At 61.1% G+C, this 108,324-nt stretch carries 98 protein-coding genes, 9 tRNA genes and 1 pseudogene; 48 read left to right on the top strand and 60 right to left on the bottom strand.

Going from position 1 to position 108,324, the window contains the following annotated elements:
* Positions 1-2: 2 nt before the first annotated feature.
* Entirely contained in the window at positions 3-611 is a 609-nt protein-coding gene (locus tag BN1123_RS05155; protein WP_042025704.1) for an HAD-IA family hydrolase, read from the top strand.
* A gap of 243 nt (positions 612-854) precedes the next feature.
* Here BN1123_RS05155 and BN1123_RS05150 read toward each other — a convergent pair whose 3' ends face one another.
* Entirely contained in the window at positions 855-2,303 is a 1,449-nt protein-coding gene (locus BN1123_RS05150; protein WP_082037473.1) for a GGDEF domain-containing protein, read from the bottom strand.
* Between the two features lie 203 nt (positions 2,304-2,506).
* On the opposite strand from BN1123_RS05150, the gene BN1123_RS05145 reads away from it, so the two are divergent.
* A complete protein-coding gene (locus tag BN1123_RS05145; RefSeq protein ID WP_326938635.1) occupies positions 2,507-4,087 on the top strand; it encodes a GGDEF domain-containing protein in 1,581 nt (526 codons plus the stop codon).
* A 199-nt stretch (positions 4,088-4,286) separates the two neighbouring features.
* The gene (locus BN1123_RS05140; RefSeq protein ID WP_026455940.1) at positions 4,287-4,772 is read left to right on the top strand and encodes a glycine zipper domain-containing protein; all 486 of its coding nucleotides are present in this window, start codon (positions 4,287-4,289) and stop codon (positions 4,770-4,772) included.
* Positions 4,773-4,830: 58 nt separating this feature from the next.
* Here BN1123_RS05140 and BN1123_RS05135 read toward each other — a convergent pair whose 3' ends face one another.
* From BN1123_RS05135 to BN1123_RS05115, 5 genes are all read right to left on the bottom strand, one after another.
* Positions 4,831-5,787 carry a D-2-hydroxyacid dehydrogenase gene (locus BN1123_RS05135; protein WP_042025702.1) on the bottom strand — a complete coding sequence of 319 codons (957 nt, stop codon included), beginning with the start codon at positions 5,785-5,787 and terminating at the stop codon, positions 4,831-4,833.
* 142 nt (positions 5,788-5,929) lie between these two features.
* Positions 5,930-6,682: a DUF3530 family protein gene (locus tag BN1123_RS05130; protein WP_042025701.1), complete on the bottom strand. Its 753-nt coding sequence runs from the start codon at positions 6,680-6,682 to the stop codon at positions 5,930-5,932.
* 121 nt (positions 6,683-6,803) lie between these two features.
* On the bottom strand, positions 6,804-7,370 hold the full coding sequence (gene efp / locus BN1123_RS05125) for an elongation factor P (protein ID WP_026457209.1): 567 nt from the start codon (positions 7,368-7,370) through the stop codon (positions 6,804-6,806).
* Positions 7,371-7,415: 45 nt separating this feature from the next.
* Entirely contained in the window at positions 7,416-8,591 is a 1,176-nt protein-coding gene (gene earP / locus BN1123_RS05120) for an elongation factor P maturation arginine rhamnosyltransferase EarP (protein WP_042025700.1), read from the bottom strand.
* 93 nt (positions 8,592-8,684) lie between these two features.
* Complete coding sequence (locus BN1123_RS05115) at positions 8,685-9,728, bottom strand: GMP reductase (RefSeq protein WP_026457207.1); 1,044 nt, start codon at positions 9,726-9,728, stop codon at positions 8,685-8,687.
* A gap of 379 nt (positions 9,729-10,107) precedes the next feature.
* Here BN1123_RS05115 and rloA3 point away from each other — a divergent pair, with 379 nt between their 5' ends.
* Positions 10,108-10,608, top strand: a complete 501-nt coding sequence (gene rloA3, locus BN1123_RS05110; RefSeq protein WP_042025699.1) for a retropepsin-like aspartic peptidase RloA3 — start codon at positions 10,108-10,110, stop codon at positions 10,606-10,608.
* 88 nt (positions 10,609-10,696) lie between these two features.
* On the opposite strand, the gene BN1123_RS05105 is transcribed toward rloA3, so the two are convergent.
* From BN1123_RS05105 to BN1123_RS05075, 7 genes are all read right to left on the bottom strand, one after another.
* On the bottom strand, positions 10,697-12,136 hold the full coding sequence (locus BN1123_RS05105; protein WP_042025698.1) for an ATP-binding protein: 1,440 nt from the start codon (positions 12,134-12,136) through the stop codon (positions 10,697-10,699).
* The gene (locus BN1123_RS05100) at positions 12,133-12,819 is read right to left on the bottom strand and encodes a response regulator (protein ID WP_042025697.1); all 687 of its coding nucleotides are present in this window, start codon (positions 12,817-12,819) and stop codon (positions 12,133-12,135) included. Before BN1123_RS05100 ends, BN1123_RS05105 begins: the two co-directional genes overlap by 4 nt.
* Positions 12,820-12,940: 121 nt before the next feature.
* On the bottom strand, positions 12,941-13,567 hold the full coding sequence (locus BN1123_RS05095; RefSeq protein WP_042025696.1) for a tetratricopeptide repeat protein: 627 nt from the start codon (positions 13,565-13,567) through the stop codon (positions 12,941-12,943).
* Between the two features lies 1 nt (position 13,568).
* Positions 13,569-14,402 carry an SDR family oxidoreductase gene (locus BN1123_RS05090; RefSeq protein ID WP_042025695.1) on the bottom strand — a complete coding sequence of 278 codons (834 nt, stop codon included), beginning with the start codon at positions 14,400-14,402 and terminating at the stop codon, positions 13,569-13,571.
* A 27-nt stretch (positions 14,403-14,429) separates the two neighbouring features.
* Positions 14,430-15,083, bottom strand: coding sequence for an iron-containing redox enzyme family protein (locus BN1123_RS05085; RefSeq protein ID WP_026457851.1), 654 nt, complete (start codon positions 15,081-15,083; stop codon positions 14,430-14,432).
* Positions 15,080-16,597 (bottom strand): AMP-dependent synthetase/ligase, encoded by a 1,518-nt coding sequence (locus BN1123_RS05080; protein WP_042025694.1) that lies wholly within the window; start codon positions 16,595-16,597, stop codon positions 15,080-15,082. The genes BN1123_RS05085 and BN1123_RS05080 overlap by 4 nt, the downstream gene beginning before the upstream one ends.
* Positions 16,594-17,265: a thermostable hemolysin gene (locus tag BN1123_RS05075; RefSeq protein ID WP_042025693.1), complete on the bottom strand. Its 672-nt coding sequence runs from the start codon at positions 17,263-17,265 to the stop codon at positions 16,594-16,596. Before BN1123_RS05075 ends, BN1123_RS05080 begins: the two co-directional genes overlap by 4 nt.
* A 214-nt stretch (positions 17,266-17,479) precedes the next feature.
* On the opposite strand from BN1123_RS05075, the gene BN1123_RS05070 reads away from it, so the two are divergent.
* The 3 genes from BN1123_RS05070 (at position 17,480) to BN1123_RS05060 (ending at position 20,259) form a co-directional block, all read left to right on the top strand.
* Positions 17,480-18,121 carry a class I SAM-dependent methyltransferase gene (locus tag BN1123_RS05070; protein WP_042025691.1) on the top strand — a complete coding sequence of 214 codons (642 nt, stop codon included), beginning with the start codon at positions 17,480-17,482 and terminating at the stop codon, positions 18,119-18,121.
* Between the two features lie 66 nt (positions 18,122-18,187).
* Positions 18,188-19,411, top strand: coding sequence for a winged helix-turn-helix domain-containing protein (locus BN1123_RS05065; RefSeq protein WP_042025690.1), 1,224 nt, complete (start codon positions 18,188-18,190; stop codon positions 19,409-19,411).
* A gap of 59 nt (positions 19,412-19,470) precedes the next feature.
* Positions 19,471-20,259 carry a substrate-binding periplasmic protein gene (locus BN1123_RS05060; protein WP_412149497.1) on the top strand — a complete coding sequence of 263 codons (789 nt, stop codon included), beginning with the start codon at positions 19,471-19,473 and terminating at the stop codon, positions 20,257-20,259.
* A 67-nt stretch (positions 20,260-20,326) separates the two neighbouring features.
* On the opposite strand, the gene BN1123_RS05055 is transcribed toward BN1123_RS05060, so the two are convergent.
* From BN1123_RS05055 to BN1123_RS05045, 3 genes are read right to left on the bottom strand one after another with little or no spacing between them, the layout of a single operon-like run.
* The gene (locus BN1123_RS05055; RefSeq protein WP_042025689.1) at positions 20,327-21,451 is read right to left on the bottom strand and encodes a M20 family metallopeptidase; all 1,125 of its coding nucleotides are present in this window, start codon (positions 21,449-21,451) and stop codon (positions 20,327-20,329) included.
* 34 nt (positions 21,452-21,485) lie between these two features.
* Positions 21,486-21,953: a YjiG family protein gene (locus tag BN1123_RS05050; protein WP_026457021.1), complete on the bottom strand. Its 468-nt coding sequence runs from the start codon at positions 21,951-21,953 to the stop codon at positions 21,486-21,488.
* A complete protein-coding gene (locus BN1123_RS05045) occupies positions 21,950-22,681 on the bottom strand; it encodes a nucleoside recognition domain-containing protein (protein WP_042025688.1) in 732 nt (243 codons plus the stop codon). Before BN1123_RS05045 ends, BN1123_RS05050 begins: the two co-directional genes overlap by 4 nt.
* Positions 22,682-22,721: 40 nt before the next feature.
* On the opposite strand from BN1123_RS05045, the gene BN1123_RS21265 reads away from it, so the two are divergent.
* The gene (locus BN1123_RS21265; protein WP_156130382.1) at positions 22,722-22,949 is read left to right on the top strand and encodes a hypothetical protein; all 228 of its coding nucleotides are present in this window, start codon (positions 22,722-22,724) and stop codon (positions 22,947-22,949) included.
* Here the strand turns inward: BN1123_RS21265 and frdD are convergent, their stop codons facing one another.
* The 7 genes from frdD to mscM form a co-directional block, all read right to left on the bottom strand.
* Complete coding sequence (frdD, locus tag BN1123_RS05040) at positions 22,950-23,306, bottom strand: fumarate reductase subunit FrdD (protein ID WP_026457019.1); 357 nt, start codon at positions 23,304-23,306, stop codon at positions 22,950-22,952.
* A gap of 10 nt (positions 23,307-23,316) precedes the next feature.
* Positions 23,317-23,715: a fumarate reductase subunit C gene (locus tag BN1123_RS05035; RefSeq protein ID WP_026457018.1), complete on the bottom strand. Its 399-nt coding sequence runs from the start codon at positions 23,713-23,715 to the stop codon at positions 23,317-23,319.
* A 16-nt stretch (positions 23,716-23,731) separates the two neighbouring features.
* The gene (locus BN1123_RS05030; RefSeq protein ID WP_026457017.1) at positions 23,732-24,466 is read right to left on the bottom strand and encodes a succinate dehydrogenase/fumarate reductase iron-sulfur subunit; all 735 of its coding nucleotides are present in this window, start codon (positions 24,464-24,466) and stop codon (positions 23,732-23,734) included.
* Entirely contained in the window at positions 24,459-26,243 is a 1,785-nt protein-coding gene (gene frdA, locus BN1123_RS05025) for a fumarate reductase (quinol) flavoprotein subunit (RefSeq protein ID WP_026457016.1), read from the bottom strand. The genes BN1123_RS05030 and frdA overlap by 8 nt, the downstream gene beginning before the upstream one ends.
* A 511-nt stretch (positions 26,244-26,754) precedes the next feature.
* Positions 26,755-28,632 carry a methyl-accepting chemotaxis protein gene (locus BN1123_RS05020; protein ID WP_042025687.1) on the bottom strand — a complete coding sequence of 626 codons (1,878 nt, stop codon included), beginning with the start codon at positions 28,630-28,632 and terminating at the stop codon, positions 26,755-26,757.
* 132 nt (positions 28,633-28,764) lie between these two features.
* Entirely contained in the window at positions 28,765-29,472 is a 708-nt protein-coding gene (locus BN1123_RS05015; RefSeq protein WP_042025686.1) for a glycerophosphodiester phosphodiesterase, read from the bottom strand.
* A gap of 28 nt (positions 29,473-29,500) precedes the next feature.
* Positions 29,501-32,773 carry a miniconductance mechanosensitive channel MscM gene (gene mscM / locus BN1123_RS05010; protein ID WP_042025685.1) on the bottom strand — a complete coding sequence of 1,091 codons (3,273 nt, stop codon included), beginning with the start codon at positions 32,771-32,773 and terminating at the stop codon, positions 29,501-29,503.
* A 155-nt stretch (positions 32,774-32,928) separates the two neighbouring features.
* Between mscM and BN1123_RS05005 the strand changes: the two genes are divergently transcribed.
* Positions 32,929-34,266 (top strand): MATE family efflux transporter, encoded by a 1,338-nt coding sequence (locus tag BN1123_RS05005; protein ID WP_042025684.1) that lies wholly within the window; start codon positions 32,929-32,931, stop codon positions 34,264-34,266.
* Positions 34,267-34,329: 63 nt separating this feature from the next.
* Here BN1123_RS05005 and BN1123_RS05000 read toward each other — a convergent pair whose 3' ends face one another.
* Positions 34,330-35,154, bottom strand: a complete 825-nt coding sequence (locus BN1123_RS05000) for a M23 family metallopeptidase (protein ID WP_042025683.1) — start codon at positions 35,152-35,154, stop codon at positions 34,330-34,332.
* Between the two features lie 228 nt (positions 35,155-35,382).
* On the opposite strand from BN1123_RS05000, the gene BN1123_RS04995 reads away from it, so the two are divergent.
* Positions 35,383-36,159: a BPSS1780 family membrane protein gene (locus BN1123_RS04995; RefSeq protein WP_042025682.1), complete on the top strand. Its 777-nt coding sequence runs from the start codon at positions 35,383-35,385 to the stop codon at positions 36,157-36,159.
* Positions 36,160-36,205: 46 nt separating this feature from the next.
* Here the strand turns inward: BN1123_RS04995 and BN1123_RS04990 are convergent, their stop codons facing one another.
* Positions 36,206-37,105 (bottom strand): LysR family transcriptional regulator, encoded by a 900-nt coding sequence (locus tag BN1123_RS04990; protein WP_042025681.1) that lies wholly within the window; start codon positions 37,103-37,105, stop codon positions 36,206-36,208.
* Positions 37,106-37,228: 123 nt separating this feature from the next.
* Between BN1123_RS04990 and BN1123_RS04985 the strand changes: the two genes are divergently transcribed.
* The 4 genes from BN1123_RS04985 to oxyR all read left to right on the top strand — a co-directional run bounded on the left by BN1123_RS04985 (position 37,229) and on the right by oxyR (position 41,676).
* On the top strand, positions 37,229-38,089 hold the full coding sequence (locus BN1123_RS04985) for a Vmh family MBL fold metallo-hydrolase (protein WP_042025782.1): 861 nt from the start codon (positions 37,229-37,231) through the stop codon (positions 38,087-38,089).
* Between the two features lie 84 nt (positions 38,090-38,173).
* A complete protein-coding gene (locus BN1123_RS04980) occupies positions 38,174-38,812 on the top strand; it encodes a DsbA family protein (RefSeq protein WP_042025680.1) in 639 nt (212 codons plus the stop codon).
* A 168-nt stretch (positions 38,813-38,980) separates the two neighbouring features.
* Entirely contained in the window at positions 38,981-40,621 is a 1,641-nt protein-coding gene (locus tag BN1123_RS04975) for a methyl-accepting chemotaxis protein (protein ID WP_026456064.1), read from the top strand.
* A 155-nt stretch (positions 40,622-40,776) separates the two neighbouring features.
* The gene (gene oxyR, locus BN1123_RS04970) at positions 40,777-41,676 is read left to right on the top strand and encodes a DNA-binding transcriptional regulator OxyR (RefSeq protein WP_042025678.1); all 900 of its coding nucleotides are present in this window, start codon (positions 40,777-40,779) and stop codon (positions 41,674-41,676) included.
* Positions 41,677-41,723: 47 nt separating this feature from the next.
* Here the strand turns inward: oxyR and BN1123_RS04965 are convergent, their stop codons facing one another.
* On the bottom strand, positions 41,724-44,186 hold the full coding sequence (locus BN1123_RS04965; RefSeq protein WP_042025677.1) for a penicillin-binding protein 1A: 2,463 nt from the start codon (positions 44,184-44,186) through the stop codon (positions 41,724-41,726).
* A gap of 303 nt (positions 44,187-44,489) precedes the next feature.
* On the opposite strand from BN1123_RS04965, the gene tapM reads away from it, so the two are divergent.
* The 19 genes from tapM (at position 44,490) to BN1123_RS04870 (ending at position 62,743) form a co-directional block, all read left to right on the top strand.
* Positions 44,490-45,554, top strand: coding sequence for a PilM family type IVa pilus assembly protein TapM (gene tapM / locus BN1123_RS04960; protein ID WP_042025676.1), 1,065 nt, complete (start codon positions 44,490-44,492; stop codon positions 45,552-45,554).
* Positions 45,542-46,117, top strand: a complete 576-nt coding sequence (tapN, locus tag BN1123_RS04955; protein ID WP_042025675.1) for a PilN family type IV pilus biogenesis protein TapN — start codon at positions 45,542-45,544, stop codon at positions 46,115-46,117. The genes tapM and tapN overlap by 13 nt, the downstream gene beginning before the upstream one ends.
* Complete coding sequence (gene tapO, locus BN1123_RS04950) at positions 46,114-46,710, top strand: PilO family type IV pilus biogenesis protein TapO (protein WP_026455954.1); 597 nt, start codon at positions 46,114-46,116, stop codon at positions 46,708-46,710. The genes tapN and tapO overlap by 4 nt, the downstream gene beginning before the upstream one ends.
* Positions 46,710-47,243 (top strand): pilus assembly protein PilP, encoded by a 534-nt coding sequence (locus BN1123_RS04945; protein ID WP_042025674.1) that lies wholly within the window; start codon positions 46,710-46,712, stop codon positions 47,241-47,243. The genes tapO and BN1123_RS04945 overlap by 1 nt, the downstream gene beginning before the upstream one ends.
* Positions 47,244-47,259: 16 nt before the next feature.
* On the top strand, positions 47,260-49,455 hold the full coding sequence (locus BN1123_RS04940) for a type IV pilus secretin PilQ (protein ID WP_042025673.1): 2,196 nt from the start codon (positions 47,260-47,262) through the stop codon (positions 49,453-49,455).
* Positions 49,456-49,646: 191 nt separating this feature from the next.
* Positions 49,647-50,165, top strand: a complete 519-nt coding sequence (gene aroK, locus BN1123_RS04935; RefSeq protein WP_042025672.1) for a shikimate kinase AroK — start codon at positions 49,647-49,649, stop codon at positions 50,163-50,165.
* Between the two features lie 14 nt (positions 50,166-50,179).
* Positions 50,180-51,259 carry a 3-dehydroquinate synthase gene (gene aroB / locus BN1123_RS04930; protein ID WP_042025671.1) on the top strand — a complete coding sequence of 360 codons (1,080 nt, stop codon included), beginning with the start codon at positions 50,180-50,182 and terminating at the stop codon, positions 51,257-51,259.
* Positions 51,252-52,811 carry an SPOR domain-containing protein gene (locus tag BN1123_RS04925; RefSeq protein WP_042025670.1) on the top strand — a complete coding sequence of 520 codons (1,560 nt, stop codon included), beginning with the start codon at positions 51,252-51,254 and terminating at the stop codon, positions 52,809-52,811. The genes aroB and BN1123_RS04925 overlap by 8 nt, the downstream gene beginning before the upstream one ends.
* Positions 52,812-52,881: 70 nt before the next feature.
* On the top strand, positions 52,882-53,754 hold the full coding sequence (locus BN1123_RS04920; protein ID WP_042025669.1) for a Dam family site-specific DNA-(adenine-N6)-methyltransferase: 873 nt from the start codon (positions 52,882-52,884) through the stop codon (positions 53,752-53,754).
* A 183-nt stretch (positions 53,755-53,937) separates the two neighbouring features.
* Entirely contained in the window at positions 53,938-54,612 is a 675-nt protein-coding gene (rpe, locus tag BN1123_RS04915; protein ID WP_042025668.1) for a ribulose-phosphate 3-epimerase, read from the top strand.
* Entirely contained in the window at positions 54,599-55,267 is a 669-nt protein-coding gene (locus BN1123_RS04910) for a phosphoglycolate phosphatase (RefSeq protein ID WP_042025667.1), read from the top strand. Before rpe ends, BN1123_RS04910 begins: the two co-directional genes overlap by 14 nt.
* Before the next feature lie 42 nt (positions 55,268-55,309).
* Positions 55,310-56,314 carry a tryptophan--tRNA ligase gene (gene trpS, locus BN1123_RS04905; protein ID WP_042025666.1) on the top strand — a complete coding sequence of 335 codons (1,005 nt, stop codon included), beginning with the start codon at positions 55,310-55,312 and terminating at the stop codon, positions 56,312-56,314.
* Between the two features lie 120 nt (positions 56,315-56,434).
* Positions 56,435-56,650 (top strand): hypothetical protein, encoded by a 216-nt coding sequence (locus tag BN1123_RS04900; RefSeq protein WP_026455946.1) that lies wholly within the window; start codon positions 56,435-56,437, stop codon positions 56,648-56,650.
* 21 nt (positions 56,651-56,671) lie between these two features.
* Positions 56,672-57,253, top strand: coding sequence for an aminodeoxychorismate synthase component II (locus tag BN1123_RS04895; protein ID WP_042025665.1), 582 nt, complete (start codon positions 56,672-56,674; stop codon positions 57,251-57,253).
* A 276-nt stretch (positions 57,254-57,529) separates the two neighbouring features.
* Positions 57,530-58,747 carry an aspartate aminotransferase family protein gene (locus BN1123_RS04890; RefSeq protein WP_042025664.1) on the top strand — a complete coding sequence of 406 codons (1,218 nt, stop codon included), beginning with the start codon at positions 57,530-57,532 and terminating at the stop codon, positions 58,745-58,747.
* A gap of 75 nt (positions 58,748-58,822) precedes the next feature.
* Positions 58,823-59,842 (top strand): arginine N-succinyltransferase, encoded by a 1,020-nt coding sequence (gene astA / locus BN1123_RS04885; protein WP_042025663.1) that lies wholly within the window; start codon positions 58,823-58,825, stop codon positions 59,840-59,842.
* Between the two features lie 70 nt (positions 59,843-59,912).
* Positions 59,913-61,382, top strand: a complete 1,470-nt coding sequence (gene astD, locus BN1123_RS04880; protein ID WP_042025662.1) for a succinylglutamate-semialdehyde dehydrogenase — start codon at positions 59,913-59,915, stop codon at positions 61,380-61,382.
* Between the two features lie 64 nt (positions 61,383-61,446).
* The gene (locus tag BN1123_RS04875; protein ID WP_042025660.1) at positions 61,447-62,244 is read left to right on the top strand and encodes a DUF1338 domain-containing protein; all 798 of its coding nucleotides are present in this window, start codon (positions 61,447-61,449) and stop codon (positions 62,242-62,244) included.
* A 238-nt stretch (positions 62,245-62,482) separates the two neighbouring features.
* Positions 62,483-62,743 carry a hypothetical protein gene (locus tag BN1123_RS04870; RefSeq protein WP_042025658.1) on the top strand — a complete coding sequence of 87 codons (261 nt, stop codon included), beginning with the start codon at positions 62,483-62,485 and terminating at the stop codon, positions 62,741-62,743.
* A 64-nt stretch (positions 62,744-62,807) separates the two neighbouring features.
* Here BN1123_RS04870 and BN1123_RS04865 read toward each other — a convergent pair whose 3' ends face one another.
* Positions 62,808-63,404 carry an HAD family hydrolase gene (locus BN1123_RS04865; protein ID WP_042025656.1) on the bottom strand — a complete coding sequence of 199 codons (597 nt, stop codon included), beginning with the start codon at positions 63,402-63,404 and terminating at the stop codon, positions 62,808-62,810.
* Positions 63,405-63,572: 168 nt separating this feature from the next.
* Between BN1123_RS04865 and BN1123_RS04860 the strand changes: the two genes are divergently transcribed.
* Positions 63,573-64,937, top strand: a complete 1,365-nt coding sequence (locus BN1123_RS04860; RefSeq protein WP_042025653.1) for an MDR family MFS transporter — start codon at positions 63,573-63,575, stop codon at positions 64,935-64,937.
* Between the two features lie 72 nt (positions 64,938-65,009).
* Here BN1123_RS04860 and BN1123_RS04855 read toward each other — a convergent pair whose 3' ends face one another.
* The 3 genes from BN1123_RS04855 to BN1123_RS04845 form a co-directional block, all read right to left on the bottom strand.
* Positions 65,010-66,149, bottom strand: a complete 1,140-nt coding sequence (locus tag BN1123_RS04855) for an MFS transporter (RefSeq protein ID WP_042025651.1) — start codon at positions 66,147-66,149, stop codon at positions 65,010-65,012.
* 12 nt (positions 66,150-66,161) lie between these two features.
* Positions 66,162-67,709 (bottom strand): ABC-F family ATP-binding cassette domain-containing protein, encoded by a 1,548-nt coding sequence (locus tag BN1123_RS04850; protein WP_042025650.1) that lies wholly within the window; start codon positions 67,707-67,709, stop codon positions 66,162-66,164.
* 427 nt (positions 67,710-68,136) lie between these two features.
* Complete coding sequence (locus BN1123_RS04845; RefSeq protein WP_042025649.1) at positions 68,137-68,457, bottom strand: DUF1622 domain-containing protein; 321 nt, start codon at positions 68,455-68,457, stop codon at positions 68,137-68,139.
* Between the two features lie 233 nt (positions 68,458-68,690).
* On the opposite strand from BN1123_RS04845, the gene BN1123_RS04840 reads away from it, so the two are divergent.
* Positions 68,691-70,364 carry an Hsp70 family protein gene (locus BN1123_RS04840; RefSeq protein WP_042025647.1) on the top strand — a complete coding sequence of 558 codons (1,674 nt, stop codon included), beginning with the start codon at positions 68,691-68,693 and terminating at the stop codon, positions 70,362-70,364.
* Here BN1123_RS04840 and BN1123_RS04835 read toward each other — a convergent pair.
* From BN1123_RS04835 to pnuC, 7 genes are all read right to left on the bottom strand, one after another.
* A complete protein-coding gene (locus tag BN1123_RS04835; RefSeq protein ID WP_042025646.1) occupies positions 70,361-73,132 on the bottom strand; it encodes a J domain-containing protein in 2,772 nt (923 codons plus the stop codon). The genes BN1123_RS04840 and BN1123_RS04835 overlap by 4 nt on opposite strands.
* A gap of 3 nt (positions 73,133-73,135) precedes the next feature.
* Positions 73,136-73,885: a DUF1266 domain-containing protein gene (locus BN1123_RS04830; protein WP_042025645.1), complete on the bottom strand. Its 750-nt coding sequence runs from the start codon at positions 73,883-73,885 to the stop codon at positions 73,136-73,138.
* A 75-nt stretch (positions 73,886-73,960) separates the two neighbouring features.
* Positions 73,961-74,881 (bottom strand): alpha/beta hydrolase, encoded by a 921-nt coding sequence (locus BN1123_RS04825; protein ID WP_042025644.1) that lies wholly within the window; start codon positions 74,879-74,881, stop codon positions 73,961-73,963.
* 86 nt (positions 74,882-74,967) lie between these two features.
* Positions 74,968-75,294, bottom strand: coding sequence for a N(4)-acetylcytidine aminohydrolase (gene yqfB, locus BN1123_RS04820; RefSeq protein ID WP_042025643.1), 327 nt, complete (start codon positions 75,292-75,294; stop codon positions 74,968-74,970).
* Between the two features lie 24 nt (positions 75,295-75,318).
* Positions 75,319-75,990: a Crp/Fnr family transcriptional regulator gene (locus BN1123_RS04815; protein ID WP_042025642.1), complete on the bottom strand. Its 672-nt coding sequence runs from the start codon at positions 75,988-75,990 to the stop codon at positions 75,319-75,321.
* Between the two features lie 104 nt (positions 75,991-76,094).
* Positions 76,095-76,820 (bottom strand): nucleoside phosphorylase, encoded by a 726-nt coding sequence (locus tag BN1123_RS04810; RefSeq protein WP_042025641.1) that lies wholly within the window; start codon positions 76,818-76,820, stop codon positions 76,095-76,097.
* A 3-nt stretch (positions 76,821-76,823) separates the two neighbouring features.
* A complete protein-coding gene (gene pnuC, locus BN1123_RS04805; protein ID WP_042025640.1) occupies positions 76,824-77,540 on the bottom strand; it encodes a nicotinamide riboside transporter PnuC in 717 nt (238 codons plus the stop codon).
* Positions 77,541-77,800: 260 nt separating this feature from the next.
* Between pnuC and BN1123_RS04800 the strand changes: the two genes are divergently transcribed.
* Positions 77,801-79,633, top strand: a complete 1,833-nt coding sequence (locus tag BN1123_RS04800; RefSeq protein WP_042025638.1) for an SLC13 family permease — start codon at positions 77,801-77,803, stop codon at positions 79,631-79,633.
* A gap of 165 nt (positions 79,634-79,798) precedes the next feature.
* On the opposite strand, the gene BN1123_RS04795 is transcribed toward BN1123_RS04800, so the two are convergent.
* From BN1123_RS04795 to lolB, 15 genes and pseudogenes are all read right to left on the bottom strand, one after another.
* Positions 79,799-79,882, bottom strand: a tRNA-Leu gene (locus BN1123_RS04795).
* 7 nt (positions 79,883-79,889) lie between these two features.
* Positions 79,890-79,966: transfer RNA gene (locus BN1123_RS04790), tRNA-Met, on the bottom strand.
* Positions 79,967-80,004: 38 nt separating this feature from the next.
* A tRNA-Gln gene (locus tag BN1123_RS04785) sits at positions 80,005-80,079 on the bottom strand.
* Between the two features lie 44 nt (positions 80,080-80,123).
* Positions 80,124-80,200 (bottom strand) — tRNA-Met (locus tag BN1123_RS04780).
* Positions 80,201-80,239: 39 nt separating this feature from the next.
* Positions 80,240-80,314 (bottom strand) — tRNA-Gln (locus BN1123_RS04775).
* A 41-nt stretch (positions 80,315-80,355) separates the two neighbouring features.
* A tRNA-Gln gene (locus BN1123_RS04770) sits at positions 80,356-80,430 on the bottom strand.
* A gap of 146 nt (positions 80,431-80,576) precedes the next feature.
* A tRNA-Gln gene (locus BN1123_RS04765) sits at positions 80,577-80,651 on the bottom strand.
* 8 nt (positions 80,652-80,659) lie between these two features.
* Positions 80,660-80,736 (bottom strand) — tRNA-Met (locus tag BN1123_RS04760).
* A gap of 713 nt (positions 80,737-81,449) precedes the next feature.
* Entirely contained in the window at positions 81,450-82,541 is a 1,092-nt protein-coding gene (gene ychF, locus BN1123_RS04755) for a redox-regulated ATPase YchF (RefSeq protein WP_026457962.1), read from the bottom strand.
* 60 nt (positions 82,542-82,601) lie between these two features.
* Positions 82,602-83,192, bottom strand: coding sequence for an aminoacyl-tRNA hydrolase (pth, locus tag BN1123_RS04750; RefSeq protein WP_026457963.1), 591 nt, complete (start codon positions 83,190-83,192; stop codon positions 82,602-82,604).
* A gap of 201 nt (positions 83,193-83,393) precedes the next feature.
* Positions 83,394-85,382 (bottom strand): bifunctional metallophosphatase/5'-nucleotidase, encoded by a 1,989-nt coding sequence (locus BN1123_RS04745; RefSeq protein ID WP_042025637.1) that lies wholly within the window; start codon positions 85,380-85,382, stop codon positions 83,394-83,396.
* Between the two features lie 101 nt (positions 85,383-85,483).
* A complete protein-coding gene (locus BN1123_RS04740) occupies positions 85,484-86,431 on the bottom strand; it encodes a ribose-phosphate pyrophosphokinase (RefSeq protein ID WP_026457470.1) in 948 nt (315 codons plus the stop codon).
* A 171-nt stretch (positions 86,432-86,602) separates the two neighbouring features.
* Positions 86,603-86,677, bottom strand: a tRNA-Gln gene (locus BN1123_RS04735).
* A pseudogene (ispE, locus tag BN1123_RS04730) lies at positions 86,657-87,527 on the bottom strand (4-(cytidine 5'-diphospho)-2-C-methyl-D-erythritol kinase). Before ispE ends, BN1123_RS04735 begins: the two are co-directional and overlap by 21 nt.
* Positions 87,527-88,105, bottom strand: a complete 579-nt coding sequence (lolB, locus tag BN1123_RS04725) for a lipoprotein insertase outer membrane protein LolB (RefSeq protein WP_042025635.1) — start codon at positions 88,103-88,105, stop codon at positions 87,527-87,529. The pseudogene ispE and the gene lolB overlap by 1 nt, the downstream one beginning before the upstream one ends.
* A gap of 126 nt (positions 88,106-88,231) precedes the next feature.
* On the opposite strand from lolB, the gene hemA reads away from it, so the two are divergent.
* The 6 genes from hemA (at position 88,232) to kdsA (ending at position 93,727) form a co-directional block, all read left to right on the top strand.
* Positions 88,232-89,491 (top strand): glutamyl-tRNA reductase, encoded by a 1,260-nt coding sequence (gene hemA, locus BN1123_RS04720; RefSeq protein ID WP_042025634.1) that lies wholly within the window; start codon positions 88,232-88,234, stop codon positions 89,489-89,491.
* 51 nt (positions 89,492-89,542) lie between these two features.
* Entirely contained in the window at positions 89,543-90,631 is a 1,089-nt protein-coding gene (gene prfA / locus BN1123_RS04715) for a peptide chain release factor 1 (RefSeq protein ID WP_026456914.1), read from the top strand.
* 61 nt (positions 90,632-90,692) lie between these two features.
* Entirely contained in the window at positions 90,693-91,544 is an 852-nt protein-coding gene (gene prmC, locus BN1123_RS04710; RefSeq protein ID WP_042025633.1) for a peptide chain release factor N(5)-glutamine methyltransferase, read from the top strand.
* 58 nt (positions 91,545-91,602) lie between these two features.
* Positions 91,603-91,986, top strand: coding sequence for a SirB2 family protein (locus tag BN1123_RS04705; RefSeq protein ID WP_042025632.1), 384 nt, complete (start codon positions 91,603-91,605; stop codon positions 91,984-91,986).
* A 12-nt stretch (positions 91,987-91,998) separates the two neighbouring features.
* Positions 91,999-92,799, top strand: a complete 801-nt coding sequence (locus BN1123_RS04700) for a SirB1 family protein (protein WP_026456911.1) — start codon at positions 91,999-92,001, stop codon at positions 92,797-92,799.
* Between the two features lie 73 nt (positions 92,800-92,872).
* A complete protein-coding gene (kdsA, locus tag BN1123_RS04695; protein ID WP_042025631.1) occupies positions 92,873-93,727 on the top strand; it encodes a 3-deoxy-8-phosphooctulonate synthase in 855 nt (284 codons plus the stop codon).
* Positions 93,728-93,866: 139 nt separating this feature from the next.
* On the opposite strand, the gene grcA is transcribed toward kdsA, so the two are convergent.
* Positions 93,867-94,247, bottom strand: coding sequence for an autonomous glycyl radical cofactor GrcA (gene grcA, locus BN1123_RS04690; protein WP_042025630.1), 381 nt, complete (start codon positions 94,245-94,247; stop codon positions 93,867-93,869).
* A 565-nt stretch (positions 94,248-94,812) separates the two neighbouring features.
* Between grcA and ung the strand changes: the two genes are divergently transcribed.
* On the top strand, positions 94,813-95,481 hold the full coding sequence (ung, locus tag BN1123_RS04685) for a uracil-DNA glycosylase (protein WP_042025629.1): 669 nt from the start codon (positions 94,813-94,815) through the stop codon (positions 95,479-95,481).
* Positions 95,482-95,560: 79 nt separating this feature from the next.
* Positions 95,561-96,112, top strand: coding sequence for a hemerythrin domain-containing protein (locus tag BN1123_RS04680; protein WP_042025628.1), 552 nt, complete (start codon positions 95,561-95,563; stop codon positions 96,110-96,112).
* Between the two features lie 101 nt (positions 96,113-96,213).
* On the opposite strand, the gene BN1123_RS04675 is transcribed toward BN1123_RS04680, so the two are convergent.
* The 3 genes from BN1123_RS04675 to BN1123_RS04665 all read right to left on the bottom strand — a co-directional run bounded on the left by BN1123_RS04675 (position 96,214) and on the right by BN1123_RS04665 (position 99,040).
* Positions 96,214-97,038 (bottom strand): helix-turn-helix transcriptional regulator, encoded by an 825-nt coding sequence (locus BN1123_RS04675; protein ID WP_042025627.1) that lies wholly within the window; start codon positions 97,036-97,038, stop codon positions 96,214-96,216.
* An 11-nt stretch (positions 97,039-97,049) separates the two neighbouring features.
* Entirely contained in the window at positions 97,050-97,586 is a 537-nt protein-coding gene (locus BN1123_RS04670) for a YbhB/YbcL family Raf kinase inhibitor-like protein (protein ID WP_042025626.1), read from the bottom strand.
* Positions 97,587-97,783: 197 nt separating this feature from the next.
* Positions 97,784-99,040, bottom strand: a complete 1,257-nt coding sequence (locus BN1123_RS04665; RefSeq protein WP_042025625.1) for an adenylosuccinate synthetase — start codon at positions 99,038-99,040, stop codon at positions 97,784-97,786.
* Positions 99,041-99,211: 171 nt separating this feature from the next.
* On the opposite strand from BN1123_RS04665, the gene BN1123_RS04660 reads away from it, so the two are divergent.
* Complete coding sequence (locus BN1123_RS04660; protein ID WP_042025624.1) at positions 99,212-100,144, top strand: LysR family transcriptional regulator; 933 nt, start codon at positions 99,212-99,214, stop codon at positions 100,142-100,144.
* Positions 100,145-100,211: 67 nt separating this feature from the next.
* Here BN1123_RS04660 and BN1123_RS04655 read toward each other — a convergent pair whose 3' ends face one another.
* Positions 100,212-101,498: a TAXI family TRAP transporter solute-binding subunit gene (locus BN1123_RS04655; protein WP_082037471.1), complete on the bottom strand. Its 1,287-nt coding sequence runs from the start codon at positions 101,496-101,498 to the stop codon at positions 100,212-100,214.
* Between the two features lie 65 nt (positions 101,499-101,563).
* Positions 101,564-102,709, bottom strand: a complete 1,146-nt coding sequence (locus BN1123_RS04650) for a MalY/PatB family protein (RefSeq protein WP_042025623.1) — start codon at positions 102,707-102,709, stop codon at positions 101,564-101,566.
* Positions 102,710-102,893: 184 nt separating this feature from the next.
* Between BN1123_RS04650 and BN1123_RS04645 the strand changes: the two genes are divergently transcribed.
* Entirely contained in the window at positions 102,894-104,066 is a 1,173-nt protein-coding gene (locus BN1123_RS04645; RefSeq protein WP_042025622.1) for an MFS transporter, read from the top strand.
* A 4-nt stretch (positions 104,067-104,070) separates the two neighbouring features.
* Here BN1123_RS04645 and BN1123_RS04640 read toward each other — a convergent pair whose 3' ends face one another.
* Positions 104,071-104,961, bottom strand: coding sequence for a LysR family transcriptional regulator (locus tag BN1123_RS04640; protein ID WP_042025621.1), 891 nt, complete (start codon positions 104,959-104,961; stop codon positions 104,071-104,073).
* Between the two features lie 107 nt (positions 104,962-105,068).
* The gene (locus BN1123_RS04635) at positions 105,069-105,824 is read right to left on the bottom strand and encodes a YciK family oxidoreductase (RefSeq protein ID WP_042025620.1); all 756 of its coding nucleotides are present in this window, start codon (positions 105,822-105,824) and stop codon (positions 105,069-105,071) included.
* Positions 105,825-106,045: 221 nt separating this feature from the next.
* Here BN1123_RS04635 and sohB point away from each other — a divergent pair, with 221 nt between their 5' ends.
* Positions 106,046-107,053, top strand: coding sequence for a protease SohB (gene sohB, locus BN1123_RS04630; protein ID WP_042025618.1), 1,008 nt, complete (start codon positions 106,046-106,048; stop codon positions 107,051-107,053).
* Between the two features lie 192 nt (positions 107,054-107,245).
* Positions 107,246-108,324 (top strand): MFS transporter (locus BN1123_RS04625; protein ID WP_042025617.1); only part of this gene is annotated, 1,079 nt, incomplete at its 3' end.

Genomic DNA, 108,324 nt, shown 5'->3' with positions numbered 1-108,324 from the left:
ACATGGATGGCACCCTGGTGCACTCCACCGGTGAGGTAGAGACGGTGTGGCGGCTCTGGTGCCGCCGCCACCGGCTGGCTCCCGAGCCCGTACTGGCCATCTGTCACGGGGTGCGCTCGCGGGAGGTGATCCGCACCCTGGTCCCGCAGCTGGACCTGGCGCAGGAGGTGGCCCTGCTCGATGAGTTGGAGATCCATCACACCGGCCAGGCTGAGGCCCTTTCCGGCGCCCGTACCCTGCTGGCAAGCCTGCCGACTGAGCGCTGGGCGCTGGTGACCTCGGCCAGCCAGCGGGTGGCCCGTCATCGGCTGCTGAGCGCCGGCTTGGCGTTGCCCACCCTGCTGGTGGGGGCTGACGATGTGGTAAACGGCAAACCGGATCCCGAGCCCTATCTGCTTGCGGCAGAGCGGCTGGGAGTGGCGGCCGCTGATTGCCTGGTATTTGAGGATGCACCGGCTGGCATCACCAGTGCCCTGCGGGCCGGTTGCACCGTGGTACAGGTGGGAGGGAGACAGTGGCTGGAGCACGGCGTCAGTGCGCTGATCCAGGATTGGCGTCAGGTGAGCATGGTGGAGGCAGATGACGGCCTGCAGCTGACGTTGTTGACCTGAGCGGTCATAAACCCCCCCGGCGAACGGGGCGGGCAGAAGGATCGCCTGTTGAGTGATGGCTGTCCGCTGTGTGGGAGACTTTGTCACCCTGTTGTTTGGATAGAGTTCCTGATGTCGGCCAGTGATGGATGTCTTTTGCCGCGCTCGCAACAAGCTTCTTTGGTTGAAGTTTGCGGAGAGCTCATGAGCTTCGCGCTTCCCAACACGCGATATTACCTGCGAGTGTGCCGGGTTTTGCCCGGTTCAGCGGCCATACTCCTGACTGCAGGTCGTGTCCTGATACCACTCTACCCGGTTGCGGCCGTTGTGCTTGGCGCGATAGAGCGCCGCATCGGCGTGGGAGAGCAGCTGTTCCAGGTTGAGATGGCCGGGCTCCCGATAGGCGAGCCCTATGCTGACCGTGATCGTGACGGGGCGCATGGCCTCGTCAATGACTTGCAACTGCGCCACCTCGCTTCGCAGCCGATCGACCAGCTCCCAAGCCTGGGACGGCGGCACATCGGGCAGTAGCAGTGCAAACTCTTCGCCACCGAGCCGTCCGAGCAGAGTGCTGCCGGGCATCCCCTGGCTGATGGCCATGGTGAATGCCTTGAGCGCACGATCCCCCGCCTCATGGCCGTGGTTGTCATTGAGTTGCTTGAAGTTGTCCAGATCCAGCATGCAGACGGCGATCGGTTTATGTTGCTGATCCAGCTGCGCCAGCATTTGTTGGGCGCTCGGCCAGAAGCCCGCACGATTGAGGGCGCCGGTCAGGTGATCGTGGTGGGCCATGTACTCCATCTGGCGCAGCAGGGTGTTGCGGGTCGCCATGATGCTGGCTGCCGTGAGAGGGGTGAGGCCGATCAGCATGATCCCGATCCGCACCGAGAACATCCAGTACTGGGTCTGGGCGTCGTGGTTGATGACGAGATAACCGCCGGAGATGGCAAGCAGGGTCAGGGTTGTAAAGCCGAGCGACAGCAGGGTGGTGGTAAAGAGCGAATAGCTGACGGCGCACCACAGCAGGGCAGGAACCGGGAAGGCGAGGGAGCCCGGACCCGAGACGATCTCCGCCAGCAACAGGGAGCAGATAAACATCAGCAAGGGCAGCACTCTTGCCCAGGAGACGTGCGGCAGCCACAGTGCCTTGAACCAGGTTCGTATCGCGCCGGCATGGGGCAGCGTCAGGAGCACCGGCAGCAAGGCCATGTAGTTGACCAGTTCGCTTGCAAACCAGAAACCCAGTCCGTGCAGCGAGCGGCCATTGAACAGGATGGGGTTGATCAGGGCGCCGACCAGTCCGGCGGCAAATGAGGCGGCCATGCTGATCAGCAGCAGGTAAACGATGGCGTTGGGGTGCCTGAGGCGCACATTATCCCTGCCCAGTCGTCGGTAGAGCAGATAGCCGACCCCGACGCCCACCAGGTTGCCCAGGGTCAGCAGGCCGGTTTTCAGCAGCGAGTCATCGGTGAAGAGAGCCGCCAGCAGATAACCGGCTATTCCGCCCAGCCAGCCGGCGGGTGAGGCCAGAATGGGGTAGCGGATCATGATGCCGAGGAACACGGCGTTGGCGGGCCAGAAGGCGGCCAGCATGTCGGGAGGGCGGGTGAAGATCCCGGCCAGTGAAAAGAGGCATATCAGGGTGGCCATACACAAGAAGGCGCAGGGAGGGGCGCGGAGTACGTCTATGTACGAGGGTTTTATCTCTTCCATGAGAGACTCCTGATGGCGACTTTGGCCATGGCGGTGTATGGAGATGGCTGCGAAAGAATCCATAAAAGCATAGAATAATCATTGCGTTAGGCAACTGTTGATTTCACTGTTATTTAGAGTGGAATGCTGATGCCGGTCAATGATTGATTGTATTTATTGCTTTTAGAATGAGGGTCTCTCCATGGTCATCCAGAGGTACATGTGTGAGTCTCGCTCCTCCCTGCAAACGGTATTACCTGCTGGTACCCATGACCCTGCTGCTGGGTGGCCTGGTGCTCATCACGACACTGATATTGGGCGTGCAGGGGTTGCTGCGCGATATCGACAGGACGATCGCCAGCTATGACCGCATCGCCGCCTCCATCGAAGCCACCCTGATCCATGAGATGATACAGGTCAGTGAGCGCCAGATTACGGTGCTCGACGATTCGCTGGACAGGGAGGCGATCGCCCGTGGCGAGTCGGCCCTGAACCCTTACTGGACCATAGCGCACCGGATCCAGCCCGATGATCACTTCATCTATTTCTATAATCTGCGCCATGATCGCATCGATACCTATCCCGCCTGGGAGCGTCCGCCGCAATTCAAGGCCACCGAGCGACCCTGGTATGCCGCAGTCACCCAGGCCGGGGAAGAGCCATTATGGCTGGGCCCCTATCCGGAATATGACACCAGGGTCCAGACCCTCACTCTGGTCAAACGGGTCATGGACAGGGAGGATCGCCTGCTGGGACTGCTGATGGTCGACATGCAGTTCGCATCCCTGCAGCGGGCGCTGCAAAACTCCCTGGGCGATGAGCAGGCGGTGGCCATCTATCTGACTCCTGCCGGCGGTGATGATGTCATTGTTGCCAGCAACCTCGACTTGCTTGCCCGGCGCGGGGAGAAGCCCGAGGGCATCTGGAGCTGGCCGGGCTTCGGCGTGCTTGGCAACGGGGTGCATCTCACCCATCCCTTGCAGGACATAGGATGGGATCTGCATATCTATCTCTCCGCGCCCCTCTTTCGCGCCATCCTCGGGGAAGATCTGCGGATGCTGGTGTTGCCCCAGCTGCTGCTTGCCGTCATCTGGCTGCTGAGCCTGCTCGTGCTGGTCAGGATCTTCCGGCTGGAGCAGCGTCTGGTGGCCGGCTCCCTCAGCGAGATCTCCCGGGATGTCAAAAGTGGCCGGCGCTTCCCCGGTCACAAGACCTGGTTTGTCGATGACAGCCTCTCCAAGGTGGATCTGGTCAGGGCCAATCTGCTGCGCGGACAGGATGCCATGCACCACGACCCTCTCACCGGGATCATGAACCGTCGGGCGTTCGATGCCAGGCAGCAAACCCTGCTGAAAGAGGGGCAGCCTCATTGGCTGCTCCTGCTCGATGTGGATTTTTTCAAGAACATCAACGACTCCCATGGTCATGCCTGCGGCGATCAGGTGCTGCGCCGGATAGCGGCTCTGCTGGCCGAGCAGTTGGGCGAGGGGAATGTCTATCGTTTTGGCGGGGACGAGTTTGCCGCCTTGCTGACCATGGAACGGGCCGATCTGGAGGAGAGATTGCGGCAGCTCTTCATCCGGGTGCACAACCAGCAGTGGCGCGAGAAGCAGATCGCCGTCACCCTGAGCGCAGGGGGAGCCCACTATCCGGAAGTGCACCACAACCTGTTCGAGCGGGCCGATGAGTACCTCTACCAGAGCAAGCGGCTGGGGCGTGATCGTTGGTCCCTGCCAGCACAGCTCCAAAATGAGCAGAGTAACGCGGATAGTGCTGACAAATTCTGTCCGAGCGATGATGGCTAAATGCTCCCTGCCTGTCGGGGAACCTTGTCCCCAACTTCTCGACAGCTTTCTGATGAAGTTGTTTTTTGATTTAAATTCAACAGATTATGAATTTATTATCCAGGGCAAGAGAGGCACCTGTCGCTCTCCTGCGACACTGGTACATCCTGTCGTAAATCGTATAGTTCGGGAAAATTAATCAGCGTTGACAGGAGTATCCATGAGGATGAACAAGCGTGGCCTGAGTGCCCTGACTCTGTTGGGTGGCTTGTTGTTGGGAAGTTCGGTGGCACACGCCTCCGAGACGCTCAATACCATCCTGGGGGGCGGTGCCGGCGGCGTGGCGGGCACCATGATCGGCAAGGAGCTCGGTGGCGACACAGGGGCTCTGGTGGGGGCCGCCATTGGCGGTGCGGCCGGAGGTGCCGCAACAGCCAACAGAGGCAACAAGAATGAAGCCGCTCTCGGCGGCGCCGTTGGAGCGCTCGGTGGCGCCGCCATCGGCAAGAGTGTCGGCGGTGATACCGGTCGGCTGATCGGGGCCGGGGTGGGCGGTGCCAGTGGCTCGGCCATCGGTGCCAAGACGGGGGATGGCCACAAGAGCCGGGATCGTTATTACGACGACGATGATCATCATCACCGCCACTACTACAAGAAACACAAGAAGCACAAGAAACACAGATGGCACGATGACGACGATGATTGATGCCCTCCGGTGCGTGTGAATGAAGACGGGGCCTGCAGGCCCCGTTTCTGTTTCTGGCTCACACCAGCCGGTGTTGGCGCCGGCCGGCGGCGAAGGCATTGATGTTGTCGATCAGCTGATCCGCGAGGCGCTGCATCGACTCCTCGCTGGCCCAGGCCACATGGGGGGTCAGGATGAAGTTGGGATATTGCAGGGCCTGCATCAGGGGGTGATCGGGGGGCGGCGGCTCGACGCTCGCCACATCGAATCCGGCGCCGCCGAGGCGGCCGTTGGCCAGCGCCCGCAACAGGGCTGCTTCATCCACCAGGCCGCCGCGTCCCACGTTGATCAGCAAGGCGCCCGGTTTCATCAGCCCCAGTTCCCGCTCGCCGATGAGGTTGCGGGTATAGGGGGTGAGCGGGCAGTGCAGGCTCACCACATCCGAGCTTTGCAGCAGGTCATCCAGCGGCAGCCGGTCGTCATCCGCGTTGCCTCCGATCTGGCTTTGGGCGTAACGCACCTCCATGCCTATCCCTTTTGCCCGCTCGCCCAGCGCCTGGCCGAGCGTTCCCTTGCCGATGATGCCAAGTCGCTTGCCGTGCAGATCCGCAATGGGGTGATCGAAGAAGCAGAACTGGCCGCTCTGCTGCCAGCGTCCCTCCAGCAGCGACTGGCGCCAGGCAAACAGGTTGCGCGACAGGGCCAGCATCAGTGCCATGGCGTGTTCCGGCACCGAAGGGCCCGAGTAGTTGCGGATGTTGCACACGCCGACGCCGGCGGCGCGGCAGGCCTCCAGATCCACGTTGTCGCTGCCGGTGGCTGCCAGCGCGATGAGCTTGAGCTGGGGCAGCCTGGCCAGTTCGTCGGCACCGATGCGCACCTTGTTGATGATGGCGATGCTGGCGTCCTGGAGCCGCTCGACCACCTGCTCTGGCGTCGTACTCGGATAGCTCTGCCAGTGATGGGGGAAGTCGGGATGGTGCAGGGTGATGCCTACATCCAGGGTATCGCTGTCGAGAAACACAATCTGCTGCATGGTCCTTCCTGCCATGAACGGGGCCGAACGGTCATGATGCCAAATAGGATGCAGCCAGAGCCAGTGTCGCGGGCCGCGAAGGGGGGCTTTCTGCGGCAGATGTGACCGTGCCCGCGCTTTGGCGTACAGGGGCAGGGCTGGGTCAGAGCCAGCCCAGGTGGTTGAGCCAGCCCTGAATGCGTGTTGGCGTCTCCGCCAGTTCCATCAGGGCGTAAGGGCGATAGTTGAGCTTGTGGCTGCGACGGGTCTCGCTAAGGCGCTCTGCCGCCGCGAGCTGCGGCCATCTGCCGCCCTCTTCCTGATAGAGGTCCAGGGTGGGGATAGTGGCCTGGGCCACCTGCTTGGCCAGGGTCTGGTTGCTCTGCTGATCGGGGAAGAAGCCGTCGAGCAGCACCAGCGCATCGGGGGCGGGCAACTGCTCGCTGGCGATGAGGTTGGCAGTCCAGGCAGCCCCTGTGCCCTGGGCCAATATCAGCTTGAAGCCACCATCCTGCAGCTTGGCCTCGGCCAGCTTGCTGATCCGCTCGGCAAACTGCTTGCGAAAGGCGTCGCTGTTTTTCGCTTTCTTCTCGGCGGCCGGGTCGAGCTCGGCCTGTTCTGGAGAGGGGAGCAGCAGCAAGGTATCGAAGCCCAGCAGGCGAAGATCCCGGGTGAGTTGCCATAGCTGGCCGCTGCGTTGCCAGTCCGGCAGCAAGATGGCGAGCCCCAGATAGTTTTCGCTGTCGTGCTTGGCAAACAGCACCGTCTGCTTGTCGATGCGGGTGACGTCGGGCAGCCCTTGCCAGTCGCTCTCCTGCCAGTGATCGACGGGAGCGGGCGGCGCGACCTCGATGGCTTGCGCGCCATGGCTGGCCAGCATCGTCAGTAACAGCAGTGATAAGGATAATCTGGCCATAGTGTGCTCCCCCGGTTATCTGGGTTAGCGGCCACGGCGTCATTTTCTGAAGGTGCGAGCAAGGGGCAATAAAAAAGCGAGCCAGTGGCTCGCTTTTTTGCATCCAGTTCAAGGGGTCAACTTAGTTGACGCGACGCTTGAATTCACCGGTGCGGGTATCGATTTCGATCTTGTCACCGATCTCTACGAAGGCTGCAACAGACAGCTCGTAGGTAGTGCCTTTCAGACGGGCAGGCTTGGTCACTTTACCGGAGGTATCGCCACGGGCAGCCGGCTCGGTGTATTCCACTTCGCGAACGATGGTGGTCGGCAGTTCTACGGAGATGGCTTTCTCGTTGTAGAAAGTCACTTCGCAGATGTCTTCCATGCCGTCTACCAGGTAGTTCAGCACGTCACCCAGGTTGTCTTTCTCTACGTCGTACTGGTTGTACTCGGTGTCCATAAAGACATACAGGGGGTCGGAGAAGTAGGAGTAGGTGCACTCTTTACGTTCCAGCTGAACCACGTCCAGCTTGTCATCGGCCTTGAAGACGGTCTCGGTGGCGCTGCCGTTCAGCAGACCCTTCAGCTTCATTTTGACCACGGCGGAGTTACGGCCGGATTTGTTGAATTCAGCCTTCTGGACCACCATCGGCTCGCTGCCGATCATGACTACGTTACCAGCGCGGATTTCCTGTGCGGTTTTCATGTAAAAAATTCCTGTTCGTGAAACGGACGGATAAAAACTGCCAGATTATATACGGCTTTCCAGAAATTTCACCAATCGTGTGACGAGATCCCCATCGTGCTGCAACTTCTGTGACCAGCTTCGCCCATGTTGCTGCCAAATGGCGCTATAGCGTGGCCAGTTAGCCCAGAGTGCGCGGCAATCCTCGCCCCGATTGAGGGCGAGATTGAAGTCGCGCAGCCACTGGCCGCACTCGGCGGGCAAGTCCGCCAGATAGTGGTCGAGGAAGTGCTCCAGCTTGATCAGATGGGCCTCTTCCTCCTGCTGGTAGATGTGCCACAGGAAGGGGCGGGCGGCCCACTGGGCGCGCACGAAGGAGTCTTCCCCGCGCACCAGGTTGAGATCGCAGCTCCACAGCAGCCGATCGTAGCCAGCCTGATCCGTCATCGGCAGCAGCTTGATGGCGAGGTTGCCCGAATGGAGCAGATCGCCCGCCCTGGCCGTAGGGATGGTATCTGACAAACCTGCGCCACGCAGCACGTCGTGCAATGAGCGCCCCAGCGGCAGCAGCAAGGTGACCGGCGTGGCGCTCTGGCACCAGCTTTCGACCAGGCTTGTCAGCGCCTCGCTCTCGTAGGTAAAGAGGCTGACCCGCAGCTCGTTCTCTTGTTTGGGCGGTAGGCCCAGGCTCGCCCAGTAGGCGGCAAGGCCGACTTCATCCTGTTGCCAGCGATCCCGCTCGGCCAGCAGCGTACGCTCGCAGAGCAGGCCGCCGGTTCTGGCGCTAAAACCCGGGAAGAAGAAGTATTTGTCGAGGCTCCGGTTGCCCACCCGCTGGGGGGAGGCGAGGCCGTGGCAATCCTCGACCCAACTCTCGGCCGAGAGGTACTCCAGATTGATCCAGCAGGGGGGCGGGCTCTGCTCGGCCATGCGTTCGACAAAGGGGGCGGGCAGCTCGCAGGCAAAGGCCTCGATGACGACCCTGGCCGGGGTGATGTCGGCGGGCAGGGTTTTATGCCAGTGCTGGATATGGATACCCTCGATCCATTGGCCGTCCCGCGCAGGGTTGAGCCCCGGGCAGATGCGGGCGAAGCTGGCCAGATCGTCCACCCAGAGCCGCACCGCACCATGCCCCTCCTGCTCCAGCTGGCGGGCGAGTCGCCAGGTGACGCCGATGTCACCGAAGTTGTCCACTACGCAGCAGAAGATATCCCAGTCGAACCGGGGCAGGGGGCTTGTCATGTCGGGGATCCAGATGCAAAAAAACCGGTGCGCAGGGTAGCACACCGGTGGACTGGCTTCTAACTGTCAGCTGGTCGCAGGTAGTCTGGCAGATCACTCCTTGCCGTAGACGTTGTTCTCCTGCTCGCGCACCCGGATAAAGGTGGTGCGCTTGGTCAATTCTTTCAGCTGGCTGGCACCGACATAAGTACAGGTGGAGCGCACGCCCCCCAGGATATCGCGCACGGCATTCTCCACCGGGCCGCGATAGGGCAGCAGCACCGTCTTGCCCTCGGAGGCACGGTACTCGGCGACGCCGCCGGCGTGCTTGTCCATGGCACTCGACGAGCTCATGCCGTAGAACTTCATGAAGGGTTCGCCATCCACGTCGATGATCTCGCCGCCGCACTCCTCATGGGCCGCCAGCATGCCCCCCAGCATCACGAAGTCGGCGCCGCCGCCGAAGGCTTTCGCCACGTCCCCCGGGCAGGTACAGCCGCCGTCGCCGACGATCTGGCCACCAAGGCCGTGGGCGGCATCGGCACATTCGATGATGGCGGAGAGCTGGGGATAGCCGACACCTGTCTTGACCCGGGTAGTGCAGACAGAGCCCGGGCCAATGCCTACCTTGACGATGTCGGCGCCGGAGAGGATCAGCTCCTCCACCATCTCGCCGGTCACCACGTTGCCCGCCAGGATGACGTGATTGGGGCAGGCCTCACGGATTTTGCGCAGGAACTCGACGAAGTGCTGGGAGTAGCCGTTGGCCACGTCCACGCAGATGAAGCGCAGCGCCTCTGACATGGCGAGGATCTGGCGGGTCTTGACGAAGTCTTCGTCCGACGTGCCGGTCGATACCATCACATGACCCAGCAGGGCCGGGTCGGTCTCATTGACGAAGGTTTGCCACTGCTCGAGGCTGTAGTGCTTGTGCACCGCCGTCATCATCTCGAAACCGGCCAGGGCGCGGGCCATGGCGAAGCTGCCGACGGTATCCATGTTGGCGGCGATGACGGGCACCCCCTGCCATTGGGTCCGTGTGTGCTTGAAGGTGAACTGACGGGTCAGGCTGACTTGGGAACGGCTCTTGAGAGTAGAGCGCTTGGGGCGAAACAGGACATCCTTGAAACCGAGCTTCAAGTCTTCTTCGATACGCATTGCAAATTCCTTATTGAGCCTTGAGTGATGCGTCACTGTTGCAGTGGCAAATTTTCGGCAGGCACAAAAAAACCGGGGGTTTTCAGGGCCTCCGGTTTACAACAGTGTAGGCAAAAATCCCCCCGGAACAAGACTGATATTTCACCAACTGTTGTGGTAGCCTTTGGCGTCACAACCTGAGGTTGGCCGATGGTTTCATCCAAGGCTAACCCGGCGTTTCTCTTCCCCCGCCATTTCCCGTCGCCAGACATTGGTTGTCGCCTCGTCATCCCCCTCCGCCCTCCTGGGCTACCGCCCGGCACAAAGCGATGTTCCCTCGCAAGACAGTGTGATAAGTCTGGGCCTCACCTTGTGAAGATGAGACGGCTGAGGTTGTGGTATGAGCAAGTGGATAGCAGGCACGGCACTGATATTGGCCCTTTGCGGCAGCGCACTGGCGGCGCCGCAGGAAGGGTATGGCTGGGTGGAGAAGGGGCTGATCCTCCCCACCGGCGTGGCGGTCAAGATGAAGCTGGATACGGGGGCGCGCACCTCTTCAATGGATGCCCAGGATCTGGAGCAATTCACGCGCGATGGCAAACCCTGGGTGCGCTTCTGGTTGCGAGTGACCGATGCCGACAGCGGCAAACAGGTATCCCGGCAGTTTGAACGGCCGGTGGAACGTCACGTGACGGTGCGCGGCGCCGGGGGCAAGGAGAAACAGAAGCGGCCGGTCGTGACCATGTCCGTCTGTGTGGGGAACCGGGTCTATGAGGGTTGGTTTACCCTGCGGGATCGCAGCAAGATGATCTATCCGGTGCTGCTGGGGCGCCGTATGCTGGAAGAGATGGGGCCGGTGGATGCAGGTCGCACCTTCACTCGCCAGCCGGATTGTCGCTAAATCTGCGCTGCCGATGTGCAACCAAACAGATGTACAGCCAAACAGAGGGGCCGCAGCAAGCGGCCCCTCTTGTTATCTACTTGGTAATCTATTTGGCGCTGGCCGACAGCGGCAGCCAGAGACTCACTTCCAGACCCCTGTCCGGCAGGTTGTGTACATCGAGATCGGCGCCATGCAGCTGGGCGATGCGCGAGACGATGGCCATGCCAAGGCCGACTCCGTCCCCCTGCTGGGGATTGACCCGATAGAAGCGCTCGCACAGCCGTGACAGGGCGTGGTCCGGGATGCCGGGCCCGTTGTCGCTCACATCCACTCTCACCCGGCTTCCCTCCCGCCGCACCTGCACCCGGATCTCGCCACCTGGCTGGGTGTAGCGCAGGGCATTGTCGATGAGGTTGCCAAACAACAGCTCGAGCAGGGTGGCCTGCCCCATTACCCGCAGTGGCGTATCGCTCTCGAGCGATAATTGCTGATCCTTTTGCAGGGCGATGGGAGCCAGGGTCGCCAGGGTACCTTGCAGCAGGTGGCCTATCTCCAGCTCGACCAGCACGACCTCCTGCTGGTTGTCGATGCGCGCCTGGGTCAGCAGTTGGCGGATCAGGCGATCACTGCGATCCAGGGCCTGCAACATCTTGTGCAGCGACTGGCGGCGGCTCTCCTCATCGTCCGCCGCCAGGGCGTTTTCGCTGTGGATCCTGAGCACCGCCAGCGGGGTGCGCAGCTCGTGGGCCGCTTCGTTGGTGAACTGTTTCTCCCGCTCCAGAGTTTCGGCCAGCGCTTGCATCAGGCGGTTTATCTCGTTGACCAGCGGCGTCAGCTCCTGGGCGTCCGCCTTGAGGTTGAGGGGGGTCAGGTTGGCGGGGTGGCGCTCGCTGATGGCCTGGGCCAGCTGACGCAGGGGGGCCAGGCCATGGGTGATCAGCCACCACAGCAACCCCAGCAGGAAGGGCAGGGTGATGAGCAGCGGCAGCATGGCGAGGGTCGCCATCTTGCTGGCCAGCTCGCTGCGCTCGTCATCCCGCTCCGCCACCACCAGCCAGGTTCGCTCCTCCTCGTTGTAGAGGGTGAAGGTGCGCCAATGGTGGTGATCCTTTTCCACCGTATCGAAGCCGCGAGTCAGGGTGACCAGCGGCTGGCGCGGGGCGCTCGGGGAGCTCAGCAGCAGATTTCCCTGCTCGTTCAGCAGCTGAAAGTAGAGGTTGCGTTCGAACTCGTGACCATAGGGAGTGATCTCCCTGTCCTCGCCGGTGATATTGAGGCTCTTGTCTTTCTGCCAGCCATCGGGATTTTGCTGTTCCCACTCCTGATAGATGGTGCCATCCAGGGGGAGCGGCCCCTCCTGTGCCATGTAGCGGGCTAGCAGCTTGTTGGTGATGCGGGCCGACTGGGCAAGACGAGCGTCGAACAGCTCCTCCATCTCGTGGCTTGCCTCCATGTAGCCGATGAAGGTGCTGATGGTGAGGCTCACGCTCACCAGGGTCAGGATGCCGGTGAGCAGAAAGCGGCGAATGGAGCTCGAGCGTCTCATCGTGCCTGGTTCCGTCCTGCCTGATCGAGCTGGGGAATGATGTAGCCGACCCCGCGGATGTTGCGGATAAGGTCGCTGTAGAACTTCTTGCGCAGGTGGTGGATGTGAACCTCCACCGCGTTGCTCTCGGCCCCCTCATCCCAGCCATAGAGACTCTGCTGCAACTGCTCCTTGCTCAGCACCCGGCCGCTTTGGCTCAGCAGCTCCAGCAGCAGCTTGTACTCGTGGGGAGTGAGCTTGACCGCTTCCCCCTGATAGGTGACCTGCTGGGATTCGGGATAAATGAGGATGTCGCCATACTCCACCATCGCCTGGGCCTGCCCCTTGCTGCGGCGCACCAGGGCGCGCAGGCGGGCGTTGAGCTCCTGCAGGGCGAAGGGCTTGACCATGTAGTCGTCAGAGCCTGCATCCAGCCCGATCACCCGATCGTCGAGGGCATCGCGGGCGGTGAGGATCAGCACCGGCAGCTGGTGTCCCTCCCGGCGCAACTTGCGCAGCAGGCTGAGGCCGTCGATGTCCGGCAGGTTGAGGTCGAGGATGAGGGCGGCAAATTCGTCGCTCTTGAGGGCCGCCAGGGCGGGCAACCCCTGTTGCAACCAGTCCACCGTGTATCCGCTGTGGCGCAGGGCATCCTGCATGCCATCGCCCAGCATCACGTCATCTTCTACCAGCAGGATGCGCATCTCTCTCTCCATCACGTCAGGGAACAAGCCGGTAGCCCGGCTTTACGACATAAACGACTCTGCCCACCAGTATGCAAGCTGGTGGGCAGAGTTTAAATAGCTGTCTGATCAGGCTGGCTTTTTACAGCTTGGCGAGGCGTTCGCGAATTTCACTGCGGCGCCCCTCGTCGGCCAGCTCGCGCCCCGGGCGGGCTGGGGCGGCCAGCGCCTTGTCCAGATAGGTTTTCGCTTCTGCCTTGCGCCCCTGATCGAGCAGGAAGTCGCCATAGAAGAAGTTGGGGTCGATGCCGGCGGGGTTAATGACGAGCGCCTGCTTGAGCAGCTGCTCCGCTTTTTCGTCATCGCCAAAGCCGACCGGCCAGCCGGGCACCTGATAGTAGAGGGAGCCCAGGCTGGTGTAAGCCGAGCCGTCGAGGGCCTTGGGATCCTGCTTGAGGGCCAGCTCCAGCTTGGCCTTGGCCTCTTTCACCAGCCCGAGCGCCCCCAGGCCGCCCTTGGCGCCGGCCCAGGTGCTCTTGACGATGGCCGACCAGATCAGCAGATCGGTGCGAAAGGGCTCCTTGGCACTGGCCTGTTCGGCCTGGCCGCTCAGGGTCTCCAGGCAGCGCTCCTTGGCCTTGTCGACCTGCTGGTACTGGCAGACGGCCCATTGCTGCTGGATGGGGATCAGGGCATCGTCTGCCGCCTGGGCGCCGGCGGCCCCCAGCAGGATGGCTAGGACGCCGTATTTGCAAGCAATCCGGGTCATATCAGGACTCCTTCTTGGTCGGGATGGAATGGGGCAGCGCCTCGTGCGGCAGATGCCGGGCATAGCGTTCGATGATGGGCAGCTGCTTGGCCAGTGCCTTGTCGACGATGCCGGGCAGCAAGGCGTTGAGACGCACGAACAGCTGCTCCGGCCAGCCGAGCCAGCTGCGGCGAGTCTCGTTGCACAGGGCGATAACCGCCTCCTCGGCCACCTCCTGGGGGCTGTCGGTGTGGGTGCCGAGCTCGGCATTCATCTCGTAGGCGGCCTCCGAGTTGAGACGGGTGCGGGTGGCGCGGGGGGCAAAGTGGAGCACCTTGATGCCGCTTCCCTCCAGCTCCCGTCCCAGCGCCTCGCTAAAACCACGCAGGGCGAACTTGCTGGCGCAGTAGACGCTGTAGCCGGGGTAGCCGATGCTGCCAAAACTCGACCCCATGTTCATGATGATGCCGGGTTTGCGCATCTGCGGGAGCAGGGTCCGGGTCAGCTGGATGGGGGCTTCGATGTTGAGCCGCAGCTGCCGCTCCACCTGTTCGCTGCTCTGATCCTCGAGCCAGGCGAACTGGTTGCAGCCTGCGTTGTTGATCAGCACGTCGATCCCCTCTTCCAGCAGGGGATGCTGCAGCAACCTGGCCCGCTCCTGGGACGATCCCAGATCGGCGATCAGCACCTGGTGGCGCTCCGGATGGGGCAGGGACTTTCGCAGCCGTTCCAGTGCCGGACCTCGTCGTCCGTTTAACAGCAGATGGGCGCCCTGGGCCGCCAGCTCCTGCGCCAGCTCTTCTCCTATGCCGCCGCTGGCTCCGGTGAGCAGCACGCGTTTCCCTTCAAGTTGCATGGTATGTGCTTCCTTCACTGTGGGCGTTCACGCCCGGGCGGTCAGGTTGTAGAGCATCTCGCCATAGAGGCGGTAGACCACGCGGGCGGCATGGATGATGGCGGCCTGGTCGGCAGGGTTCTCCACCCGGTTCATCAGGGATTCGAAGAACTTGAGATGCTCTTGATCCAGGGCACCATGGGAGCTCAGGTAGCTCATCGCCTGGGGAGGCAGCCCCAGCCCGCTCTTGATCTGATCCGCCACCGTCAGGGCGATGGCGACGCTGGTTCCCTCCAGCACCTGCACCATGCCGAAGAAGCCCATGGGATTGCCCCGCTGGATCTGGTCGTAGAGGAAGGCCACCATCAGCTCGATAGGCAGACCGGGCTGGCCGTGGCGCACCGCCTCGGCATCCCCGCCGCAGGCTCGGATGTCGCTTAAGATCCACTCCTGATGGCCGTATTCCTCCTCTATGTACTCCTTGATGGCCGCGCGTACCCACTCGTACTCCTGACCCAGCTTGCCACCGGTTGCCATCAGCAGGGGAACCGTGTGGCGCACGTGGTAATAGGCTTCGGTCAGGAAGGCGAGGTAGGTCTCGCGCTGGATGTCGCCACGGCGGCAAGCCTCGATGATGGGCGCATTGAACAGGTGCTCGCGCTCCTGGGAAGTGGCTTGTTGCAGGGTCTGGTAGAAGCTCATGCTGATTCTCCTGTGAGGCCTTCGCTGAGGCACTGGCTGATCTGCCGGGAAAAGTGTTGATAAATCTCGTTGCGACGGGGCCGACCGTTGGGGGTCAGCAGCCCGGGGGACTGATCCAGCGCCACCGGCAACCAGTGGTGCAGGCGGGCGTAGTCGGGCAGCCGGCTGTTCAGTTGTGCGATCTGGCGGGGCAGATCCGCTTCGCTGCCGGGCAGGGGCTGGATCAGCGCCACGTTGGCCGGCTGGCCGTCGCCAAAGACTACGATGCGGGCGATGGCGGGACAGAGCTGGGCCTCGGCCTCTACCCACTCGGGGGAGAAGTTGCGGCCAAAGGCGGTGATCTGGACATTCTTCTTGCGCCCGGTGATGTGCAGGTAACCATCCTCATCCAGGTAGCCGAGATCGCCGGTGGCGATGGTGGCGGCCTCATCGTGGGCGGCATCCCCATGGCCGAGATAGCCCAGCATGGCGTTGCCGCTCACCAGGATCTCGCCATCTCCGGCGATGGTGACCCGGCAGTGAGGCAGGGGGCGACCGACGCTGCCGGGCCTGTCCGCCTGCGGGTTGTTGAGCGCCACCACGGAGCAGCATTCGGAGAGGCCATACCCTTCATAGACTGGCAGGCCGGCGGCGCGGGCGCGAGCGATCAGCTCGGGGGCCACCTTGCCACCCCCGACGGCGATAAAACGCAGCCCCTGCAACTGGCGCAGCAGCGCCGGGTTGTTGCCGGCCAGCACCAGCAGCAGGCGCAGCAGCTCGGGCACCAGCACCAGGCTGTGGCTGGGCCAGCGCAGCAGCGCCTGGGCCAGCATGGCCGGGTTGAGGGCACTGGAGCCGGAGAAGCCGATCTCCCCGAGTGACGGGATGCGGCTGCAGGCACCGGTCAGCAGGGGCACGTAGAGGCCGGTCAGGTTTTCGAGCAGGGTCGCCAGTGGCAACAGGGTGAGGTGCTGCTCCACCCGGGCCGGGGCGACCCGTTCGGCCAGCGATTGGCAGACCGCCATCATCCGGGCCAGGGAGAGGCAGACCCCCTTGGGTTGCCCCGTGGTGCCCGAGGTATAGGTGATCTTGGCGGTGCCTGCGGGCAGGGCCGGCGGGTTGAGCGGGACGTGCCGCCACAGGGGGATGGTCAGCTCGCCGGGCGTACCGTCGGCGAGGGAGGTCACCGTCAGCACAAGGGGGGCGGTCGGGTGCCAGTCAGGATGGGACGGGCCCACCAGAGCATCGGCGCCGCTGCTCTCGAGCAACCACGCCTGCTGGGCCAGGCTGAAGAAGTGGGGGACGGGGATCACCACGATTCCCGCCCGGGTGCAGGCCAGATCGATCAGCGCCCAGGGCAGGCCGTTGTCCAGTTGTAGGGCCAGGCGCCGGATCTGCGCCTGTTGCAACTCGTCGGCCAGACGCAGGATCTGCTGCCACAGCTGGCGGTAATCCAGCTGCTGCCGGCTATCCATCAGGGCCGGCTGTGTCGGGTTCTGCTTCGCCGTGCTGGCGATGGCATCAAACAGCGTCATTGGGCGCACCTTTTATCACGAGCCATACGGCAGGTCTCTCGGGAGTCGTCGAACAGGGCGGGCATGGGGGCCAGCAGGTTGAGCAGCAGGCTGCTTTGGGCGAGCACCTCGCGCCCCTGATTGAGGTCACCCACCATCACCCTGGGCTGGCAGCGGTAGTATTCTCCCCAGGCGGCGGCATCTTCTCCCACCTGATGCGCCTGGGCGGGAGCCAGCTCCACCGGATCGAGGCGCAGGCGATGAAAGCTGTTGCGCAGCTTGGCGGTGCCGGTGAACACCACGTAGTCGAGGGCGTTGTCGCACAGCAGACGACAGAGCGCGGCAAACATCAGGCGGGCATTGCCCGGCTCGCTGCAGGCCAGATTGCCCACCTCTATGATGCGCTGGCGCTCCGGGCGTACCCCGAGGCGGGTCTCGATGGCCGCCTCTACGGGGTGCTCCAGATATTGCTCCAGATAGAGCGCCCCCGCGCTGGCCAGGTTGAGACCACAGGCGCCGACCAGCACGCCGTCGGCACGGTAGAGCCCGAGTAGACAGGGCAGGAAATGGGGAATGCGGGCGTTGAATTCCTGGGTGTAGGCCGCCTGGATATAGGCCTGCAGCGCCATGACCTGCTGCGGGGAGTCGGCCAGCATCAAGCGGTAGGGTGCCTGGATCTCTGTGGTCATGGAATGCTCCTTCTCTTGCGATGAGTTGAGCCTAAAAGGGCAAACTTAAGAAAGCCTTAAGGGGCGCAAAAAGTTGCCATGACCGGATGGAAGTCATGACGGTGGGCAAAGGGCTGCTGGTCTCGATATGCGGTGGCCTGGCGGCGATAAAACAGTTGCCAGCGGCGGGGCGGGCAGGCAATCTGCCCGGCTGTCACTTGCCAGAGGTATCGTCATGTCATCCACCCCCTGCTGCCCCCTGTGTGCCAGCCATCAGGCCTACCCCCTGCCGGTGGCGGGCAAGTGTTATTACCGCTGCGAGCGGTGCGAGCTGGTCTGGTTGGATGCGGCGGATCATCTGGATGCCGAGGGGGAGAAGGCGGTCTATGACGGCCATGACAACCGGGTGGATGATCCCCGTTATCGTGCCTTTTTGATGCGGGCCTTTGGCGAGGTGCTGGCCCGGGTGCCGGCGCCTGCCAGTGGCCTCGATTTTGGCTGTGGCCCGGGGCCGGCCCTGATCGCCATGGGGCGGGAAGCGGGCTATGTGATGGCGGGGTATGACAAGTTCTACGCCGACGAACCGGCGCTGCTGGCACAGCAGTATGACTTCATCACCAGCACAGAGGTGATCGAACACATCGCCGAGCCACGGGTTGCACTGGATCTGCTGTGGCGCTGCCTCAAGCCCGGCGGCATTCTGGTGTTGCAGACCCAACGGGTGCTCGGTGACGAGCGCTTCAAAACCTGGCGCTATCGCCACGATCCGACCCACATCGTCTTCTTCGCCGAGGCGTCGTTTCGCACCCTGGCGGCCAGCTGGCAGGCAGAGGTCGAGTTTCCCCACGCCGATGTGGCCCTGTTCACCAAACCTTGACCCCGCCATTTTCATTTGGCGATGAGTTGGGCATGCTGATGATCTGATACCAAGGAGCGGTGATCCATGTCCATTCCCCATCTGTCGTTGCAGGATGCTCGTCATCTGCAACTGGCAGCCCAGGGCCTGCTCGCCCCGCGCCGCAGCAAGGCACGCCCGGCGGATCTGCTGGCCACCATCCGCCGTATGGCGCTGTTGCAGATAGATACCATCTCGGTGGTGGCGCGCAGCCCCTATCTGGTGCTGTTCAGCCGGCTCGGACAGTACGAACCCGGCTGGCTCGAGCAACTGCTGGCCGACGGCGACATTTTCGAATACTGGGCCCATGAGGCCTGCTTCATTCCTCGCGAGGATTACCGGCTGCTGCGTCATCGCATGCTGGATCCTGCCGCCATGGGCTGGAAGTTTTCGGCCCACTGGCTCGCCACCCATCAACAGGACATTGACCGGCTACTCGAGCAGATCCGCCAGCAAGGGCCGGTGCGAGCGGCCGATTTTGCCCGCCAGGGAGAGAAGGGCAACGGCTGGTGGGACTGGAAGCCGGAGAAGCGTCATCTCGAGGTGCTCTTCACCGCGGGGCGCCTGATGGTGCGCGAGCGGCGCAACTTCCAGCGGGTCTATGATTTGGCAGAGCGGGTCATGCCCGGCTGGTGCGACGAGCGGGATCTGCCTAGCCCGGAGACGGCGCAGCGAGAGATGGTGCGTGCCAGTTGCCGGGCGCTGGGGCTGGTCAAGGCCGGCTGGGTGGCCGATTACTACCGGCTGCGGCGCGGCAAATACGATGCCTTGCTCCATCAACTGGCGGATGAAGGGGAGCTGTTGCCGGTGCGGGTGGAGGGATGGCAGCATGGCGCCTTCGTCCACGCCTCGCTGGCTGACGAGCTGGCCAAGGCGCAGGCGGGCAGCCTCAGTGCGACCCATACCACGGCCTTGTCGCCCTTTGATCCTCTGGTGTGGGATCGCAGGCGGGCCCGCGAGCTGTTCGAGTTCGACTACCGCATCGAGTGCTATACCCCGGCGCCCAAGCGCCAGTACGGCTACTTCGTGCTGCCGCTGCTGCATCGCGGCAAACTGGTGGGCAGGATGGATGCCAAGGCCCATCGCCAGCAGGGAGTATTCGAGATCAAGAGCCTCTATCTGGAGGCGGGGGTCAGGGTGACCCGCACCCTGGCAGGGGAGCTGGGGAAGGCGCTGCAAAAGCTGGCGCAGTGGCATCAGACGCCGACCCTGGCCTATGGCGATATTCCGCCCCCCCTGTTGGCGCTATGGCGCCCGGAGCACGGGCTGTGAGGGTAGCGCAGAGGGAAAGACGCTCTGCACTCAGGGGATTGGCACATGGGAGAAGAGGGATGAAGGGATTCTGGCTGTTGTCGGGCGTGATCCTTGCCATGCTGATGCCGGTCGCCTCGGCACAGGAGAGTGACGCGCCGGTGCGGATCTGCCTCGGCAATGGCAGTGAATGGCCTCCCTACACGTATTGGGTGCGCCACAACGGCGTGCCGGAACCCGAACGGCTGACCGGGGCTGCGGCGACCCTAGTGCTCGATGCCCTGCGCCAGAATGGCCTGTCTCACCAGATCCGCTACCTGCCATGGGCCAGGGTCAAGCAGGAACTGGTCGACTATGAGCAAAACGGCCTGTGCGAGCTGACCTGGGATGCCAGCTACAAGCCGGAGTTGGCGGCCCATGTTTACTACAGTGTTCCCCTCTATCACACCCGTCTCGGCCTCTTCTATCTCAAGCGCCGCTTCCCCGAGGCGCCGGATCTAGAGGTGGCCAGCCGCGGCCGGATGTGCGGTCTGCTCGGCTACAACTATGCCCCCTATGGCATCAACAAGAAGCTGCGGCGGGTCAAGCGGTTGCAGCAGGCACTCGACCTGCTGGCGCGGGGGCGCTGCGATTATTTGCCAAATTCGGTCGAGCCGCTGCTAAGCGGACTCAGTCTGGGCATCTACCAGAGCGAGCCCGGCTTGACCCATCTGCGCCTACCCAATCGCAAGGGGTTCTATCTGATCGTGAGCAAGGGATCGCCACGGGCCCGGGAGCTCATTATTCAGCTGGATCAGACGCTGGTGGCCTTTGAGGAGGAGGGGCATACCCGCGAGGTGATGGCGAAGTTTCTGCCGCCGCTGGAGTGACGGCGTCGCCGGATATAAAAAAGGCCAGCCGGTGCAAACCGGCTGGCCTTGGTCATGGATGGGGATATCACGCGGCCAGGCGGGTCAGTACCTTCACCAGCAGCTCGATGCGCGGGGCAATGCTCGCCAGATCCAGATACTCCTCGTCACTGTGGAAACCGGCGCCGATAGGGCCCAGACCATCCAGGGTCGGAATGCCGAGGGCGGCGGTCAGGTTGGCATCGGAGCCACCACCGACCTCTTGCCAGCGAATGGGCAGACCCAGCTCCTGACCACACTCCTCCACGATGGCCATCAGGGCCTTGGTTCCTTCTGACGGCACCATGGCCGGTTTGTGAGCCTCGCGAGTCAGCTTGATGGTGACCCCTTCCAGATGAGGGCGCTCGGCCAGGGTCAGCAGCCGGTCGTTGACCTGGCTGTACTCCTGATTGTCCCAGAAACGCACATCTACCACGGCGCTGGCGTGGGCCGGCACTATGTTGGCGCCATTGCCCCCCTCGACGATACCGATGTTGAGGGTGGTGCCGTTCTCGAAGTTGGTGAGGGCATTGATGGCCAGGATCCAGTGACCCAGCTCGGTGATGGCGCTGCGCCCCTTTTGCGGCTCGTTGCCCGCGTGGGCCGCCTTGCCGGTGAAATCGAGGCGATAACGGGCCATCCCCTTGCGCGCCTTGACCAGGGAGCCGTCGGCACGGGCCGCTTCGGCCACCAGCACCTGACGGGCCTGTTTGGCTACCGAGGTCAGCCAGTCGCTGGAGTGCAGGGAGCCAATCTCTTCGTCCGGGTTCATGCAGACGCAGATGCTCAGGCTGTCGCGCACCTCGCGGGGCAGGGCGCGCAGGGCATAGACGATGTTGAGCAAGCCGGATTTCATGTCGGAGACGCCGGGGCCGTAGGCCCGCTCGCCATCGACGCTCATCGGGCGGGCGGCGGCGGTGCCGAGGGGGAAGACGGTGTCCATATGGCCAATCAACATCACATCGATCTGCTCGGCATCAGGCTGGTTGCGAATTTCCAGTCCCACCCCGGCTACCCCGCAGTCGACCCGCTTGATGTGCCAGCCACCCATGGCCTCGTATTTGGCGGCCATCAGATCCGCCACTGCGGTTATGCCAGGTTGGTGCAATGAGCCGCAATCCAGGTTGATGAGAGGGGCCAGCTCGGCCAGGTATTCATCCAGAGAAAAAGTCATCGGTTGCTCCACGTGTGTGATTGTACGAAAAGGGTCAGAGAAGGATGTTCATCACCAGCATGGCGCCGAAGGCGTTGAGCACTGAGATGGCGACCATGATGGGGATGTAGCGCCCTTCGGTGCCGATGCAGCCGAGGATGCGGCCCATGTACTGCACCTGGGAGCCCATCAGGTAGATGGCGGGGGCCAGGATGGCGATGTGGGTACCGTTGAGGATCCCCTGATCGAACAGGGTGATGACCACGCCGACCGCGCCGCCCATGGACATCCAGGCGCCGATCAGCACGGCAGCTGCCTCACCGGGCAGACCGAACACCGCCATGATGGGAGAGAAGATGGCTCCCATGGCGTCCAGGGCACCGGTGATCTGCAGCGCCTTGATGATGACGAAGGCCATCAGCACGTTGGGGACGGTGGAGGTGGTGGCGATGACCCATCCCTTCTTGGCCCCTTCGACGAAGATATCGGTGACGATGGGTTTCTTGACGTTGGCCTGGCTCATTTGGCTTGCTCCTGGGTGCTGGGGGTCGTGGCGTGCTGGGTGTTGTCGCTGTTTTTGCCTTCGGTCAGGTTGAGGTAGACCCGAAACAGGTTGGCGCCGACAAATTTGAAGGCAAACATCACCACCACGGCGAGACCGATGGAGGAGCTGACCGCCGGGCTGCCATCGGCCAGGGTCAGGGTGAACAGCACGGCGCCGGAGGAGAAAAAGTTGACTATGGTGGCACCGGCGGAGAACTGGAACATGGTGAAGACGTCGGTCTCGCGCTTGGTGATGAGCCCTTCATCCTTGAGCTGGCGGGTCATGGCGGCGCCGGCATCGGTACTCTGCAGGGAGGCGATCAGCGCCAGGCCCGTGTTGCCAGGGATCCCCATCAGCGGGCGCAACAGCGGGGTCAGCAGCTTGCGGGCGGCATCCAGGGCGCCGTAGTGTTCCAGCACATTGATCATGCCGAGGGCGAACATCACGGTGGGGATCAGGGTCAGGGCAAACAGGAAGCCGTCGCGGGCGCCGTTGCCCCCCTTGCCGCGCATGTCGGTCATGGCAGTCTTGAGGCCGTCGCCGTTCTCGCTGACGCTCTGTACCATGGTGCCGAACGAACCGTTCAGTGTGGTGAAGTCGAACACTCCGTACCACTGGTTGGACTGCAACAGTCCCGAAAAGAAGACGATGGCGAACGCCAGTGCCAGGTAACTGCCTATCGTTACCGAGCGTGATTTGTCAGTCATGATTTAGCTCCATCTGAATAAATATTTAATCGCTTGCAGTATGAATGATGCAATTATCAGTAAATTGATGGCGGTCAAACAGGCGCACTGTCTTTGGTGTTTGTTGTGGTTTTATGTGATGGTGATCGTTGCTTTGCTGGATAAAAATCCGGTTTTTGCAGGGATTTTTGAATGGCAGTGTTATGCGGGCGGTATGACAGGGGCGCCGGATGGCGGAAAAGAAAAAACCGGGCGCGAGGCCCGGTTTGGTCATGCAAGTCGGTGGTGATTACTGGAATACCAGTACCATTAGCAGACCGATGGTGATGGCGGACACCAGGAAGGCGAAGCCATAGAACACATAGTGGTGCAGCTTGGTGGTGTGGATCCCCAGATCGTGCAGACCGTGGTAGATACGGTGCATGCCGTGCCAGATGGGCAGGGCGATGATCACCAGCAGGATGCAGGCACCCCACCAGGAGCTGGCGAAGGCGTGTACGCGATCGTAGCTCATGGTCTCCACGTCCATGATGCCCATGGGCACCAGCAGACCGGTAATGAGGACAATGACCGGCAGCAGCATGGCGACGACCATGCCGCCTGCACCAAACAGACCCCAGTAAATTGGTTCGTCAGAACGTCTCATTGTTTTCTCCTCAAGCCACGATGATCAGGACAAGCAGGGATACCACCGCCAGCGCCACATACTGGGCCAGCACGATCGGTTTCTCCGGCACCAGGTCTTCACCCCGGAAGATGCGCATGGCTTTCGGCGCCAGGGCAAACCAGGTCTTGGCGTGGAACAGGCAGGCCGCCAGGGCAATCACATGGAACAGGATGGCGATCGGGCTTTGCAGGGATTCCAGCCAGCCGTTGAACGCTTCCTGACCCTGTACCAGACGCATCAGACCCCACATCAGCACGACGGCATAGATGGAGACGAAGATACTGGTACCCTCGCGGATCATGTAACCGGTGTAGAAGGCATTCTTCAGCCACCAGTCTTTCTTCATTTCGCGGACGTAAGGCTTACGTTTGCTTTGGGTGTTGTTCATGGTCTCATTCCTGATCTCAATCTGGCTTGAACATGGCGATCATGTAGTCCTTGGCGCTTTCGACCTTGCCAAGCTGGATGGCAGCGGCCGGATCCACGCCTTTCGGGCACACTTCGGAGCAGTAGCCCACGAAGGTACAACCCCAGACACCTTCGTCCTGGCTCAGGATCTTCATCCGCTCTTTGGACGCGCTGTCGCGGTTGTCGGCGTTGTAGCGATAGGCCAGAGCCAGTGCCGCCGGACCGGTGAACTTCTTGTTGATGCCATATTGCGGGCAGGCTGCGTAGCACAGACCGCAGTTGATGCACATGGAGAACTGGTGATACTTCGCCATGTCAGCCGGAGTCTGGGTGTACTCGCCATCGCACAGGCTGCGCGGCTCGCTCGGGATGATGTAGGGCTTGATACTCTCCAGCTTCTCGATGAAGTCGGACATGTCGACCACCAGATCGCGCTCGATCGGGAAGTTGTTGAGCGGCTCGATAGTCATCTTGCCCGGCAGGTAGTCGCGCAGGAAGGTCTTGCAACCCAGTTTGGGTACGCCGTTGACCATCATGCCGCAGGAGCCGCAGATTGCCATCCGACAGGACCAGCGGAAGCTCAGAGTAGAGTCCAGGTGATCCTTGATGTACTGCAGGGCATCCAGCAGGGACATCTCTTTCAGGTAAGGCACCTGGAAGGTCTGCATCCAGGGCTCGTTATCCTGCTCGGGACGGTAGCGCAGGATTTCAATTTCGATCATCTCAGCCATTCTTCTTAGCCTCGTCTTGTTTCTCACCCTCGGAACCGTACACGCGTTTCGCCGGTTGGGATTTAGTGATCTTCACATCGGAGTAATCGATGGTCGGGGCCCCTTCATCGTTGTAGAAGGAGAGAGTGTGCTTGAGGAAGTTCACGTCATCACGCTCCTCATAACCGTCCAGACGCTGGTGGGAACCACGGGACTCTTTACGGTTGATGGCGGAGTGAGCCATGGCTTCGGCCACGTCCAGCATGTAGCCCAGTTCGATGGCGTACAGCAGGTCGGTGTTGAAGACAGAGGACTTGTCGTTGATCTTGATCTTCTTGTAACGGGCTTTCAGCTCGTTGATCTTGTCGATGGTGCCCTGCATCAGCTCTTCGGTACGGTAGATACCGACACCGGCTTCCATGGACATGCCCAGCTCATTGCGGATATCGGCCGGGTTTTCGGTGCCGTCGATATCGAGCAGGGAGAGGTGCTGCTTGATGAGCGCCTCGGCCTTGGCGACCAGCGCCTGGGTGTTGCCGTGCTGCTGGGTAGCGGCAAATTCGGCAGCCTGTTCACCGGCCACTTTACCGAATACCACGATCTCGGAGAGGGAGTTGGAACCCAGACGGTTGGCACCGTGCAGACCGACGGAGGCACACTCACCGGCGGCGTAGAGGCCAGCCAGACGGGTGGCGCACTTGCCGTCAGTTTCGATACCACCCATGGTGTAGTGGGCAGTCGGACGCACCGGGATCGGTTCTTTGACCGGATCCACACCCACGTAGGCCTTGGCCAGTTCGCAGATGAAGGGCAGACGCTCTTTCAGGTACTTCTCGCCGAGGTGGCGCAGGTCGAGGTGAACCACGTCGCCCATCGGGCCCTGGATCACGCGGCCTTTTTGCTGCTCTTGCCAGAATGCCTGGGAGAGACGGTCACGGGGACCCAGCTCCATGTGCTTGTTCTTCGGCTGGCCGACCGGAGTTTCCGGGCCCAGGCCGTAGTCTTGCAGGTAGCGGTAGCCATCCTTGTTCAGCAGGATGCCGCCTTCACCACGACAACCTTCGGTCATCAGGATGCCGGTGCCCGGCAGGCCGGTCGGGTGATACTGGACGAACTCCATGTCGCGCAGCGGTACACCGTGACGATAGGCCAGGGCCATGCCGTCACCGGTGACGATGCCACCGTTGGTGTTGTAGCGGTAGACACGACCGGCACCGCCGGTAGCCAGTACCACGGACTTGGCCTGGATGAAACGGGTGATTCCGTTCTGGATATCGAAGGTCAGCACGCCCTGAACGCGACCATCTTCCACGATCAGATCAAGGCAGAAATGCTCGTCGAAACGCTTGATGCTCGGGTACTTGATGGAGGTCTGGAACAGGGTGTGCAGAATGTGGAAACCGGATTTGTCAGCGGCAAACCAGGTGCGCGGGATCTTCATCCCGCCGAAACGACGGACGTTGGCCTTGCCATCCGGCTTGCGGCTCCAGGGGCAGCCCCAGTGTTCCAGCTGGATCATTTCGTTGGTGGCGTTTTCGACGAAGTATTCCACCACGTCCTGTTCACACAGCCAGTCACCGCCAGAGACGGTATCGTTGAAGTGGTTTTCCAGGGAGTCATCATCACGGACGACGCCGGCGGCACCACCTTCGGCAGCAACGGTATGGCTGCGCATCGGATAAACCTTGGAGATCAGCGCGATCTCCAGTTCCGGGTGGGCTTCAGCAATGGCGATTGCGGCACGCAGGCCACCACCACCGGCGCCGATGATGGCAACATCGGTCTTGATAATATCCACATCTGCCTCCTTAGGGATAGATTTGCTGGGCACGATTTTGCTCTATGAAAAAAATTCAAGTTTGATACAAGTCAAACAGCTTGGTTTTATTCCATTTTTACTAGTGATTTTTCTATCAAACACCCTGTTCCCTGGATGAAAATGTTGCAATTATCGCCGGTTTTCAGTGTTACTGAGCAATCGAACACACAGCCGCGAAAACTTTAACTACCGGATTGTACGTAGTTTTCTTTCAACAAAATGAGAATTACCTCTCTTTTTGGGTATCCGCAAAAAAGTTTTTAAGTTTTTTATTAAAAATGTTTATTGAGAATTATTACCAGTCACAATTTTGGATTAGTAAATCTAATTTATATTTTGGGTGTGTGACGAGGTGACCGGGTGTGATGCCGTCCCGGGAATCGGTAAGGGAAGGGGGAGAGGTAAATCTGGCTGGTATTGGATTAATCACTGAAAAATAAGGGCTATTATGAAATGAAAGGGGGCCGGTGTGGCCCCCTTTTTAGCGCATTCAGATGCGGAACATACCCACCTGATTGTTCAGTTCACCCGAAATATTTTTCAGTTGTTCCGAGAGATGACGCGAGCTGTCGGCGTCTACCGCCAGTTCGTCAGAGACATCTTTCACCGCCTGAATGTTGCGACTGACCTCGTCGGTCACGGCCCGCTGCTCTTCGGCAGCGCTGGAGATCTGGGTTGCCATGTCGGAGATCTGGTTGATCGAGAGGGTGATCTGCTCGAGCGCCTGGGTGGCGTTGTTGGCATCATCCACGCTGTTTTGCGCCAGCAGCTGGCCCTCGTGCATGGTGCTGACGGCGCCCTGGGTGTTGCGTTGCAGGGTTTCGATCATGTTGCGGATCTCGACGGTGGAGCTGTGGGTGCGTTGTGACAGCACCCGCACTTCGTCGGCCACCACTGCAAAGCCGCGACCCTGCTCACCGGCACGGGCAGCCTCGATGGCGGCATTCAGTGCCAGCAGGTTGGTCTGCTCGGCGATGCCCTGAATGGTGGAGAGGATGGTGTTGATCTCCTGGGCGTTCTTCTCCAGTTCCTGAATGATGTTGGAGGCCTGCTCGACCTGGGTTGCCAGATCCGTGATGGAGCGCTGGTTGCGGGCGATGACCTGCTTGCCGTGCTCGCAGCTGCTGGAGGAGGAGCGCGCCGCCTCGGCGGTCTGTTCGGCATTGCTGGCCACTTCCACCGCGGTGGCGGACATTTCGTGCACGGCGGTGGCAATCTGGGAGATCTCGTTCTGCTGGCGCGCCAGCCCCTGACTCGATTTCTCGGCCATGTTGTGGGAGGACTTGGCCTGCTGGTTGAGCTGGGTGGAGGAGTTGGAGATATCCTGCACCATGGTGTGGATCCGATCGATGAAGGTGTTGACGTGCTTGGCTACAGTTCCCACCTCGTCGTCTCGCTCGATCTTGATGCGGCGGGTCAGATCGCCATTGCCACGGGAGAGATCGGCAATGGCCTCACCCAGGGTTTTCAGCGGTGCCAGGGAGCCGTGGATGGCCACGTAGGAGAAGCCGGCCACTATGATGATGGTGATCAAGCCTTGCAACAGGGCCGAGGTGACCATGCGTCTGACTGACTGATAGGCCACCGCATCATCCACCACTATGCCGTAGTACCAGTTGGTGTTGGGGATAAGGTTCAGGTCGAACACGCTCAGCTTGCCGCTGATATCCATCTCGGAGATGGTGCCGTCATTGGCAATCCGGTTGACGCCGGCAGCCGTCAGCTCGGGGGAGAGCTCGGTGGCCGGTTTCAGTGTCAGCGAGGTGTCAGGGTGGGCGATGATGGTGCCATTGCTGTCGATCAGCACGGCGTAGGTGCCCTCGGTGTTGACCGCCAGAATGTCGGAGACCAGACCGCTGATGGAGACGTCACCGGCGATCACCCCCTGGGTGTTGCCGCGCTGGAATGGCTCGGCGATGGTGATGATGAGCTGGCCCGTGGTGATGTCGGCATAGGGAGAGGTGATGGTCATCTTGCCCGCAGTCGTGGCGTCCTGATACCAGGGGCGCTTGCGGGGATCGTAACCGGCTGGCAGGTCGGTTGGTTTGCTCTGGATCATCCGGCCATCTGTGGTGCCCACATAAACCAGATCGAAGCCGCCTGCGTTCATGGATTGGGCGAGATGGCTGATGGGCTCGTCTTCCTTGGCAAAGGCTTCCTTGGTGGAGCTGACCATGTTCACCCTGGCGTCGAGCCAGCGGGAGATCCCCTTGACGTTGGCAGCAGAACTTTCGTCGATGAAGTTCCAGATCAGTCGTTGAGTCTCGCTGCGCAGTTGCGAGGTGTTGTACCAGACCTGCAGACCGGTGATCACCAGAATGATGACCCCGATGGCGAGGACGAGTTTGTTTTTGATCGACAAGTTCATAATTACATCCTTGTGAGCGTCAGTCTGAAGTAGGTGTATTGCGTTGTTATTGTTGTGAGCCAACTCTTATCGGCCGAGTTTGAACTTTTTGTATCCCGATCAGCTTTCTAAAGTTAGTGCTGATCGGGCGTCTTAGCCATCTACAGGGTCAGGGTGGCCGGATGGGAGGAAGCGATCCGGACGATTGGTGAAAATACCGTCGACGCCCCACTGCGCCAGCCGCTGCTGATCGGCGAGATGATCCACGGTATAGACCAGCACCTTGAGCCCCCGTTGATGGGCATCCTCAATCAGCATCTCGTCGACAAAATCCACATCGCAGTTGATGGACCATGCCCCCAGACGTTCGGCAAACAGTGCCAGGTTGAGGGGCAGGTTGGCAGTGAGGGCGCCGAGGCGGATCTCGGGCCGCAGGCCGGCAAACCTGGCCAGCTCGGGGTGATGAAAGGAGGAGACGACCCACTGGGCGGAGGTAAAACCAAGCTCGGCCTCTGCCTTTCTGGTCAATGCCGCGACGGGCTTGGCGGTATTGGCCCCCTTGAGCTCGATATGAAGCTCGCAGCGGCCTCTGATCAGGCTCATCACCTGCCACAGGGTCGGGATGGGCTCGCCGTCGCCTGCATCCAGACTCTGCAGATAGGCGCAGGATTGCTCGCTCAGTACTCCCTCGCCATTGGTACAGCGTTCCAGCCGGCGGTCATGGAAGACCCACAATTCGCCGTCGACGGCCTGCACGTCGATCTCGATGGCCTCTGCTCCCTGTGCCAACGCCAGGGCGATCGCCTTGAGGGTGTTCTCGGGCGCCAGGCCGCTGGCCCCCCGATGGGCAATGATCTGCATGCTTGCTCCTTTTGCGTGCCGGGCCGGGTCAGCCCCGGGTCAGGTGAATGTCGATCTGCTGGTGGGGCAGGGTAAGCCCCTGTTGCTGCAGTTTATCCAGCACCAGCGAATGGACCTCGTGGGTGATGGGCATCCGGTGATCCATGTTGTTGACGTAGATACGGATCTCGTAGATCAGCGCCGAGTCGGTGAACTCGACCAAGAACACCTCCGGGGTCGGGCTCTCCAGCACCAGGGTCGATGCCTGTATCGACTCTTCCAGAATGCGCTGCACCAGCTTGGGATCCCGGGTCAGGCCGATGCGGATGCGCAGCTTGACCCGGGTGATGGCATCCGACAGCGACCAGTTGATAAACTGCTCGGTGATGAATGCCTTGTTGGGAACGATGATCTCCTTCCTGTCCCAATCCACTATGGTGGTGGCCCGGGTCTTGATCTTGGTGACGGTACCGGTCAGATCCCGGATGGTGACGGTGTCGCCGAGGCGGATCGGTTTTTCGAACAATATGATGAGGCCGGAGACGAAGTTGGCGAAGATCTCCTGCAGGCCGAAACCCAGGCCCACCGAGAGGGCCGCCACCAGCCACTGGGTCTTGGACCAGTCGATGCCGAGCATGGAGAAGCCGGTGAGGGCGCCTATCAGGATCACCAGGTACTTGCTGACGGTGGTGAGTGCAAAGCCGGTCCCCGGTGAGAGGCTCAGGTGCTGGAGCAGGGTCAGCTCCATCAGACCGGGCAAGTTGCGGGCCGTCACCACCGTCAGGATAAAGATGAAGGCCGTCATCATCAGATCCTGCAGGGTGATGGCGGAGAGCTGCTCGATGCCGCCTATCTTGTTGCTCACCTGCCACACCTCGATGTTGCTCAGGAAGCTGAAGGCGGAGTTGAGATCCGACCATTGCACCAGCAGCAACATGGTGAAGCCCAGCATCAGCAGGGTGCGGACCAGCCCGAGGGACTGGGCGCTGATGGTGTCGAGATCCAGCTCCGTCTCTTCCACCACATCGGGGATCTCCGAACTGAGATCGCTGTTGGGATCGTCCCGCTGGGCGAGGATCTCGGCCCGTTTGCTCTTGGCCCGTTCGAAGGCGAGGCGGCGGCGCTGGATCAGCATCCAGCGTCTGGCCAGGTAGTAGACGAGCAGGGCGCCGAGCCCCATCAGCAGACTCAGCTCCAGCTGCCTGAGCAGGGTGCGGGAGGTGTAGAAGTAGCCGAACAGGGAGCCGATCACCGCCAGCAGGGGGGCCAGCATCAGGCTGTTCCAGATAAAATGGTGCAGCAGATGGGGCTTGCTCATGTCGCTCTGGCCCCAGGTCAGCGGCAGCCGCTCCCGGTTGAGGCGGGCGAAAAACAGCAGCAGCCAGAGGGCGCCGATGATGAAGGCCAACCTGCCGAGGGAGTCGTAGAAGGCGTGCTCCTGGTAGCTATTCGCCATCCCCTGCACGAAGAAGCTCGGGATCAGCACCAGCAGCAGGGTACGAAATTGCCCCCAGACTCGCTGTACCCGTTCTTTGGACCAGCGGAAGTGGTGGATCAGGATCCCTTTCTCCAGAGTGAGGTGGCGCGCCATCATCAGGGCCAGCAGCAGGAACCAGATCTCGCCAAGCCCCCGGCCCACCGCCACCGCGAAGGGATATTGCCAGACCCCCTCGAGCAGGCCGCGCACCATCAACACCATGGCCGGGAACGGCAGCGAGGCGATCAGGGTACGCAGCAGCAGGCGACTGGTGAGGCTGAACTTGTCCTGGGTGACTTTGCCGATGCGCGGTGCCACGTGTTCGCAGAAGCGGACCAGATGGCCGGCCAGCTTGAACCAGCTCCAGGCCAGCACCAGCAGGCCGAGGCCGGCCATCGTGAGGGTCAGGGGATTGTTCTCGGCGATGGCGCGGGGCAGTTGCAACCAGTTGTTCGGGTTGAAGGCCAGCGCCAGGGCGGCGGGGATGCCGAGGATGACCTGGGGGGTGAAGGGGCGTACGTCCGGTAGCCAGAACAGGTGGCTGGCGCTGAGCTCGCGGATCTCGTCGATCTTGCTGTTCTGGCGGCTGTAGAGCAGCTTGAGCCGGGTCTGTTCCTGGATCAGGGTATCGGAGGCATCGTTGAGACGGGTCAGCAGCTGGCGGCGGGCCTTGAGCAGGTTGTCGAGCACCGCCTGTTGCGAGCGATCCAGAGTCACCTCTTCGCCGGCCAGCAGTTGTTCGCGCAATTGGCGAGGATCGACGAGGTCATCCTGCTCGGTCTCGTACTGGTATTTGGCCCTGCGGGCGTTGACGATGGCCGACTCCAGCTTGTCCAGCGGGAAGTAGGCGGGCAGATCCGCCAGCTTGCTGCGCAGGTTCTCGCCGTAGGCGTTGCTGATCTGCAGCCACTCCAGTTGTTCGCGCACCGAGTTGACCAGCTCGTTGAGGGTAAACAGGTTCTTGTCGATGGTGCGCTGCTCGTCCTGAACCCGCTCTATCTCGTCTTCGAGACCGCTGAGTTGCAGGGAGAGGGCCTGGTTCTGCTTTTGTTGCTCCAGCAGCAGCGGCATGTCGGAGGTGAGCTGTTTGCGCAGCCGCTCGCTCTCCGCCAGCGCCTGTTCCGTTTTCTCACGGCGCAGCTGGTTTTGCTGGTTCAGCAGGCTGGTCTGCCACTCATCCTCATCGGCGATGGCCAGGTTGAGCTCCTGCAGCTTCAGCTTGCCAAGATCGTTGCGTTGCTGGGACGAGAGCTGCTCCAGCTCCAGCATCTGGATCCGGTCAGAGAGGCTTTGCTCCTTCATGCGGGTCACCAGCTGCTGGGCCTCCAGCAGCCGATCCGACTCGCTCCCCAGACTAAGGCGATCCAGCTGGCTGCGGGTCAGCTGCAGCTGCTTGCGCAGGTCGTCCACCCGCAGGTGATACTCCTGGCCCGTGCTCTCAAGCTGGTTGAGGCTGTCCATCACCCCCTGGCGCTCCTTGCGCAGGTTGAGCTGGCGGTTGTTGCTCAGGCCAATGGCCTGGCGCAGGGTCTCCTCCTTGAGGCGGGAGAGGGGAGGTCGGGCGGCGGGTTGATAGTTGTGCAGGCTCTCCTTGAGGCGGCTCGACTCCTGGGGATAGTCGATGAGGATCTGCTGGTAGGCCTTGCTCTGCTCCCGGTAGCGTTCGGCCTCGCGGGCAAACTGCAGTGCCTGCTGATAGCTCTCGCGCAGCTTCTGGTTTTCGGGGGTATCGCTTTTGGGTACGCTTTGCAGCAGGGCTTCGGCCTGGGTGACGGCGTCCTCGGCCCAAGCGGATGACAAGGGGACAAGACAGAACAAAAAGAGGGTGAGCAGGCGTTGCAACATGAGGCTCGTTTCTGGTCATGAAAGATGGCCCTAGCCTAAAGCAGTGAAGGGCGGTGGGTAAAGGTGGTTATCCTTAATGACTCATCACATAAATAACAGGAACTCATCCGGACGTTCCGCTATGATGCCGCCGCTTTCTCCTCTTTGAGCCGATTATGTCAGCCGTTGATCTGGGCACCGCCCCCCTCTCTCGCCTCTTCTGGCGTTACGTTACCCCGACCGTGGCCACCATGCTGGTCACCGGCATCTATGTCACCATAGATGGCATCTTCGTCGGCCATGTGCTCGGGCAGGATGGCCTGGCCGGTCTGATGCTGGCCTATCCCATCTGCGCCATTCTTTATGCGGTGGGAGCCCTGATCGGTATGGGGGCCTCCTCGCTGGTCTCCTTCCATCTGGGGCGGAGCGACCCGGCCAGAGCGCGCCGTATCGTGGGCAACGCGCTGGTGCTGGTGGTGCTTTCCTCGCTCCTGCTCAGTGTCATAGGGCTGCGCTATGGCGGTCCCATGCTGGCCTGGATGGGGGCCGAGGGGGAGATCTTTACCGCAGGCCTCGCCTATCTGCAGGCCTATGCCTGGCTGGGTGGCTTTGCGGTGCTCTCGATGGCGTTCAGCTCGCTGCTGCGAAATGACGGGCGGCCCGGCTTCGTCAGCCTCATCATGGTGCTTGGCGGCCTGATCAATGTGCTGCTCGACTATCTGTTGATGGTGGTGTTTCCGTTTGGCCTGGCCGGGGTGGCCACGGCCACCATGCTGGCCCAGGCGGTTACCGGTCTGTGCTGCCTGTGGCACTTCTTCACCCCCCGCAGCCAGCTGCGCATCGGTCTGGACAGCCTGCGCCCCGACCCGGCACTGATGGCCGACACTCTGAGGCTCGGTGTCTCCAGCTTTCTGATGTACCTCTATCTGTCTGTGGTGTTGGCGCTGCACAACAAGGCGCTGCTCTCGGTCGGCACCTCCCTCCATGTGGCTGCCTACGGGGTGATCAGCTACACCGAGGCCTTCTTCTATCTGGTGTTCGAGGGGATTGCCATGGGCATCCAGCCCATCGCCAGCTTCAACGCCGGGGCCGGCCACTGGCAGCGGGTGTTGCGCATACGCAATCTGGCGCTCGGGGTGACCCTGGGCATCGCCCTGTGTGGCATGGTGCCGCTCTACCTGTGGCCGGAGGCGGCTGTCTACCTGTTCGCCGGCGACAACGCGGCTCTGCTTCCGGTAGCGAGCCTCGGGATCTGGCTTTACTTCTGGGGCCTGCCGATGGAGGGGTTGCTGCTGGTGGGGGCCACCTATTTCCAGGCCATCAACCGGGCCCGTATTGCCTCCCTGCTGACCGGTGGCAAGCTGGTGCTGATCGGTCTCTTCTTGTGGGGATTCTCCTCCTTGTGGGGTGTGCCCGGGGTCTGGCTGGCGCTGCCCAGTTGCAGCACCTTGCTGGTGCTGCTGATGTGGCGTGCCATGCGCGGGGAGGCCAGTGCTCACGGGGTGGCGAGCTAGCCGTAGTGATCGGATGGTAGACAATAAAAAGGCAGCCATTGGCTGCCTTTGTCGTCGTTGGGCTTAAGGTTTGAAAGCCCCGATAAAGATGGCGGGATCGACCCGGGTGTCGTTGAGGCTGACGTTCCAGTGCATATGGGGGCCGGTGGCACGACCGGTGGCGCCCACCCGGCCGACGATGCCGCCGCGGGGCAGGCTCTGGCCCAGCTTCACGTCGACCTTGGACATATGGCAGAACATGCTGATGAGCCCCTGGCCGTGATCGACGAAGACGGTGTTGCCGTTGAAGAAATAGTTGCCGATGAGGATCACCTTGCCCGCCGCCGGTGACTTGATGGGGGTGCCGGCACCCACGGCAAAGTCGAGACCGGAGTGGGGATTGCGCTCCTCGCCGTTGAAGAAGCGGCGCAGGCCGAACGGGCTGGAGAGGGGGCCGTTGACCGGTTTGTCAAACAGCAGGTTGCTGGGTTGGTTGGGGCTGAAAGTCTGGTAGGCGCGGGTCTGCTCCGCCAGCTCGCGGTTGATGCGCACCATGTCCTCGGCCAGCGGATTGACCTGGCGACCGTTCTTGAGCTTGATGTGCTGCTCGCGGTAGTGCTTGGGAGTGACGGTGAAGTTGAGGGTTCGACCATCATTTACCTGCAGCTGGTGGGCTCCTGTCTTGCTCTTGAGGGAGATGCCGACGATGGCGATCCAGCGCTTGCCCTCTTCACGCACCACCAGCACCGGCTTGCCCTGATAGCGGGCTGTCGGCGCCTGCGCGTCACTGCCCAGCGGCACCACGGCGACACCGCCCGGCACCGGATGATTGAGCAGACGGCTGATAAAGCCTTCGGCCAGTGCCGACTGGCTGGCCAGCAACAACAACAGACAACAAACAACTCTCATGACGATACCACTCGCGATCAAAACAGGGGGAAACGGAACTGCTGCAAGGGGCTGATTGTGCCTCGTTCCCGCCGGGACGGCCAGCATGTGAGCCTTCCCGCACCGGTTTTGTGGCGCGGCTGCGTCAGGTTTGTGTGATGAGGGCAGGGCGTTGCCATTGAGTCGTATCCGCCCTGCCTCTAGAATCGGCATCCAGTACTGATGCCCACGATACACAGAGGAGATGACATGAACGGATTACCCACTTTGCGCACAAACCCGGCACGCCACCCGATCGGTCGTGGCTGGGTCTGGGTCCGCAGCGGGTTCGATATCTTCAACAAGGGGATGGGCGTCAGCGTGGCCATGGTGCTGGTCTGGTTTTCGGTCGGCATGGTGCTGGATCAGCTGCCGGCGGGCAGCCTCATCTCCCAGCTGCTTTATATGGTGTGGGGGGCGGGTTGGGCCGTGGTGGCCGCTCGGGGCTATCGGGGTGAGGCCCTCAATTTTGCCGATCTGTTTGCCGGATTTCGTCACAAGCTGACCCCGCTGATGCTGGGTGGCCTCCTGGTGCTGGGGCTGTTCAGCCTGATCGGACTGGTGTGTCTCGGACTGCTCTCCAGCTGGGGATTGCTTTCCGTGCTGAGCCAGGATCCAGAGACCATGGTGGTATCGCCCGGCCAGCTGCAACAGCTGTTGCTGGTGCTGCTGGTGGGCACGGCGCTGCTCATTCCGGCGCTGATGGCGGTGACCTTTGCCCCGGCCCTCATCTATTTCCACGATGTGGGCATTGTGCAGGCCGTGCGTCTGAGCTTTGCTGGCTGCTGGCGCAATATGTGGCCCTTCTTCTGGTGGGGGGCCCTGTGCGCCATCCTGCTGCTGTTTGGCGCCGCCTTGATGCTGGTCGGTCTGCTGGTGGTGATCCCGGCGCTCAACTACTCCATCTATGTGGCCTATCGGGATATCTTCCTCGATGAGAGCGAAGAGGCGCAGCCGCCCGTCACACCGTTCGGCTTCGAAGCCTGATGCAAGATAAAGAAGGGGCCTCAAGGCCCCTTTTTCATTGTGGTGGTTACTCCTGCCAGAGAGGATCGTCCGCCATGCGCGCCACCAGAAAGTCGAGGAAGCTGCGCAGCAGCGGCGACATCTGCTTGCGGGTTGCATAGACCCCGTAGACGCCGAGCCGCTTGGGTTGCCACTGGGGCAGCAGGGCAATCAGCTCGCCACGTTCCAGATAGGGCTGCGCCGAGTAGCGGGGCTGCAGGCTGATCCCGGCGCCTTTCAGGGTCGCTTCCAGCAGCAGGTTGGAGATATTGGCGCTGAGGTTGCCGCTGACCGGCACCGACTCCGGGCCATCCGGCCCGCTGAACTCCCACAGGCTCTTGCCGAAATAGGTGTAGGTCAGGCAGTTGTGCAACGCCAGATCCTGGGCCTTGTGCGGGGTCGGGTGGCGAGCCAGGTAGTCAGGGCTGGCGCACACCACAGAGTGGCAGGTGCCGAGACGGCGGGCCACCAGATTGGGATCCAGATCGTTGGTGATGCGTACCGCGAGATCGATCCGCTCCTCCACCAGGTTGACGGTTCTGTCGAGCAGCAGGATATCGATGGCAGTGCCCGGATAGCGGGCCAGGTAGTCATTGGCTGCCCCTACCAGCAGCGCCTCGGAGAGGGAGTAGCTGCTGGTGATCCGCAGCTGTCCCTTGGGGGCGTCATCCCCCCGTATGGCGACCTGCTCCATCTCCTCGCCCAATGCCAGCATGAGGCGGGCGCGGCCCAAGGTCTCTTCCCCCGGGCCGGTCAGGCTCAGACGCCGGGTGGTGCGGTGCAGCAGGCGTGCCCCCATCCAGTGTTCCAGTTCTGCCAGATAGCGGGAGACCATAGCCCGCGACATCTCCAGCTTTTCGCCAGCCCCGCTCAGGCTGCCCTGCTCCACGACGGTGACGAAGACCCGCAATGCGGTCAATCGATCCATGTATGCCCCTCAATATGCTCGATATACGCAACAGTGATGCGCGTTACATGCTGTATTTGCAACTTAATCGTTCCAATAGACTGTGTCCATCCAATGACCCGAATGATGAATGAGGAAAACATGATGAACAGCACCCTGATCCGCAACCTGACCCTGGCCACCACCCTGTTGAGCGGCGCTGCCCTGGCCGGCCCTTTGAGCGTGACCGTTTACAACCCGGGCGAGCAGGGGATCTTCCCCGCCTCCTCCTCCCTGGTGGCGGGTGACAAGGAGGCGATCCTGATCGATGCCCAGTTTGACGTAGAGAATGGCCAGGCATTGGTGGATCTGATCAAACAGAGCGGCAAGAAGCTGACCACCGTCTACATCAGCGGCGGCGACCCGGATTTCTACTTCGGCCTGGAGCCCATCAAGGCTGCCTTCCCCGACGTCAAGGTGCTCGCCGATCAGCATGTGGTGGATCACATCAACAAGACCAAGGATGACAAGCTGGCCTACTGGGGCCCGATCCTGGGTAAGGGGGCCCCGAAAAGCCTGACTGTGCCCGAGGTGATGACCGCTAACCATCTAACCCTCGAAGGGCAGCAGATCGAGGTGCGGGAGATGAATACCTCGAATGCCTACCTGTGGGTGCCCTCCATCAAGACGGCGCTGGGCGGCGTGGCGGTATACGGTGGAGTTCACGTCTGGATGGCGGATAGTCAAACCAAGGCGGCTCGCACCAGCTGGATCGAGGCCCTGAACGGCTTGCTGGCGCTCAAGCCCGAGCGCGTGGTGCCGGGCCACTTCCTCGGTGCCGAGCCCAAGGGTAGCGATGCAGTGACCTTTACCCGCGATTATGTGCAGCGTTTCGAGCAGGAGCTGGCGCAGGTCAAGCACTCAGGCGAGCTGGTCGAGCGTCTGCAGAAAGCCTACCCCGCCCTGCCGGTCGATGACGGCCTGGCCATCGGCGCCAAGGTCAATACCGGCGAGATGAAGTGGTAATACACCGAGCCGTTTCCCTGTGTTTTTTACCGGGCCCTGGGGCCCGGTTTTTTGATCCGGACGATATTCAAGGAAAATTACGCCATGAATGAACACACTCTCACTCTGCATTATGTCTATGACCCCCTCTGTGGCTGGTGCTATGGGGCCGCCCCCCTGCTGGCGGCCGCCGCAGGCATCCCGGGGATTGCCATCGAGCTGCATGCCGGCGGCCTCTGGCTGGGGGCGCGCCGCCAACAGATGGGGGTGGCGCTGCGTGACTATGTTCGCCCCCACGATGAGCGGATTGCGGCCTTGACCGGTCAGTCCTTTGGCGATCGCTACTTCAACGAACTGCTGCTCCGGGAGGGGGGAATGCTGGACTCAGAGCCTCCCATTCGCGCCATTCTGGCGGTGACAGCCTTGGGGGGAGATGGACTTGCCATGTTGCACCGGCTCCAGCAATCCCACTATCGGGACGGCATCTGGATTGGTGCCCTCGACGCACTGGCCGCCTTGGCGGCGGAGCAGGGCATATCGCAAGAGGCGTTTATCAATGTCTATCAGGAGGCGGATCTGGCCGCTCATCTGGCAGATAGCCAGGGCTGGATGGACCGGCTGGGTGGCCAAGGGTACCCCACTCTCGGAGTGGAGCAGAATGGCCGGATCCTCGGCATTCGAGTCGCCGATTTTTACGGGGATCCGGAGAGTCTGCGCCGCCAGTTGATGGCCCTGATGCGCTGATCCCGCAGGCTCGATTCAGAGACGCGGAAGAGAGTTTTTTTCATGTGAAATAACATGATGGCAGAAGCGCTATGAGGGACTTCTGTTTTCTGCATGCGGGCTATGCTCTATATGACCATTTCCGGGAGATATTTCGGGAGTGAAGACTCATATCAAGGAAGCCCTCATATGTTCAAAAACATGTCTATTGGCCAGAAGTTGAGTGCCGGATTCGCCATTCTGGCGTTGCTTGTCCTTGGGTTGGCCTGGTTTTCCAGCAGTCAGCTGGCGCGGCTTTATGATGATACCGAAACCATCACCAGCAACCTGTTGCCATCGACTCGTCTGGCCGCCCAGATGCATGTTTCCATTCTGGATGCCCGTCGCTCTGAGCTGGCCCAGGTGATCGCCAGTCTCAACAAGGATGATGAGGAAGTGAACGAGCGGGCCCGTACCTTTGATCAGGCGAAACAGGAGTTCGAGAAGGCTATTCAGGCATATGGCGCCCTCACGTTCAGTACCAGCGAAGAAAAACAGGTCTATGAGCAGGCGAAGGCGGCCGGAGCCAAGTATTTTGCGGTGCATGACGAGTTAATGAAGGCTTTTGCTGCCGATGATCTGCAGAAGGTCAAGAGTTTGCGTCGTAACGAGACCCGGGTCGCATTGGAGGAAGTCGGAGCCAAGGCATTTCAGTTACGGGAGATCAATACCGAAATAGCCAACAAGATGACCCAGAATGTGGCTGCACTCTACAGCAGTGCCAAGACCATGAGCATTATCGTCAGCCTGGTGACCCTCGGGTTTGTGGTGGCGATAGCCTGGTTGTTGACGGGACAGGTCCGAAATCCAGTGATGGCACTGCTTGAGCAAACCCGCAAGGTGTCGGCGGGGGATCTCACCTCGCACCTCGACATGCATAAATTCAACAACGATGAACTGGGCACTCTGGCCAAAGGGTTTGGCGAGATGCAGGGCAATTTGCGAACCCTGGTCAGCGAAGTGTCGGGCTCTGTTGTGCAGCTGAGCTCCGCCGCCGAGGAGATAAGTTCGGTAGCCAGCCAGTCCGCCAACAACATGAATGCCCAGCAGCATGAACTGAACCAGCTGGCGACGGCGATGAACGAGATGCAAGCGACGGTACAGGAGGTTTCTCGCAATACCAGCGATGCGGCGAGTGCCGCTACCTCGGCCAGTGAAACGGCCGAGCTTGGCGCAAGAACGGTGAATGATTCCATCCAGCGCATCGAGCGGGTGGCCGGCGCCATCGAAAGCACAGCCGTGGTGATCCGCCAATTGGGGGATGACAGCCGCAATATCGGCATGGTGCTTGAGGTGATCCGCGGCATTGCCGAACAGACCAACCTGCTGGCACTGAACGCGGCCATCGAAGCCGCCCGAGCCGGTGAACAGGGGCGCGGGTTTGCGGTAGTGGCCGATGAAGTGCGTACCCTGGCCAAGCGTACCCAGGATTCCACCTCCCAGATCAACACCATCATCGCCGAGCTGCAGCAGCGCGCCGAACAGGCGGGCACGACCATGATGCAGAGCCAGGAGTTGATGAATGCGACGGTCGCGACGGCCCGTGAGGCTGGTGAGTCCATCTCCCAGATCAGTGGCTCGGTCAGCAGTATCTCCCACATGAACATCCAGATCGCCACGGCAACCGAGGAGCAGGGGGCGGTGAGCGAGGAGCTCAATCGTAACGTGGTCAATATCAGTCACGCTTCGGAGGAGGTTGCGGCCGGCGCCACCCAGATGGCGCAGGCGTGCAACGAGCTCAACCATCTGGCCACCCAGTTGCAGGATATGGTTCGCCGCTTCCGTGTTTGAGGACACTTGAAGGCAAGCCCGGTTACCGCAAGGTGGCCGGGCTTTTGTTATCTGGAGATCGGGAACTTTCCCTTAATGACCTGGGGGCCATGCTTGTTCCAGAGGCCAATCTTGTGCATGCTGATGGCTCTTTTGCCAGTCAGGACTCTTGTTGTATGAATCTTCGCGATCTCGAATATCTGGTGGCACTGGATGAGGAGAAACACTTTCGCAAGGCGGCGGAGCGCTGCTTTGTCAGCCAGCCGACCCTCAGCGGCCAGCTGCGCAAGCTGGAGGATGAGCTGGGGGTGATCCTCATCGAACGCACTTCACGCAAGGTGCTGTTCACTCCGGCCGGTGATGCCATGGCGCATCAGGCCAGGCGGGTACTCAAGGAGGTGCGTGAACTCAAGAGCATAGGTCAGCACTTCTCCGATCCCATGTCGGGAGAGATCCATATCGGTTTCATCCCGACCGTCGGCCCCTATCTGTTGCCCCGCATCATCCAGACCCTGCGTGAAAGCTTTCCTCAGCTCGAGTTTTATCTCTATGAAGAGCAGACTCACGTACTGCTGAAACGGCTGGAAGAGGGAGAGCTGGATTGCGTCATCCTGGCCGAAATGGAGGGGATGGAGGGATTTGGTGCCATCCAGCTCTATCATGAGCCGATGTGGCTGGCCGTCCCCAGCCACCACCCGGAGGCACAGGCCAGACAGGTACCGCTCGGCAATCTCAAGGGCAAGAAATTGCTGATGCTGGAAGATGGCCACTGCCTGCGGGATCAGGCGATGGGTTTCTGTTTTGCCGGTGGGATTGGCGAAGATCAGCGCTTCAAGGGTACCAGTCTCGAGACCTTGCGCAACATGGTGGCGGCGGGCAGTGGCATGACCCTGATCCCGCAACTGGCGGTACCGCCCAATCATGATGAGGGTGGGGTAAGTTACCGCCCGGTGATAGAGCCTGTGCCCGGGCGAACCATCGCCATGCTCTATCGTCATTACTCGGTACGCCGGCCTTGTTTCAACGAGCTGGCCGCCCGCATCATCAAATTGATGGCTGGGCAGTTGACCAAATAAAAAAACCGGCAGCCAAGGCTGCCGGTTCTGTTTTTGCTATGCGGGGATCAGAAGATATCGTCGGTCGAGACGGGGCCTTCGCTGTTTGTGTTGTCACCACCATAGACCTGGTTGCCGTCCGAGCTGGGAGAGGCATAACGGGTCGGTTCTGTCCCCTCCTTGAAGTACTCATTCGTACCGCCACCAGCGGCCAGCAGGCCGGTTTCGCTGTCGATCCTGACCGTCATAATCCCCTCTGGCACAGGCATCTTGTGCTCGGGTACTCCCTTGAGGGCGACTTTCATGAAGTCGATCCACATGGGTTGGGCAGTACCGCCCCCGAACTCACCACGGCCAAGGCTGCGCTGATGGTTGTCAAAACCGATCCAGGAGGTGGCCACCAGCTCAGGGGTATAGCCGGAAAACCAGGCATCCCTGGATTCGTTGGTGGTCCCCGTCTTGCCGGAAATATCGTGACGCTTGAGGTCACGGGCAGCACGCCAGCCGGTACCACGCCAGCCATTGCCACCCCAGATGGCGCTCGTCAGGGTGTCGGTGATGAGGAACGCGCTCTCGGCACTGATGGTGTGGGGCGCCAGCATGGGGGCAAGGGGCGCCGGATGAGCGTCAGAGCCGGGCTGTTGTGTTGGCTGCGACTCGGGCAGCAGGGCGGCCTGTTGTTCGCAATCGGCACAGGCAATCACGGGGTTGGCCTGATAGAGGATGTGTTCCTGGCTGTCGGTCACCTTGTCGATAAAGTAGGGGGTGACTAGGAAGCCGCCGTTTGCCAGCACAGAGTAACCGCGCACCACCTCGAGCGGAGTAAATTCGGCAGCACCCAGTGCCAGCGACTCATGCGGGGAGATGAAGTCACGCGGGAAGCCGAATCGGGTCAGCCCGTCGATGTAGGTATCCAGGCCAATGGCACGCATCAGGCGTACCGACATGACGTTCTTGGACTTGGCCAGCCCTATGCGAAGGGGGGTGGGGCCTTCATAGATGGCGGGCGAGTTTTTCGGTTGCCACATGGGGCCCTTGGACGGATCCCACTGGTTGATCGGGGCATCGTTGATCAGGGAGGCCAGGGTATAGCCGTGCTCCAGCGCTGTGGCGTACAGGAACGGCTTGATGTTGGAACCGATCTGGCGGCGTGCCTGATCGACCCGGTTGAACTTGGACAGCTCGAAGCTGAAGCCACCGACCACGGCCTCAAGGGCGCCATTTTTCGGGTTCATGGCGACCAGTGCCCCGTTGACGTCCGGGATCTGCGCCAGCAGCAGCTCTTCGCCCTGCTCGCGCACCCAGATCTGGGCACCCACTTTCAGGACATCACGAGCCGATTTCGGTAGATAGCTCTGGCGATCGTCGGTGATAAAGGAGCGAGCCCACTTGATGCCATTCCAGCCAAGCTCTGCCTCCTTGCCATTTTTCAATACCAGGGTGGCATTGCGATCCCCGAGCTTGGTCACCACAGCGGCCATCAGCGGCTCGTAGGTGGGCTGCTTGGCAAGGTGTGCCACTATCTGCTCATAATCCCAGGCCGGTTCACCCGCTTTCCACAGCTGTGCAGCCGGGCCGCGATAGCCGTGGCGCATGTCGTAGTCAAAGACGCCGTCGATCAATGCCTGTTTGGCTGCCCGCTGACGCTCCGCGCTGACCGTGGTGTAGACATGCAGACCCATGGTGTAGGCATCTTCGCCAAACTGCTCCACCATCTTCTGGCGAACCATCTCACCGAGATAGGGAGCGTTCAGGGTCACCTCGGCGCCGTGATAACGAGCCTTGATCGGCATCTGGGATGCTTCATCAAACTGGGCACGAGTGATCTTGCCAGTCTCCAGCATCCGGCCCAGCACCACGTTGCGGCGAGCAAAGGCACGCTCGGGAGAGCGGATGGGGTTCAGCATGGAGGGCGCCTTGGGCAGACCGGCAATGATGGCGATCTCGTCCAGCCCCAGCTCCTTGACCTCTTTGCCAAAGTAGACCTGAGCCGCAGCCCCGACTCCGAAGGAGCGGTAACCGAGGGGGATCTTGTTGAGGTAGAGCTCGAGGATCTCGTCCTTGGTGAGGTTCTGTTCGATCCGCCAGGCCAGGAATACTTCCTTGATCTTGCGAACGAGCGTCTTCTCGTTGCTGAGGAAGAAGTTGCGGGCTACCTGCTGGGTAATGGTACTGGCACCTTGGCGAGCCTGGCCCGAAATGGCCCAGACAGAAGCAGCACGGATGATGCCAATCGGGTCAATCCCCGGGTGCTCATAGAAACGGGCATCTTCGGTTGCCAGCACGGCATCGATCATCTGCTGGGGGATTTCGTCAAGGCGCAATGGAATACGACGAATTTCGCCATATTGGGAGATCAATTCACCATCGCGGCTGTAGACCCGCATCGGGGTCGCCAGCTTGACGTCACGCAGGGCGGTGACATCGGGCAATTGGGGTTTGATATAGAAATAGATACCGATGAGGCTGGCAACACCCAGCACTGCACCCAGCATCATGACAATAAACAGGCGAACGAGCCATTTCAGCATGGAAGAACTACCAATCGTCTTAAAATTAGCCAACGGGCGCAGAGTATAGCCCTTTTGCCATCTGGAATTCGAGGTTTTCCTGTGGCCAGCGACCCACCTAAGAAGGGAGGCGAGAGGTTAGCATTACGGGGAACAATAACCAAGAATGGGATCCCCTCGGTCAGAAAGCGAGGTGGGTCACTTTTCGGTATAAACTTTATGACATTGATACTTAGAGCATTTAGGATTAATCAACCCGTCCTCTTGTGACGAGTGTCCTACACTCAATTCGGGAACAAAACCCCATAACGCATGGATGTGTATATGTTTGGGCTATTTAGCAAAGGCTCCCTCCTCCCCTTGGTGGGCGTTGATTTTGGCAATCAGACCATCAAGGCCGTCACCATCAGCGGACGTCCCGGCAAACTGCACATAGATGCGGTGGCCGATATCGTTACCCCGAAAGGGACGCTGGTCGATTACCAGCTGCAGGATATCGAGCGGGTCAGCCAATCCCTCAAAAACCTCAAACGCCAGCTCTCGGGCCACAGCGACTATGCCGCCACGGCGGTGACGGGCTCCAACGTCATCACCAAGGTGATCCAGATTGATGCCAGCCTGAGTGATAAAGAGCTGGAAAATCAGGTTCAGCTGGAGGCCGAACAGATCATCCCCTTTCCCCTTGATGAAGTGAGCCTCGATTTCGAGGTGCTGGGCACTACCAGCAACAATGAAGATCGCCAGGATGTGCTGCTCAGTGCAGCCCGCACCGAGAGCGTCAATGGCCGGGTCAGCGCCCTTGCCGAGGCCGGTATTGTCGTCAAAGTCGTCGATGTGGGAGCCCATGCGTTGGGGCGTGCCGTGTTGGCCTGCTTGCCTGAGTTGAAGGAGAGCGATCGGCCGGTCGGGGTGATCGATATCGGTGCCAGCGCCATGACCTTCGCCGCTTTGGTCAAGGGGGAGGTGATCTACTCCCGTCTGCAGAACTTCGGTGGGGATCAATACAGTCAGGCGCTCTCCTCTTTTTATGGGATGGCGCTGGATGAGGCGGAGCAGGCCAAGATCAAGGGAACCCTGCCGGTCGACCACGAACTCGATGTACTGATGCCTCATATCAATGCGCTGCTGCAACAGGTTCGTCGCAATATCCAGCTGTTTTGCAGCTCTTCCGGTTATCGCGAGATTTCGAAGCTGGTGCTGACCGGAGGGGGCAGCTTGCTGCCAGGCCTGTCACTACAGGTGCAGGAAGAGGCCAATTGCGAGGTGTTGCACCCGGATCTGTTTGCCCTGTTTGGCAAACCCAAAGGGGAAGCCGAAGCGACCCACGGCGCTAAATATATGACGGCATTCGGGTTGGCTCTGAGGAGTTTCACGCCATGTCAAATATAAACCTGCTGCCATGGCGTGAAGCCAGGGCCCAGCGGCAGAAGAAAGAATTTGGCGCCCTGCTGGGGGCATTTGTACTGATCACCGTTGCATTGGGATTTTGTGCCGACTGGTTGGTCAATCGTCAGGTCAGTGCCCAGCAACAGCGCAATCAGCGACTGGTGCAGGAGATGGCTATCCTGGATGCCCAGTTGGGCGAGATCCGCCTGCTCAAGGAGCGCCGCAAGGAGTTGATCGACCGGATGCAGTTGATCGAGCAGTTGCAGATGCGCCGCAACCTGCCCGTCCGCCTTTTTAATCAGTTGCCCTCCCTGGTGCCCAACGGGGTCTACCTCAACACGCTCTCCATGCAAAACAACATCATCGATGTGAATGGTAAGACAGAGGCCTATGGCCGGGTTGCCAGCATGATGCGCCGGATCGATGGCTCGGGCTGGCTGAGCCAGTCGAAGATCAGCACTATTTTTGCGGCGGATGTCGCTCCCGTATCCCTGAGTCAATTCTCCATGATGTTTCTGGTGGCCAAGGCCTCCGCGACTGACGATGCGGCCAAGGAGGGCAAATGAATCTTCAGCAATTGAACGAGCTGGATATCAATGACATCGCCAGCTGGCCCAAATGGGCCAAAGGGATCTTTATCTTCTTTTGCTGTGCGTTGACGGGAGGCGCCCTCTATTACTATGTGATCGCCAATTCGCTGACCCTGCTGACTCAGGAGACCGACAAGGAGACCGAGCTGAAAGCCCAGTTTGAAAGCAAGGCGATGCTGGCGGCAAATCTGGGGGCCTACAAGGAACAAATGGTGACGCTCGAGCAGATGGTCGATACCCAGCTCAAGCAACTGCCCAATACCCATGAAGTGGCGGGCTTGCTGGACGATATCAGCTTTATCGCCACCGACAACGGTTTGAAACTCAACCGCATCAACTGGGAACCCGAGGTCAAGCATGAGTTCTCGACCGAACTTCCCATGCGTATCGAGGTGGTGGGCAGTTACCATGAGATCGGCAAGTTCACCGCGGACATGGCGGCCTTGCCCCGTATCGTCATTCTCGACTCCTTTACCCTGGGGCAAAACAAGGATGCAGGGGATCTGATCTCGATGTCTATGCTGGCCAAGACCTACAAGTACAACGGCAAGACAGGGGAGGCGAAGTAATGAGACGCATCTGCTGGTTGTTGCCTGCCTTGCTGCTGGCTGCCTGTGGTGGCCAGGAGGACATGGACGCTTATGTGGCTCAGACCAAGGCACGCCCTCCCGTCCCTATCGAGCCTCTGCCAGAACTCAAACCCTTTTCTCCCATGGCATACCAGCAGCGGGAGCTGCGCAGCCCCTTCATGGCCCCGCAGCCGGAGGCGGCTGGCGGGGGGGACAACAGTGCCAAACTGCAACCGGATTGTGCGCTGGTGGTGAAGAATCGTGAAAAGGAGATGCTGGAAAATTACTCCCTTGCCAGTTTGTCGATGCAGGGTTCTTTGGGCAAAACAGGGCAATTGTGGGCTCTGATCCGTACGCCGGATGGTCAATCGGTACGGGTAGGCCTCAACCAATATATGGGTCTGGATCAGGGGCGCATTATCAAGATCTCCGATACAGCGGTGGATTTGCTGGAAACCATTCCGGATGGGAAGGGGTGCTGGGTAACAAGAGAAACCCAGTTGGCCATGGCCAATATGCAAGAAAAACAATAATCAGGGACGAACAGCAATGAAAACAACAAGAGAGTGTGTAACCAAAGTGGCTCTGCTGTTTTGTGCCAGTGCCTTCTTCGGCCAGGCCTGGGCGGTGGCAACCCTGCAGGAAGTGAAGGTGAATCCCTTGCTTGCAGACCAGTTGCAACTGGAACTCAGTTTTAGCGAGCCTGTCAGCGGCTTTACCGATCGCCTCTCCTACCAACCCAACCAGCTGTTGCTGCATGTGCCCGGTGCGGTGGGTGCATTGAAAGTGAACCCCTTGCCGATCCAGCGCCAGGGGGTCGACAGCATCAAGGTGGAAGGCAAGGGCGCCGGGCTCGACATCAAGATTGCTCTCGATCAGCTGGCGCCCTATCAGGTCAGGCAGCAAGGCAGCAAGTTGCTGGTGTCGCTGGGGGAAGGGGCATCTTCCTCCTCTCTTGGCAGCAATGACAGTGCATTGTTGGCACCCGCAGCCACCGCTTCGACACCCGCCTCCTCCCCGTCGGCACTCATCAATACCCAGGTGGTCGCCAAGTCGATGCCGGCGACAGCGCCGGTGGCTGCCCCGACAGCCTCCAAACCCGTGCTCAACAGTTATCAGAGCAACGGCGGCGGAGCCTATTTCAACTCGGTGACCGGTGTGGATTTTCGCCGCGGCAAGGATGGCCAGGGTGAGTTTCTGGTGACGCTGGACAACAGCTCGGCGGCTGTGGATGTGAGCAGCCGGGGCCAGACGGTGCTGGCCAAATTCCACGGCACCCGGGTGCCGGATGGCTTGCTCAACCTCATCAATGTGCAGGATTTCGCGACGCCAGTCTCCCAGGTGGAGGTGTCGCGTCAGGGCAACGATACCCTGTTTGAACTGTCGGTGAATGGCCAGTTTGACTATCGCTATGATCAGGCAGACAAGCTCTTCATCATCGAGGTGAAAAAGCGTGCAGCTACCGCTACCAAGCAGTATCAGGGCAAGCCCATCTCCTTGAACTTCCAGGATATCCCCGTTCGTACCGTGTTGCAGTTGATCGCCGATTTCAACAATCTCAACCTGGTGACGACCGATTCGGTCGGGGGCAACATTACTCTGCGGCTGGATGGCGTGCCCTGGGAGCAGGCCCTCGACATCATTCTGAAAGTGCGGGGGCTGGACAAGCGGCTGGATAACAACATCCTGCTGGTGGCTCCTGCCGACGAGATAGCGACCCGGGAGAAACAGCAGCTTGAGAGCCGCAATCAGGTGGCGGATCTTGCCCCGCTCTACACCGAATATCTGCAGATCAACTACGCCAAGGCATCCGAAGTGGCTGCCCTGCTGTCATCCGACAGTACCAAGCTGCTCTCTCCCCGTGGCGCCGTGAGCGTGGATGAGCGTACCAACGTGCTGGTGGTCAAGGATACGGCGGATGTGATCAGCAGCATCAAGCGGATGCTCGACATTCTCGACATTCCGGTCAAGCAGGTGGTGATCGAAGCCCGCATGGTGACCATAGATGATGGCTTTGACGAGGCCCTCGGGGTGCGCTGGGGGGTAACCAAGAACGACGGGCACGGCAACAGCACCTCTGGCAGCATCGAAGGCAATGATAGCTCCGGCAATGATAACGGTGTATCGGCCATTACCAGACCCGGCGCCGATGACAGGTTGAACGTCAATCTGCCGGTGACCAATGCGGCCGGTACGTTGGCTTTCCAGGTGGCCCGTCTGGCCAATGGCACCCTGCTGGATCTCGAACTCTCTGCCCTTGAAAAGGAGAGCAAGGCCGAGATCATCGCGAGTCCCCGGGTCACCACGGCCAACCAGAAACCGGCGCTGATCGAACAGGGTACCGAGATCCCCTATGTGGAATCCTCCTCCAGCGGGGCGACCTCTGTCACCTTCAAGAAGGCGGTGCTGAGTCTGAAAGTGACTCCGCAGATCACTCCGGACAACCGTGTCATTCTCGATCTGACCGTGACCCAGGATACCAAGGGTGAAACCGTACCGACCGGTACCGGCGATGCCGTCTCCATCAACGCTCAGTCCATCACCACCCAGGTGCTGGTCAATAATGGCGAGACGCTGGTGCTCGGCGGCATCTATCAGCAGACCATCAAGAGCGATGTGACCAAGGTGCCGCTGCTGGGGGATATCCCGGGGTTGGGGGCGCTGTTTCGCAAGACCACCAGCGAAAACAAAAAGCGCGAGCTGCTGATTTTCGTGACGCCCAAGATAGTGACTGACGCTTTCTGAAGGCTTTACATGTGAAGGTAAAACACATATAACCTTACGCCCCAATGAGGCTGGGGCGTAAGGGCTGCGGTTGCCAGTCCTGATTTCTATTGAGATAATCCCCCTCCTGATCCATCGCAAGATAAGGTTCATAGGTACCCCGATCCAGTATTTATCGGGGTCGTACAGTTTGTAATTACTAACGAAAAGACATGGCTGAGAAACGCAATATTTTCCTGATAGGTCCCATGGGTGCGGGCAAGAGCACCATAGGTAGACATCTGGCAGAACAACTGCATATGGAGTTTTTCGACTCAGATCATGAGATTGAGCGCCGCAGTGGTGCTGATATCAGCTGGGTGTTCGATGTTGAAGGCGAAGAGGGTTTCCGTATTCGCGAAGAGAAGGTGATCGGCGAGCTGTCGGAGCAGCAGGGTATCGTGCTGGCGACCGGTGGCGGTGCCATCAAGAGCCGCGAAACCCGCAACAAGTTGTCTGCCCGCGGGATCGTGGTCTATCTCGAAACCACTATCGAAAAGCAGCTGGCGCGCACCCAGCGTGACAAGCGTCGCCCACTGCTGCAGACCGAAGAGCCGGCACGTGAAGTGCTCGAGCGTCTGGCAAAAGAGCGCAATGCCCTGTATGAAGAGGTGGCCGATTTTGTGGTGCACACCGACGACCAGAGCGCCAAAATCGTTGCCAATCAAATTGTAAAACTGATCGGTATGTAATCTAGAGGACGTCCATGGAACGGTTGAAGGTCGAACTGGGTGAACGCAGCTATCCCATCGAGATAGCCGCAGGCTTGTTGCAGCGCCCCGAGGTGCTGGCATCGGCCATCAAGGGCAAGCGGGTGATGATAGTGACCAATACGGTCGTCGCCCCTCTCTATCTTGAACGGGTCAGCGCCCTGCTGTCGGATTTTCAGGTAGAACACCTGATCCTGCCAGATGGCGAGGCCTACAAGAACCTGGCGACCTTTGAGCAGATCATGTCTGCTCTGCTTGAAACCAACCATGGGCGTGATACCACGCTGATCGCCCTGGGGGGCGGTGTGATAGGGGATGTGGTGGGCTTTGCGGCAGCAAGCTATCAACGTGGCATTCCTTTTATCCAGATCCCGACTACACTGCTCTCCCAGGTTGACTCCTCCGTCGGCGGCAAGACCGCCGTCAATCATCCCCTCGGCAAGAACATGATCGGGGCTTTCTATCAGCCCAGACAGGTCATCATCGACACCGAGTGCCTGAGCACCCTGCCTGCGCGTGAATTTGCCGCCGGAATGGCCGAGGTGATCAAATACGGCATCATTTGGGATGCCGAGTTCTTCAGTTGGCTGGAGCAGAACATGACCCGTCTGCAACGGCTGGACCCTGCCGCCCTCTCCTATGCCATTAAACGCTGCTGCGAAATCAAGGCCGATGTGGTCGGGCAGGACGAGACCGAGCAGGGTGTACGTGCACTGCTCAATCTGGGTCATACCTTTGGTCATGCCATAGAAGCCGAACAGGGTTATGGCAACTGGCTCCATGGCGAGGCCGTTGCGGCCGGCACCATGCTGGCGGCCGACACTGCGCTGGCCAGGGGTGAGATGACCGAATCACAGGTGGCACGCGTTCGCGCCTTGCTGCTGGCGGCCAATCTTCCCATCAAGGCCCCGGCCGAGATGGATTTTGCCGCCTTCATTCGCCATATGCGCCGTGACAAGAAGGTCCTCGAAGGCAAGTTGCGCCTGGTATTGCCGGTGGGTATCGGCCATGCACAGGTGGTGGCCGATGTCTCCGATGCCGAACTGTTGGCGGTGATCGAGTCTGGACGTGACTAATAATAAGCTGCTTAAGCTTCCTTCCCAGCGGCAGCTGGTTGACCGGCTGCTGCATCTGATTGAATTCAATCACCCTTTCATTTTTCTCTCCGGCAAACCGGGCAGTGGTCGCGGCACTCTGTGCGAGACCCTGATCAGCCAGTTGCCGGAAAAGGTACGTGTCGTCAGCCTGATTGGCACGCCGGCCATGAAGATGGCGGATGTGCGTCAGCTGCTGCTGCCCCAGGTGGTGGCTCGTCCCCTGTTCAATCCTCAGGATGCGCTGGCAGACAGCTTCTTTCGCATGCTGGAGGGGGCCAAGCCGGCGACACTGCTGCTGATCATCGAACGGGCCGATGAGCTGCCCGCCGACGTGCTGGGAGAGCTGTGGGCCATCAGTCGTCACAACGACACCCTGGCGGCGCCGCACCAGCTGGCCATCCTGGTCTCGGGCAGTGACACCTGGTGTCGTAGTCAGCGGCCACTGCTCAAGGGACGCGCCATGCCGCCCCTCGAGCTGGAGGTCCAGCCTCTGAGTCCGCCGGAGCAACGCATCTTCTTGTACGAGAAGGCCAAGGAGCTCAAGATCCCGACAGCCCTCTTGCCCAAAGTGAAAGTGGAAGAGATCCTGACAACGGCAAGTGGACACCCGTCCACCATCATGCAGTTACTGGAGGATATCATGACCGACAGAAGGCCCAAGAAGCGTCAGGCAGAACTGCCTGTCAAGAAGGTTGCCCTCTCTATTGCCGCGCTGGCGGCTGGCCTGCTGGCCCTGAGCTATTTGCTGCCGGCCCTGTTTGGTGGTGACACCTCCACCACTCCTCAGGAATCGACTCAAACGACGGCCCTACCGCCTCCGGTTCCGGGCGATTCTCCCGTCACCACGGGTGGCGCTGATGACGGAGCTGCCAAGGGACAAGATGATGGCGCAGCTACGAATCCCAACTCCGTGGTCAAGGATTGGCAACCGGAGGCGAAAGTGCTGCCCAAGTCGGTAGAGAGTGATACCGTCACTACCGAGTCCACCAACTATGAAGGGCGCCGGGTGGTGATCTCCGATGAAGTCGTCCAGAAGTTGATGACGGATCCCGGCGTGAGCGGTGCCCTGCCGACCGAGGTGGTCGACGAGCTGACCGGCAAGAGCACAGTAGCCAGCGGGGCCGTTGCCAGCGCGGCAAGCGGTGCACAGCAAAAGCCTGTCAAGGCAGCCGAGCCTTCGGCCACTACGAGCCAACCGACCGTTCAGCCGGCGGCTGCGCCGGCTCCCAAGGTGGCCCTGACCCCGGTGGCGACCCTGAACAAGAAGGCACGCAACCACTACAGCATCCAGCTGATGGGGGCGAGCAACACCAAGACGGTGGATCAGTTTGTTGCCGAACATGGTTTGTCCGGCAAGGTCTGGGTCTATCAGACCCAGTTCCGTGGCAGCCCCTGGTTTGTGGTGCTGCAGGGGGACTACGCGACCCTGACCCAGGCCAAGAGCGCGATCCGCAAGCTGTCTCCAGCTCTGCTGAAGGGGCAACCCTGGCCCAAGTCGTTTGCCCAGGTACAAAAAGAGCTGAAGCAATAGCCTTGATACCGGATAAGGGGGTAGAATCATCCCCCTTTTTGGGTCTTGCCTTCTTACACACCGGATTTCCATGAAGAAAACACGCGCTTTTTTAAAATGGGCCGGGGGAAAATACTCCCTGGTTGAAGAGATCGCCGAGCGCTTGCCGGCCGGGCGTGTGTTGCTGGAGCCCTTCGTCGGGGCCGGGTCCGTGTTTCTCAACACCGACTACGACGCTTATGTGCTCAACGACATCAATCCGGATCTCATCAGTCTCTACAATCATCTCAAGCTGACGCCGGATAACTTTATCGACGAGGCGCGCAAGCTCTTTGTAGCTGAACACAACCACAAGGCGGCCTATTACCGGCTGCGTACCCAGTTCAACCACACCGAAGACACCTTCGAGCGGGCGCTGCTGTTCCTGTTCCTCAACCGCCACGGTTTCAATGGCCTGTGTCGCTATAACAAGAAGGGCGGTTTCAACGTGCCTTTCGGTTCCTACAAGAAGCCCTATTTCCCGGAGAAGGAGCTGTGGGCCTTCGCCGAAAAGGCGCAGAAGGCGACCTTCATCTGCGAAAGCTACGCCGATGCCATCAAGCGGGCTGAGGAGGATTGGGTGATCTACTGTGATCCCCCTTACGCGCCGCTCTCCACCACGGCGAGCTTTACCACCTATGCGGCCGGTGGCTTTACCCTGGATGATCAGGCGGTGCTGGCCCGCCTGGCCCGTCACACCGCAGCCCATAAAGGGGTGCCCGTGCTCATCAGCAACCACGATATCGAACTGACCCGCGAGCTCTATCGCGGTGCCCGTCTCGACGAGATCCTGGTCAAGCGCACCATCAGCCGCAACGGCGGTACCCGCAACAAGGTGGCCGAACTGCTGGCGCTCTATCCGCCCGGCATCGAGCCCGAGCAGGGGTATTACCCAAGCGACAGCGAGCTGCTGCCGCTGAGCTGATAAAACGGCGCCCGAGGGCGCCGTTTTTTGTTGGCGTTTTGTCATCCTTCAGGCTGGCATTGGGATCGTGGAGGGGATGGCGGGAAGGATTGCCCCCTTTCTCGGCCTTTCGAGTCGTTTTCACCGGATATTTACGCTAAAATTGCGCCGTTTTTTCTCCCTGGCTGCCAATGGATGATGCTGATGAAAAACTTTCTGATTGCCCCCTCGATCCTCTCCGCCGATTTCGCCCGTCTGGGTGACGATGTTGCCAAGGTGCTGGCTGCCGGTGCCGACGTGGTTCACTTCGACGTGATGGACAACCACTATGTGCCGAACCTGACTATCGGCCCCATGGTCTGTCAGGCCCTGCGCGACTACGGTATCGAGGCGCCCATCGACGTCCATCTGATGGTCAAGCCGGTGGATCGCATCATTCCCGATTTCGCCAAGGCCGGGGCTTCCCTCATCACCTTCCATCCGGAAGCCTCCGATCACGTTGACCGCTCCCTCGGTCTTATCAAGGAGCAGGGCTGCCAGGCGGGCCTGGTGCTGAATCCGGCCACCTCTCTCTCCTGCCTCGAGTATGTGATGGACAAGCTGGACGTGATCCTGCTGATGTCGGTCAACCCGGGCTTCGGTGGCCAGAGCTTCATTCCCGGTACCCTCGACAAGCTGCGCCAGGTGCGCCGCCTGATCGACGAGAGCGGCCGCGACATCCGCCTCGAGATTGACGGTGGTGTCAAGGTCGACAACATCCGCGAGATCGCCGAGGCCGGTGCCGACATGTTCGTGGCCGGTTCCGCCATCTTCGGCAAGCCGGACTACAAGGCCGTTATCGATCAGATGCGTGTGGAGCTTGCTGATGTCCGTCGTTAATCGTGAATTTGATCTGGTGCTGTTCGATCTGGATGGCACCCTTATCGACAGTGCCGCCCAGCTGGCACTGGCGGTCAACCGTACTCTGGCCGACCTGGAGCTGGCCGAGGCCGACGAGGCGCTGGTGCGCACCTGGGTCGGCAACGGTGCCGACAAGCTGATCCAGCGGGCGCTTGCCCATTGCGAAGCCGATCCGGCGCTGTTTGCCAAGGCCCGTGCCCTGTTTGATGGTCACTATCAGGCTTGCCTGCTGCAAGGACTGGACATGTATGAGGGGGTGGAGCAGAGCCTGCGCCGCCTGCAGAAACTGGGTTACCGCCAGGCGGTGGTAACCAACAAACCGAGCCAGTTCGTGCAGCCCATTCTCGATGCCCTCGGCATTGCCGATTGCTTCGCGCTCTGGCTTGGCGGCAACTGCGTTCCCCAGAAGAAACCCAATCCGGAGCCCCTGCTGCACGCCTGCCACGAACTGGGGGTGAGCCCGGCTCGCACCCTGATGGTGGGCGACTCCGAAAATGACGTGCTGGCTGCCAAGGCGGCCGGCATGAAGGTAGTGGGGCTCACCTACGGCTACAACTATGGCCGCCCTATCGCCGATTCCCATCCTGACTGGGTATGCGAGCAGTTTGCACAGCTCGATGCACTTTTGGTCTAATAGCGCAGCTGGGCTGGCTGAATAACAAGGATTACTACTCTCATGACTAAACCTATCGTATTGAGCGGCGCACAGCCCTCTGGCCAACTGACTATCGGCAACTACATGGGAGCCCTGCGTCAGTGGGTCAACATGCAGGATGAGTACGATTGCCTCTACTGCATCGTCGACCTGCACGCCATCACTACCCGTCAGGATCCGGTGGCCCTGCGCAAGGCCTGTCTCGATGCCGCCGCCCTCTATCTGGCGGTGGGGATCGATCCCAAGAAGAGCACCGTTTTCATCCAGTCCCACGTACCGCAGCACGCCGAGCTGGGCTGGATCCTCAACTGCTACACCCAGATGGGTGAGCTGTCGCGCATGACCCAGTTCAAGGACAAGTCCGCCCGTTTCGAGAACAACGTCAACGTCGGTCTGTTTGGTTATCCGGTGCTGATGGCGGCCGACATCCTGCTCTATCAGGCCAATCAGGTGCCGGTCGGCAATGACCAGAAGCAGCACCTGGAGCTGACCCGCGACATCTGCACCCGTTTCAACAATCTGTACGGCGAGGTGTTCACCATGCCGGAGCCCTTCATTCCGACCGAAGGGGCGCGGGTGATGAGCCTGCAGGATCCGACCAAGAAGATGTCCAAGTCAGACGACAACGAGGCCAACTTCATCGGCTTGCTGGAAGACCCCAAGCAGATCGTCAAGAAGATCAAGCGTGCGGTCACCGACTCCGATGATCCTGCCGTGGTGCGTTTCGATCCGGAGAACAAACCAGGCGTCTCCAACCTGCTGACCCTGATGTCCGGGGTGACAGGTCGCTCCATCCCCGAGCTGGAGCAGCACTTCGCAGGCAAGATGTACGGTCACCTCAAGACCGAAACTGCCGAGGCCGTGGTGGCCTTGCTGGAGCCCATCCAGGCCCGTTTCCACGAACTGCGTCAGGATGAGACTCATCTGATTGCTATTTTGGCGGAAGGCGCACAAAAGGCGCGCGAAAGAGCTGAAAAAACCCTGACCAGCGTATATGATGTAGTCGGCTTCGTTCCTCGAGCCTGACATACTGGGAAGGTGTAGTTGAAGAGAGCTGGGTATTTGCCTGGCTTTCTTTATTTTCCCTGCTGTTAATTGTTTAATTATTTCCCTTTTTCAACCCGGGTTATTTCCCCAAGAGCAAGTATGTCCGTTCAATCAAATGTCTCCGTTGAAGAGCTGAGTGACAAGGGTCACTGGCTGCGTAAATTCCGCAAGGCTAAAAACCTCAATACCCTGCAACTGATGGTTTCCAATGCCATCGACAAGCATCACAAAACTCCCGCCATCGCTGCCGCCATCTATCTGGCCGAATGCCAGCGTGAACGGGAAATGGAACAGGGTCGTTTTCTCGACCGTTAATTCTCGGCCACTGGTTATCACATGCTGTTATTGATCGATAACTACGATTCCTTTACCTGGAACCTGGTGCAATATTTTGGCGCCCTGGGACAAGAAGTAGTGGTCAGGCGTAATGATGAGCTGACTCTGACCGACATTACGCAATTATCTCCCCGCTATCTGGTTATTTCTCCCGGCCCCTGCACGCCCAACGAGGCGGGTATTTCCCTCGCCGCTATTACCCATTTTTCCGGCCGATTGCCCATTCTCGGTGTCTGCCTTGGTCACCAGTCCCTGGCACAGGCGTTTGGTGCCCGCGTGGTGCGAGCCCGTCAGGTGATGCATGGCAAGACCTCGCTCATTCGCCATCGGGGCGAGGGGGTCTTCAAGGGGCTCAAGGATCCGCTGCGGGTGACCCGCTATCACTCGCTGGTGGTAGAGCAGGCAACGCTGCCCGATTGCTTCGAGATCACCGCCTGGAGCGAGCATGCCGATGGCTCGTTTGACGAGATCATGGGGCTGCGCCACAAGACGCTTGATGTCGAAGGAGTTCAGTTCCATCCGGAGAGCATTTTGAGTGAGCAAGGCCATCAGTTACTGGCCAATTTTCTCGCTCGTTCGTAAAAATTCGTGATCGCCCTCTCAGAATCGAGAGAAGGCAAAAAAAATTTCCCTGATAGTTTATTCACTGCCCCTCCTGCCCAAATTATCTCTTGCCAAGCCCCCTTGATACGTTATGCAATGCGGTTGCCTAAAATCTCAAGGCTAATCGAAGATTGTTCCCCATAGTCCGTTTTGTTACAGACTTTTTACTTTATTTCTGTGATAATCCCGTCACGTTTACACGGATTTAACTTTTGAGCGGTGGATTATTCTGCTGCCAGTTCGAAGGAGAGCTATATGTCAGAGTTGTTGGCAGTGACACGTGAAGTGTTTGATGAAGTGATGGTTCCCAACTATGCGCCGGCCAAGATCATCCCGGTGCGTGGTGAGGGGTCGCGTGTCTGGGATCAGGAAGGCCGTGAATATATCGACTTTGCCGGCGGTATCGCGGTCAATGGCCTGGGTCATTGTCATCCCAAGCTGGTCGACGCCCTGAAAACCCAGGGCGAGAAGCTGTGGCATCTCTCCAACGTGATGACCAACGAGCCGGCCCTGCGTCTGGCCAAGAAGCTGGTCGCCGCCACGTTTGCCGACAAGGTCTACTTCTGCAACTCGGGCGCCGAGGCCAACGAGGCGGCCCTCAAGCTGGCCCGTCGTTACGCCATCGAGAAGTTTGGTCCCCACAAGACCCAGATCATCGCCTTCCATCAGGGTTTCCACGGTCGTACCTTCTTTACCGTGAGCGTGGGTGGCCAGGCCGCCTACTCCGACGGTTTCGGTCCCAAGCCTGCCGACATCACCCATGTGACCTACAACAATCTGGAAGAGCTGGCAGCCGTCATCTCCGACAATACCTGCGCCGTGGTGATGGAGCCGCTGCAAGGTGAGGGTGGCATCATTCGTCCCACCGACGAATTTGCCAAAGGGGTGCGCGAGCTGTGCGACAAGCACAATGCACTGCTGGTTTACGATGAGGTGCAGTCCGGTGTCGGTCGTACCGGTGAGCTCTACGCCTATATGGGCCTGGGCGTGACGCCGGACATCCTCACCAGCGCCAAGGCCCTTGGCGGCGGCTTCCCCATCGGCGCCATGCTGACCACTACCGAGATCGCCTCCTACCTGAAAGTGGGCACTCACGGCTCTACCTACGGCGGCAACCCGCTGGCCTGTGCTGTCGCCGAGGCAGTGCTCGACGTGGTCAATACCCCGGAAGTGCTGAGCGGTATCAAGCAGCGCGAGCAGCTGTTCCGCGACGGCCTCGAAGCCATCAATGCCAAGTACCGTTGCTTTAGCGAAGTGCGTGGCCAGGGCTTGCTGCTGGGCGCCGTGCTGAACGAAGACTACAAGGGTCGCTCCCGCGATTTCCTGCTGGCCTCCATCGATCAGGGGTTGATGGCGCTGGTCGCAGGGACCAACGTGGTGCGTTTCACTCCGTCTCTGGTGATCCCGGAAGCGGACATCAAGGAAGGGTTGGCCCGCTTTGAGAAGGCGGTTGCCCAGGTGGTTAACGCCTGATCCAAATTGAGGTGGGGAGTCCTCCCGGCTGGAGCCGGGGCCCCACCTGTCGTCAATGAAAGGGAGTTGTCATTTATGTTGGTTATCCGTCCCATCGAGCAAAAAGATTTTGCCGGGCTCAAGACCTGCGCCGTCGAGTCCGGCACCGGCATGACCTCGTTGCCCGTCAACGATGAGTTATTGCAGCGCAAGATCGATGCTTCGACCCAGACTTTTTCGGACAAACCGGCGGGCAAGGGGGATTGCCTCTACTTCTTCGTGGCCGAGGATCTGGAGACCGGCGAGATGGTCGGCACCTGTGCCATCGATGCCGCGGTCGGCCTGTCCCAGCCGTTTTACAACTATCACATCGGCAAGGTGGTGCACTCTTCCCCCAAGCTCGGTGTCTACAACGTGGTGGAGACCCTCACCCTCTCCAACGACTACACCGGCAATTCCGAGCTCTGCACCCTGTTTCTGCGTGAATGCGCCCGCGAGGGGCTCAATGGCCGCCTGCTCTCCAAGCACCGTTTCCTGTTCATGGCCGAGCACCCCGAATTGTTTGACGAAACCGTCTTCGCCGAGATGCGCGGCGTTTCGGACAGCGATGGCCACAGCCCCTTCTACGAGTGGCTGCAGACCCACTTCTTCTCGATGGATTTCCCTACCGTCGACTATCTGACCGGTATCGGCAAGAAGCGCTTCATCGCCGAGCTGATGCCCAAGTACCCCATCTACGTCAACTTGCTGAGCAAGGAGGCGCGTGCCGTCATCGGCCAGACTCACGAGAAGACCCGCCCGGCCATCAAGATGCTGCAGGACGAGGGGTTTGTGAACCGTGGCTACGTCGACATCTTCGACGCGGGCCCGGCGGTGGAGTGCGAGCTGAAGAACATCCGCAGTGTGCGCCGCAGCCAGAAGCTGCGCGTGCTGATCGGCGAGCCCATCGGTGGCCATACCTATCTCCTCTGCAACACCCGCTTCGAGCAATACCGCGCCTGCTACGGCAATATCCGGGTCGATCACGACAAGCAGGAGGCCATCATTCCACCCAAGATGGCGGCGGCCCTCAAGGTGCAGGATGGCGACATGGTGCGAGCCGTCGATCTCGACTGATCCGGCTGGCGGCAATACCGAATATGAAACAGGCAGCCTCGGCTGCCTGCACACCACAGGGAGTGAATGGATGAGTCATTTAGTGCAGTTTATCGATGGCCAGTGGCTGGCCGGTGAAGGCAAGCCGTTCGAATCAAGGGATCCGGCCAAGAATGAAGTGATCTGGCAAGGGGAGGCCGCCAGCCCGGCCCAAGTGGATGCCGCCGTCAAGGCCGCCCGCACCGCCTTCTACCATTGGTCTGATCTGAGCCTTGAGGCGCGTCTGGACGTTGTGCGCCGCTATGCCGACCTGCTCGGTGAGCACAAAGAAGCACTGGCGCTGACCATCGCCCGCGAAACCGGCAAGCCGCTGTGGGAGACCCGCACCGAGGTCGCCGCCATGCAGGGCAAGATCGCCATCTCCATCCGCGCCCATGACGAGCGCACCGGCACGGTCGAGAATCCCATGCCGGGTGCCAAGGCCTTCGTGCGCCACAAGCCTCACGGCGTAGTCGCCGTGTTCGGCCCCTACAACTTCCCGGGCCATCTGCCCAACGGTCACATCGTTCCGGCGCTGATCGCCGGCAACACAGTCGTGTTCAAACCCTCCGAGCTGACCCCCATGGTGGCCGAGGCCATGGTCGAGGTGTGGCAGGAGGCGGGGCTGCCCAAGGGCGTGCTCAACCTGGTGCAGGGTGAGGTCGAGACCGGCAAGGCGCTGGCCGGCAATCCGGACATCGACGGCCTCTTCTTCACCGGCTCGTCCCGCACCGGCCACCTGCTCCATCAACAGTTTGCCGGCCAACCCGGCAAGATCCTGGCCCTCGAGATGGGCGGCAACAACCCGCTGATCGTGAAAGACGTGAGCGACATCGACGGTGCCGTCCATGCCATCGTGCAATCCGCCTTCATCACCTCCGGCCAGCGCTGCACCTGCTCGCGCCGCCTGTTCGTCGAGCGCAGCGAGCGGGGCGATGCCCTGGTCAAGCGGCTGGTGGAGGTGGTCGGTCAGATCAGGGTCGGCCATTACGATGATGCGACTCAACCCTTTATGGGCGCCATGATCAGCGAGAAGGCGGCGCTGGGCATGGTGGCGGCACAAGCCAACCTGCAAGCGCTGGGGGGAGAGAGTCTGCTCACCCTCAAGCACCTGGAAGCGGGTACCGGCTTCGTCTCCCCGGGCATCATAGACGTCACCGGTGTCGCCGCGCTGCCGGATGAAGAGTACTTCGGCCCGCTGCTGCAGCTCATTCGCTACGACGACTTCGATGCCGCTATCGACCAGGGCAACGCCACCAGTTTCGGCCTCTCGGCCGGCCTGCTCGGCGACAACGAGGCGGACTGGAACCACTTCTTCAAGCGCATTCGCGCCGGCATCGTCAACTGGAACAAACCCATCACAGGCGCCTCCAGTGCCGCGCCGTTTGGCGGTATCGGAGCCTCCGGTAACCATAGGGCAAGTGCCTACTACGCCGCCGACTATTGTGCGTATCCGGTAGCCTCCGTCGAAGACAGCAAGGCGAGCATGCCGGAGCAGCTGTCCCCCGGCCTGACTTTCTGACAATAACGAAAAAGGGGCACCCTTTGGGTGCCCTTGTCTGTACCCGCAATCAAAGGAAAGAGAGATGCAAAAGGATATCGATACCCTGTTCAGTCATCTGTGGGACAACTACATCAAGGTGACGCCGAGCGCCCTCAAGGTGCACGCCCTGCTGGGTGGCGGCGAGCCCATCATCAACGACCACGTGGCGTTTCGCACCTACAACCTGCCCAAGCTGGGGCTGGAGAAGCTGGCGGCCCACTTCCTGGCGCTCGGTTACGAGCAGAAGGGGGAGTATGAGTTCAAGGCCAAGAAGCTCTACGCCAAGCACTTCGAGCATAAGGATCCGGATGCTCCCAAGGTGTTTATCAGCGAGCTGAAGGTGGAGGAGCTCTCCGAGCAGGCCCAGGCCATCATTCACAAGCTGGTGGATCAGGTGCCCGACCATCTGACCGATACCCATGCCTTCCTCTATGCCGGTGCCCCCTGGCAGGTCTCCTGGGCCGACTACCAGACTCTGCTGGCGGAGAGCGAGTACGCAGCCTGGATGGCTGCCTGGGGTTATCGAGCCAACCACTTCACCGTCAATATCAATCAGCTCAAGGAATTCGACACCATCCAGCAGGTGAATGCGGCACTCAAAGCGGCCGGTTTCGTGCTCAACAGCGTGGGTGGCGAGGTGAAAGGGGATCCCCAGGTGATGCTGGAGCAATCCTCCACCATGGCGGACAAGGCCGAGGTGGCCTTCAGCGACGGTGTGCACACCATCCCGAGCTGCTTCTACGAATTTGCCCTGCGTTACCCGCAGGCCGACGGCACCCTCTACCCGGGTTTCGTCGAGGCGTCGGCCGACAAGATTTTCGAATCCACCAACGCCATGTAACGATGCTCTCGTCGCCCATGCGGCGATAGCCAGAGTGACATAAGCAACGCCTCCTTTCAGGAGGCGTTTTTATTGCTGGCGATAGAATGGGGACCGTTGTCGAGAATGGGAGAGAGGGAAAGGCTCCTGCAAGTATGTCCATTTTGTTGGCCAAATTGTGAAGGGGATCACCAATTGCGTCCCGGGCAGGGATGGGAAAAGGGGTAGAATGGCGCTTTCTTTTTAGGGGGGTCGTTCGATGCCTTATTATCATTTTTTCAAGCAAGGTCAGGCTCTTACCTATCTCGATGCCAATGCGCCCAGCTATGGTGACGAGCGTGGCCAGCTGATTGAACAGGGTTTTTCCCCCCTCGCGGCCCCCACCTTTGCCGACAGTCCGGCAGCCGCCTTGGCGCAACTGCAAAGTCAGGAGGAGATGGAAAACGCACCCGGGGCACATGACGACTTTTATGTGGCCAACTCGCACCCTGCTACCATAACCGGCGTGTCGGGAGTCTGATCCCGCCTTCCCGGCCAACCGCCGCTCTTTTCCTCGCTTGTGGGGAAAGTTCGCTCAATCTGTACTATCGCAGATCCGGCTCTCCCTCAATCACCAGCATGGTTTCCATCCCTGCCGCCTTGCCGGCTTCGATCCCGATCCGGGTGTCCTCAAAGACCAGGCAGTTGGCCGGATTGACCCCAAGTTGTCTGGCCACCTCCAGGAAGGTGTCCGGATGTGGTTTGTGGTTACTCACATCATCGGCGCTCACCACCACCTGGATATAGGCATCGAGCCCGGTGCTCTTTAAGATCGACTCCGCCTGATTGCGCGGCGACCCTGTGCCAATGCCCATAGGTATCTTGCCGTGGCACTGCCGGACCAGCTCCCACATGGCAGGAAAGACGCTGACCCGATCGATCTGTTCCAGATAGAGAGCAATCTTGCGCCGAGCGAAGGCCTCGACGTCGACCGTCAGCCCCTGCTGCTCGGCCAGCATGGCGATGATCTTGCGGGTCGGAATGCCGCCATACTGGTAGAGCTGAGCGCGCTCAAAGGGGATGCCGAATTCGGCGCAGGTGAGCGCCCAGGCGTCCAGATGCAGGGGCATGGAGTCCACCAGGGTGCCATCCATGTCGAAGATCAGGGCGTCGTAGTGAGCAAAACTGTCGTAGGCATGCATGGCGGTTCCTCGGAGCAAATGGAGCAGACTAGCAGATTGGGCACGGCATGAGTGGGATCTGCTTCATGGTTGTGCGGGGGAGGGCCATTTTTGTCCTCTTGCTGATTTGTGTGACAATGATCCGCCCGTGATAGGCCGAGTTGGCCAGCCTGAATAGCGAGTCATTCCATGTCCCCAAAAACCATCTTCTCGAGCGTGGCGCTGGTGATTGCCCTGGGCTCACTGGAAAAGAGCATAGTCACCACGCCGCTGCCCATGATAGGCGCCGAGCTGAACGCCGGTGCTGCTCTCACCTGGGTGGTCACCGCCTACCTGCTGGCTGCCACCGCAGTGCTCCCTCTCTACGGCAAGCTGAGCGATCAGTTCGGCCGGGTGAGAATGCTCAACATCGGTATTGGACTGTTTCTGACAGGTTCCGTCGCCTGTGCCCTGGCCCAGGATCTGCCAACCTTGCTGGCTGCGCGAGTGCTGCAGGGGATGGGAGGAGGGGGGCTGATTGCGCTCGCCTTCACCGTCATCGCCGACACCATACCGCCGCGGGAGGTGGGCAAGTATCAGGGCTATATCTCGATGGTCTATGCGGTTTCGAGCATCGCGGGGCCCCTGCTCGGCGGCTACTTTACCGAGCAGCTGAGCTGGCGCTGGATCTTCTGGATCAACCTGCCACTGGGGGCGCTCGCCCTCTGGCTCATCAACCGCAACCTCAAGCAGCTCAATGTGCGTCGCCACAGTCGCTTCGACTGGAAGGGGGCGGGCCTGCTCATCACGGTCACCACCCTGACTCTGTTGCTGCTGTCGCCCGAAACCGCCCTGCCCGCCATCTGGCTGGCCGCCGCCCTGGCGCTCGCCCTGTTGTTGCTGATCCTGATCGAACGCCGTGCTCACGACCCCATACTGCCGGCCCATCTGGCGCGGCTGCCCGGTTATCTGGTGAGCGTGCTGCTGGCGATGCTCTCTCAGCTGCTGATGTTCGCCATGCTGGTCTATCTACCCCTCCAGATGCAGTGGCAAAAGGGGATGAGTGCCAGCGAGAGCGGGGTGAGCCTGGTGATCTTCATGGTTTGCATCACCGTCGGGGCCTTCGTCGGTGGCAAGCTCATTAGTCACACCGGCCGCTACAAGCGCTTCGTGGTGATCGGGTTTGCCCTGGTGGCGCTGGCTCTGTGGCAAATCCACTTTGACGCCTGGGTCAGGCTGGCCCTCGGCTTTGCGGGTCTGGGATTGGGACTGGTGCTGCCCGCCCTCTCGGTGGTGGTGCAAAATGCCCTGCCACGGGAGGATCGCGGCATAGGCATGTCGTTGTTCAACTTTGGCCGGGAGCTGGGGGGCGCGGTCGGGGTTGCCATCTGCGCCGTGCTGTTCCATTCCGCCCTGCCAACGGGCACCAGCCACAATCTGGCCAGCCTGAGCCCGACCGTGCTGGCCCCGGGTTTCAGCACCACCTATGTCGGCATGGCGCTGATCGCCAGCGCCGCACTGCTCATCACGCTACTGGCCCTCAAACGCCACGAGCTGGCCGGCATGCACGCCTGATGGCAAGGCAATAGATAAAGAGGGCTCCCGCGGGAGCCCTCTTGTTATGGTGTCGGCACCAGGCTATTGCACTCAGCTGGCCAGCCGTACCGGGCGCAGGGCGAGGATGGCCCCGCCAAACAGCAGCAGGGCCAGCAGGGCCATGGCCATGGGGCCGGCGCTGTAGGCAAAGCCGGCGACGGCGGACCAGAGCGCCACCCCAAGGTGCATCAGGGTCATGGCCAGCGACATCAGCATGCCGCGCTGGGCCGGGGCGAGCTGGGCGATGTAACCCTGCAGTGCCGGTGAGCCGATGCCGCCAGCCAGCGCCCACAGGCCCAGCGGCAGGGCGAGGCTGGCCAGGTTGCCGGCCGGATAGAGGTAGAAGAAGGCGCTGACCAGGGCGCAGACCACCAGGGCGCCGCGCATCAGGGGTCGGCCGCTCTCCACATAGCCGGCCAGGCGCGGCATCAGCACGTTACCGACCACGCTGATCACGCCAAGGGCGCCGTAGAGCAGCCCCACCGACCAGACGGGCAGCCCCTGGCTGTCGTGCAGGTGCTGGCCGACCAGGTTGAACAGGCCGATGCCGCCCCCCAGTCCCAATCCCATGGCGAGCAGGGCGCCGAGTGCCCCCGGAATGGCCAGCACCGAGCCTTGCGGCGCGGGTTGCGAGCCGCTCCCATGCACCTGCGGCGTGCGCGCCGTGAGCCAGGCCAAGGCCGCCGCCACGGCCCAGGCGCAGAGGCCGAGCACGATGAAGGGGGTGCGCCAGCTGCTGAGCTGGGCCAGCAGGGCGCCCACCGCCGGGCTCGAGATCATGCCGAGGGTGAGTCCCGACTGCACCCAGGCGATGCGCTTCATGGCATCAGCCGGCGCGCCGTCCGCCGCCATGGCGAAGGCGATGGGGAGCATGCCGGCGCTGGCCAGCCCGGTGATCACCCGGGTCGCCAGCCCAACCTCGAAGTTCGCCACCAGGCCGGTGGCCACCGAGGCGGCGCCAAACAGCAGGGAGGCCGGCAGCATCACCCGCAGCCGGCCGTGGCGATCCGACAGGCCGCCGAGCAGGGGGGCGATGAGGGCCAGCGCCACGCTGTAGGCGGTGATGAACAGAGTCACCCGTTCCGGGGCGACGCCCAGCTCGGCGCCGATGGGGGCGAGCAGGGGGCCCAGCATCAGCTCATCGGCCCCGACCAGAAATGCAATCAAAAACAGCAGTACTTTCAGTAACATAATTTTTATTCCTTAAGCTTGGGTCGACACGGCGGCGAACTGCTGGATGTGCACCACCCGATCCGGCCAGTCGGCCACAAAGGCCGGCTCGTGGCAGACGGCGAGCACGCTGCCCGGGTAGTCGCACAGGGCCTGGCGCAGGGCGGCCTTGGTGCCGGCATCCAGGTGGGTGGTCGGCTCATCCAATATCAGCAGATGAGTGGGCTGCAGCGCCAGTCGGCACAGCTTGACCCGGGTCTGCTCGCCGCCGCTCAGGGCACTGATGGGCTGGATGGCCAGCTTGCCGCCGATGCCAAGGCGCGCCAGCTGCTGGCGGGCACCCTTGTCATCCAGCCCGGGGGCGGCGGCCTTGACCAGAGCCAGCGGGGTGGCCGCGGGGTCGGGCCAGTGCAGCGCCTGCTCGAAGTAACCCGATTTGAGGCCGGGGGCCAGGGCCAGTTCACCGGCGAGCGGGGTGAGGCGGCCGGTCAGGGTGTTGAGCAGGGTCGACTTGCCGATGCCGTTGAAGCCGGCGATCACCACCTTCTCGCCGCGGCGCAGCTGCAGGCTGAGCGGCGCCAGCAGGGGCTGGTGGTAGCCGATCTCCAGCTCGCTCGCGGCCAGTAGTTGCGGCTGGCCCCCCTGGGCGGCGCGAAAGCTGAGGGTGACCGGTTTGGCCTGCTCGGGGGCCGCCAGGCGCTCGATGCGCGCCAGCTGCTTCTTGCGGCCGTTGGCGATGCTGGCGTTGACCCCGGCCCCGTTCTTGGCGATGAACTGCTCGAGCCTGTCGATCTGCCGCTGCTGGGCCTGGTATTGACGGGCGTGCAGCGCCTCGGCGGCACCCTTCTGGGCCTGCGCCTGGTCGAGGTTGCCGCGATAGGTGTGGATCTGCTGGCGGTCGATGTCGGCGATGGTGGTGGCGATGCGATTGACGAAGGCGCGGTCGTGGGAGACCACCAGGAAGGCGCCGGGGAAGCGCTCCAGGTAGCCCGCCAACCAGTCGACGTGGGCCGTGTCCAGATAGTTGGTCGGCTCGTCGAGCAGCAGCACCTCCGGCGTGCGCAGCAGCAGGCCGGCCAGTATCACCTTGTGGCGCTGGCCGCCGCTGACATTGGCGAGCAGGGTCTGCATGCCGAGCTGGGTCAGGCCGAGGCCGGCCGCCACCTCGTCGATACGCGGATCCAGCCGGTAAAAACCCTGACTCTCCAGGTGCGCCTGCAGATCGGCTGCCCGGGCCAGCTGCCGCGGCCCCAGTTCGGGGTCGGCGTAGAGGGCCAGCATTTCGGCTTCCGCCTCATAGAGGTCGGCGAACACCGACTGCAGGTAGCCCCGCAGGGTGAGGTGGCCATCCCGCGCGGCGTGCTGGTCGAGATAGCCCGCCTTGATGCCGGGCTGCCAGAGGATGTCGCCGCCGTCTGGCAGGCGTTCCCCCTGGATCAGCTGGAGCAGGCTGCTCTTGCCGGCGCCGTTGTGGCCGGTGAGGCAGACATGCTCGCCGGCGTTGAGACGAAAGCTCGCCTGCTGGTACAGGGTCTTGTCGCCGATGTGATAGGTCAGGTTGTGGATAGTGAGCACACTCATGGTTGTAACATCCATAAAAAACGGGGGGCAGGTACGCGACGTACCGGCCCCCCGTCTCAGCAAGGTGAAACGCTGCCAAATGGCAGAGACAAAAAGGCCGGCGATGAAGCATCTCGCCGGCCTGTGTCTCCTGTTTTCATCAGATGCGGGGTAGCCTCCCAGAGAGAGGGCATTCGCGCAGCTGATGAAGATTCAGTCGATGGGCTCCGGGCAACACTTCATCGTGTTAGTGCACGGAGCACAGCCTCCTGACCGAGCATTTGAACAGGATGTACAACATTGAAAAGCGGTCCAACAAAAATTCTGGTCGCAAAATACCCAGCTTGCGCCCGTGCGTCAACCCGTGAGTTTTTTCGCCGCCAGGTTCGGGGCGGCAAGGCTTGCCGCCAGCGCCAGGCTTCATCCCGACAACCGGCGCGCCGCCATATCAGGTTTTCTGCTGCTTGCGCTGCTCCTCGAGCTCCTTGCCGAGGAAGTAGTTGAGAAAGGTGCGGATCACCGCGATCACCGCCAGACGGATCAGCTCCTCCTGGCTCGGGGCTATGGTGGTGGCCAGGATGTCGGCGGCGAGCTGAAACTCCAGCGCCAGAATGAGCCAGCTGCCGAAACAGAGGCGAATACGCGGAAAGCCGGGTTCATGATCCCGTTCCCGGGCGGCCAGCCAGAGGGTTTTGCCAAGGCCGATGACCACGCAGGCCACCGAGATGAGTTCGAGGGAAAACTGAACCAGCTCAACGCCGTGCAGCATGCCCTCCTTCCACTGGGCTAACGCCAACCAGTCTGTCACTTGGCACCCTCCTGATAAAAACGAGTCCCATGTTATTAACATATTGATCCATAAAGGCCAAATGCGTGCGGCCCGGAAATGGACAATGAGGATGAGCAAAAGGGCTCAAAGATAGAGTTCCACTTGACTGCGAACAATCTCCATCGCGACAATCCAGATTCTGAAATCGACTCAACATACGTAGAGGTATTGTCATGACAGCGGTTCCGACGCCGGCCATCGGCATCGATCTGGGGACAACCAACAGCGCGATTGCCGTGTGGCGAGAGGGCAAGGCTCACCTCATTCCCAATGCCCATGGTGAGGAGCTGACGCCATCGATCGTCTGTATCGGTGAGGACGATACCCTGCTGGTGGGCCAGGCAGCGGCCACCCGCCTGCTGACTCATCCCTCCAATACCGCCTCCCACTTCAAGCGATTTCTCGGCAGCGAGCGGCGCTACCGGTTGGGCAAGGAGCAGTACAATCCGACCGAATTGTGCGCCTTGATACTGGGTAGTCTGAAGGCGGATGCCGAGGCCTGGCTTGGCCACGGGGTACGCGAGGTGGTCATCTCGGTGCCGGCCTATTTTGGCGATCAGCAGCGCAAGCAGGTTCGGCTGGCGGCCGAGCTGGCCGGGCTCGATGCCGTGCGCCTTATCAATGAGCCGACGGCAGCCGCCATGGCTTACAGCCTGCACGAGCAACACAGCCGCCGCTTTCTGGTGTTTGACCTGGGGGGCGGCACCTTCGACGTGACCGTGGTGGAGTATCAGGATGGCATCATGGAGGTACGCGCCTCGGCGGGGGACAACCGGCTCGGTGGCGAGGACTTTACCCAGGATCTGGTCGATGCGGTGCTTGGCAGGCTCGACACAGATCGCGGCGAACTGACGCTCTCCCAACTCGGGCAAGTTTATCTGGCCTGCGAGCGGGCCAAACGTCATCGCAGTGGTAGCGGCCTTGAGGTCGAGCTTGGTGCGGAGTGGAACCGGACGTTCGGTTTCTCCGAAAGCGAGCTGGCCGACATCTGGCGCGAGACCCTCAACCGGCTGCGCAAGCCGCTGAGCCAGGCGCTCTCCGATGCGCGCCTGCGGCCCGACGAGGTCGACGAACTGATTTTTGTCGGTGGGGCGAGCCGCCAGAGCGAGGTGCAGCAAACGGCGGTGCGCCTGCTTGGTCGCTTTGGCTGCCACGAACTGGATCCGGATCGGGTGGTCGCCATGGGGGCTGCCATCCAGGCAGCCTGCCGCCTGCGCGACAGCGCGGTGGAAGAGCTCATCATGACCGACGTCTGCCCCTTCACGCTGGGTATCGCAGTCAGCCAGGGTGACCAGCATGGTATCTTCAGTCCCATCCTGGAGCGCAATATAGTGGTGCCGGCCTCACGGGTAGAGCGCTACCGCAGTGGCCACGAACAGCAGAGCTCGGTGTGCATCAGCATCTATCAGGGGGAGCGGTTCTGGGTGCGGGACAACCTGCATGTGGACGATCTCGAGATCCCGCTGCCGACCGGCAAGGGCATTCAGGAAGTGGACGTGCGCTTTAGCTACGACATCAACGGCATGCTGGAGGTGGACGTGACCCTGGTGAGTTCGGGTGAGCAGTTCCAGAAGGTGATAGACCGAAGTCCGGCTGGCGTGACCGAAGAGGGCAAGCGGGAGAGTCGCGAGCGGCTCGCACGCCTCAAGCAGCATCCGCGCGATGCGTTGCCCAATCTGACCCTGAGCGAGCGATTACAGCAACTCTATGAAGAGAGCATCGGTGACGAGCGTCGCCAGGTCGAACAGTGGCTGCTGCAGTTTGAACGGGTCCTGGCCAGCCAGGACCCGCAAGTCATCAACTCGTTCCGCCAGCAGATGAACAAACTGCTCAAGCAGTGGCACTAGTCGAGGATGTCGCTCAGCGACATCCTGCCCTGCTTGTAGAACTCCTTGGGCCAGCCACGGCGCAGTGCGCCCGGTCTTAGCCGGCCGCTCATGACGAGGTGGCCGAGCCACAGGGGGACCGCCAGCCAGGCGCTGTTGATGTAGAACGCGATGGCTAGCCAGATCAGGCTCCAGATCAGATAGTTCCGACTGGTACGCGGACGTGTCTGGGCTCGGCAGATATGCCACATCAGATAGAGATTCATGAACAGCATCGCCGCCATATCCAGACCGAGGGAATAATATTCCACCCAGTAGGGTGAGCCGGAGGCGAGGACTTCGCGCAGGGATGGTTCCAGTGGAAACACGAAGTAGGGCAGGATGGCGGACAGTATGCTGACGAACATCAGCTGTGCACCGCTTTGTAGCCTGAAACGCTTTCTGGCGTGTGCCCTGTCATGTTCAAGCTGGGCGTTGAGCTTGTCCTCCAGATAGCCCTGCACCAGAGAGCGCACCTCCTGCTGGGCTGGCGTTAGGTCGTCCCGTTGCTTGTAAAGCGGGTCGAGCTGACGGGCCTGAAAGCCATTTCTGCCAAAATCATGAGCCAGCATGGCCAGGGCATAACAGACGGGATAGACAAACTTGGCCGCCGCTTCGTTCGGGTGGTGTTTCTCAAGTTCTTCCAGCGTGGTGATATTGTCGGGGTCCTGTTGCAGGTAAGCGTAAATCAGCGACTCTTCGGCGTAGGGGTAGACTTCCAATGCCAACCCCTGTGCCTGGCGCAGTTTTTCGAGCCGTTCGCGCAGTGGTGTCAAAATGTAGCCATAGGCCTCGTTGCTTGCCTTGTGGCTGAGCAGCAGGTTCCACAGCACTATGGTGCAGGCCAGATCCGGTTCGTTATCCAGTCGTCGGTCGATCAGGGCTGCCAGGGCGGGCAGTTCGTTCAAGCGGGCGCGTTCGAGAAGCGCCTCGTCGCCGACATCGGAGCGTTTGAGGAGTTCGGTCTGGTTGCGCAGCTCCAGCGACAACACGTACTGCTTCGGCCAGCGGGCGCAGGCGTCCATGATGGCAGCCTGGTATAGGGTGGGCTGGGCACAGAGACGCAGGAGGGTGGAGAGCGGCGTGTCCTCCTGACTGGCCGGCAGTGAGCCCATCGACTGGCGAATGGCGTCGAGATGCTGTTTCGGCGTCCAGGGCCGGGCATAGTAGAACTGCGCCCAGCGAAAACAGCCGGGCCAGCTCTCGCCCTGCCAGGCATCGCTGAGCACCGTATCGCTGTAGTAGCGTTGATGGGAGAGACGGGCGCCCAGATGCATCCCCTGCATCATCCGCTCATCCCATCCTTCATTGTTGGCGCGCTGGGCGATGGCCTTGAACCAGGCGTCGGGCAGCAGCGGATAGCGGCGCAGGCACTCGAGCCACTGCTCCGGCGTGGCGCAGGCAATCTGCTCGGCACTGGGGGGCGCGATACTCAGCCAGTCATCGCTGCCATAGCGGGCAAGCAGTGTGTCAAGCAGGGGCAGTGCTGGCCGCTCGGCCAGTTTGCGGTGAGCGTGGCGTTGCAGCAGGCGTGCGAGGTACCGCCAGCCGCCCTCGGCCTCGGCCAGCTCGGGCTGTGTCAGTGCCGCTTCCAGTGCCTGCCAGGTGCCGTATTCGCTGTGCCACCAGAGGCGGGCCAGGGCACCACGTGTGCCGGGTAGCGCGTCCAGCGCCAGGGCGGTGAGCGGCATATTGTCAAACCCCAGCATCTGGTCGTGCAGCCACTCTTCCACGGGGTCCGGTTGCTGCCAAGGCAGCATCAGCCACTGGGGCTCCCAATAGGCGCTGCGTGAAGTGGGCCACTTCTGGGCGGTGGCAAATGCCTGCAGCCAGCGGGACAGCGCCTGATCGCTGCCCAGGTGCCACTGGATAAGGTGATTGGCGAGCAGCGCCTCGTGGTCTTTTTCTTCCAGTGCCTCGGCAACCTGCATCACCAGCTGTTCCTTGCCGCAGCGCAGGCTGGCGTCGGAGAGCAGGTGCCAGTCATCTTCGCTGAGGTGATCCTGCTCGAGCAGAGCCAGGGTGAGCGCAAGACGGTGGGTGGCATCACCGTCAGTACCGGCGGCATGGAGCGCGCGCAACTGCAGCCGGAGCAGATCCGGGTGGTCACCGACGATGGGCAGGGCATAGTGATAAATGAGCCCCAGCACGCCGTTGCGATCACCGGCCTCCAGTGACAGCAGCAGTGGTTGATAGAAGGCCAGCACGGCGCGCTGACGGGCGTGGTCCAGGGTGGCAAGCCACTCCAGAGGGGCTGCCAGCGGCGCCTGACGCCACCAGTCGAGAAATTCCCCCTTCTTTTGCATGTCGCCGGCGAGGCGCAGCAGTGACGCCCAGTCGAGCGCTTGCCAGAGACGCTCGATCACCGGTGCTGGCAGCCATTGCCATTGAAAGATGCGTTGCAGCACCTCGTCCGACAGCTGGCTCTGCTGGACCAGCGAAAGCGACTGCAGCGATGTCTGCCACTTATCCCACTCGGTCATGACAAAGCGCCGGCTGGCATCGCCAAGCAGTTCAAACAGGGCGGTCAGTTCAGCAGCGTCGGCCGGACGAACCAGCTCGGTCTGTGGCTTCGAGGCGTCACTCATGGCCGGACGCGGCCGGCTGGCTTCTTCATAAGCCTCACGCAGCAGGCGGAAGCCTTCGGGATCGTCTTCCGGGTGGCAGTCACGCAATTTGATATGGTAGGCGCGCTTGATAGCGGCCAGATCGTCGGTCTCTTGAAGCCCGAGTCGTTGCCAGATATCCATGATTTATTCCTGCGGCTCGCTGTTGAGGAGGTCAATGAGGCTTTGGGGCTGTTCTATGTCGGGTAGGGGGACCTCGTACCAGCTCTGTCCGTGGATCGGGTTCTCCTTATCCCTGAGCGCATCGGCCAGCATTGTCCTCATCTCCCTGGCAATCCAGCCGTGCAGCAGAGCCTGGGCGGCTTGCTCCGGCTCCCCCTCTTCATGACTGAATTTCCATAGGCAGCGGCCGGCATACCAGGCCTGGGTGTACTGTTCCCAGGAGCCATAACGCCGACGAGCCTGGTGGGCGAGATGGTTGTGGATAAAGCCGAACTCCTCCTCGCTTACCCAACCTAATCTAAGTCCTTCCCGGGTCAGATAGGATGCGCGCCCATAGTCCCACGCCTGCACACCATGAGGGCCGATATAGGGGGCGGTACGAGCCACGAAGTCGAGTGAGGCGCGGTGACGCGGCGAGGTTGCGCGCTCTCGCATGGCTTGCCACTGGCTTGGTTGCAGGCAGTGAAAGGCGCCGTACTCCTCGAGCATGAGATGCCCGTGACAGTCGCCAAAGGCCAGCTGACGGACCTGCCGGTGCAAGTCGAGACGATTCTCAATGCCCCAGTCCTCTGCGAGTGTATCGGGTTCTTCGAGCCCCTCTCGCAGGGAGGTGGGCTTGAGGTATTCCCGCCACTCGGTCTGGAAGGCGATCTGCGGCGAGGTCAAAGTCAGCCACCATCTTTCGTGGGGAGCAAGGTTGGCACTATTAAGCATGGTCGGAAGCCAGTCGCGTTTGGAACAAGTTGTAGACTATAAAGTCGGACCAAAATGGATGCAATTGCAGCTGTTTTATAACTCCTTTATCAGTGCCGCGAGCCGGGCGATAAGTTGGCGAGCCGCCGGGCTGACTCCTGCCAGCTGGAAGAAACCATGAATCACTCCGAGTTGCCGCTGGCAGGTGGCGCTCACCCCCGCTTGCAGCAGCTTGTGATAGAGGGTCTCTCCTTCGTCCCGCAGGGGATCGTATTCGGCGGTCACTATATGGGTCGGGGGCAGGCCTTGAAGGGCGGGGTGGCGAAGCGGACTCACCTGATGGTCACTAGCGGGCAGTTTGCCCAGATAGGCCTGAAAACCGCTTAACAGCATGTCGCGAGTGATGAGGTAGTGGTCACCGAATTGGCGATAGCTTTCGCTCTCTCCCAGGGCATCGAGCATCGGATAGATGAGGATCTGGGCGGCCGGCAACGGGGCGCCTCTCTTCTTGAGGCGCAAGGTGGTCACGAGGGCAAGATGACCGCCTGCACTGTCCCCGGCGAGCACGATGCGGTTCGGGTCTCCCTGCCACTTTGTGATATCACCTATGATGGCAAGGGTTGCCGCCAGGGCATCATCATGGGCGGCCGGATAGGTATGCTCGGGGGCGAGGCGGGTGTGTATGGCAAACACCAGCGCATTGGCCCGGTTGCACAACATCCGCATCTGGCGGTCGTGGGTTTCGAACTCTCCACTGACAAAGCAGCCGCCATGAAAGTAGATCAGCGCAGGAGAAGGGGAGCGTGAGGGAGCGACGGGCTGATAGAGACGGATGGCATAATGCTCTGCCTGCCACTCTTCGATGCAGCCTACTTCCTCCCGTTTGCCACCCAGTTCGGCAGAGGCGAGGTAGCCTGCTCGCCTCTCTTCCCAGCTCAGATCACTCGCTTTGGGGCAACCCGCTGCAATGAAGTCTGCCACCATGGCTGCAATGGCCGGTTCAAGTTGTTTCTCCATGATGCATAATACTTGTATATAAAAACAGGCATTGTGCGCTTCCTATTCGGGAGCACAAGCGAAGCGGCATGCGGCGGTTCACAAAATCAGGTTTCAACCAGTTTGAATTCAATCACATAGAGTGGCGGCAGCGCGGGATAGATGACGCGGATCACCTCTTTCAGTTCGGCCAGGGTCATGTTCTCCTGGCGGGCGTGTTCCTCGCTCATGGCGTCGAAGGCCACCGGCGTGACCGACAGTACCTCTATGGTGCCAAACGGCTGGTGCTCCGGGTTGGTGAAAAGAGCGAGGTGCTGGCCCGGTTGCCAACCTGCCTCGCTCTCGTCGCGGATGGTGATGGTCTTGCGGCCCGCCTGGATATCGGCCACGAAACGGCTGAAGAAGGTGAACTCGGGGTAGCTGGAAACAGACATGGGGACTCCGATGGTGATTAAACGTCAAAGGTCGAGATAGGCGCGCAGCTTGTCGAGATCGGCGATGGCGGGGCCGTCGGGCCCCTCGCTCAGGATCCCCTGCTCGATCAGCTCCTTGAGGGCGCGGCGATAGACCCGCTCCGTGGTGCCGAAACGCGCCGCCTCACGGGCCCGTTTGCGCGACCCCAGCATGGGGGTGCGCTGGCGCTCGCGCCATAGCTCGAAGGCGATGTTGTAGGCGATGGGGTGCAGCAAGCGGCTGGTGGTGATCTCCAGGGTATCCAGGTAGTCACTGGCCAGGGCCGAAGCGAAGAAGAGGGTCAGTGCAGGTTCGTCCAGCAGCCGCTGGGCCAGCTTGTGAGCGCAGATGACGCTGGCATCCAGCTCGGTCTCGGCCACCACGCTCCACTGCACCGGGGTGGCGCTGAAGAACTCCATCTCGCCGAAGATCTGGTGGTGGCAGGCGATTTCCCCGAGCTGGAAGATGCGCCCCGAGTGCACAGTGCTGTTGAGAGAGACCCGCCCACTCTCCACCAGATAGAGGCATTCGCTCTGCTCCCCCTGGCACATGATGGGTTCCCCCGGCAGGTAGCGGCGCAGATGCAGGCTGCACTCGGCCAGCGCCGCGGCAAAGCGGGGTTCGAGGGCCTTGAGTTCGGCGTGAAAGCGCCCGATGGGGTAGGGCTGTCGCTGCATGGCAAACCTGATGAACCGGATGAAGGGGCATGAGGCTAGCAAGAGCGCGGGCCGGATACCAGCCCGCGTCAGGCGGGATGTGCCGCAGTTAACGGTTTGCGGCGTTATTGCACCAGTGCCTCGAGGGCGGCGGTGGCGGCGAGCCGCTCGGCAGCCATCATGGCCTGCTCGGCGCTGGCGTAGTCGCCCACCCCCTGCTGCACATCCTGTTCGAACGGTACCACGTTGCAAAGCACGGCGGCGACCCGCACCTGGCGAAAGCGTCCCACCGTCAGGAGCGATGCGGTTTCCATGTCGGCGCCGAGCACGCCCCGCTGATGCCAGTAGCGGCACACTGCCAGCTCGTCATCCCGGTAGAAGCTGTCGTGGGAGCGAACCAGCCCGTGCCAGTGGGGATGGCCGCTGGTGGCGATATGGTCTAGCAGGGCGGCTTGCAGCCGAATATCGGCGCAGGCGGGGTACTCGGCGGGCAGATAGGCCAGGGAGGCGCCATCATGACGAATGGCCCCTTCCACCACGATAAGATCCCCCAGCGCTATCTCATGCTGCAGGGCACCGGCGGAGCCGACCCGGACTAGAGTGCGGGCGCCGGATTGTACCAGTTCCTCCAGGGCGATGATGGCAGAAGCCCCGCCGATGCCGGTACTGCAGACGGTAATGGCTTGCCCCCGGTAGTGACCGTTGATCAGGCGAAATTCCCTGTGCTGGCCGAGCGATTCGCACTGCTCTAGCTGGCTGGCGATGCGGTCGACCCGGGCCGGGTCGCCGCACAGCACCACCCGCTCGGCAATCTGATCCGGGCGACATTGCAGATGGGGTAACAGGGTCATGGCTCAGGCCCCTTGTTGCTGGCGTTTGGCGGCCAACACCCAGAGGCGGGTGCCGTTGGCGGCGATGAACAGCAGGATCAGGTACTCCAGGGACATGGCGTAGACCCCCTGGGCGGCATAGATGCCGACGCTGATGATGTTGATGACGACCCACAGGATCCAGTTCTCCACGTATTTGCGGGTCATCAGGATCTGGGCGACCACGGAGAGCACCGTCATGGTGGCATCCCAGAACGGGAAGGCGTCGGGCTGTGGCTCTGGCAGCGTCAGACCGGCGCCGAAGGCGTTGAGCAGGGAGACAGAAGTGCGAGCCAAAGTGGCAAAGACAGGGTCGATATAGCGGGTCAGCAGGGCGATGGCCAGCACGCTTACCAGCGCGGTGGCGATGAGCTTGGGTTTGCTGAGCCAGCGGATCTGCAGGTGGTCACCCTGATCGTTGGTCGGGCGGGTCCAGGCGTACCAGCCATAGAGGTTGGCGCAGAAGAAGAACAGCTGCAGCAGCAACAGGCCGTAGAGCTGGATCTGGAAGAAGATGATGGCGAACAGGGTGACGTTGATGAGACCGAACAGGTAGTTGATGGTCTTCTCCTGGCTGGCCAGCCAGATGCAGGCCAGCCCAAACAGGGTGCCGATGGCTTCGATCCATGACATGGCGTAGCCACCGCCCAGGGGGATGGTCACCAGGGTGTGATTGATACTGAACCACTCGAATATGCTCATTTGCTTGTCCTTGGCAGTGTGGAATGACGCGAGGTGGCCATTCTAGGGCCGATGCGGATCGCGGGGCAGGACTTTTGTCCGCCCCCGGCTTGCGTCATATCAAAGAAATCGCCAGTGATGTCCCTATTCAAGCCTTGATGAGTTATGGCTCATCAGGGGCCGGGGTTTATTGATGTGCAGCAAGACGATAGCGCTCAGGCTGTGGTCTGATAGAGTCCACTCTTCGGGAGGATAAACCGGGCGGTAAAAAGGAGGTGTCATTGAATTCCGAGTTGATCTGGGTGCTCTGCCTGCTGGCCGGGGCCATCTATCTCTTCATGACCAACAAGGTGCGCATGGATGTGGTCGCCCTCGGTGTGGTCATCCTATTCGTGCTGAGCGACACCCTGACCCTGCAGGAGGCGCTGGCAGGCTTCAGCGACCCCAACGTCATCCTGATCGCCGCCCTGTTCGTGGTGGGGGAGGGGCTGGTACGCACCGGCATCGCCTATCAGGTGGGGGACTGGCTGGTGAAGGTGGCGGGAAACAGCGAAACCCGCTTGCTGGTGTTGCTGATGGTGGCAGTGGCGACCCTCGGCGCCGTGATGAGTTCGACCGGCGTGGTGGCCATTTTCATTCCCGTGGTGCTGAGCGTGGCGAACCGGATGGAGATACCGGCAGGCCGGTTGATGATGCCGCTCGGCTTTGCCGGCCTTATCAGCGGCATGATGACGCTGGTGGCGACGCCCCCCAACATGGTGGTCAACAGCGAGATGATGCGCCATGGCATCCACGGTTTTACCTTCTTCAGCTTCACCCCTCTTGGGGCCCTGATTCTGGTGTGCGGCCTGGGTTACATGTTGCTGGTGCGTGGCTCCCTGGTGCGGCAGGGGGAGTCCGGCGTCAGCAAGGGGCCGGGGCGGCGCACCCTGCGCGATCTTATCCGCGATTATCGCCTGACCGGTCGGGCCCGCCGGCTGGGGCTGAGGCCCGATTCCCCCCTGATTGGCCATACCCTGGACGAGCTGCAGCTACGCGCCCGCTTTGGCGCCAACGTCATCGGGGTGGAGCGCTGGCGAAAATTCCGGCGGGTGATGGTGCCCGTCTCCGGCATCAGCGAGTTTCAGGCCCGGGACGTGCTGCTGATCGACATGTCCGATCCCGGGGTGGATGTCCGTCACTTCTGCAGCGAGGCGCGGCTCGAACCCATGATACTGCGCGGCGAATACTTCTCGGATCAGGCGCGGGAGGTGGGTATGGCGGAGGTCTCCCTCATTCCCGAATCCAATCTGCTGGGCAAGAGCATCCGCGAGGTGGCGTTTCGCTCCACCTATGGCCTGAGTGTGGTGGGGATCCGCCGCGACGGGGAGGCGCTGGCGGGCAAGCTGGTGGACGAGCCGCTGCTGATGGGGGATACCCTGCTGGTGGTGGGCAACTGGAGCCATATCCGGCAGTTGCAGACCCATAGCCGCGATTTTCTGCTGATGGGGCTACCGGCCGAGGTGGACGAGATGGCGCCCGCCCGCAGCCAGGCCATTCACGCCCTGATCGCGCTCGGGGTGATGATATTGCTGATGGTGACCGATCCCGTGCCCAACGTGATTGCGGCCCTTATCGCTTGCCTGCTGATGGGCAAGTTCCGCTGCATCGATATGGAGAGTGCCTACAAGTCCATTCACTGGCCAACCCTGATCCTTATCGTCGGCATGCTCCCCTTTGCGCTGGCACTGCAAAAGACTGGCGGGGTGGATCTTATCGTCGATGGTTTGATGGCGCTGGTGGGCAACATGGGGCCCAGGGTGATGCTGGCCAGCCTGTTTGCCCTGTGCGCCGTGATCGGGCTGTTCATCTCCAACACGGCGACGGCGGTGCTGATGGCACCCATTGCACTGGGCACGGCCCAGCAGATGGGGGTTTCTCCCTATCCGTTTGCCATGACCATTGCCATTGCCGCCTCGGCTGCCTTCATGACGCCGGTCTCGTCACCGGTCAACACCCTGGTGCTGGGGCCTGGCAACTATCGCTTCGCTGACTTCATCCGCATCGGCGTTCCCTTCACCCTGCTGGTGATGGGGGTGAGCGTGGTGGCGATCCCCTGGTTTTTCCCGTTCTGAACTGGAACCTGAACGATGGCGGCCTGCGGGCCGCTTTTTTATGGGCAAGCCGGACGATGGGCGTCGTGACAATCGAAAAGGAGAAAAGAGAGAACTGGGGGGGAAGAGGCAAATGCCAGATACAAAAAAACCAGCCTGAGCTGGTCTGTTTGATGACGCTTTCAATGGTGCGGAAGGAGAGACTCGAACTCTCACGCCTAGGGCGCCAGAACCTAAATCTGGTGCGTCTACCAATTTCGCCACTTCCGCAAATTGATGGTGGCTATGACGGGATTCGAACCTGTGACCCCCGCATTATGAGTGCGATGCTCTAACCAACTGAGCTACATAGCCGTTTGTTATCGACCACCTAAGTGGAAGAGAACAGAAAATGGCTGGGGTACTAGGATTCGAACCTAGGGATGGCGAGATCAAAACCCGCTGCCTTACCGCTTGGCGATACCCCAACAGCGTTCTTCACAATCATGAGATTGAAAGGAACATTTTAAAATGGTGGCTATGACGGGATTCGAACCTGTGACCCCCGCATTATGAGTGCGATGCTCTAACCAACTGAGCTACATAGCCGTTTGTTATCGACCACCTAAGTGGAAGAGAACAGAAAGATGGCTGGGGTACTAGGATTCGAACCTAGGGATGGCGAGATCAAAACCCGCTGCCTTACCGCTTGGCGATACCCCAACAGTGATGCCTGACAGAGACTATCAAACATCTTTAAAAAATGGCTGGGGTACTAGGATTCGAACCTAGGGATGGCGAGATCAAAACCCGCTGCCTTACCGCTTGGCGATACCCCAACAGCGATGCCTGACAGAATCTATCAAACATCTTTTAACAGTGGCCGGGATACCAGGATTTGAACCTGGACACATTGACGAGTTCAACACTCATCACGGCTTCCCTTGACCTGTCACCAACACCTATATGCCGGCAACTGAAATAATGGCTGGGGTACTAGGATTCGAACCTAGGAATGGCGAGATCAAAACCCGCTGCCTTACCGCTTGGCGATACCCCAACTAGAGATGGTGGCTATGACGGGATTCGAACCTGTGACCCCCGCATTATGAGTGCGATGCTCTAACCAACTGAGCTACATAGCCAACCTTGCTTCCGGTGAGTCGTTACCTCGTCACCGTGCGGGCCGAATTATGCGTATCTGGCTCTGGGGCGTCAACCCTTTTTTTGCCAGAAAAACTCAATTTGAGTGCGTTTGACCAGTTATTGGCCTCTGTTGCGCAAAAGCCCAACAATCTGCATTTTTTTAAATCATTCCGACTCTTTCGGCAAGCAGGGTACAGCAAAACTCGGGCGTGGAATTGCTGCACTGTCATGAGGTTAGGGTGAAGAGAGCGAGCTTGCAGCCCTTTGCCATGGATTCTGTCGTCACAATGATCATTCTCCATGAGTCGCATCGTTTAAAATCAGCCGTTTGGTGCCTCCGGCTGGGAGATAAATGCGCTTTGTATCGGGTTGCCGGAGGCAAATATGCTGTGAGGCCGTTTTTGCCTGCTTCAATCGGGCAGAGGGAGAGGGGATTTTCGCTGCTCCTCTGGGCAAGGGAATAGAGGTCTCAGTGGCAGGGGGAGCGGACCCCGTGCTGGCCTGCTGTTGGGTGTCGCGCTCATCCGTAGGGCCGTCCTCACAGTAAACGCAGGGTAGCAGGGGTTGCTCAAGGGGCTGGGGGATATGGAGGATGGAGAAGAAACAGGGGGAATCGCTAAAGAAGAAGCCCATCCGTTGCCGGATGGGCTTCTTGTTATCTGCGGTATTACCTTGGCACAGGCCTGTTGACCTGTACCAAAGGGAAACGCGATTAGACGTTGAACAGGAAGTTCATGATATCGCCATCCTTGACGATGTAGTCTTTCCCTTCGGCGCGCATCTTGCCCGCTTCCTTGGCGCCCTGCTCACCCTTGTAAGTGATGAAGTCTTCAAAGGCGATGGTCTGGGCGCGGATAAAGCCCTTCTCGAAGTCGGTGTGGATCTTGCCTGCCGCCTGCGGGGCAGTGGCGCCGACCGGGATGGTCCAGGCGCGAACCTCTTTCACACCGGCGGTGAAGTAGGTCTGCAGGTTCAGCAACTGGTAGCCGGAGCGGATCACCCGGTTCAGGCCCGGCTCTTCGATACCCAGATCCGCCATGAATTCGGCGCGGTCTTCATCATCCAGCTCGGCGATGTCCGCCTCGATGGCGCAGCAGACCACAACCACTACCGCGTTCTCGGCGGCGGCGATTTCACGCACCTTGTCCAGATAGGGGTTGTTCTCGAAACCATCTTCCGCCACGTTGGCGATGTACATGGTGGGCTTCAAGGTCAGGAAGTTGAGGTGGCTGACGGCGGCCAGCTCTTCCTTGTCCAGCTTCATGCCGCGGATCATCTGGCCGTTTTCCAGGGCCACCTTGATCTTCTCCAGCACTTCCACTTCCAGCTTGGCATCCTTGTCGCCGCCCTTGGCACGCTTGGCCTGGCGGTGGATGGCGCGCTCGCAGGCATCCAGGTCGGAGAGGGCCAGCTCGGTGTTGATCACCTCGATGTCATCGGCCGGGGAGACCTTGCCGGCAACGTGAATGATGTTTTCGTCGTCGAAGCAGCGCACCACGTGACCGATCGCTTCGGTTTCACGGATGTTGGCCAGGAACTGGTTGCCCAGACCCTCGCCCTTGGAGGCACCGGCAACCAGACCGGCGATGTCCACGAATTCCATGGTGGTTGGCAGGACACGCTGGGGCTTGACGATCTCGGCCAGGGCATCAAGGCGGGGATCCGGCATCGGCACCACGCCAGTGTTCGGCTCGATGGTGCAGAACGGGAAGTTGGCGGCTTCGATACCGGCCTTGGTCAGCGCGTTGAACAGGGTGGATTTGCCTACATTGGGCAGGCCCACGATACCGCATTTAAAACCCATGGATTGTTACCTTATTGATGGATGCTGTAAGGGACGCCCGCAGGCGGCCCGTGTCATGCTTTATTCGGCCTTGAAGCTGTGCAAGCGGTTCATGGCCTTGGTCATATCTTGTTTGAACAGGATGTCGGTGGCGCGCAGGGATTCATCCAGCGCGGCGTCGATCAGGTTCTGTTCGCTGCTCGGTGCCTTGGTCAGCACGAAACCGGCAACTTGCTCCTTGGCGCCGGGATGACCGATCCCGAGGCGCAGCCGGAAGAAGTTATTGTTGTTGCCCATCTTGGCGATGATGTCCTTGAGGCCGTTGTGGCCGCCGTGGCCACCACCCTGCTTGAACTTGGCGATGCCCGGAGGCAGGTCAAGCTCGTCGTGGGCAACCAGAATGGCTTCCGGTTCAATCTGATAGAAGCGTGCCAGCGCGGCGACCGCCTTGCCCGAGAGGTTCATATAGGTGTTCGGGATGAGCAGTCGCACATCCTGCCCCTCGACCTGGATACGGGCAGTGTGGCCGAAGAACTTGGGCTCTTCACGCAGGCTGGCATTGTGCCAGCGGGCCAGTTGCTCCACGTACCAGGCACCCGCATTGTGGCGGGTCTTGGCATACTCCGGGCCGGGATTGCCCAGACCCACGATCAGTTTGATTTGACTTGTCACGCTTGATGTCTTCACTCGCAGCTGTCCTGGGTACACTACCCAGGGCAATAGGACGCAATATTCTAGCCGCCGAGTGGCGATCACTCAACCGATGTGCACGGGGTGCCCATGAAATGGCGGGATCTGCCCGCGATTTGGCGGCCAACGTTCGGCAAACGGGCCTCTTGCAAGAGGCCCGTGCCGGTTCATCTCGTGGCGCCTTTATTTGGCGCGCAGCAGGGTGACCGTCTCCTCGTCCAGGGCGGTCAGGTTGGGGCGAGCCTCGCGCACGTACTGCACGAAGGAGGCGGCATCGGTGCCGCAATCCACCCCTTTTGCCTTGCAATCGAGTGCCTTGCCGTTGGCATAGATGGCATTGAGCCGCTCGCCGCTCTGTTCCACCTTGAGCACCGGGAAGGCGGCCAGCTTGCCGTTGACGCTGGCGATGTCGACCCGTTCGCTCTGCTGGCGCTGGGCATCGGCCAGCGCCTGCCAGCCATCATTGCCGTTGGCGCTGTAAGCATTCATCACCACCCGGTAGCGCTGGCCATCCATCAGATCCTGCCACTGGCCATCGGCCCTCTGGTATTGCAGCTGGGTGAGGGTGCCCGCCTTGCCTGCTTCCGTTTCCTGGAAGGTGTAACGCAGGTGGCCGCCATAGGGGAACTTGCCGGCGTGGGCGCTGGCGGGCAGGGTGGTAGTGATGGTTTCGCTCAAGAGGGAACGCACATCGGCACCGGTCAGGCTCAGCACCGCGAGCTGGTTCTTGAACGGCAGCAGGGTGAGGGCACTGTCCCCTTCGCGCCATTCGCCGGCCGGCAGATCGGCGCGCACGCCACCTACCGCCACCAGGGAGAAGTCCACCGGACCACCGGTCAGGGCTTGCACCGCCGGGGTGTTGGCCCAGTAATACTGCCCTTCGGCGACCAGGGGGGCGACATCCGAGCCGTGGCTGTCGCTGCCGTTGTCGCCGGGGCGACGGGCATTTTGCAGCTGAGCGGGGATGGTGCCGATCACCGGGCCATAGGCTTTATCCAGCGCCGGTTTGTAGTGGCTGTCGATGATGCCGCGCAGGCGCGGATCCTCATCCACGGTCACCAGGTTGGGTTGGTTGTCGATGAACTGACTCGCCTTTTTGCTGCCCTGCTTGTCGAGGGGTTGGCTGCGGGCCGGATCGGCGAAGAAGTCGCGGCTGGCCAGCAGGCTGTTGTTGCCCTGGCAATCCTGCACCTGACCCTGGCTGTCGAAGCTCACCTGGGCCAGGCCGATGGCCTGGGCGTAGGAGCCCGCCTGCACCACGCAGGTTTTGCCGATGCCGTCCGGGTTGGTCACCAGCTTGGCGTACTCGCCGGTCTTGCCCCAGCCGATATTGCGAAAATCGCCGAGCAGGCTGTGAGAGTGGCCGCCGACGATGGCATCGATACCGTTGACCTTGGCCGCCAGCGCCAGATCCCGCTCGTTGCCGATGTGGGTCAGGGCGACGATCTGGTGAATGCCTTTGGCCTGCAGTATGTCGACCGTGGCCTGGGCCGAGGCCACCTCCTTGTCAAAGCGCAGTTTGCCCACGTTGGGGGCGATATTGCCCATGTCTTCCAGCACCAGTCCCATTACGGCGACCAGCTGTTTGCCTTGCGGCAGGTTGTTGAGATCGGTGACCGGGCTTTTCTGGTTGCCGTCGAAGGCATAGACGACAAAAGGCTTGAGATTGCTGGCCTTGCCCAGGGCCGGATCGTCACGGGTATCCAGGTTGGCGGCCAGCACCGGGAAGTTGACCCCCTCGATGAAGCGGGCCAGCTTCTGGTTGTCGAGATCGAATTCGTGGTTGCCGAGCGCCATGGCATCGAGGCCGAACTGGCTTAGCAACTCGGCGTTGGCCATCCCCTCGTTGAGCTTGAAGTAGCCGCTGCCTTGCCAGGCATCGCCGCCGTGCAGCAGCAGCAGGGGCTGGTTCTTGGCCAGCGCCTCGGCCTGGTAGGCCTTTGCCATGGTGAGCAGGCGCGGATAGCCGCCAAAGCGGGTGTAGAGGGTGTCCGTCTCCTCGTCCTTGTTGAAGATATGTCCCGTCAGCTCGGCGTTGACCGGATCGAACTGGGAGTGGGTGTCGTTCATGTGTGCCAGGGCCAGCACGAAGGGCTGGTTCTCTTTGGCGGGCTGACAGGCGAACAGGGCGGAGGTGAGGGTTGCGAGCAGGAGAGGACGCAAGCAATTCATGGACAAATCCTTAATCCTGCCGGGGGCAGGGTAGTACCAGATATCAGGGTGCTAGAAAGACGAAAACCGCCGGTAGGCGGTTTTCGTTGATACAGCATCCATCAATGCTCGAACATGGCAGAGATGGACTCTTCGTTGCTGATACGACGAATGGCTTCGGCCAGTACGGTCGAGAGGGTCAGTTGCTTGACCTTGCCAACCGCCTTCATCTCCGGGGTAAGCGGGATGGAGTCGGTGATGATCAGTTCGTCGATCACGGAGTTCTTGATGTTGTCGACGGCGGAGCCGGAGAAGACCGGGTGAGTCGCGTAGGCGAATACGCGCTTGGCACCACGCTCTTTCAGGGCTTCGGCAGCCTTGCACAGGGTGCCGCCGGTGTCGATCATGTCATCGACGATGATGCAGTCGCGGCCGGCAACGTCACCGATCAGATGCATGACCTGGGAGACGTTCGGGCGGGGACGGCGCTTGTCGATGATGGCGATGTCGGTGTCATCCAGCAGCTTGGCGATGGCACGGGCTCGGACTACGCCGCCGATGTCCGGAGAGACGACAACAGGGGCCTCGAGGTTCTTGGACTTCATGTCTTCCAGCAGCACCGGGCTACCGAACACGTTGTCTACCGGAACGTCGAAGAAGCCCTGGATTTGCTCGGCATGCAGGTCAACGGTCAGTACGCGATCCACACCGACGCTGGAGAGGAAGTCGGCGACAACCTTGGCGGTGATGGGCACACGGGCGGAGCGGACGCGGCGGTCCTGACGGGCATAACCAAAATAGGGGATAACGGCAGTGATACGGCCAGCTGAAGCACGACGCAGTGCATCCACCATGACGATCAATTCCATCAAATTGTCGTTGGTCGGGGCACAGGTGGATTGAATGATGAAGATATCGCCACCACGTACATTCTCGTTGATCTGTACGCTGATCTCGCCGTCGCTAAAGCGACCTACGGCAGCATTGCCGAGTTTGATAAACAGGCGATCTGCGATCTTCTGGGCTAGTTCCGGCGTTGCGTTACCAGCAAACAGCTTCATGTCAGGCACGGTTTGAAACCTCGGGGTTGCATCCAGTATGTGGGGGAGTCTGAAATCAGACCCGGATCGTTTGGGGGCAAACGATTTATCAAGATAACGAGCAAGATGTCTGCCGCAGTGAAACGGAGCACTTCAGGTCGGTGGGCTAGCACGACATCGCCCACGCTTCCTCGCTCAAATTGGCTGGGGTACTAGGATTCGAACCTAGGAATGGCGAGATCAAAACCCGCTGCCTTACCGCTTGGCGATACCCCAATCATTTGAACTGTTGCAAAGTGACAAAGAGTGGTGATATGTTCTCGCCCTTGGCGACAAACCCATCCAGTCCCTTCGGCACTTTGGCCAACACTTCCCGAGCAGTCACTTCGTCTTCAAACTGAGCAAAGACGCAGGCTCCTGTGCCCGTCATTCTTGACGGCGCGTATTCTAGCAACCAGCCGAGCGCATTGGCAACCTCGGGGTGGCGCTTTTTCACCAGTAATTCGCAATCGTTTTTCCACTCCCCTTCCAGCAGATTGTGCAATGCCATCTTCGGGGTATCTCTCGGCAGGTCCGGATCCTGGAACACGGCCGCGGTCGCCACATGGCAATCTGGCTTGAGCACCAGATACCAGGCAGAGGGCACTTCGACGGGTTGCAGCCGCTCGCCCACTCCCTCGGCAAAGGCGGCTCTGCCGCGCACAAACACCGGCACGTCGGCCCCCAGCTGGACGCCGAGATCCGCCAGCTCGTCTTCGCTCAAACCGGCCTGCCAGAGATGGTTGAGGGCCACCAGGGTAGTGGCCGCATCCGATGAGCCGCCGCCGATGCCGCCGCCCATAGGCAAGACCTTCTCCAGCCGGATATGGGCCCCTTGTGGGCTCGGCAGTTTTGCCTGCAGCAGGCGGGCGGCGCGGATGATGAGGTTTTGTTCATCGGGCACGCCGGGAATGGCCGGGCTCAGGGTCAGCAGATTGGTGCCGGGGAGCGGGTCGAATTCCAGCCAGTCGCCGTGATCGAGGAAGATGAACAGGGTCTGCAGTTCGTGATAGCCGTCCGGACGACGGCCATTTACGTGGAGAAACAGGTTGAGTTTGGCCGGTGCCGGCCAGCGGGTCGGGTTCATCAGCGAGCGAGAGTCCATTGGTTGATCTGAAGCTTGAGGCGGCTGCCCTGGCCGGTCATGGTGAGCTGGTGCGGCAGGCGGTAGCCATCCTGATCCCGATAATCGCCATAGGCTATCTGCCACTGACCGTCACGGACGCTGGCCAGGCTGGCGTCGGGATTGAGCTCGAATTCGGCCTGGCCCGGCAGCCCCTTGATCCACTCCGGCAATCCGGCGACCGGGATGTGCCAGCCGGTGAGCTGATAGATCAGCGCCTCGGCATCCTGGCTCTGGTGGCGGTTGCCATCGCTGTCGAGCAGGGTGATCTCGCCCTTGTTGCGGGAGAGCTCCAGAATGCTGGTGCCGATCAGGCTGGTGAGGTTGAGGCGATAGTCATCGCCGTCCTGCTGCCAGTTGAGGCGGGCGCTGCCCTTCTGCTGGGGGGTGATGATGGCCATCTTGCCGGAAAGCTGCCAATGGGTCAGCTGCTCGAGCCGGGTACGCTCCTGGTTCCAGTTCACCTGGTCCCGCTGGGGCTGGGTGGTGGCACAGCCGCCGAGGATCAGCAGGCAGGCGAGGGTGAAAATACGTAGCAGCAAGGCAAGGCTCCAGAGAGGGGAATTTGCCACAGTATACGGGGCGGCCGTATTGCTTTTAAAGACTTACCCTTTCTCGTACAATTGGCAGCCTTTGCACCCAGCGTATGAAATGACCGTCGCCCACTCATGAGTTTGCTTGCCCTCGGAATCAACCACAACACCGCCAGTGTCGCCTTGCGAGAAAGGGTCGCCTTTGGCCCGGACTGCATCGATCGCGCCCTGCGTGAGCTGGTGAGCCAACCCGGTGTCAGCGAGGCGGTGATCGTCTCCACCTGCAACCGGACCGAACTTTATTGCAATCTGGACGGGGAGCAGCAAGAGGCTGTATTGCGCTGGTTGCAGCAGTTTCACGGGCTGGATGCGGCCGAACTGGTCAGCGCCATCTATCAGCACCATGACGAAGAGGCGGTGCGCCACCTGATGCGGGTGGCCTGCGGTCTCGACTCCCTGGTGCTGGGAGAGCCGCAGATCCTGGGGCAGATCAAGCAATCCTACGCCCATGCCCAGCAGTCGGAAGCGATCAAGGGAGCGCTGGAGCGGCTGTTCCAGAAGTCCTTCTCGGTAGCAAAACGGGTGCGCACCGATACCGAGATCGGGGCCAGCGCCGTGTCGGTAGCCTTCGCTGCCGTCAGCCTGGCGCGGCGGATCTTCTCCGATCTCTCCCAGACCAAGGTGCTGCTGGTCGGCGCCGGCGAGACCATCGAACTGGTGGCCCGTCATCTGCGCGAACAGGACGTCACCCAGATGATGGTGGCGAACCGCACCCTGCAGCGGGCCCAGACCCTGGCGGCCGAGTTCGGCGCCCAGGTGATGACCCTCGAAGAGATCCCGGATTACTTGCACGAGGCGGACATCGTCATCAGCTCGACCGCGAGCCCCTTGCCCATCATCGGCAAGGGCATGGTGGAGCGGGCCCTCAAGGCGCGCCGCTTCAAGCCCATGTTCCTGGTGGATATCGCCGTGCCGCGGGATATCGAGGCCGAGGTGGACGAGCTCTCTGATGCCTATCTCTACACGGTGGACGATCTGCAGGGGATCATCGAGCAGAACCTCGAAACCCGCAAGCGGGCGGCCGCCGAGGCGGAGCTCATCGTGCAGGAAGAGCGTGACGAATTCATGGGCTGGTATCGCGGCCAGAATTCGGTGGATCTCATCCGCGACTATCGCCAGCACTCCCAGCAGGTTGCCGACGAGGAGCTGCAGCGGGCCCTGCAGGCCCTGGCCCAGGGCGAGAGTGCCGAGCAGGCGCTCAAGGCGCTGGCCCATCGCCTCACCAACAAGTTGATCCACGCGCCGACCCAGGCCCTGCGCCAGGCGGCCTCCCAGGGTGACGAGAGCGCCCTGTCCCGGTTGCGTCAGGCGCTGGGGTTGTCACAAGAGTCATAGTGTTCGGGCGGCCAGCCGGTCGTCCTCTCCTCCATTGAGATTGCAAGAGTTATGAATCCGTCACTGATCAGAAAGCTGGAAGGCCTCATCGAGCGCCACGAAGAAGTACAGGCCATGCTCGGCGAGCCGGACGTGGTCTCGGATCAGGAGCGTTATCGCGCCCTGACCCGGGAATATGCCCAGCTGGAGGATATCGTTCACGCCTTCCAGCGTTTCCGTCAGGCCCAGGAGGATCTCGAGACCACCCAGCTGATGCTGGAGGAGGAGGATGCCGACCTGCGCGAGATGGCGCAGGAGGAGCTGCCGGTCGCCAAGGCGGCGCTGGAGGCGCTGGAGCAGGAGTTGCAGGTGATGCTGCTGCCCAAGGATCCCAAGGATGACAACAACTGCTATCTGGAGATCCGCGCCGGTGCCGGTGGTGACGAGGCGGCGATCTTCGCGGGCGACCTGTTTCGCATGTATTCGCGCTTTGCCGAGCGCCAGGGCTGGCGCGTCTCCATCGTCAGCTGCAACGACGGGGAATACGGTGGCTACAAGGAGGTGATCGCCAAGATCGATGGCGAGCACGTCTACGGCCGTCTCAAGTTCGAGTCCGGTGGTCATCGGGTGCAGCGGGTGCCGGAAACCGAATCCCAGGGGCGGGTGCACACCTCCGCCTGTACCGTCGCCGTACTGCCGGAAGTGCCGGAGGCTGAACAGATCGAGATCAACCCGTCCGAGCTGAAGATCGACACCTTCCGTGCCTCCGGTGCCGGTGGTCAGCACGTCAACAAGACCGACTCCGCCATTCGCATTACCCACCTGCCGACCGGCCTGGTGGTGGAGTGCCAGGACGAGCGCTCCCAGCACAAGAACCGCGCCAAGGCAATGTCGGTGCTCTCCGCCCGCCTGCAGGCGGCCGAGGATGAGCGTCACCGGGCCGCCGAGCAGAGCACCCGTCGCAACCTGGTGGGGTCGGGGGATCGCTCCGAGCGCATCCGCACCTACAACTATCCCCAGGGGCGTCTCTCCGAGCACCGGATCAACCTCACCCTCTATCGCCTCTCCGAGATCCTGGAAGGGGATCTGGACTGCGTCATCACGCCGCTGGTGCAGGAGTATCAGGCCGATCAGCTCGCCTCCCTGGCCGAGAGCAATTGATGCAAACGCAGATCCGGCAAGCTCGCATTCAGAGTGGGACGAATAAGGTGGGGGGAAACTGATGCAAATCCAGCAAGCCCGCGCCCACATCATGGCGACCCTGGCGGGGGGCGAATCTCCCCGTGCCGATGCCGATGTGCTGCTCTGCCATCTGCTGAAGTGCCGGCGCAGCTACCTGATGACCTGGCCCGAGCGCGAACTCGATGACGCCCAGCAGGCGACCCTGCAGGGCTGGCTCGTCCGTCGCCTCAATGGCGAACCCATCGCCCACCTGGTGGGGGAGCGGGAGTTCTGGTCGCTGTCCCTCAAGGTGAGTCCGGCGACTCTGATCCCGCGCCCCGATACCGAGGTGCTGGTCGAACAGGCGCTGGCACGGTTGCCCGCAGGCCCCTGCGCCCTGCTGGATCTGGGCACCGGCACCGGCGCCATCGCATTGGCGCTCAAGTCCGAGCGGCCCGATGCCGATGTATGGGCGGTGGACAGGATGGCGGATGCCGCGGCCCTGGCCCGCGAGAACAGCGCCGCGCTGGATTTGCCCATCACGGTTCGCGACGGCAGCTGGTTCGCGCCGCTTTGCGATCCGCTCTTGGATAAGGCCCCCCGTTTCGCGGTGATTGTCTCCAACCCGCCCTATATCGACAGCGCCGATCCTCATCTCGAGCAGGGGGATGTGCGCTTCGAACCTCGTTCGGCCCTGGTGGCCGACGAGGCGGGGCTGGCGGATATTCGCCACATAGTGGCCGAGGCGCCTGCCCATCTGCTGGCGGATGGCTGGTTGCTGCTGGAGCATGGCTGGGAGCAGGGTGCCGCCGTGCGTCAGCTGCTGCTGGCGCGTGGCTATCGCGCCGTGACCACGGTGCGCGATTACGGGGACAACGAGCGGGTCACCCTGGGTCAGTGTCCGGCCTGCTAAATCCTTTTAACCGGTTTGACGAGTCGCTGGGTGATGACCCAGCGGCCAAGGATTGAATATGTATTTTGTGCTCAAGCATCTGCACCTGACCCTGATTGCCGGGGCCGTGCTCTTGTTCATGGTTCGCTTTTACTGGGTTCAGGCCGGCTCTGACCGGGCCTATAGTGTCCCCGTGCTGAAGGTGAGCGGCCTGCTCAATGGCCTGGTAGTTCTCTCGGGCGTGCTGCTGTGCATGGTGCTGGATCTCAACCCCTTCAACAACGGGACTCCCTGGCTCAGCGAAAAGCTGATGGGCATCCTGGTGCTGGTGTTCCTGGCCGCCATGGCGTTGCGGCTGGCCAAAAGCAACCTGGTGCGCTGGTGCTCCTTTCTCGGGGCACTGGGATGGATCTATTTTATTGCCAAGCTGGCACTGCTCAAACAGGCGAGTTTGTTCGGTTAAGGCATGAAGACGATGTTACGTATAGACGAATGGACCGACTTTGAAGCCCATGACCTCACCGAGCTGGCGCTGGCGGTGAGTCACGAGGTATATGGCTCGGCCGGGCAGGGGCTGCGCGAGCTGGACTTGCTCGACGAGTGGCTGGATGAACAGATAGCCGAAGGCACCTGTGACGAGGTGCGCCAGCAACTGCTTGAAGGCTTCTACCACCGCCTTGGCTTTTACGGCGACTGGCAGGATTATTTCTCGGCGCAGAACTGCGACATCAACCAGGTGCTGATGCAGCGCAAGGGGATCCCGGTCAGTCTCGGTATCCTCATCATCCAGCTGGGGCGCAAACTCGGGCTGGATGTGGAGGGGATCTGCTTCCCCGGCCACTTCCTGGTGAGCTTTGCCGGTGGTGAGGGGGAGGTCTATGTCGATCCCTTCACCGGTGACGAGTTGACCCTGGCCCGTATCGAACTGCTGCTGCGCGGTGCCCTGGGGGATCTGGCGACCCTGACCCCGGATTATTTGCAGCCCTCCGGTCAGTGGGAGATCATCGAGCGGCTGCTCAACGTCAGCAAGGGAGCCCTGCTGCGGGAAGATCGCATGGCCGAGGCCCTGCGCTGCAGCGAACTGCTGCTGCGGATGAAACCCGGCGATCCCCTGGAGACGCGGGATCGCGGCTTCATCTACGAGCAGCTCGACTGCCCCCGCCAGGCGGCGGAAGATTTTGAATATTTCATTGAACAATGCCCGGATGATCCGGTGGCAGATGTGCTGAAGGCACAGCTGGCCGCGCTGGATCTGACTCCCAAGCCCCTCCATTAAGGAGGCCTGGGAATTGAAACAGAAGAATATCAAGGCCGGTGTGCCCAAGCCTCTTCACTTAAGGATGCCCGAGATGGAACAGAAGAATATCAAGATCAACCAGATCGACGTCGCCAACGACAAGCCGTTCGTGCTGTTTGGTGGCATGAACGTGCTGGAATCCCGCGACATGGCGATGGCGGTGTGCGAGAAGTACGTGGAAGTGACCAGCAAGCTGGGCATTCCATTCGTGTTCAAGGCGAGCTGGGACAAGGCCAACCGCTCCTCCATCCACTCCTACCGCGGTCCGGGTCTGGAAGAGGGGATGAAGATCTTTGAGGAGCTGAAAGCGACCTTTGGCATGCCGGTCATCTCCGATCTGCACGAGCCGTGGCAGGCCAAACCGGTGGCCGAGGTAGTGGATGTCATCCAGCTGCCCGCCTTCCTGGCGCGCCAGACCGACCTGGTGGAGGCCATGGCCCGTACCGGCAACGTCATCAACATCAAGAAGCCGCAGTTCCTCAGCCCGAGCCAGATGAAGAACATCACCGACAAGTTCGAGGAGTGCGGCAACGATCGCCTGATCCTGTGCGAGCGCGGTGCCAACTTCGGTTACGACAACCTGGTGGTGGACATGCTGGGCTTGGGCGTGATGAAGAAGAGCACGGGCGGCTACCCGGTCATCTTCGACGTGACTCACTCCCTGCAGTGCCGCGATCCCATGGGCGCCGCATCCGGTGGTCGCCGCGAGCAGGTGACCGAGCTGGCCCGCGCCGGCATGGCGGTAGGTCTGGCGGGTCTGTTCATCGAATCCCACCCGGATCCGAAGGTGGCCCGCTGTGATGGCCCGAGCGCCCTGCCGCTGGAGAAGCTGGAAGGTTTCCTCAAGCAGATGAAGGCTATCGACGATCTGATCAAGGGTTTCGAGCCCCTCGATACCTCTGCCTGATACTGGCAATGGATAGCAAAAGGCCCCGCGATGCGGGGCCTTTTTGTTTGGCGAGTCTGGCTTGTGGCCATGAAAAACGGCCCCCGGGGGCCGTTTTTGAGGGCAGGCTGTGCAGCCCGCCGTCACGACAGAGTGTGGATCACAGGCTCTGGGTGAAGGTACGGGTTACCACGTCACGCTGCTGTTCCGGGGTCAGGGCGTTGAAGCGCACTGCGTAGCCGGACACACGGATGGTCAGCTGCGGGTATTTTTCCGGGTTGGCGATGGCGTCTTCCAGGGTTTCGCGACGCAGCACGTTGACGTTCAGGTGCTGGCCACCTTCAACGGCCGGCTCGGCCTGAACCGGCAGCTCGCGGTATTCGAACTGGCCCAGCTCGGCGATCTGGACTTCCTGATCGGCAGCGAAGGCATCGCCTTTGGCGCAGATGCAGCGAGCCTGTTGCTTCTCTTCGTCCAGCAGCCAGAAAGAGTTCAGCAGAGCGGTGTTGGCGGCCTGGGTGATTTGAATGCCTTTGATCATGGTATGACTCCTCAATGGGAAGCGGATCCGACTGTAAGGAAATTACCCTGATGTAGTTAAGCTACCGCGAATGTCGATGGCTTAAAGGGGCCTTGCCTTACACCTTTACTTTGATGGGGTCATATATACCATGGTGGGATTATTACGAAAATTGATCCAAATCAATAAAATCCCACTTAGCTTGCGCCAAGTAGGATTAAATTATTGAGTTGAATCAAAAATAGGTCATTTTTCTGATTTCGTAAGATATCCAAATCATACATCTTTTATCTATTTAATCTAGTAATTTAACTACATGTTTTATCTTGTTTTTAAGATAAACGGGTAGCCGGCAGATGACTGATGGAAAGGAAATTGACGGTGAAGGAAACGGTTGCAGTGCGCGACTCCATCTGCAGCGGTTACCAGGGAGAAAACCCGATATATCCTGATCGGGTGGGCCTGTGTGTGGTGGTGTCATGTGATCGCAGGCAAGTGATGCTGTCCATTATGCCTTGTCGCGGTTGCGTCTTGCGGGCTGGCCCCCTATCCTGAGCCCTTCGCCGTATCAAGTGAGGAGTTCGGGGTGCTGACCTGGAGTGATGTGATTGGCTCGGAAAAAGAGCAGGACTATTTCAAGAGTACGCTGGCGACGGTGCGCAGTGAGCGGGAAGCGGGCAAGGTGATCTATCCACCCGCTGCCGATGTCTTCAACGCGTTCAAGCTCACCGAACTGGATCAGGTCAAGGTGGTGATCCTGGGTCAGGATCCGTACCACGGCCCCAACCAGGCCCATGGTCTCTGTTTTTCCGTGCTGCCCGGGGTGCGCACCCCGCCCTCACTGGTCAACATCTATAAAGAGATGCAGCGGGATCTGCCAGGGTTTGTCACACCGGATCACGGCTTTCTCGAATCCTGGGCCAAACAGGGGGTGCTGCTGCTCAATACCGTGCTGACGGTGCAGGCCGGCCAGGCCCACTCCCACGCACATCTGGGCTGGGAAACCTTCACCGACCGGGTGATCGAGCAGATCAATGCCAGCTGTCAGGGCGTAGTCTTCCTGCTCTGGGGCGCCCATGCCCAGAAGAAGGGGCGTTTCATCGACCGGCAGCGCCATCACGTGCTGACCGCCCCCCATCCCAGCCCGCTTTCTGCCCACCGTGGCTTCATCGGTTGTGGCCATTTTTCCGAGACCAACCGGCTGCTGGAACAGCAGGGCAAACAGCCCATCCAATGGAATTCAGTCTGCGGCTGACTTGATTGAGTGCAAAGTTTGGCCGGCAGATGACCGTATACTCAGGGAAGTGACAGTTTATTTCAGCGAAGGAGTGCCTATGTTATCCAGTCTGCACAAGGATCATCTCAACATCGCCCGGCTACTTGGGCTGCTCAAGCACAAGCTGGCAGCCATTCAGGCCGAGCAGCCCATCAGCTACTTTCTGATCCGCGATGTCATCGACTATCTGCGGGAGGTGTCTGACAAGTACCATCACCCCAAGGAAGACATGATCTACGAGTACTACCTCAAATACCGGGTCGTGGAGGGGGAGGTCGCCAATCGTCTGCAGGAGGAGCACGCCAAGCTGCTGGAGGCGGGCACCGAACTCAAGGAGATGGTGGAGATGATCCTGATGGATGCGGTGATCCCGCTCGACCAGTTCACCGGCAAGCTGGAACGTTTCGTAGCGCTGCAGGAGGCGCACATGAACTACGAGGAGGGGGTGATCTTCCCCCTGCTGCGGGACACCCTGACCGAAGATGACTGGCGTCATCTGGAGCAAAACTGGCAGAACCGTGCCATCGGTGATCCCCTGTTCGGGGCCGAGGTGAGCCAGAACTTTCAGGCGCTGGCCCAGCGTCTCTCGCTGCCTCCGGTGAGCGTGTAATAAGGCCAGATTGCACCATCAACAAATAGATAAACGGCAAAAGGCCTCCATCCGGAGGCCTTTTCATATCTGGCAAACACCCTGCAGCTTGGCCATTTCGACTACCCATGTGCTAGCCGGGGGCGTCTTTCTCGGGGCCGGATTGCGGGGGAGGGACAGGTTTGTCGATATTGGTGCGGGGTCAGGCCGAACTCCTGCTTGAAGCGGGCGGCGAAGCGACTGGGGGAGTCGTAGCCGCAGGCGAGGGCAACCTCCAGCGGGGTGAGGGATTGCTGCAGCAAGGTGAGGGCATGGCTCATGCGCACCTGGGCCAGCAGTTGGCGAAAACTGCGACCTTCACTGGCCAGCTTGCGCACCAGGGAGGCACGGCTCATGGCGAAGTGGGGAGCAACCCCCTCCAGGGTATGGTCGGCGCCGGGCTCCACGCCGAGATAGCGGGCCAGCCGCTCCCCCAGCGTCATGGTGCGGGCCGGATAGAGCAGATCGAGGGCCCGGGCGGCGTGCAGTTCGGCATAAAAGCCCTGTAGCAGCTCGGCCTGGGTTGCCTCGCTCACTCCCCGCTCGGCCATGGTGGTGACCAGCTCGAAGCAAAATGCCAGCCCGGGGGTCACCTTTACCCTGGGTTCTCGCTGCCCCTTTGGAGCCGCGGCGGTGGCCGATAGCCAGGCATCGGGCGGCGGCGCCAGCAGGGTCAGGGCATGGGAGCGGAATGTGCCCTGCTCCGGCTGGTTGACGAAGGTGAGCTGGTGGCCCGCTGGGATCAGCAGCCAGCTCTCCCTGTCAAACGTCAGGCGCCGCTCTTTCCACCACAGCTGTTTGTGCCCCTGTTTCACCCAGATGAGGGTTGGGGCATAGATGAGCACCCGGTGCAGGGGCTGCTGGCGGATCCCGAGGTAGTGGTGCTGTTGCAGCAGCGGCGTGCTCATCCGGCGGGCTCCTAGTGGGTGACGAAGGTGGCGGTCAGGGTAGCCTTGCCAAGGGCCATGGCGTTGAGCATGTAGCCTACCATGGCGGGCGGGGTATCCGCCTTCACCTCCAGATCCTGGGGCAGGGCCCAGGCGGTGAACTGGTAGCGGTGCATGCCGTGACCTGCGGGCGGGCAGGGGCCGCCGTAGCCCTGGCTGCCGAAGTCGGTTCTCAGCTCCAGCCCCTGCTTGAGCTTGCCGGAGGCGTTGGTCGGCAGCTCGCTCTGGCTGGCCGGCAGATTGACCACCAGCCAGTGCCACCAGCCGCTGCCGGTGGGGGCATCCGGATCATAGGCCGTAATGGCGATACTCTTGGTGCCGGCGGGCAGCTCCTGCCAGCTCAGCTGGGGCGAGCGGTTCTCGCCGCTGCAACCAAAGCCGTTGAAGCTGAACGCCTTGTCCATCGGCTGGCCTTCGCGGATGTCGGTGCTGCTCAGGGTCATGGCGCTGGCAGGCAGTGCGGCCAGACAGAACAGGGGCAGCAAAGCGGAACGCAGGGGTAATCTCATAAGGTGACTCCTCGTGTGGTAACGGGTTCACTTTAGCCAAACAGGGATAAATGGAAGTCACGTAACGGCTCAATGAGGCGTTCTCCAGGCCATTATATGAGTCGATATGTTGTTTGTGAGATTGATGAGGGGAAAGAGAGAGATAAAAAAACCGGCATCCAGGATGCCGGTTTTTATGTGCCGAGAGGGCGGGCGACTTAGCGCAGGATCATCTCGTCACGACCCGGGCCGACGGAAACCATCGGAACCGGTACGCCGAGCAGCTCTTCGATGCGCAGCACGTACTGCTGGGCAGCGCGCGGCAGCTCTTCGAAAGTGCGGCAGCCGCTGATGTCTTCGCTCCAGCTTTCCATCTGCTCGTAGACGGGCTTGAGGGCGGCAGTTTGCGGCCAAATCGGGTTTTCGGTGTGGGCACCTTCGTAGGCCACGCAGATCTTCAGATCCGGCAGACCGGTCAGGCAGTCCAGCTTGGTCAGGGCCACTTCGGTGGCAGCCTGCAGCTCGACACCGTTCTTGGTGGCCACGGCGTCGAAGTAGCCGACGTCACGGGGACGGCCGGTGGTCGCGCCGAACTCGTTGGTGATCTTGCGGAACTCGTCTTGGTTCTCCATGGCGGTCAGCAGGGTGCCGGTACCGACGGAGGAGCTGAATGCCTTGGCCACGGCGATGACGCGCTCCGGGCGCAGACCCGGCAGGCCGCCACCGATGCCGGCGTAGGCGCCGGAAACGTGGGAGGAGGTGACCCAGGGGTATTCGCCGTAGATGAGGTCACGGCCGGCGCCCAGCTGTGCTTCGAACAGCAGGGTCTTGCCTTCGGCCTGCAGGGCCTTGAGCGGCATGCTGACGTTGCAAACGGCGTCGATCCAGGAGGCGGAGACTTCCAGCAGCCAGTCGGCCATTTCCTGGGCGGTCTGGGCAAATTCGAAGTCCGGATAGAGGGCCTTCATCTGCGGCAGTTTCCAGTCCAGCATGAACTGGATGCGCTCGACCAGCACGTCCGGCTGTTTCAGCCAGCCAACCAGGATCGCTTTTTTCATGACGCGATCGCCGTAGGCGGGGGCAATGCCCTGACGGGTGGAGCCATAGGCGCCGTCACCCAGACGCTGCTCTTCCAGGGTATCTTCCAGTGCGTGCAGCGGCAGGCACAGGGTGGCGCGGTCAGAGATGGCCAGCTTGGGAGTAATGCCGGAGGCTTTCACTTCGTCGAGTTCGACGGTGAGCTTCTCGGGGCTGATCACCATGCCCGGGCCGAGCACGACCAGGCAATCCGGGTTGAACACGCCACTTGGGACTTGGTGCAGCTTGAAGGTGCCAAGATCGTTGACCACGGTGTGGCCGGCGTTGTTGCCGCCCTGGAAGCGAATGCTGGCACCGGCTTGACCTGCCAGATAATCCACGATGCGGCCCTTGCCTTCATCACCCCAGTTGGCACCTACGACTACGATAGACGACATGACTCTTTCTCCTAAGACGTTAGGCATCCATCCTAGGAGCCTGATGTGGATTAGAAAAATTAATTATCTTTATAATTCCGATAATAAAACCATATAATTGTGGCCATTTTAGCGGCAACCTCTCCCGCTGTTGCCGTGCAAAACCCCGCAAGACGGGAGTGGAGGAGCCACATGCTGGATATTCACTGGCTGCAAACCTTTGTCACCCTGGCCCGGTTGCAGCACTTTGGCCAGACCGCCACCGAGCTGCACATGACCCAGCCCAACGTCAGCCTGCACATCAAGCGGCTGGAGCAGGCGACCCGGGTACGACTCATCGAGCGCAGCCCGTTTCGCCTGACCCAGGCGGGGGAGCGACTGCTGCAAAGCGCCGAGCGTGCCATCGCCGAGTTGCAGCTGTGCCAGTCCGATCTCAATGCGCTCAATCAGTTAAGCCAGGGGACGCTCGCCATCGCCGCCAGCGACATCATTTCCCGCCTGTTGCTGATCCAGCCGTTTCAGCGCTTCAAACGGGAGTTTCCCGGCATCGACCTCACCCTGTTCAACACAACTTCGGATCAGGCGGCGGAGCTGGTCAAGGCGGGCAAGGCGGATCTCGGCTTCGTGATGGCGCAAAAGCGCAGCGAGCCGCTCTTCTATACCGAGCTGCAACAGGTGACCTGGTGCGCCCTGGGTCACGGGCTGGCCCGCTGGCAGGCGCGGGCGCAGGTCGGAGCAGGGGGGGATGAGAGAAAGAGCGATCCCCTCGACGAGCCGACCCTGATCCTGCTGGGGCACGATACCCGCACCAGGGCGCTTATCGACCCCTCCCTGCCGCTGCTGGGGTTGCCCCCCTGTCGCATCATGGAGGTTGGCAGCGTGGATGCCCAGCTGGATTGGGCCGAGGCTGGGTTTGGCGTGGCCATAGTGCCCGACTTCTCGCTGCACCCCAGGCTCAACCTGACCGCTCCCGTCAGCAGCCTGACTGATTTTCCCGGTACCAGCCTGGGGTACGTGGTGCGCCAGAACCAGGTGCTGTCACGGGCCATCAAGCAGTTGCTGGTCTGGGTGGAGGAGGAGATCCAAAAACCCAACCCCTATCTGGCGCGGGAGGCCGCGCAGTGATCAGAACGTCATAAAAGTGAAAGGGGCAGCTGCGGCTGCCCCTTTGATTTTATTGAATTTGCCCGTTTCAGGGCTGCGACGGCGCCGTGTCGCCGGCGGCCGCTTCCGGCACAGATTTATCTGCTGGAGTCGTCCCTTGGGCCGTGCTGGTGGTTGCTTGCGCCCTGTTATCCGGCGTGACGGCCTCTGACGGCGTCGCTGCCGACACCGTATCCGGAGCCTCGGTATTCGGTGCTGCCGCGTCCGGGGTAGTTCGGGTAGGTGAGGTGTCGCTGGCGGGTTCGGTGGCAACGGCGGCGCTGGCGACATTGCCTGCGTCGGCAGGGGGTTCTGTGGTGGCCGGTTCGGGAGTATCCCTTTCCGGGGCATCCTGCACCGAATCATCCTGCATCAGCAGCTCAGGGGCCAGCGGCAGGGGCTCGGGCGCCTGATCCGACATGCCGGCATGGAGGGGCAGCTCGGTCTGCGCCTGCAGACGCTCCACGGTAATCTTGCTCAAGGCCGGGTGCAGCCGACTGAACTGCTTGACCCGTGCCAGCAGGGTGTCACGCACGGTGCGCACTATGGGATCCGGCAGGCTAGCCAGCGCCACCAGTTCGGCGCTCATGCCGATGTTGTTGATGGCGGTGATCTGCCCCGGATAAAGGTTGGCAGCGATGCGGCTGCGCTGGTAGTAGGGATGCTCCTTGAGCAGGCGATCGATCTGATCCCCCTCAATGGGGATGAGGCGCACCTTGCAGCGGCCGGCCAGATCGCCGATCGCCAGACTGGGGTGCCCGGCGACGATAAAGGCGGCATCCAGACTGCCATCGCACAACCCCTCCAGCGGATCCCGGCCCGGGGTGAGCTGATAGGTGGCAAACTGGCCGGAGTGCCACCCCATGGCGTTCATCAGGGCCTGGCTGGTAGTGGGCTCGCCGGCGCCGGGTTCACCCGGATAGACCCGCTTTCCTTCGATATCCGCCAGGGTGGTGATGCCGCTGGTGGGGCTGGCCAGCAGGGTCAGCGACTCCTGATAGAGGCGAAACAGACTGCGCAGTTTGTGGTTGGCGCCTTGTCCGCTGAAAGGTCCGGTGCCGTGCAAGGCGTGGTGGAGGATATCGGACTGCACCAGCGCCAGCTGCACGTCCCCCTCTTCCAGCGCCTTCAGGTTGGCCAGAGAGCCGTGGGTACTCTGTACCGTGCAGCGATCGCCGCGCAGGGCATGGTCTGCATTGAGCACCCGACAGATGGCGCCTCCGGTGGGGTAGTAGACGCCATTGACCGGCCCGGTACCTATAGTCAGCGCCTGGCTGGTGACAGGTAGCAGGGCGCAGAGGGGGAGCAGAAGGTGACGCAAGATCCGTAAATGCATAGTTGACCGTCAACTGGGGAGTGGGATGAAAGGGATGGGCCATGCCCATCCCGCTTGCTGGGGTATCAGGCTTTGCCGCGACTCAGGATCGCTTTTTCCATTCGGGCCAGCGCCTTGGTCAGGGTGGCACGGGTACAGCCGAAGTTGAGACGCACGAACTGGCCGTCGCCAAACTGGGCGCCCGGCGAGAGTCCGACCCCGGCCTGCTCGAAGAAGGCGATGGGATCATCGAGCCCAAGGCCACTGACGTCGAGCCAGGCCAGATAGGTGGCCTGATGGTTCGCCAGGGTGACACCGGGCCAGCGGGCGACGGCCTGTTCGATCAATGCCAGGTTGGCGGCCAGATACTCGATCTGCTCGCTGAGCCACTGCTCACCGCCCTCGTAGGCGGCCTCGGCTGCCACGAAGCCCAGCAGGTTCACGTCGGCGCTGATGCCGCGCATCGCCTGCTGCAGCTTGAGGCGCAGACGGGCATTGGGCACCACAGCAAACGAACAGCACAGACCCGCGATATTGAAGGTCTTGCTCGGGGCCATCATCACGGCCGAGCGTTCGGCGGCGTCCGGGCTGATGGCGCCGTAGGGGATGTGGCGGGCGTTTTTATCCAGCAGCAGGTCGCAGTGGATCTCATCGGAGCAGATCACCAGATTGTGGCGCGCGGCGATGGCGTCGATGGCCAGCAGCTCTTCGCGGGTGAAGACGGTGCCCCCCGGGTTGTGGGGGTTGCACAGCAGCAGCAGATCGGCGGAGGGGGCCTGACGCTCCAGCTCTTCCAGATCCAGTACCCAGCGGCCTGCCTCTTCCACCATGGGCACGGTGAGCAGGGGGCGGTCATTGAAACCGGGGGCCTGCAGGAAGGGGTAGTAGACCGGCTTGGGGGTGATGATGCCGCGGCCATGCTGGCTCCAGGCCTTACAGGCGAGGTTCAGCCCCGGCACCACGCCGGGCAGGAACACCAGCCACTCTGGCTGTATGGTCCAGCCGTAGCGGGTTGCCAGACGTTCGATGATGAGTTCGAGCAGGCGGGGCGAGGGGCGTGAATAGCCGAAAATGCCGTGGGCGACGCGCCGGGTGAGCGCCTCGATGACGGCGGGAGGGGCGGAAAAATCGGTGTCGGCAACCCACATGGGCAGCACGTCCTGACCCTTGTACTTGTCCCATTTCAGGCTCATGGTGCCACTGCGGTCTATTTCCCGATCAAAATCAAACATGCGAACTCCTTGTGCTGGCCGGATGGGCTTTCACTCTACGGGGTCGCGGCCTTGCTCGCAAGGCACAAGCGGCGGGAGGCAAGCCTTGAGCCGGTTGTTGATAATGGCATAAGATGACTGGCGTTATTTTGAACGGCGATAGTCGTGAATCCCTTCCTTACATTCTCCAGCCAGTGGTAATGCTATGAGCTTGTCGATAGCGGCGGTTAAGCGCCCGGATCCCGTTTCCCTCTCGTTTCTGGCCGTGACCTTCATGACCGGGGTTGCCGTCGCCCTGCAGGTGCCGACCCTGAGCCTGTTTCTGGCCGAAGAGGTACAGGTGCGCCCGTTTCTGGTGGGGGCGTTCTACACCATCAATGCGGTGATCGGCATCCTCATCAGCCAGTGGCTCGGCCATCGCTCCGACAACAGGGGGGATCGCAAGCAGCTGATCCTGCGCTGCTGCTTTGCCGGGGTGGCGCTCTCTTTGCTGTTTGCCTGGAACCGCAACTACTGGCTGCTGGTGAGCCTGGGGGTACTGCTCGCCAGTCTGGCCGCCACCGCCAGTCCCCAGCTGTTTGCCCTGGCGCGGGAGTATTCCGACAGCCGCAACAAGCGGGCCGACATGTTCAGCTCGGTGATGCGGGCCCAGTTTTCCCTGGCCTGGGTGATAGGGCCGCCCATCGCCTTTGCCCTGGCCATCGGCTATGGCTTTGAACTGATGTACCTCGCCTCCGCCCTGGCCTATCTGCTCTGTGCCCTGGTGGTGTGGCGCTGGCTCCCCTCACTGCCCCTGCCTGCCGCGAGCAGTGACCAGGAGCGGGTGAGCAGCTGGCGGGATCCGGCAGTGCGCGCGCTCTTCATCGCCTCTACCCTGATGTGGACCTGTAACAGCATGTACCTCATCAACATGCCGCTCTACATCACCCGGGAGCTGGGGCTGGACGAGAAGCTGGCCGGCATCCTGATGGGCACGGCGGCGGCGCTCGAAATTCCCTTCATGTTGCTGGCGGGTTACTACACGACGCGACTGGGCAAGCGCCCCATGATGCTGCTGGCGGTAATGGCTGGCGTCGCTTTTTACGGTGGACTGGTGACCCTGTCCGGTCAGTACGCCCTGATCGCGCTGCAGCTGTTCAACGCCATCTTCATCGGGATCGTCGCCGGGATCGGTATGTCCTACTTTCAGGATCTGATGCCGGGGCGGGCGGGGGTGGCGACCACCCTGTTTGCCAACAGCATCCGGACCGGCTCCATCATGGCGGGGGCCATCGCTGGTACGGTGGCGGAGCTGTGGGGTTTTCACGCCGTCTTCATGGTGGCGCTGGGATTGGCGCTGGTGGCACTTGCCGCCTGCTGGCGGGTACCCGAGGTCTGAGGGTTCAGCCCTCTTGCCGGGTGTCGCTCTGGTATTCACTGCGCAGGCAGCGCAGCAGCAACTCGGTGGCGGGGCCCAGTGAGTCGGGAGAGAGGGTCAGCAGATAGGTATAAAGATGGCGCTCGCCGCCATTTTCCAGATCCAGCTGTACCAGGGATCCTTCGCTTAGTTCGCGTTCCACCAGATGGCGCGGCAGCCAGGCATAGCCCAATCCCTGATGTAGCATGGCGATCACCTCGTGGTAGTGGGTCGCATTCCAGCCGGTATCGTCGGCATCATTCCAGTCCACCGAGCGGTGAATGGGCGGATGCAGGCTGATCCGGTTATGACCGGTCAGGGCATCGTTGCCCAGTGGTTGTGGCAGCGTGGCCAGGGGGTGATGGGCGGCGCACAGAGGTAGCAGGCAGATCTCATCGAGCAGCAGACCGGTGCGATCGCCGGGCAGGTGCTCCGAAATCATCAGATCGCCGGGTTGCAACGCATTGAAGTGACAGTGAATACGCTCATGCAGGTTGACGCGGCAGCCGCGGCTGCGGGGGTAGAAGTGGGCCAGAGCCCGGTAGAGCCGCTCCCTTGGCTGCAGCGCCGAGACGTAGAGGTTGATCTGCGGCTCCCACTGGCGCTCCAGGTTATTGGCCAGGTTCTCCAGCTCCTCCACCTGCTGGCTCAGCTGGCGGGCACGCTTGAGGAAGATCTCCCCCGCCGCGGTCAGCACTGCCTTGCGCCCGCGCACCTCCAGCAAGGGCACCCCCAGACTCTGTTGCAGCTTGGCGACTGCATGGTTGAGGGAGGACTGGCTCTTGTTCAGGGCTTCTGCGGCCTGGGCGTAACCACCACAATCGACCACTGCCTGAAAGATCCGCCATTGCTCAAAGGTGCTTTTGGGACGAAACATAGTTCAACCTGGTTGGGATGGAGTTGCCGGGGAAATCACACAGGGGGCCGTAACCCCCTATGGAATTTAACCCCTACAACAAGTATGGCTCCGGATATTGTATTGATTTATTTGGGTTGGGCCACGAAGGTCTGGCCGGTTTGACCACGGCTGTCCGGCCCCATCAGGTAAAGATAGAGCGGCATCAGGTCGGCCGGGGTCTTGAGGGTCTGCGGATCTTCCGCCGGGAAGGCGCTGGCTCGCATCCTGGTGCGGGAGCCGCCCGGGTTGAGGCTGTTGACCCGTACCTTGGTGTTTTCCAGCTCGTCCGCCAGCACCTCCATCATGCCCTCGACGGCGAACTTGGAGATGGCGTAGGTGCCCCAGTAGGCTCGTCCCTTGCGCCCCACGCTGGAGGAGGTGTAGACGATGGAGGCATCGCCGTGCTCCTTGGCGGTCTGGCGAATGAGGGGCAGCAGCGCCTGGGTCAGCAGGAATTCGGATTTGACGTTGACCTGCATCACCTCGTCCCACTCCTTCTCCTGGATGTGTTCGAACGGTGACAGGGTTCCCAGCAGGCCGGCGTTGAACAGCACGCCATCAAGGCGACCAAACTGCTGGGCAAAGGTCTCGGCCATGCCGCGATAGTGGGCGGCGGTGGCCCCTTTCAGATCCACCGGGACGATGGCGGGCAGGGGATAACCGGCGGCTTCAATCTGGTCATACACGGCCTCGAGTTTGGCGCTGGTGCGGCCGAGCAGGATCACGGTGGCGCCGTGAGCGGCGTAGGTGAGGGCCGCCTCGCGGCCGATCCCGTCTCCGGCACCGGTGACCAGAATGACCCTGTCCTTGAGCAGATCGCGGGGCGCCTGATAATCGAGCATGACAACTCCTGTTAACAAATTCTGGGCATAAGTGCATGGCAATCGGGGGCAAGTGTACTGATCCGGGCGCCTGTTTGGCCAGTCGATGACAAGAAAAATGTGAAGAAAATAGAGAGGTTGTGTTGGTCAAGTTGGTTTTTTGACGCGCTGGCCCAGAGTTTTTGCGCCGCTCTCGCAAACTCCCTAGAATGTGACAAAACCGATCCCTTCTGGAGTCCACAGTGACATTTTTGACCGAATACGGCCTGTTTCTGGCCAAGACAGTGACCTTCTTGCTGGCCATCGGTGCCATCATCCTGATGATCGTTGCCAGCCGTCAGCCCAAGGCTCGCAAGGGAGAGCTGGAGGTGACCGATCTCTCCGCCGAGCTGGAGCGTGGGCGTTTTCAGCTCAAGAGCGCCCTGGCCGGCAAGGCGGAGCGCAAGTTGCTGGAGAAGCAGCAGAAAGAGGAGCAGAAGCAGCGTGCCAAGGCTGGCGATGAGCGTAGCCGTCTGTTTGTGCTCGATTTCCATGGCAGCATGGATGCCAAGGAAGTCGCCTCCCTGCGTGAAGAGGTGAGTGCCGTGATTGGCGTGGCCCAGCCCGGTGACGAGGTGTTGCTGCGGCTCGAGTCCGGTGGCGGCGTGGTGCACGGGTATGGCCTTGCGGCCTCCCAGTTGCAGCGTCTGCGCGACAAGGGCATCAAGCTCACCGTGGCCATCGACAAGGTAGCAGCGAGTGGCGGCTACATGATGGCTTGCGTGGCGGATCAGATCCTGGCCGCTCCCTTTGCCATCGTCGGTTCCATCGGGGTGATCGCCCAGATGCCGAACTTCAACAAGCTGCTGAAAAAGCACGATATCGAATTCGAGATGCACACTGCGGGTCAATACAAGCGCACCATCACCATGTTCGGTGAGAATGACGATCTGGGGCGCGAGAAGTTTCGCGAGGAGCTGGCCGCCATCCACGAGCGCTTCAAGGCGTTCGTGGCCGAGCACAGACCCGCGCTCGAGATCGACAAGGTCACCACGGGCGAGCACTGGCTGGCGAGCCAGGCCAAGGGGCTGGGACTGGTGGATTCCCTCTGCACCAGCGATGACTATCTGCTGGTGCAGGCCGGTCACCACAAGGTGGTGGGCATTCGCTATCGCAAGCCCAAGAGCCTGACCCAGAAACTGGGTCAGCAAGGCGCGCAGGCGCTGGAAGCGGGCCTCGGCCGCCTGTGGCAGCAGAGTCCCTGGCGCTAGCTCGGGTGCTTTGCGTGTGCGTCTGAGGGGCGGACACGCGGACCAATCAGCAGGCCAGTCGGAGAGATCCGGCTGGCCTCTCTTTTTATTGAGGGAAAGCTGGGAATGAAGTTGCCTCTATTGAATCCCATCACTACAACTGATCGCTTTCCCCTCTTCATCGTTGCCCCCGTGGGGCTGGGAGCATAGGCCATGCAATGGAGCACCTTAAGGCAATTTACCCCTCTGGTCTGGATCGTCATCCTGGGTACCTTCATGGTACGTACCAGCTACTACATGGTTTGGCCGTTTCTCTCCATCCTGCTCTATCGGGACTATGGGCTGTCGGCCACCCTGATAGGTTTGCTGCTGGGGGGCTCGATGGCGCTCTCCACCCTGGTCAGCTTCTACGGTGGCTGGCTCTCTGATCGCTTCGGGCGTCGCAGCATACTGCTGGCGGGTTGTCTGGTAGCGATGAGCTGCTTCGGGTTGCTCGGCTTCTCCCACGCCGTCTTCTGGCTCGGTGTCGGGGTGATGGGCAGTGGTCTGGCATCAGGGCTCATCGATGCCCCCGGCAAGGCGCTGATGGCCGACAGTCTGGCCTCGGCCAAGGCGCGGGAACTGGCGCTGCATCTGCGCTACTTCCTGCTCAACCTGGGGGCGGCACTGGGGCCGCTCCTGGGGGTGACTCTCGGCATCAACGCCCAGCAGGAGACCTTCGTGGTGCTGTCGCTCAGTTATCTGCTGCTGGGGCTGGCCTTTGTCTGGGGCTTTCGTCAGGTGGCCACCACCGGCAAACGTAGCACCGGTGGTCCGGGTCTGCGCGATGCCATCAGGGTCTTGTTGGCGGATCGGGCCTTTTTGCTGCTGGTGATGGCCAACCTCCTGATGGTGCTCGTCTACTCCCAGTTTCACTCGCCACTGGTGCAGTATCTCACCCGTGCCGGCATGCCCGAGGTGGCGGAGCTGGTGGCCCTGCTGGTGACCACCAATGCCTTGACCGTGGTGGTGCTGCAGTTCCCGCTGCTGCGGCTGCTCTCGCGCTGGCCAGTGCGGGTTCGGTTGCATATCGGCATGGCCCTGTTTCTTGCGGCCCAGCTGTTGTTTGCCATGGGGGATCCCCTGGTGCGCAGCCACTGGTTTGCGGCCGTGCTGCTGCTCAGTCTCGGTGAAACAATCCTGTTTCCGCTGCTCAACGTGCTGATCGATCAAATGGCGCCCGGCCACCTCAAGGGCAGTTACTTCGGGGCCAGTGCCCTGGTGGGGTTGGGCGGTGCGGCGGGGGCCTTGCT

This window comes from Aeromonas enteropelogenes, assembly GCF_000819845.1.
GTDB classification, from domain to species: Bacteria; Pseudomonadota; Gammaproteobacteria; order Enterobacterales; family Aeromonadaceae; genus Aeromonas; species Aeromonas enteropelogenes.
The sequence above is the reverse complement of the archived record's forward strand: the minus strand, read 5'-3'. Positions and strand labels throughout refer to the sequence as shown.

What these genes read in the sequence shown, in the direction of transcription:
- prfA (WP_026456914.1), top strand. Translation starts at nt 89,543, where the DNA reads ATGAATCCGTCACTGATCAGAAAGCTGGAAGGCCTCATCGAGCGCCAC.
- BN1123_RS05085 (WP_026457851.1), bottom strand. Translation starts at nt 15,083, where the DNA reads ATGAGCTTCTACCAGACCCTGCAACAAGCCACTTCCCAGGAGCGCGAG.
- tapN (WP_042025675.1), top strand. Translation starts at nt 45,542, where the DNA reads ATGTCAAATATAAACCTGCTGCCATGGCGTGAAGCCAGGGCCCAGCGG.
- BN1123_RS04675 (WP_042025627.1), bottom strand. Translation starts at nt 97,038, where the DNA reads ATGAGCACGCCGCTGCTGCAACAGCACCACTACCTCGGGATCCGCCAG.
- BN1123_RS05090 (WP_042025695.1), bottom strand. Translation starts at nt 14,402, where the DNA reads ATGCAACTTGAAGGGAAACGCGTGCTGCTCACCGGAGCCAGCGGCGGC.
- BN1123_RS05100 (WP_042025697.1), bottom strand. Translation starts at nt 12,819, where the DNA reads ATGCGCATCCTGCTGGTAGAAGATGACGTGATGCTGGGCGATGGCATG.
- BN1123_RS04855 (WP_042025651.1), bottom strand. Translation starts at nt 66,149, where the DNA reads ATGTTACTGAAAGTACTGCTGTTTTTGATTGCATTTCTGGTCGGGGCC.
- aroB (WP_042025671.1), top strand. Translation starts at nt 50,180, where the DNA reads ATGGAACGGTTGAAGGTCGAACTGGGTGAACGCAGCTATCCCATCGAG.
- BN1123_RS05075 (WP_042025693.1), bottom strand. Translation starts at nt 17,265, where the DNA reads ATGACCACAGAGATCCAGGCACCCTACCGCTTGATGCTGGCCGACTCC.
- BN1123_RS04985 (WP_042025782.1), top strand. Translation starts at nt 37,229, where the DNA reads ATGAACAGCACCCTGATCCGCAACCTGACCCTGGCCACCACCCTGTTG.
- BN1123_RS04655 (WP_082037471.1), bottom strand. Translation starts at nt 101,498, where the DNA reads ATGCATTTACGGATCTTGCGTCACCTTCTGCTCCCCCTCTGCGCCCTG.
- BN1123_RS04810 (WP_042025641.1), bottom strand. Translation starts at nt 76,820, where the DNA reads ATGACCCTGTTACCCCATCTGCAATGTCGCCCGGATCAGATTGCCGAG.
- BN1123_RS04660 (WP_042025624.1), top strand. Translation starts at nt 99,212, where the DNA reads ATGCTGGATATTCACTGGCTGCAAACCTTTGTCACCCTGGCCCGGTTG.
- BN1123_RS21265 (WP_156130382.1), top strand. Translation starts at nt 22,722, where the DNA reads ATGAATGATGCAATTATCAGTAAATTGATGGCGGTCAAACAGGCGCAC.
- BN1123_RS04640 (WP_042025621.1), bottom strand. Translation starts at nt 104,961, where the DNA reads ATGTTTCGTCCCAAAAGCACCTTTGAGCAATGGCGGATCTTTCAGGCA.
- BN1123_RS05020 (WP_042025687.1), bottom strand. Translation starts at nt 28,632, where the DNA reads ATGAACTTGTCGATCAAAAACAAACTCGTCCTCGCCATCGGGGTCATC.
- BN1123_RS05070 (WP_042025691.1), top strand. Translation starts at nt 17,480, where the DNA reads ATGTCATCCACCCCCTGCTGCCCCCTGTGTGCCAGCCATCAGGCCTAC.
- astA (WP_042025663.1), top strand. Translation starts at nt 58,823, where the DNA reads ATGTTGGTTATCCGTCCCATCGAGCAAAAAGATTTTGCCGGGCTCAAG.
- pnuC (WP_042025640.1), bottom strand. Translation starts at nt 77,540, where the DNA reads ATGAGCATATTCGAGTGGTTCAGTATCAATCACACCCTGGTGACCATC.
- BN1123_RS04895 (WP_042025665.1), top strand. Translation starts at nt 56,672, where the DNA reads ATGCTGTTATTGATCGATAACTACGATTCCTTTACCTGGAACCTGGTG.
- BN1123_RS04875 (WP_042025660.1), top strand. Translation starts at nt 61,447, where the DNA reads ATGCAAAAGGATATCGATACCCTGTTCAGTCATCTGTGGGACAACTAC.
- BN1123_RS05115 (WP_026457207.1), bottom strand. Translation starts at nt 9,728, where the DNA reads ATGCGTATCGAAGAAGACTTGAAGCTCGGTTTCAAGGATGTCCTGTTT.
- BN1123_RS04825 (WP_042025644.1), bottom strand. Translation starts at nt 74,881, where the DNA reads ATGGAGAAACAACTTGAACCGGCCATTGCAGCCATGGTGGCAGACTTC.
- rloA3 (WP_042025699.1), top strand. Translation starts at nt 10,108, where the DNA reads ATGAGCAAGTGGATAGCAGGCACGGCACTGATATTGGCCCTTTGCGGC.
- BN1123_RS04990 (WP_042025681.1), bottom strand. Translation starts at nt 37,105, where the DNA reads ATGGATCGATTGACCGCATTGCGGGTCTTCGTCACCGTCGTGGAGCAG.
- BN1123_RS04945 (WP_042025674.1), top strand. Translation starts at nt 46,710, where the DNA reads ATGAGACGCATCTGCTGGTTGTTGCCTGCCTTGCTGCTGGCTGCCTGT.
- BN1123_RS04910 (WP_042025667.1), top strand. Translation starts at nt 54,599, where the DNA reads ATGTCCGTCGTTAATCGTGAATTTGATCTGGTGCTGTTCGATCTGGAT.
- BN1123_RS04965 (WP_042025677.1), bottom strand. Translation starts at nt 44,186, where the DNA reads ATGCTGAAATGGCTCGTTCGCCTGTTTATTGTCATGATGCTGGGTGCA.
- frdD (WP_026457019.1), bottom strand. Translation starts at nt 23,306, where the DNA reads ATGAGACGTTCTGACGAACCAATTTACTGGGGTCTGTTTGGTGCAGGC.
- BN1123_RS04680 (WP_042025628.1), top strand. Translation starts at nt 95,561, where the DNA reads ATGTTATCCAGTCTGCACAAGGATCATCTCAACATCGCCCGGCTACTT.
- tapO (WP_026455954.1), top strand. Translation starts at nt 46,114, where the DNA reads ATGAATCTTCAGCAATTGAACGAGCTGGATATCAATGACATCGCCAGC.
- BN1123_RS04840 (WP_042025647.1), top strand. Translation starts at nt 68,691, where the DNA reads ATGACAGCGGTTCCGACGCCGGCCATCGGCATCGATCTGGGGACAACC.
- trpS (WP_042025666.1), top strand. Translation starts at nt 55,310, where the DNA reads ATGACTAAACCTATCGTATTGAGCGGCGCACAGCCCTCTGGCCAACTG.
- mscM (WP_042025685.1), bottom strand. Translation starts at nt 32,773, where the DNA reads ATGTTGCAACGCCTGCTCACCCTCTTTTTGTTCTGTCTTGTCCCCTTG.
- BN1123_RS05095 (WP_042025696.1), bottom strand. Translation starts at nt 13,567, where the DNA reads ATGACCCGGATTGCTTGCAAATACGGCGTCCTAGCCATCCTGCTGGGG.
- BN1123_RS04845 (WP_042025649.1), bottom strand. Translation starts at nt 68,457, where the DNA reads ATGCTGCACGGCGTTGAGCTGGTTCAGTTTTCCCTCGAACTCATCTCG.
- BN1123_RS05015 (WP_042025686.1), bottom strand. Translation starts at nt 29,472, where the DNA reads ATGCAGATCATTGCCCATCGGGGGGCCAGCGGCCTGGCGCCCGAGAAC.
- BN1123_RS05050 (WP_026457021.1), bottom strand. Translation starts at nt 21,953, where the DNA reads ATGAGCCAGGCCAACGTCAAGAAACCCATCGTCACCGATATCTTCGTC.
- BN1123_RS04850 (WP_042025650.1), bottom strand. Translation starts at nt 67,709, where the DNA reads ATGAGTGTGCTCACTATCCACAACCTGACCTATCACATCGGCGACAAG.
- BN1123_RS04830 (WP_042025645.1), bottom strand. Translation starts at nt 73,885, where the DNA reads ATGCTTAATAGTGCCAACCTTGCTCCCCACGAAAGATGGTGGCTGACT.
- rpe (WP_042025668.1), top strand. Translation starts at nt 53,938, where the DNA reads ATGAAAAACTTTCTGATTGCCCCCTCGATCCTCTCCGCCGATTTCGCC.
- BN1123_RS05155 (WP_042025704.1), top strand. Translation starts at nt 3, where the DNA reads ATGGATGGCACCCTGGTGCACTCCACCGGTGAGGTAGAGACGGTGTGG.
- BN1123_RS04870 (WP_042025658.1), top strand. Translation starts at nt 62,483, where the DNA reads ATGCCTTATTATCATTTTTTCAAGCAAGGTCAGGCTCTTACCTATCTC.
- earP (WP_042025700.1), bottom strand. Translation starts at nt 8,591, where the DNA reads ATGACAAGCCCCCTGCCCCGGTTCGACTGGGATATCTTCTGCTGCGTA.
- BN1123_RS04980 (WP_042025680.1), top strand. Translation starts at nt 38,174, where the DNA reads ATGAATGAACACACTCTCACTCTGCATTATGTCTATGACCCCCTCTGT.
- BN1123_RS04705 (WP_042025632.1), top strand. Translation starts at nt 91,603, where the DNA reads ATGTATTTTGTGCTCAAGCATCTGCACCTGACCCTGATTGCCGGGGCC.
- BN1123_RS04940 (WP_042025673.1), top strand. Translation starts at nt 47,260, where the DNA reads ATGAAAACAACAAGAGAGTGTGTAACCAAAGTGGCTCTGCTGTTTTGT.
- kdsA (WP_042025631.1), top strand. Translation starts at nt 92,873, where the DNA reads ATGGAACAGAAGAATATCAAGATCAACCAGATCGACGTCGCCAACGAC.
- BN1123_RS04890 (WP_042025664.1), top strand. Translation starts at nt 57,530, where the DNA reads ATGTCAGAGTTGTTGGCAGTGACACGTGAAGTGTTTGATGAAGTGATG.
- BN1123_RS04815 (WP_042025642.1), bottom strand. Translation starts at nt 75,990, where the DNA reads ATGCAGCGACAGCCCTACCCCATCGGGCGCTTTCACGCCGAACTCAAG.
- BN1123_RS05030 (WP_026457017.1), bottom strand. Translation starts at nt 24,466, where the DNA reads ATGGCTGAGATGATCGAAATTGAAATCCTGCGCTACCGTCCCGAGCAG.
- BN1123_RS04920 (WP_042025669.1), top strand. Translation starts at nt 52,882, where the DNA reads ATGAAGAAAACACGCGCTTTTTTAAAATGGGCCGGGGGAAAATACTCC.
- BN1123_RS05080 (WP_042025694.1), bottom strand. Translation starts at nt 16,597, where the DNA reads ATGACGCTGTTTGATGCCATCGCCAGCACGGCGAAGCAGAACCCGACA.
- yqfB (WP_042025643.1), bottom strand. Translation starts at nt 75,294, where the DNA reads ATGTCTGTTTCCAGCTACCCCGAGTTCACCTTCTTCAGCCGTTTCGTG.
- BN1123_RS05005 (WP_042025684.1), top strand. Translation starts at nt 32,929, where the DNA reads ATGTCAGCCGTTGATCTGGGCACCGCCCCCCTCTCTCGCCTCTTCTGG.
- BN1123_RS04635 (WP_042025620.1), bottom strand. Translation starts at nt 105,824, where the DNA reads ATGCTCGATTATCAGGCGCCCCGCGATCTGCTCAAGGACAGGGTCATT.
- BN1123_RS05045 (WP_042025688.1), bottom strand. Translation starts at nt 22,681, where the DNA reads ATGACTGACAAATCACGCTCGGTAACGATAGGCAGTTACCTGGCACTG.
- BN1123_RS05065 (WP_042025690.1), top strand. Translation starts at nt 18,188, where the DNA reads ATGTCCATTCCCCATCTGTCGTTGCAGGATGCTCGTCATCTGCAACTG.
- ychF (WP_026457962.1), bottom strand. Translation starts at nt 82,541, where the DNA reads ATGGGTTTTAAATGCGGTATCGTGGGCCTGCCCAATGTAGGCAAATCC.
- aroK (WP_042025672.1), top strand. Translation starts at nt 49,647, where the DNA reads ATGGCTGAGAAACGCAATATTTTCCTGATAGGTCCCATGGGTGCGGGC.
- BN1123_RS05035 (WP_026457018.1), bottom strand. Translation starts at nt 23,715, where the DNA reads ATGAACAACACCCAAAGCAAACGTAAGCCTTACGTCCGCGAAATGAAG.
- BN1123_RS04995 (WP_042025682.1), top strand. Translation starts at nt 35,383, where the DNA reads ATGAACGGATTACCCACTTTGCGCACAAACCCGGCACGCCACCCGATC.
- BN1123_RS05150 (WP_082037473.1), bottom strand. Translation starts at nt 2,303, where the DNA reads ATGGAAGAGATAAAACCCTCGTACATAGACGTACTCCGCGCCCCTCCC.
- BN1123_RS04645 (WP_042025622.1), top strand. Translation starts at nt 102,894, where the DNA reads ATGAGCTTGTCGATAGCGGCGGTTAAGCGCCCGGATCCCGTTTCCCTC.
- BN1123_RS04835 (WP_042025646.1), bottom strand. Translation starts at nt 73,132, where the DNA reads ATGGATATCTGGCAACGACTCGGGCTTCAAGAGACCGACGATCTGGCC.
- grcA (WP_042025630.1), bottom strand. Translation starts at nt 94,247, where the DNA reads ATGATCAAAGGCATTCAAATCACCCAGGCCGCCAACACCGCTCTGCTG.
- BN1123_RS05140 (WP_026455940.1), top strand. Translation starts at nt 4,287, where the DNA reads ATGAGGATGAACAAGCGTGGCCTGAGTGCCCTGACTCTGTTGGGTGGC.
- BN1123_RS04650 (WP_042025623.1), bottom strand. Translation starts at nt 102,709, where the DNA reads ATGTTTGATTTTGATCGGGAAATAGACCGCAGTGGCACCATGAGCCTG.
- BN1123_RS05130 (WP_042025701.1), bottom strand. Translation starts at nt 6,682, where the DNA reads ATGGCCAGATTATCCTTATCACTGCTGTTACTGACGATGCTGGCCAGC.
- BN1123_RS05060 (WP_412149497.1), top strand. Translation starts at nt 19,471, where the DNA reads ATGAAGGGATTCTGGCTGTTGTCGGGCGTGATCCTTGCCATGCTGATG.
- hemA (WP_042025634.1), top strand. Translation starts at nt 88,232, where the DNA reads ATGAGTTTGCTTGCCCTCGGAATCAACCACAACACCGCCAGTGTCGCC.
- BN1123_RS04745 (WP_042025637.1), bottom strand. Translation starts at nt 85,382, where the DNA reads ATGAATTGCTTGCGTCCTCTCCTGCTCGCAACCCTCACCTCCGCCCTG.
- BN1123_RS04700 (WP_026456911.1), top strand. Translation starts at nt 91,999, where the DNA reads ATGTTACGTATAGACGAATGGACCGACTTTGAAGCCCATGACCTCACC.
- BN1123_RS05135 (WP_042025702.1), bottom strand. Translation starts at nt 5,787, where the DNA reads ATGCAGCAGATTGTGTTTCTCGACAGCGATACCCTGGATGTAGGCATC.
- BN1123_RS04670 (WP_042025626.1), bottom strand. Translation starts at nt 97,586, where the DNA reads ATGAGATTACCCCTGCGTTCCGCTTTGCTGCCCCTGTTCTGTCTGGCC.
- oxyR (WP_042025678.1), top strand. Translation starts at nt 40,777, where the DNA reads ATGAATCTTCGCGATCTCGAATATCTGGTGGCACTGGATGAGGAGAAA.
- tapM (WP_042025676.1), top strand. Translation starts at nt 44,490, where the DNA reads ATGTTTGGGCTATTTAGCAAAGGCTCCCTCCTCCCCTTGGTGGGCGTT.
- efp (WP_026457209.1), bottom strand. Translation starts at nt 7,370, where the DNA reads ATGAAAACCGCACAGGAAATCCGCGCTGGTAACGTAGTCATGATCGGC.
- BN1123_RS04860 (WP_042025653.1), top strand. Translation starts at nt 63,573, where the DNA reads ATGTCCCCAAAAACCATCTTCTCGAGCGTGGCGCTGGTGATTGCCCTG.
- BN1123_RS04665 (WP_042025625.1), bottom strand. Translation starts at nt 99,040, where the DNA reads ATGTCGTCTATCGTAGTCGTAGGTGCCAACTGGGGTGATGAAGGCAAG.
- BN1123_RS04975 (WP_026456064.1), top strand. Translation starts at nt 38,981, where the DNA reads ATGTTCAAAAACATGTCTATTGGCCAGAAGTTGAGTGCCGGATTCGCC.
- prmC (WP_042025633.1), top strand. Translation starts at nt 90,693, where the DNA reads ATGCAAATCCAGCAAGCCCGCGCCCACATCATGGCGACCCTGGCGGGG.
- BN1123_RS05000 (WP_042025683.1), bottom strand. Translation starts at nt 35,154, where the DNA reads ATGAGAGTTGTTTGTTGTCTGTTGTTGTTGCTGGCCAGCCAGTCGGCA.
- BN1123_RS04865 (WP_042025656.1), bottom strand. Translation starts at nt 63,404, where the DNA reads ATGCATGCCTACGACAGTTTTGCTCACTACGACGCCCTGATCTTCGAC.
- BN1123_RS04900 (WP_026455946.1), top strand. Translation starts at nt 56,435, where the DNA reads ATGTCCGTTCAATCAAATGTCTCCGTTGAAGAGCTGAGTGACAAGGGT.
- BN1123_RS05105 (WP_042025698.1), bottom strand. Translation starts at nt 12,136, where the DNA reads ATGAGACGCTCGAGCTCCATTCGCCGCTTTCTGCTCACCGGCATCCTG.
- BN1123_RS05055 (WP_042025689.1), bottom strand. Translation starts at nt 21,451, where the DNA reads ATGACTTTTTCTCTGGATGAATACCTGGCCGAGCTGGCCCCTCTCATC.
- astD (WP_042025662.1), top strand. Translation starts at nt 59,913, where the DNA reads ATGAGTCATTTAGTGCAGTTTATCGATGGCCAGTGGCTGGCCGGTGAA.